This is a genomic window from Streptomyces sp. NPDC102467 (genome assembly GCF_044765445.1).
Lineage (GTDB): Bacteria > Actinomycetota > Actinomycetes > Streptomycetales > Streptomycetaceae > Streptomyces.
In genome coordinates this window covers 114,428-227,912 of record NZ_JBIWKA010000011.1, presented here as the reverse complement: position 1 = coordinate 227,912, position 113,485 = coordinate 114,428, and the positions used below count along the sequence as shown (strand labels likewise).

Here is a 113,485-nt window from a genome sequence, read left to right as displayed (position 1 = left end):
CGAGGCGCCGCTCGCCGCCTGCCTTGGACTCGCGGATCCAGCGGACCGCGGCGGCGAGGACGACGGCGCCGAGGGGCACGTTGATGAGCAGCACCCAGCGCCAGTTCAGCCCTTCGGTGAGGACACCGCCGACGAGTCCGCCGGCCGCGCCGCCACCCGCGCCGACGGCGGTCCAGGTCGCGATGGCCCGGGCCCGCGCCGCCCCCTCCGGGACCGCCGAGGTGAGGATCGTGAGGGTGGAGGGGGCGAGCACCGCGGCGCCGAGTCCCTGCACGGCGCGCGCCGCGAGGAGCTGCCAGTCGTCCTGCGCGAGGCCGCCGACCAGCGAGGCGAGGGTGAACAGGCCGAGGCCGACGAGGAACATCCGCTTGCGCCCGAAGAGGTCGCCCGCCCGGCCGCCGAGCAGCATGAATCCGGCGAACGCGATCGAGTACGCGTTCACCACCCATTGCAGGCCCGTCGCGCTGAGCCCGAGGTCGGCGCGCATGGACGGCAGTGCGACGTTCACGACGGACACGTCGAGGACGACGAGGAACTGACCGGCACACGCCACGGCCACCACCAGCCAGGCGGGCGGGGCCGTGCGGGCGCGTATGCCGGGGCCGGAGTCGGCGCCGGAATCAGCGGCCGGTTCGGCGCCGGATTCGGCAGCGGCTTCGGTGCCGGATCGGGTGGCGGTATCAGCGTCGGTTTCGGGCGGGGTCTGCGGCATAGGTGTCATGGTCGCAGTCCAGGGGGACCCCGTACATCAGGATTTCGGCGCACCGGACATGGGCCGGAGGTCATACGTCCCGGGACGTAGGTCCCGGCCGGTCCGGGACGGCTCTCCGAAACCCCCTTGTCCGGGGCTCACCGGTCGCGCAGACTCCCCTGATGGCCACCACGACGCCCTTCTCCCACAAGCCCGTCCTGACCGGCGACAGGACCGTTCTGCGGCCCTTCTCCGAGGACGACGCGGACGTCATGGCCGGCATCCTCGCCGACCCCGAGCTGCTGTACTTCACCGGCGGCGACCCGGCCCCGTTCAGCGAGGAGCACCTGCGTTCCTGGTACGGCTCCCGGGGCGGGCAGCCGGACCGGCTCGACCTGGCCGTGACCGACCGCGCCACCGGCGAGGTGGTCGGCGAGGTCGTGCTCAACGAGTGGGTACCCGAGCACCGCCGCTGCACGTTCCGGACACTGATCGGTCCGCGCGGGCGCGGCCGGGGCTAGGGCCTGTCTGACAATTCCCGTCGTTGCCCGAAGGGCGGCCCTGCGGCGTCTGGTGCGTGCTCTCGGCGTGCCGGGTGCAAGGCCTCGTACTGGACGTACTTGGCCTTGTGCCCGGTGCGGCGAGAGTGCGTGCCAGGCGTCGCGGGGCAGACGGGAATTGTCAGACAGGCCCTAGGCACGGAGGCGATCCGGCTCATCGTCGGGCACGGCTTCGAAATGCTCGGCATGCACCGGATCCAGCTGGAGGCGTACGCGGACAACGACCGGGCCCGGCACGTCTACGAGAAGGTGGGCTTCGTCGTCGAGGGCGTGCGCCGCCACATCGAACTGCGCGACGGGGTCTGGCGCGACGAGGTGCTGATGGCGGTCCTCGCCGACGAGTGGCGGGCCCGCTGAGCTGTCACGCGCGCCGCACCAGCGTGACGACCGCCGCGCCGCCGAGCCCGATGTTGTGCGCGAGCCCGACCCGGGCCCCGGGCACTTGGCGGTCACCTGCCTCACCCCTCAACTGCCAGCTCAGCTCGGCGAGTTGCGCGATGCCGGTGGCGCCGAGCGGGTGGCCTTTGGAGATGAGCCCACCGGAGGGGTTCACGACCCAGCGGCCGCCGTACGTGGTCGCGCCCGACTCGACGAGGTCGCCGGACTCCCCCGCGTCGCACATGCCGAGCGCCTCGTACGTCAGCAGTTCGTTGATCGAGAAGCAGTCGTGCAGCTCGACGACGTCGACGTCTTCGATGCCGAGCCCGGACGTCTCGTACACCTGGCGCGCCGCCTCCCTCGACATCGGCTGTCCGACGACGTCGATGCACGAGCCGGACGCGAAGGACTCGTCCGTGTCCGTGGTCATCGACTGGGCGACGATCTCGACGGCCTTCTCCCCCAAGTCGCGTTCTTCCACGAACCGTTCGGAGACGACGACGGCGGCCGCCGCGCCGTCCGAGGTCGGCGAGCACTGGAGTTTGGTGAGCGGCCGGTGGATGGTCTTCGCGGCGAGGATCTCGTCGACGGTGTACGCGTCCTGGAACTGGGCGTACGGATTGTTCACCGAGTGCCGGTGGTTCTTGGCGCCGACCGCCGCGAGCTGCGCCTCGGTCGTGCCGTACTTCTCCATGTGCTCGCGCGCCGCGTCGCCGAAGATCTGGGCGGTGGGCGGACTCATCTCGAAGCCGTGCCGGGCGGCCATGATCCCGTAGTGGCGGGCTACCGGCGAGGTGGCGAAGTCGCCGCCGTCGGCTCCTCCGCCCAGTGCGCCGCGTTGCATCTTCTCGAAGCCGAGGGCGAGCACGCAGTCACTCGCCCCGCCCTCGACGAACTGCCTCGCCAGCATCAGCGCGCTCGATCCGGTGGCACAGTTGTTGTTGACGTTGTAGACGGGGACGCCGGTCAACCCCAGTTCGTACGCGGCCCGTTGGCCTGCCGCCGAGGCCTGGAAGCAGTAGCCGACGGGGACCTGCTGTACGTCCTCGTAGGAAACGCCCGCGTCGGCGAGCGCGGCCGTCCCCGCCTCCTTCGCCATGTCCCAGTACTGCCAGTCCCGGCTCTCGGGCTTCTCGAACTTGGTCATGCCGACGCCGACCATGTAGGACCTCATGCCTCCGGCCTCCTGCCAGTACCCGCATACCTGACGGTGTGTCAGGTATGGCAGATACTGGCAGGGCGCGCCGTCTAACGGAAGGCCGCGTGGCCCGTCAGCGCCTGGCCGAGGGAGAGCGTGTGCATCTCGGTCGTGCCTTCGTAAGTGAGCACGGACTCCAGGTTGTTGGCGTGCCGGATCACCGGGTACTCAAGGGAGATGCCGTTCGCGCCGAGGATCGTGCGGGCGGTGCGGCAGATCTCGATGGCCTCACGGACGTTGTTCAGCTTGCCGAAGCTGATCTGGGCCGGGTGGACACCGGCCGGCGAGTCCTTCAGCGCGGACAGCTGGAGCGCGGTCAGTGTCGCCTTGTGGAGTTCGAGTGCCATGTCGACCAGCTTCTGCTGGGTGAGCTGGAACGCGGCGATCGGCTTGCCGAACTGCTCCCGCTGCACGGCGTAGTCCCGCGCCGACTGCCACGCCGAGCGGGCCGCGCCCGTGACACCCCAGACGATGCCGTAGCGGGCCTCGTTCAGGCAGGTGAGCGGCGCTCCGACCCCGCGCGCCTCGGGGAGCCGGGCGGATGCGGGCAGCCGTACGCCGTCGAGCACCAGCTCGCTCGTCACGGACGCGCGCAGCGACATCTTGTGTTTGATGAGCGGCGCGGAGAAGCCGGGGGTGTCGGTGGGGACGACGAAGCCGCGCACGCCGTCCTCGGTCTGGGCCCAGACCACGGCGACGGCCGCCACCGAGCCGTTGGTGATCCACATCTTGCGGCCGTCGAGCACCCAGTCGTCGCCGTCGCGGCGGGCGCGCGTGGTCATGGACGCCGGGTCGGAGCCGTGGTCGGGCTCGGTCAGGCCGAAGCAGCCGATGGCCTCGCCCGCCGCCATCTTCGGCAGCCACTCCTGCTTCTGCTCCTCGGAGCCGAACCGGTGGATGGCGAACATGGCGAGGGAGCCCTGCACCGAGACGAAGGAGCGCAGGCCCGAGTCGGTGGCCTCCAGTTCGCGGCAGGCGATGCCGTACGCGCGGGCCGACATGCCGGCGCAGCCGTACCCCTCCAGGTGCATGCCGAGCAGGCCCATCGTGCCGAAGTCGCGGGCGAGTTCGGTCAGGGTGGGCATCTCGCCGCTCTCGAACCACTCGGCGATGTGCGGCTCGACCTTGTCGTCGAGGTACTGGCGGACCGTGTCGCGCACGGCCCGCTCCTCGTCGGTCAGGAGGGCTTCGAGGTTCAGCGGGTCGACGGGGTCGAGGGCGGGGAACGGCATGGTGTCTCAGGCTCCTTGCGGGTGGGGGTGGTCGCCGGGCACGTCGAGAAGGCGGTCGATCTCCGTCTCCCCGTACCCGAGTTCGGCGAGTATGTCGCGGCTCTGCTGCCCGAGGGTGGGCGGTGCGCTGCGCACAGGGGGCCGTTCGCCGCGGAAGGAGACGGGGAACGCGACCTGCTGGAGCGGGCCCACGTCCGGGTGGTCGACCTTGTGCACCATGTCAAGCGCGGCGGTCTGCGGGCAGTCGTAGACCTCGTCGAGGGTGCGGATGGCGGCGACCGGTACGCCCAGCGGCTTCAGCAGGCCGACCCAGTGCGCGACGGGCTCGTCGACGAGGGCCGCCGCCAGCTTGGCGTTGAGGGGCTCTCGGTGCGCCACCCGGTCGCGGTTGGTCGCGAAGCGCGGGTCGTCCGCCCACTCCGGGTGGCCGAGGGCGTCTGCCAGGCGGCGGAACAGGGTGTCGTTGCCGACCGCGATCACGAAGTGGCCGTCGGCGGCCGGGTACGCCTGGTACGGGACGAGGCTGGGGTGGCCCGAGCCGAGGCGGGTGGGGCGCTCGCCGGTGGCGAAGTAGCCGGTGGCCCAGTTGATGTGCAGGGCGAGCTGGGACTCGTAGAGGGACGTGGTGACGTACTGGCCCTTGCCCGTGCGCTCGCGCTCCACGAGCGCCGAGGTGACGCCGATCAGGCCGAAGAGGGCCGCGCCGAGGTCGCCCATCGCGTAACCGGCCTTGACGGGCGGCCCGTCCGGCTCGCCGGTGAGCGACATCAGTCCGGCGCTCGCCTGCGCCACCATGTCGTAGCCGGGCTCGTCGCGCAGGGGCCCGGTGTCGCCGAACGCCGAGATGTGCAGGATGACCAGGCGCGGGTAGCGCGCGCTCAGCTCCCGGTAGTCGAAGAGGCGGGCGAGGGAGGAGCCCGGGCGGAAGTTCTCGACCATCACGTCCGCACCGGCCAGCATCCGGTGCACGGCTTCCTGGCCGCCCGGGGACTTGAGGTCGAGGGTCACCGACCGCTTGTTGCGGTTGGCCGCCAGGTAGTACGTGGCGTCGGGGCCGTTGAAGGGCGGGCCCCAGCCGCGGGTGGGGTCGCCGCCGTCGGGGTGCTCGACCTTGATGACGTCGGCGCCGAGGTCGGCGAGGGACATGGTGGCGTAGGGCCCCGCGAGGATCTTGGAGAGGTCGACGACCTTCATGCCATTCAGGGGCGCCGGTGCGGTCTCGGGCTCAGGCACGGTCGTTCTCCTGCACGTCGGCGAGCGGGACCCGTCCACCATCCGCCAGTTCGGCGAAGTGGTCCAGGGCGGGGCGGGGCAGTGCGGCCGGATCGCTGTCGTCGAGCAGGGCGCTGTAGCTGCGGGCGACGAGGAGGGCGCGGCCGTCCCCCGTGGCGCGGACCTCGTGGTCGGCCTGCTCGTACAGGAGGGTCGCCATGACGGCGCGGGTCAGCTCGTCCGCGTACCGGCCGATCCTCATCTCCTGTTCGTCCGCGGGGAGTTCGAGGAGGGCGTCGCCCTTCTTGCGGAGCAGGTCCCAGCGGTCCGCGGTGGCGGCGCGGTCGCCGTAGGTGTCGGCGAGGGTGCGGTGGGCGGACTGGCGGCGCATGCAGCGCAGGACGTCGAGGGCGATGACGTTCGACGAGCCTTCCCAGATGGAGCCGAGGTGGGCGTCGCGGACGAGGCGCGGGTTGACCCAGTCCTCGATGTAGCCGTTGCCGCCACGGATCTCCATGGCCTCGCCGGTGACGGTGCGGGCACGCTTGCACAGGGTGTGCTTGGCGAGCGGGGTGAGGACGCGGACCAGCGCGCGGGCGCCCGCGTCGCCGTCGTCGGCGGCGGTCAGCCGGGCCGCGGCTTCCACCACCAGATGCAGGGCGGCTTCCGTGTCGAGGATCATCGGCAGCAGCGTGGCCCGCATCAGCGGCTGGTCGAAGAGGGGCGTGCCGAAGACCTCGCGGCCGCGGGTGTGGTCGACCGACTCGCGGACCGCGCGGCGCATCAGGGCGGTGGCGCGCATGGCGTTGGACAGGCGGGAGACGTTGAGCATCTCGGCCATCTGCCGGAAGCCGTCGGTGAGTTGGCCGACGGGGGTGGCGTACGCCTCTTCGAGGGTGACCTCGCCGCTGGCGATGGACTTCGAGCCGAGCTTGTCCTTGAGGCGGTCGATACGGACCGCGTTGCGGGTGCCGTCGGGGCGCAGCCGTGGTACCAGGAACATGCCGAGGCCGCGGGTGCCCTCGCCCTGGCCCGGGACGCGGGCGAGGGTGAGCATCACGTCGGCGCCCGGGTTCGAGGCGAACCACTTCTTGCCGGTCAGGATCCAGTGCCCGCCCTGCTCGGTGGCGACGGTCGCGGTGCGTCCGACGTCGGTGCCGCCCTGCTTCTCCGTCATGAACATCGCGCCCGTGGCCCGGAGTTCGGGGTCGGTGGAGGACAGTGCGGCTATCTCGTCCGCGTACCGCTCGGGGTCGAACAGGCGCAGGATGCGGGCGGCCGAGTCCGTCATGGAGAGCGGGCAGGCCATGCCGAACTCGGCCTGTACGTAGAGGTAGGACAGGGCGTACTTGACGGTGTGCGGGACCTTGGCCGGCCAGCCGAGGACGCCGGGCCTGTGGGACATCGCGGCGAGTCCGAACCGCTCGTAGGCGATGGCGGCGGCCCTGTCGTGGGCGGGGTGGAAGACGATCTCGTCGATACGGGTGCCGTCGGCGGCGTACTGGACGAGCCGCGGCGGATTGGCGTCGGCGAGCGCGGCCTGCCGGTCGAGGTCGCCCGCGGCCACCTCGCCGAGCTCGGCGAGGAGCGGCTCGACGCGGGTGCGATCCTCTGCGGACAAAATGCGGTCGAGGAGGGGGCGTAGGGCGGGGTCGCGGTCGGCATAGTTCATGGGACTTCCAGGTGTCGGGTCGGACGGGTTGCCGTCACGGGGCGCTGCCCCGGACCCCGCTGCTCAATCGCCGCAGGGGCTTGATTTGGGCCCGTGTGTCGCCCGTGCGGGCCAGCAGCGGCAGCACACCCGCGAGGGTGATCGCGGTGTAGGCCAGGCCGAGGGCGACGACGGGCCAGATCGAGTGGAAGGTGTTCAGCAGGTACTGCGAGACGATCGGCGCGGTCCCGGCGAAGACGGTGGTGCAGAGCTGGTACGAGAGGGACATGCCGGTGTAGCGGACCTCGACGGGGAAGACGCGGGCGAGGATCCCGGCGAGTGCCGCGTAGTACATGGCGTGCGGGAAGGTGGCGAGGCCCATGCCGAGGACGGCGAGCCAGAAGTTCCCGGTGCCGACGAGCACGAACATCAGCGGCAGTACGGCGAACTCGGGGATCAGCATCCACAGCACGGCCTTGCGCACGGGCCACTTGCTCGCGAGTACGGCGCCGAAGGGCTGCACGATCACCTGCACGACGAGGGCGAGCGCGATGACGGTGAGGAAGCCGGACCGGTCGAAGTCCAGGTCGGACGTGGCCCAGGAGAGCGCGAACGTCGTCTTCACGTAGGTGATGGCGACCCCGGCGGTGCCTGCGATGACGCCGAGGAAGACGAGCCGCGGGTAGCGGGTGAGCACCTCCTTGATGGGCAGTTTGACCGGCTTGTTGCGGGCGAGGGCCTCCTGCATCTCCGGGGTCTCGGCGAGCCGCAGCCGGATGAAGAGGCCGACGGCGACGAGTACGGCCGAGAACAGGAACGGCACGCGCCAGCCCCACGACTCGAAGGCGCTGTCGGAGAGTTGGGCGATGCCGAGGAAGGCGAGGGTGGCGAGGAGGTTGCCGACCGGGGAGCCCTGTTGGGCGAAGGCTCCGTAGAGCAACTTCTTCTTGGGCGGGGCGTATTCGGTGGCGATGAGCACGGCCCCGCCCCATTCGCCGCCCATGGCGACGCCCTGGACCATGCGCAGCAGGACGAGCAGGATCGGTGCGGCCGCGCCGATCTGGTCGTAGCCGGGGAGCAGGCCTACGCAGAAGGTGGCGCCGCCCATCATGGTGAGCGTGACGACGAGGGCCTTCTTGCGCCCGTATTTGTCGCCGAAGTGCCCGAAGATCACGCCGCCGAGGGGGCGGGCCAGGAAGCCGACCCAGAAGGTGGCGAACGCGGCGAGGGTGCCGACGGCCGGTGAGGCGCCGGTGAAGAAGATCTTCCCGAGGACCAGCGCGGACGCCGACCCGTAGATGTAGAAGTCGAACCACTCGATGGTGGTGCCGACGAAGGCGGTGACGCCGGCGCGGCGGGCGTCGCGGGCGAGCCTGGGGTCGGGCTCGGCCGGGGCGTCGGGCACGGCGGGGGTGTCGTGCTGCATGCGAGCGTCCTCTCGTTGCGGCAGATCCCGCAGCGGAGGGCGACGACAGAGCGGCCCGTCCTCGCTCCGTCGCGAGACCCGGATCACTCTGCACCGCGCCATTAGGTGCTGTCCAAGACCAATAACGGCCCCGATTGAGACGTCATTCGTCATAGTCTGGCGCGTCCGCCGGTGTCGGCAGCACCTCCTCGGCCACCCGCAGCACCGCCTGCAGCGCCGCCGACGGGTTACCGGTGCGCCAGCCGAGGGCGATCGGCAGGACCGGTACGTCGTCCCCGGCGAGCGGCCGGAAGACGACGTGTTCCAGATGGATGTTGCGGGCGGACTCGACGACAACGGCGACGCCTACACCCGCGCCGACCAGGGCGAGCATGTTGTACGAGTCCGGCGCCTCCTGCGCGACCCGTGGCGCGAACCCGGCGTCGTGGCAGGCCTGCACCATCGCCTCGCGCACCGCCGACTCGCGGGAGAGCGGGAAGGTCACGATGGGCTCGCCCGCGAGTTCACTCACCGGCACCTCGGGCCGGGCGGCGAGCGGGTGACTGTCGGGCAGGGCGAGCACGAGGCGTTCCATGCGGACGACGCGGGCGGTGATGCCGCGCCGCACCGGCAGCGCGACGAAGCCGACATCGAGGGTGCCGTCGGTGACCCGGCGCAGCGCCTCGCCCGTATAGGTCTGGCCCTCAAGGACCAGTTCGATACCCGGGTGCCGGGAGGTGACCGCCCTGGTGAGCAGCGGCAGCGCGGAGTAGCTGCTGGCCCCGGCGAAGCCGACCGTGACGCGGCCGGCCTCGCCGAGGTGGGCGGCCCGTACCGTCCGGCGCACCGCGGAGGCGTCGGCCAGCAGCCGCCGGGCCGGCTCGACCAGGGACTGACCGGCAGCGGTGAGCCGGACGGTGCGCGTCGTGCGGTCGAAGAGCTTCACCCCGAGGTCGCGTTCGAGAAGCTTGATCTGCTGGCTGAGCGGCGACTGCGCGATGTGCAGACGCTCGGCGGCCCGCCCGAAGTGCAGTTCCTCGGCGACGGCCACGAATCCGGTGAGGTGTTTCAGCTCCACGGGCCCGACCCTACGCAGCGGCCGCTAGGATCACGCTGCCCGTCGGCCCGCGACGGGGAATCGGGGGGCGATGGTGGCCGGGATCAAGGTGTCGAGAGCCGGAGTGGTGCTGCCGGTCGTCCTGCTGGCCGTCCTCGCGGCGGGGTGCGGGACGCAGGACGGGCGCAACAGCGCCGCGGACGAGTACCGGCGTACGCACCCGACGCCGACGGCGATCTCGTCGCCGCCCACGCCCGCGGAGCACCGCTGCCCCGGCGAGAGCCCCTCGCCGACGCCCTCCGCGCCTGCGGCCTCCGACGGGGCGACCGCGCAGCCGGGCGACCACTACGCCGAGAACCATGGCTTCCGGGTCCCGTTCGCGCTGCACGGAAAGCAGCGCTGCGCGGGACTCACGGCCGTCGGACGCGTCCGGCAGGCCCTCGAACCGCTGCGCGAGCGCGGGGACTTCGAGGTACGGAGCACCCGCGACGCCCTGGACCGCCTCGACTTCCCCGACGGATCGGTGGAGTCGTACGAGAACGGCGACGGGGTCGGGTTCCTCGTCACCGTCGACGACTCCCCGGTGTGCGTGGAGGGCACGCTGAGCCGGGTCGCGGTCCAGGCGAACGCCTTCGGCGGCTACCCCGACCACGCGGGCTGCGACATGCCGTCCGGCGGGCACTGAGTCCGGGGGCGGGCGTCAGTCCCGCGGCAACCCCAGAATCCGCTCGGCCACGACATTGAGCTGCACCTGCGTCGTGCCGCCCGCGATCGTCAGGCACCGCGACAGCAGGAAACCGTGCAGGGCGCGCTCGCCCGCCCCCTCGCGGAGCGCACCCGCGGGGCCGAGGAGTTCGAGGGCGAGTTCCGCGATCTTCTGCTGGTGCGGGGTCTGCACCAGTTTGCGGACGGACGCCCCGGCGCCGGGCTCCTCCCCCGCGACCTGCCGCATCGTCGTGCGCAGGCCGATGCAGCCGAGCGCGTGCGCCTCCGCCGCGAGGGCCCCGATCCGGGCCCGGTACGCGCCGTCGAGGTCGCCCGCGCGGGCGAGGAGCGCCTCAAGGCCCGTGTCGAAGGTCAACTGGTCGGCCATGTGGACCCGTTCGTTGCCGAGCGTGTGCCGGGCGACCCGCCAGCCGTCGTCGACCTCGCCGACCACCGCGTCCGCGGGCAGCAGGACGTCGTCGAAGTACACCTCGTTGAAGAGGGAGTCCCCGGTGATCTCGCGCAGCGGGCGGATGTCGATGCCGTCCGTGTTCTTCATGTCGACGAGGAAGTAGGTGAGGCCCTTGTGCTTGGGGGCCGCGGGGTCGGTGCGGGCCAGCAGGATGCCGTGGTCGGCCCACTGGGCGGCGCTCGTCCACACCTTCTGCCCGTTGATCCGCCACCGTCCGTCCTCGGTCCGTTCGGCGCGGGTGCGCAGCGACGCCAGGTCCGAGCCGGCGCCCGGCTCGGAGAACAGCTGGCACCACAGGAGGTCGCCGCGCAGGGTCGGCGGGAGGTAGCGGACACGCTGTGCCTCGGTGCCGTACGTGAGGAGGGAGGGGACGACCCAGGTGGCGATGCCGAGGTCGGAGACCTTCACTCCGGCGGCGCTCAACTCCTGCTGCACGGCGAGCTGTTGGACCGGCCCCGCGCCGAGGCCGTACGGCGCGGGCAGATGCGGCGCCGCGTACCCGGCGGGCGCGAGTGCGCGGCGCGCGGCGGCCGGGTCGAGGCCGCGGACCCCCTCGATCACCGCGCGGGCCCGCTCCCGGTGCACCTCCGCCTCGGCGGGCAGCGCGAACCGCAACTCGCGACGGACCCCTGCCTCGGCGAGCCGGGCGCCGCGCAGCCGGTGCGCGTCCCCGGCGCCGAGCAGCTGCCGGGCGACGACGGCCCGGCGCAGATACAGATGGGCGTCGTGTTCCCAGGTGAACCCGGTGCCGCCGAGGATCTGGACGCAGTCCTTGGCGCAGCCGTACGCCGCGTCGAGGGCGGACCCGGCGGCGAGCGCGGCGACAAGACCCCGCACGTCGTCGTCGGCACGCTCGTCACCGGGCGCGAGCGCCCGCGCCGCGTCCCACACCAGGGCGCACGCCTGCTCGACCCGGATGAGCATGTCGGCGCAGAGGTGCTTGACGCCCTGGAACTGTCCGATGGGCCGCCCGAACTGCTCGCGTACTTTGGCGTGTTCGGCGGCGGTGTGCAGCGCCCAGGCGGCGGTGCCGCACGCGTCGGCGGCGAGCAGGATCGCGGCGAGATCGCGGACGAGGGTGCCGTCCACGGCGAGGACCCGGCCGGCCGGGACGACGGCGCCCGCCGCGACGACCTCGGCGGTGGGCCGGGTCGGGTCGGCGCTCTCGTGCCCCCGCACGGCGAGCCCCGGGGTGCCGGCGTCGACGGCCAGCCATACGACGCCGTCGGCGCTCTCGGCCGCGAGCACGAGCAGATCGGCGTCCGCGCCGGTCAGCACGGGCGGCGCGGCCCCGTCGAGGATCAGCCCGTCCGGCCCGGCGACGGCGCTGAGCCCGCCGGGCCCGAACGCGACGGCGCCGATCCGCTCCCCGCCGGCCACCGCGCCCGCGAGTGCGCGCCGCCCCGCCCGCCACAGCACCTCGGCGGCCAACGCGCTCCCGAGGTAGGGGCCCGGCAGCGCCGCCCGGCCGGCCTCCTCGACGACCACCGCGAGATCGAGCAGGGTCCCGCCCCCGCCGCCGCAGGACTCCGGCAGGTGCACGCCGAGCAGGCCCTGCCCGGCGAGCCCCTCCCAGAAGGGCGGGCGGCGGCCCGGCGCGGCCGGGGCGTCGAGCAGTTTGCGTACCTCGTCGGGCGGCACGGCGCGGGCGATCCAGCCGCGCACCGCGTCCGCGAGTTCCCGCTGTTCCTGCGTGATGGCGATGCCCATGCGGCGCACGGTAGAACACGTTCCAGTAGAGCGGAAGAGCAAATCTGACGGTGGGTCAGGATTAACGGAGAGGGCGCCCATGTAAACAAAAGGTCAAGGATCGGACTCGTACGACGATCGTCGGAATAGTCGCCTCGGGAAACAGGTTCGAGTTACACGCAAGCTGCCCGCAGCACACTCGGACCGTCCGCATCACCCGCGGTCCGCCCGCACCACACCCGATCTTCCCGTACGCCGACGTACGCGCGCCCACCGCTGTACGCGCATTCTCGCCGTTCCCGAGACCGCCTTCCGGAGGCCCTCCGTAATGTCCCAGCCGACGACCACCACCCGCCGACCAGGCGGCGTCGTCCCCGTCCTCGCCTTCGCCGGCATCGTCGTCGCGGTCATGCAGACCCTGCTCGTGCCGGTGATCAAGGACCTGCCCGAGCTGCTGAGCACCGCACCCTCCAACGCCACCTGGGTGATGACCGCGACCCTGCTCGCGGGCGCCGTCTCCACCCCGATCATGGGCCGCCTCGGCGACCTCGCGGGCAAGCGCAGGATGCTCCTCACCAGCCTCGCGATCATGGTGGTGGGGTCGCTGATCTGCGGCTTCAGCGACCAACTGATCGTGATGATCGGGGGCCGCGCGCTGCAGGGCTTCGCCATGGGCGCCATTCCGCTCGGCATCGGCCTGATGCGCGACATGCTGCCGCCCGAGAAGCTCGGCTCGGCCATGGCCCTGATGTCCTCCTCGATCGGCGTCGGCGGTGGCCTCGCGCTGCCGCTCTCCGCGCTCATCGCCCAGCACGCCGACTGGCACGCGCTGTTCTTCGCGGCCGCCGGCCTCGGTGTCGTGTCGATCGTCCTCACGCTCGTCTTCGTCCCGGAGAGCCCGCTGCGCGCCCAGGGCACCTTCGACGTCGCGGGCGCCATCGGCCTCTCGCTCGGCCTGGTCCTGTTCCTCCTGCCGGTCACCAAGGGCAGCGACTGGGGCTGGAGCAGCGGCACCACGCTCGGCCTGTTCGCCGCGGCCCTCGTCGTGCTCCTCGGCTGGGGCGTGATGGAGCTGCGCCTGAAGGCGCCGCTGGTCGACCTGCGCACCACCGCGCGCCGCGAGGTGCTGCTCACCAACCTCGCCTCGATCATGGTCGGTGTCGCGTTCTACGCGATCTCTCTGGTCCTGCCGCAGCTGCTCCAGCTGCCGTCCGCCACCGGCTACGGCCTCGGCCAGTCGATGGTCGTCGCCGGTCTGTGCGTGGCGCCGCTCGGCCTGACCATGATGCTCACCGCGCCCGTGTACGCCCGCCTCTCCGCTCGCTTCGGCCCGAAGGTCACGCTGATCCTCGGCATGCTGATCATCGCGATCGGCTACGGCGCCGGGCTCGGCCTGATGAGCGCCGCCTGGCAGACGATTCTGATCTCGGTGGTCGTGGGCGCGGGCATCGGTCTCGCCTACTCCTCGCTGCCCGCGCTGATCATCGGCGCGGTGGACGCCTCCGAGACCGGCGCGGCCACCGGCCTCAACACCCTGATGCGCTCGATCGGTACGTCCGTGTCGTCCGCGGTCATCGGCATGGTCCTGGCCAACACGGCGAACCACGTCGGCGGCGCCGCGGTCCCGACGATGCACGGCTTCCGCGTCTCGTTCCTGATCGCCACCGGCGCCGTCGCGCTCGGCGTCCTGCTCGCCCTCTTCCTGCCGGGACGCCGCGCGGCCACCGTGCGCCAGCAGGTCCAGCTGCGGGCCAGCAGCGAGGAGGACGCCAACCTGGCGCGCGCCGAGGCGGCCCTGGCCGACTTCCGCGGCCAGGTCCTCGACCCGGCGGGTCTGCCCGTCGCCCACGCCAAGGTGACCCTGATCGACCGGCGCGGGCGGCAGGCCGGTGCGGCGCTGACCGACACCGAGGGCCGCTACGCGCTCACGGTGCCCTCCGGCGGCTCCTACGTCCTCGCGGCGACGGCCCCCGGTCACGCCCCGCACGCTTCGGCCGCCACGCACCACGGCGAGGAGCGCCCGGTCCACGTCGACCTCGCGCTGGCCGCGGTCGCCGAACAGGTCTGACGGGTTTTACGGTAACAGGGGCTGCGGGCAGCCCAGTTGAAGACGCGTCGCGCTCTTGCGCGGCGCGTCTTCGGTTGTGCGGCGCCGCGCCGCCGATATCCGGTGGCGCCGCACGGCCCGGACCGATTACCGTTCGGGCCATGGTCGGTCTCCCGCGCACGCGCTGACGTTCCCGTACCCCGTCATCGCGTGCCGCCCTCGCGCTTCGCACGGCACAGCGAGCTCTTCTCCGCTCGACACCCATGCCCCAAGGGGTCCCTGTGCTGTGGCACGACCGCGACTTCCGCCGCCTCTGGTGCGGCCAGACCGTCTCCCAACTCGGCGAGCACACCGCCCTGGTGGTCCTCCCGCTGACCGCTGTCCTCTCCCTCGGCGCCGATGCCGACGCCGTCGGTGCCCTGCGCGCGGCAGGCCAGGTGCCGCTCTTCCTCCTCCCGCTCCTCGTCGGCGCCTGGGTGGACCGGCGCCGCTCGCTGCCCGTGCTGGTCGGGTCCGACCTGGCACGCGCCCTCGCCCTCGGCGCGGCGTCCGTGGCGGGCGCGTTCGGTGTGCTCGGGCTGCCGGGCCTGTACGTCGCCGCCTTCACCGTCGGGGCGCTGTCCGTCCTCTTCGACGTCGCGTATCAGGCGTCGCTCGTACGTCTCGTGCCGCACGATCAACTGACGCGCGGGAACAGTGCGTTGGAGGGAAGCCGGTCGGCCGCGCAGACCGGCGGCCCCGCGCTCGGCGGCGCGCTGGTGTCGCTGGTGCCGACGCCGGTCGCCACCGCGGTCTGCGCGCTGTTCTTCGCGCTGTCGTCGGTCCCGGTCCGGCGCATCCGCCGCAGAGAGACGGTCTCCCGCGACCCCGTACGCAGGCCCGTGCCGCGGCAGATCCACGAGGGCCTGCGCTTCGTCGCGCGGGAGCCGGCCCTGCGGGCGGTGGCGCTGGCCTCGGCGGCTTTCCAGTTCTCGTTCGCGGCGACGATGACCGTCCAACTACTGTTCCTGCCAAGGGAGTTGCATCTGTCCGGCGCCGCGGTCGGTCTCGCGCTCGCCGCGACGGGTCCGGGCGCGGTCCTCGGCGCCGTGCTGGCCGCGCGCCTCCCGGGCCGCCTCGGACACGGGCCGGTACTGGTCTGTGCGGCGGCCCTCGGCGACGGCATCCTGCTGTGCGTACCGGCCCTGCACGGCCCGCCATCGGTGACGCTGCCGGTGCTGGTCGCGGTCCAGTTCGTCTTCGGCGCGGGCGGGCAGCTGGTGAACGTCACCGTGATGGCCGTCCGGCAGGCCCTCACCCCGAGCGCGCTGCAAGGCCGCGCGGCCGCGACGATCACTTTCGCGGGGATGGGCGTCACCCCGCTGGGCTCCCTCCTCGGGGGCGCACTGGCAGGGGCGTGGGGCCTGCGTACGGCTCTGCTGGCGACGGCGGCGGGGATGCTGCTGTCGCCCCTGCTCATAGCCCTCTCCCCACTGGCCCGACTGGGCCGTGTGCTGCCGCCGAGCCCCAGCGGTGGCACCCCGCCCCGCCCGTGACGGAGCGCCCTGCGCGTGCACCCGTGCGCGTGCGCTCTACACCGATAAGCGGGGTCCAACACAGCCAGGATGCGCCCTACTTGAGGTCATGCTGGCATTCAGGTGACTTGTGACGAGAGGCAGTGATTTCCGTGCCTAAACTCCGTTCCGTGACAGAAAGTCAGCACAAACCAGCCGTCGATCATGCGGCTGACGTGGTCATTCTCGGGGCCGGACCAGCCGGCCTGGTACTGGCCAACCTGCTCCACATACGCGGGATCGACTGCGTCGTACTGGAGCGGGCGGACAGCGACCACGTCCGGACCCGGGCGCGAGCCGGATTCCTGGCCGCCAACACGGTACGGATCCTGGACCGGCACGGCCTGTCCGACGGGCTGCACCGGGACGGCCGCACGCACGGCACCTGCGAGTTCCGTACCGGGGACGGCCGGTTCCGGCTCGACTACAGCGGGCTCGGCGACGGGGAACAGCACACCGTGTATCCCCAACAGAACCTGGTCACCGACCTGTTGACATGCTTCCTGGCGGCCGGCGGGCGGATCCGGTTCGGCACCGAAGCGGTGGCCGTCCTCGACGCGGACGGCGCGACTCCGTCGGTGAGCGTGCGGGCGGCGGACGGCCGGCCCGGCCGGTGGCGGGCACGCTACGTCGCCGGATGCGACGGCCGGCACGGTGCTGCGCGGCGTTCGCTGCCGGCCGGAGCGGTCCGCCGCTACCACCGCGACCACCAGGTGACCTGGCTCGGCCTGCTCGCCGAGGCGCCGCCGAGCCTCGACGCCGTGGGCTACGCCGTGCACGAGCGGGGGTTCGCCGGGCACATGGCGCGCACCCCCGAGGTCACGCGCTACTACCTGCAGTGCGAGCGCGACACCCCGGCCGACTCGTGGTCCGAGGAGCGGATCTGGGACGAGTTGGACGTGCGGATGCGCGCCGAGGAGTACGGCCCGCTGCGCCGGGGCCGCATCGTGCAGCGCGGCGTCGTCGACCTGGAGTCGGATGTGCTCGAACCGCTGCGCTTCGGGGCGCTCTTCCTGGCCGGCGACGCCGCGAGCCTGATCAGTCCGTCCGCCGCCAAGGGCGCGAACCTCGCGGTCCTGGAGGCCGAGCTGCTCGCCCAGGGCCTGATCGACGACCTCGTCCACGGCGATCCGACCGGGCTCGACGGATACTCGGCGCGGTGCCTCCCCCGCATCTGGGGAGCGCAGGAGTTCTCGCACTGGATGATCGGGCTGCTGCACGGCGCGCCCGGCCCGGAGCATGAGTCGCCGTTCCTCAACTGCCTGCAGCGTTCCCGTATGACGGCACTTCGTACCTCGCGCAGCCAGCAGGACTGGTTCGCCGAGCGGTACGTCGGCGTATGACGTCCGCCGCGCGGCCCACCAGCCCCCGGACACACCACCCTCACCCCTCACACGCCACACCTCACACCTCACACCGAAATGAGGACGACCTCGTCATGATCACGACGTTGTCGGACGACGCGTCGCGCCTGCGCGCGGCGGTCGACTTCATCACAGGGCAGGACAGCGAGACACTGCTGCCGCTCCTGCTCCCCGGGCTCGACGGCCCGGAACTGCGTTCGCTGGTGGAGCGCTGCCGTTTCGCCCATGCCGCGCTGCTGGTCTTCCCCGATGGTCCGGGGACGCTGACCGAGATGCTGGCGGCGTGCGGTCTGACCGTGGACCGGCCGCCGCAGCCGAGCGTGGTGGTGCGCGAGCGGCTCGCGCTGCGCCACCATCGCACCGTGGACGACCTCGACGTGGGCATCCTGCGCCCCTCCGTGACCGGCCGGGACGGGGAGCGCCGGATGGTCGAGGTCTTCGCTCTGACCGTGCCGCCGGGCTCGGACCTGGAGGAGATCGCGGCCCTGGAGCGCGCCGCGCACCACGAGGCGCATGTCGCCTTCGAGGTGCCGGCCCCGGACCCGCTGGTGCTGCGGGGCCTGTGCGCACTGTTCGCCGGGTGCGGGGCGGTCCCCGACGGCGGCGGGTACAACCCGCACGAGAACGGCACGGTGTTCTACTTCGCCACCTCCCACGCGGCGAAGTCCGCGTACCGGCGCATCGAGTTGTACGCCCCCGGCGACCACCGGGACCAGCTCGCCGGCCACCTGGACGAGTCCCGCGCCCGACAGCCTGCCGAAACGATGCTGCGGCTGCTGACCGGGGCATGGACGACGCAGGCGCTGACCGCCTTCGCGCAGCTGGGGGTGGCCGAGGCGCTCCCCGCCGACCGGGCCGTCGAGGTCGACGCGCTGGCGCGCGCGGTGGGCGCCGACGCGGACAGCCTGGCGGTGCTGCTGCGCTACCTGGCCATGCTCGGCGTGGTCGTCGAGGAGGCCCCGGGCTACTTCCGGCCCACCGGCGTCGGGACGCTGCTGCGCGCGGACGACCCGGACTCGATGCGGGCACTGGCCCTGATGTACGGCGGCCCGTTCTACCAGTCCTTCGGCGCCCTCGCGCACACCGTGCGCACCGGGCAGGTCGCCTTCGAGCACCTCTTCGGGGACAACCACTTCGACCACTTCGCCCGGGACCCGCACCTCGCCGAGCTCTTCGACCGGTCCATGGCCGCGAGCCGGCGCATGTTCGAACCGCTCCCGGCCCACCCCGTGCTCGCCGCCGCGGCGCGCGATCCGCGCGGGGCCACGGTCGTCGACATCGCGGGCGGCACCGGGGAACTGCTCGGCCGCATCCTCGCCGCCCATCCGCGGCTGAACGCCGTGCTGCTCGAACGCCCGCACGTCGTCGAGGCCGCCCGCCTGCGCCTCGACGCCGACCGGTGCGCCTTCGTGGTCGGTGACTTCGCCGACGTACCGCCCGGCGCGGACGTCTATCTGCTCTCCCGCGTCCTGCACGACTGGGACGACGAGCGGTGCCTGGAGATCCTGCGGCACTGCGCGCGCGCCATGCCCGCCGACGCCGACCTCCTGGTCGTGGAGCGCCTGTTGCCCACCGACAACTCCCCTTCCCTGGCCACCGCCTGGGACCTGCACATGCGGTGCAACGTCGGCGGCCGCGAACGCACCGCCCACCACTACGCACGACTCCTCGACGAGGCGGGGCTGACTCTCGTCGGCCGCGCGCCCCTCCCCCTGGACGGCCACGTACTGCACGCCCGCAGAACCGATCCGTCGGCGGAGCACTGACCCCTTGCAGGACGTCGAACCGCGCCTGTTCACCGAACTGTCCTACCTGCCGTTCGCGGCCGATGGATGATGAGGGCCGGGGTCAAGGGGGCGGAGGGGGCAGGCGATGACGACACAGGAACGGGCTCGGGCGAACGGCAGGGGGCAGCCACCGGGGAAGGGCCGGCGATCGACCGGTCGCGTCCGGTTCACGGGTGTGCTGCTGATCCTGGCCGCCGTGATCTCCGTGGTGCTCTGCTGGCTGGCGTTCACCGCGTGGCTGCCCTCCGACCGGGATCGCTACCAGGACTACCGGGCGGCCGAACCGTGCCCCGCGCGGGCGACGGAGCAGGAGCGGGCGCGGACGGACTGCCTGGGCAGTCGGCCGTTCACCGTGGTGCGGACGGTGATCAAGGACGGCGGGAGGAATGCCACGTACGAGGCGACCCTGAAGGACGGGACCTCCTGGCAGGGCGTCGTGGACTTCGGTGATCCGGGTCCGCTCCTCGACGAGCTGAAGCCGGGCGACCGGGTCACGGCCACCGTCTGGCGCCGCGACATCGTTGTCCTCGGCAAGGGCGGCGTCCGGCAGAACAGCTCCGCAGCGCCCCGCGACGAGCTGCAGATGAACGCCGCGATGGGCATGGGCGCCGCGCTGCTCGCCGCCGAGGCGCTCGTGTTCGGCGCGGTCCGCCTGGTCCGGCCCCGCGACCTCGCCCCCTTCACCTGGGAGCCGTACGGCAGGCGGCTCCTCATCACGATCGTCGTGGTCTGCTTCGGGGTGGGCCTACCGGCCGTGTGGACGGGTCTGCCGTGGTGGACGGTGCCCGCCGCCGGGCTGCCCCTCATGCTGGGCGCGGCGGTGCTGTGCAACCCCCGACATTATGAGGAGGCGTCGAACCGCGGCTTCGAGTAGAGGAGTTCGGACACATCCGTACCCACTTCAAGCTCCCGCGGAGTGCCCCCGCGCCGGAACAGCCGGGCGGGGCGCCCGCCCTCCACCGTGGCGCGCTCCCCCGCCACCCGCAGCCACGAACCCTCGCGGAGCCCGAGCACCGGCACGTCGTTCTCCTCCAGGAACTCGGTGAGCCGCTCCTCGCGGGTCTCGCCCTTGTGCGTGGAGGCCGGGTCCGGGTCGAGGTAGTGCGGGTTGATCTGGAAGGGGACCAGGCCCAGCGTCTCGAAGGACGGGGGCTGCACGATCGGCATGTCGTTGGTCGTACGGAGGGTGGGCGCGGCCATGTTGGTGCCCGCGCTGGCCCCCATGTACGGCAGGCCGTCCCGGACGGCCTTGATCACGGCGTCCCGCAGCCCCGTCCGGTACAGCGCGCTCAGCAGCCGGAAGGAGTTGCCGCCGCCGATGAACACCGCGTCGGCCGAGGCAAGTTGGGCCAGCGGGTCGCCGCCCTCGTGGACGCCGCGCACGTCGATCCCGGCGCCCTCAAGGGCGCCGCGCACCTTCGCCGTATAGGCGTCGTGGTCGGCGAGCGCGTACGGCACGAACGCGAGGCGGGCGTTCGCGGGCAAGAAGCCGGCGACGGTGTCCACGGCGTGTTCGAGGTAACCGCGGCCGTGCTGGGTGGAGTTGGAGAGCAGCAGCAGGTTCATGAGGGGGTGGCTCCTGGCAACAGGCGGTGGAAGCGGGTCAGTTGGCGCGGGTGGTGCGGCGGCTGCGCTGCGGCGGGTGGGTGAGACGGCGCTCCAGCAGCCGGGCCGCCCTGCGCAGCGCGTCGAGGCGGTCGTCGGGCCCGTCCGGGAAGCGCTCCTTGGCGGCGCCGAGGCTGAGGCTCCCGTACGGCTCGCGCCCGAGGAACACCGGCACGGCGACGGTGCCGATCCCCGCGTCGTACTCGCCGACCGTCCAGGCGTACCCCTGGGCGCGGACCGTGAGGAACTCCCGCTCCAGCTCGTCCGGGTCGGTGACCGTGCGCTCGGTGAAGCGGGCCATGGGGCGGCCCCGGAAGAGGCGGTGGCGCTGTTCGTCGGGCAGGTACGCGTAGTACGACTTGCTGGTGGCTCCCGCGTGCGCCGGGTACAACTCGCCGACCAGCGGGTAGTAGCGCAGCGGCCCCTCCTCGCCCTCGACGGCGGCGACGCACCGCATGTGGAAGTTGTCGGGCAGGCAGAACAGGACCGTGTCGCCGGTCGCGGCGCGCAGCTCTTCCAGCACCGGCCCGGCCAGCAGCTCCAGTGAGCCCGAGCGCTCCCAGAGGCGGCCGAGCCGCAGCACGGCGGGGCCGATCCGGTAGCGCCGCGTCACCGGGTCCGAGACCAGGAAGCCGCGCCCGGCCAGCGTCGACAGGAGCCGCTGCGCGACCGAGGTGTCCCAGCCGAACTCGGCGGCGACCTCCGTCACGCCCCAGTCGGGCCGGGTCCGCTCGAAGGCGAGCAGCACCAGCAGCGCCCGGTCGACGGTCTGCAGCGCACCGGCCGGGGTCTTCCGGTCGTCGAGCGGGATGTCCGCCACGCCATCTCACCATCCAGACCTGAATTGCAAATAACGGGAAACAGTTGCCGAGAACGGTATCCGATCCCGAGTCTGCTGTCAGCACCGGTGGAACCGCGACCGGGCGCCGAGCAGTGAGAGGGACCCCGCATGTTGAAGCACGTCCTGGATGTCGTCGATCTGCTGGACGACCCCCACGCGGACGGCAAGCGCGCCGTCGCCTATCTCGACTCGCTCGCGGGCCTGGAGGGCTCGGGCGCCGAGGTGACCACGGTCGACGGCGAGCGCGGCTCGACCGACTTCGTGCTGGTCCGCATCCCGGGCAGCAAGGGCAGGAGCCGCGGCGGCAGCGCCCGTACGCTCGGCGTCGTCGGGCGGCTCGGCGGCGTGGGCGCCCGGCCCGAGATGACCGGCCTGGTATCCGACGCGGACGGCGCCGCCGCCGCGCTCGCGACGGCCGCCAAGCTCCTCGACATGCGCCGCCGCGGCGACGTGCTCGAAGGGGACGTCGTCGTCGCCACGCACATCTGCCCGGACGCGCCGACCGCGCCGCACGACCCGGTCCCGTTCATGGACTCGCCGGTCGACATCGCGACGATGAACCGGCACGAGGTGACCGAGGACATGGAGGCCGTGCTCTCCATCGACACCACCAAGGGCAACCGGATCATCAACCACAAGGGCCTCGCCCTGTCCCCCACCGTCAAGGAGGGGTGGGTGCTGCGGGTCAGCGAGCAGCTCGGCGAGCTCCTCGCCGTCGTCACCGGTGAGCCGTTGGTCACGTACCCCGTGACCACGCAGGACATCACGCCGTACGGTAACGGTGCACATCACATCAATTCGATCCTGCAGCCGGCCACGGCGACCGCCGCACCGGTCGTCGGCCTCGCGGTCACCTCGGCCGCCGCGGTCCCCGGCTGCCAGACGGGCGCGAGCCACGAGAGCGACATCGCGGCCGCGGCCCGGTTCGCCGTCGAGACGGCGAAGGCCTTCGGCGGCGGCCGGCTCGACTTCCACGACGCGGTGGAGTTCGACGGCCTCGTCAGCCGCTACGGCCCGCTGACCCATCTGCAGACACTCGGCCGCGCTTCTAGGGAGTCGTGACGCCATGGCCACCACGAAGAAGAACGTGGGCAGTGACGACTACGCGCTGTCCCGGGTCCCCCGCGACCAGCGCCTCGGCTTCTGGACGATGCTGCTGCAGTGGCTCGCCCAGTCAGGCTCCATCTCGCAGTTCACGCTGGGCGCCACCATCGGCGTCGGCATGACCTTCGGCAACGCGTTCCTCGCGTTCACGCTCGGCGCCGTCATCCTCGAAGTCGTCATCTTCCTGATCGGCTACGCGGGCATGCGCGAAGGCCTCTCGACACCGCTGCTGACCCGCTGGGTCGGCTTCGGGCGCAACGGCTCGGCCCTGGTCAGTTTCGTGATCGCGGTCAGCCTCGTCGGCTGGTTCGGCGTGCAGAACACCATCTTCGGCAACAGCGTGTCGTCCCTGGTCGGCGGCCCGTCGTGGCTGTGGTGCATCGTGGCGGGCCTCGCCATCACGGTCCTGGTCATCTTCGGCTTCCGCTACATGGCGATCTTCGCCAAGATCGTGACCCCGCTCTTCTTCGCGATGGTCGCCTGGTCGGTGTTCGACGCGCTCGGCGAGCACTCGCTCGGCGATCTGCTCAGCTCGCCGCCGCCCGGCCAGACGATCCCGCTCTCGGTCGCCGCGACCGCCATCGCGGGCGGCTACATGACGGGCGCGATCGTCGCCCCCGAGATGACCCGCTACAACAAGAAGGGCGCGCACGTCTTCCTTCAGACCGCGTCCTCGATGATCCTCTCCGAGTACATCGTCGGCCTGACCGGTGTGCTCCTCGGCCACATGGTCAAGAGCAACGAGGTCTCGCAGATCGTCCTGTCCACGTCAGGCGTCTTCGGCGTCCTGGTCGTGCTGATGTCGACCGCGAAGATCAACGACTGGAACCTGTACGGCTCCTCGCTCGGCGTCGTCAACTTCTTCCAGGTCGTCTTCAAGAAGCGCCTGCACCGCGGCGCGGTCACCATCGGTCTCGGCATCGCAGGCACCGCTCTCTCGGCGGTCGGCATCATGACCCACTTCACCGACTTCCTCACCGTGCTCGGCGTCGCCATCCCGCCCATCGGCGGCATCGTCGTCGCCGAGTACTGGGTGGTCCGCCGGATGCGCAAGCCGCTCGACGAGACCCGCGACGCGGGCACCCTGCCCACGACCTCGCCGACCTGGGTGCCGATGTCGCTGGTCATCTGGGCCGCCGCGTTCTGCGTCGGCAAGTTCTACGACGGCGGCATCCCGGCCCTGAACTCCCTGGCCACCGCGTTCGTCCTCTACACCGTGCTCGGACTGCTCGGCTGGATCAGGACGTACGGCACCACGACCCTGAACGACACCGACGACGCCGGGGACGCGCTCCCCGTCTCAGCCGGGCAAGCCCCCGTAGGAGCGGCATGACCACCTTGGCCTCAGAAGAAGCGCAGCGCGAAGTCGTCGAGCTCTGCGCCGAGCTGATCCGCTTCGACACCTCCAACCCGACCAGTTCCGAGCGGGCCTGCGCCGACTGGGTCGTGGCCCGCCTCGCCGAGGCCGGTATCGGCTCCGAGCTGGTGGAGAGCGCGCCGGGCCGCGCCAGCGTCATCGCCCGGATCGAGGGGACCGACCGCGACCGCGGCGCCCTGCTGGTCCACGGCCACCTCGATGTCGTCCCCGCCGACCCCGCCGAGTGGCAGGTCCCGCCGTTCTCCGGCGAGATCCGCGACGGCTATCTGTGGGGCCGCGGCGCCATCGACATGAAGGACACGGTGGCCGTGATGCTGGCCACCGCCCGGCACTTCGCGCGTACGGGCACGAAGCCGTCCCGCGACCTGGTGCTCGCGTTCCTCGCCGACGAGGAGGCCGGCGGCAAGTTCGGGGCGCACTGGCTCGTCGAGCACCGCCCCGACCTGTTCTCCGGTGTCACCGAGGCGATCGGCGAGGGCGGCGGATTCTCCTACGCGCTCGACGACACCCGGCGCCTCTACCCGATCGAGAACGCCCAGCGCGGCATGGCCTGGATGGAGCTGACCGCCACGGGCCGCGCCGGGCACGGCTCCTCCCCCAACGACGACAACGCGGTGACGGACCTCGCCGAATCCCTCACCCGCATCGGCCGCCACACCTTCCCCGTCCGCCTCATCGAGCCGGTGCGCGCCCTGCTCCAGGAGGCCGCCGACCTCCAGGGCGTCACGATCGACTTCGACGCCGAGGACCTGGACACGGAGCTGGCCAAGCTGGGCCACGTCGCCGACTTCATGCAGGTGGTGCTCCGCAACTCCGCGAACCCCACCATGTTCACCGCCGGCTACCAGACCAACGTGATCCCCGGAAAGGCCACGGCCCGCGTCGACGGCCGCTTCCTCCCCGGCCACGAGCAGGAACTCATCGACGCGATCGACGCGTTGCTCCTTCCTTCCGTCTCCCGCGAGTGGGTCAACCACGACATCGCCATGGAGACGACCTTCGACGGCCCGCTCGTCGACGCCATGTGCGCGGCCGTACGCGCCGAGGACCCGGACGGCCACCCCGTCCCCTACTGCAACCCCGGCGGCACCGACGCCAAGGCCTTCACCCATCTCGGCATCCGCTGCTTCGGTTTCAAGGGCCTGAAGCTGCCGGCCGACCTCGACTACGGGCGGCTGTTCCACGGCGTCGACGAACGCGTCCCGCTGGACGGCCTGCGCTTCGGCGTCCGCGTCATGACCCGCCTGTGGCAGGGCTGCTGAGCAGGCATCCGACGGCGTACGGCAGCATGGGCGGCATGACCACTTCAGGGAGCACCCCGGCCCCGGACGTCCTCGCCGCCTTCGAGAAGGCCAAGGGCTTCATGCCGCTCGGCGAGGGCCTCGCGCTGTACGCCGCCGCGGTCGGGGCGGCGGCGCTCGGGCTTCCGCTCCTGGAGGTCGGCACGTACTGCGGCCGCTCCACGATCCTGCTCACCGACGCCGCCCGCGCGGCCGGCGTCCCGGCCCTCACGGTCGACCACCACCGGGGCAGCGAGGAGCAGCAGCCCGGCTGGGGCTTCCACGACCCGGAGACGGTCGACCCGGTGGTCGGTCTCATGGACACACTCCCCACCTTCCGCCGCACGCTGCACGCGGCGGGCCTGGAGGAGCACGTGGTGGCGCTGGTCGGCCGCTCCCCGCAGGTGGCCAAAGCCTGGGGCGGCAAGCTCGGCCTCGTCTTCATCGACGGCGGCCACACCGACGAGCACGCGAACGCCGACTACGAGGGCTGGGCCCCGCACGTCGCCGACGGCGGTCTGCTCGCCATCCACGACGTCTTCCCCGTCAAGCACGACGAGTGGACGGGGCAGGCCCCGTACCGCGTGTATCAGCGGGCCCTCGCGTCCCACGCGTTCACCGAGGTGTCGGCGTGCGAATCGCTGCGCGTCCTGCGACGAACAGGAGCGGGGATCTGAGAGCGCGGTTAAGGTCGAGAACGTGTCATACGTAGGTCCGGAACCAGACGACTTTGATGACTTCTATCGCGACGACGACCCGCGGCGGGGATCCGGCGGGCGCCGCTTCCGCGGTCGCCCGGTGCTCGTCACCTTCGCCGCGCTCGTGCCGACGGCGCTCGCGGCCTGGCTGCTGTGGTCGGTCGTGAACAGCCCCGGCGAGGGCGAGCCGCCGAAGACGCTTCCGGCGCCGGGCCAGAGCCAGTCATCGGGCTCCGCGGCCGGGACGCCCACGGACCCGGACGCGAAGGCGCCGAGCCCCTCCCCGTCGAAATCCTCCGCGTCCCCCTCCGCGAAGCCGACGTCGAAGGCACCGTCGAAACCGGCGGGCGGCGGCACGGGACCGCTCGCGGGCAAGGTCGTCGTCATCGACCCGGGTCACAATCCGGGTAACTTTCGGCACACGGCCGATATCAATCGGACCGTGAACGTCGGCAACGCCAGCAAGGAGTGCGACACCACGGGCACGTCCACCAACGCCGGTTACACGGAAGCCCAGTTCACGCTCGACGTGTCACGCCGCCTGCGCACGCTCCTGCAACAGCAGGGCGCCACCGTGAAGTTGACGCAGAACGGCGACCGGGCCTGGGGCCCGTGCGTCACCGAGCGCGCCGCGATCGGCAACCAGGCCAAGGCCGACGCCGCGATCTCCGTGCACGCGGACGGCTCCGCCGTCGGCAACCGCGGCTTCCATGTGATCCTTCCCGCATCGGTGCACGCGGGCGGCGCGGACACCCGCCCGATCGTCTCCTCCTCGCGCGATCTCGGCGAGCGCATCGCGGGCAAGTTCCTCCAGGCCACGGGAGAGCCCCCGTCGAACTACATCGGCGGTGGCACCGGCCTGGACACCCGCAGTGACCTGGGCGGACTCAATCTGTCGACGGTGCCGAAGGTCTTCATCGAGTGCGGCAACATGAGGGACTCGCAGGACATGGCCCGGCTGACCTCGGGCGCGTGGCGGCAGAAGGCGGCCCAGGGCCTCTCTGAGGGAATCGTGAGTTTCCTGCGCGGGTAGCTGTCACCCTGTGGATCTCGGCAGACACCCACAGGACGCGGACGATAGTGTCCCTCCTACGATGAGGGGCCACCTCCGCGCATGGCGCCGCCTCCTCCGATGACGAGACGACTGACGAAGGACCTGAAGTGAATATCCGCTCCCTCACTCGAGGCGACGGCGTGGTGATCGGAGCAGCGGTGTTGCTGTTCATCGCCTCGTTCCTCGATATCTACTCGCTCCCCGATAACGTGCCCGGCAGCTTCAGCAGCCCGAACTCGTGGAGCAGCGGACCGCTGCTGATGAGCGTGGTTCTCGCGGGCATCATCGGCGCGGTCCTCATCGTCGTCGCCCGGGGCCTGCCCCAGCCGCGCAAGGTCGCCGGTCTGGACCTCGGCCAGTTCGGTGTCGCGTGCACCGTGCTCGCGGCATGGGCCGCTCTCGGCAACATCTTCGACCCGTCCGGGGGCGCCAACAACTTCGGCGGCAGCAGCGACGGCGCCGACGTCGGCATCGGCGCCATCCTCGCCCTGATCGCCACCCTGATCATGGCCGCCGCCGCGATCGCCACCCCCCTGGTCCCGGCCCTCAAGGGCGCCCTCGTCGGCGCCCCGCGCCCCCAGCAGCCGCAGCCCTACGGTGGTCAGCCGCAGGGTGCCTACGGATACCCGGGCGCCCAGCAGCAGCCGGGCCAGCCCGGCCCGGGTCAGCCGTACGGTGCGCAGCCGGGGCAGCCCGGTCCCGGTCAGCACGGCCAGCCCGGCCCCGGCCAGCCGTTCGGTGGGCAGCCCGGTCAGCCGCAGCAGGCCGCCGCTCCGGCGCAGGGTGCTCCGCAGGGTGGTCAGCCTGCCGGGGACTTCTCGCCGTTCTGGTTCGCCGTGCCGGTGCCGCGTCCGCTGTACGCGGAGGACGGCTCGCCGACGCCGATCGCCGAACTGGCGCCGGGTACCTGGTACTTGGCCGTCGAGCAGCGCGGCCCCGGCCTCGTCGCCCAGACGCAGGACGGCCGTCGTGGCGTGCTGCAGGACACCACGGGGATCCAGCGCGGCTGATCCTCAGCGCCTTCGAGGCCCCTCGCCCATCTTCTTCCGGGCGAGGGGCCTTTCGCGTACAGTCGCGCACGGCGGACCGACCTGACGGCCCGTCAGTTCTCGGTCGTCACAGGGGGCACGCATGCGGCTCGGACTCGCACTCGGCTACTGGGGACGCGGACCGAACCCCGGCCACCTCTCCCTCGTACAGGAGGCGGAGCAGCTGGGGTACGACTCGGTGTGGACCGCCGAGTCGTGGGGCAGCGACGCCTTCACCCCGCTGACCTGGTTCGCCGCGCACACGAGCCGGATCCGGCTCGGCACGGCCATCGCGCAGATGGCGGCCCGCTCGCCCACCACGACCGCGATGCACGCCCTCACCCTGGACCATCTCTCCGGCGGCCGGATGATGCTCGGGCTCGGTCTGTCCGGGCCGCAGGTCGTCGAGGGCTGGTACGGGCGGCCGTTCCCCCGCTCACCGCTGACGGCGACCCGCGAGTACGTCGACGTCGTGCGGCAGGTCCTGCGGCGCGAGGGGCCCGTGGAGGTCGACGGGCGTTTTCACGCGCACCCGTACCGGGGCGCGGACGGGACCGGGCTCGGCAAGCCGCTCAAGCCCATCACCCATCCCCTGCGGGCTGATCTGCCGATCCTGCTCGGCGCGGAGGGGCCGAAGAACATCGCGCAGACGACGCGGATCGCGGACGGCTGGCTGCCGCTGTACTGGTCGCCGGCCAGGAGCGATGTGTACGAGGCCGCGCTCACCGGGCTGCCGGAGAACTTCATGATCGCGCCGATGGCCCGCGCGCAGGTCTGTGACGACGTCGCCGAGGGGCTGCTGCCCGTCAAGGCCATGCTCGGGTTCTACATCGGCGGCATGGGGCACAGCACGCGTAACTTCCACGCCGATCTCATGGCCCGCATGGGGTACGAGGCCGAGGCGCACCGCATTCAGGAACTGTTCGCCGAGGGGCGGCGGGAGGAGGCGGTGCTGGCGGTGCCGGACGCGTTCGCGGACGAGATCTCGCTCGTCGGCCCGCGTGCGCGCATCGCCGAACGCCTGGAGTCATGGCGCGAGGGCCCGGTGACGGACCTGCTCGTCCTGTCACCGGACCCTGTCACCCTGCGCGTCCTGGCAGAGCTCAACTCATGAGCCGGCGTTGCGCAGTTCAGATGCCGACGGCACCTTGTTCTTGACCTCGGCGCCCGCACCCTTCCCCGCGCTCTTGACCTTGTTGATGATGTCGTCGAAGGAGGAGGACACCGAGTCGGCGCCGTCGCCCTTGCGCAGCTTGCTCGGCAGGTCCTTGAGCGAGTCGATGCCGGAGGAGAGCGGCGCGATCGCCTTGGCGAGCGTGGGGTCGCCCTCGGCGTTCTTCTTCGCGGCCTTCAGCCGGTTGTAGGTGAGGGCGCCCGCGAGGCCCGCCTTGACGAGCGCGAACTTGCGTCCGCTCGCGCCGCTCTTGAACTTGCCGGCCTTCCACGGTTTCACGATCCACTGGTAGGTGGCGCCGGCCGCGATGCCCGCGTTGGCCACGAACCGGGTCTTGGCGAGCTTCTGCTTCTCGGCCGTACTGGTCGCACTGGGCTGGGACTGTGCCGACGCCTTCGTGTCGTCACCGCTGCATGCCGTGGTTCCGGCCAGCAGGGTGCCGCACATGAGCACGGACACGACGAGGCGGCGTACGGGAAGGGGGGAGCTGAGCACGACCGATACCTCCAGTGGGGGCTGCACTTCTCGCAGCCTCACCCGGCCCCGGGCACCGCACCACCCGGGTGGGCCCGTACGTGTTTCCCGCCCGTGTTTCCTGGCCGAAATCGGGGACATCCGAAGTCCATGACTCCCAATCGGCACTACCGAGGCACCAGTGAAGCCGGCCGCGTTGTCATGATCATTGCAGACATCCTGGCCTTCATCCTCGGTCTCTGGATCCTGATGTATCTGCTGGACGCGAACCGGGGCAACGACCTGGTGCAGTTCGTCCACGACGCGGCGGGCTGGCTGGCCGGCTGGTCGCACGACCTGTTCACCTTCGACGAGCAATGGGCGCGCGTCGTCGCCGGCTACGGCCTCGCGGCGGTCGTCTACCTGTTCGTCGGCCACGCGGTCGCGAACCGGCTGCGCCGCCACTGAGAGGCTGGGCCCGCGGATGCCTCAGGCGCAGCACTCCGGTTCGACGCCGGAGGGGAGCAGGTCACCGCCGAACACCTGGCAGGTCGCCTCGTCCCCGCCGAGCGCCGCCACCGCGAGCAGCACGGACCCCGCGGTCCACGTCGTGAGTTCCTCGGGCCACACGGCCCGGTCCTCGAAGACGTAACCGGTCCAGTAGAGCCCGGAGCGCGGGTCCCGCAGGTGCTGGATGTCCTGGAGGATCGTCAGCGCGCGGTCGGACTCGCCCATCGCCCAGAGGGCGAGGGCGAGTTCGGCGCTCTCGCCGCCGGTCACCCAGGGGTTCGGCACGACGCAGCGCACACCGAGTCCCGGCACCACGAACCGGTCCCAGTCGCCTTCGATACGTGCCTGGGCCTCGGCCCCGCGCAGCGCGCCGCCGAGCACCGGGTAGTACCAGTCCATCGAGTAGCGGTCCTTGTCGAGGAACCGCTCGGGGTGGCGCCGGATGGCGTGGCGCAGCGCGCCGACGGCCAACTCCCAGTCGGGCTGCGGCTCCTCGCGTTCGTCGGCGATGGCGAGCGCGCACTTGAGGGCGTGGTGGATCGATGAACTGCCGGTCAGCAGGGCGTCGTTGACATCGGTTCCGTCGTCGTCGCGCTTCCAGCCGATCTGGCCGCCGGACTGCTGGAGCCGCAGCACGAACTCGATCGCCGCGCACACCACGGGCCACATGCGGTCCAGGAACGCGTCGTCTCCGGTGGAGAGGTAGTGGTGCCAGACGCCGACGGCCACGTAGGCGACGAAGTTGGTCTCGCGGCCGCGGTCGGTGACGTCGCCCGGGTCGCCGTCCTGGTAGGCGGCGTACCAGGAGCCGTCCTCGTTCTGGTGCCGGGCGAGCCAGTCGTAGGCGAGCGCCGCGGCTTCGTGCTCGCCGGCCACGTCGAGCGCCATGGCGGTCTCGGTGTGGTCCCACGGGTCGAGGTGGTGGCGGCGGAACCACGGGATGGCGCCGTCGGGGCGCTGCACGTCCAGCAGTCCGCGCACCGTCTGTGCGACCTGATCGGCCGTCAGTACGCCGTCGAGTACGAGGAGTTCGGTCCGCTCAGGACTGCTCACGCAGCGGCCCCGCTGGCCTTCGGCAGGTGCGGCTTGGTGGCGTAGGCGACGAAGCTCTTGCCGACGACGGGGTTGAGGAGCTGCTCGGCGACCCGGGTCAGCGCGGGCTTCTTCATGATGTCCCAGACCAGGAGCTTGTGGTACGCCTTCACCGGCAGCGCCTTGTCGTTGTCGACGCCGAACGCGCACTTGAGCCACCAGTACGGGGCGTGCAGGGCGTGCGCGTGGTGCGTGCCGTACGGCTTGAGGCCCGCCTCGCGCATCCTGCCGAGGAGTTCGTCGGCCTTGTAGATGCGGATGTGGCCGCCCTCGACCTCGTGGTACTCGTCGGAGAGCGCCCAGCACACCTTCTCCGGGCCGTAGCGCGGCACGGTGACGGCGATGCGGCCGCCGGGCTTGAGCACGCGCACCATCTCGGCGAGCACGCCCTTGTCGTCGGGGATGTGCTCCATGACCTCGCTGATGATGACGACGTCGAACGACTCGTCGGGGAAGGGAAGATGGAGCGCGTCCCCCTCCATCGCGGTGGCCGTGGCGCCGGCCGGGGCCTCGCCCGCCTCCTTCATGGCGGCGAACCACTTGGCGACCTCGGCGATCTCCTCCGCGTTCTGGTCCAGCGCGACGACCTGCGCTCCGCGCCGGTAGCACTCGAAGGCGTGCCGGCCGGCTCCGCACCCGAGGTCGAGGACGCGATCACCCGCGGCGAGGGGGAAGCGGGTGAAGTCGACGGTCAGCACGTGGCCCTGCTTTCCTGAGAGGTTTCCTGGTGGGGTCGGCCATCGACAGAACTTCTGCCGGGGGCCCGGTCGATGGCCGCGCGGTACAGCTCGGCCGTGCCCTGCGCGGCCCGCGCCCAGGTGAACCGGGCCAGGACCCTGGCGCGTCCGGCGGCGCCGAGGCGGGCGCGCAGGGCCGGGTCGCCGAGCATCCGGATCAGGGCGGTGGCGAGGGCGCCCGGGTCGCCCGTGGGCACCGCGAGGCAGGTCTCGCCGTCGGGGCCCGCGACCTCGGGGATCGCGCCGCCGGTGGTGGCGACGAGCGGGGTCCCGGTGGCCATGGCCTCGGCGGCGGGCAGCGAGAAGCCTTCGTAGAGCGAGGGCACGCACGCGACCTGCGCGGAGCGGACGAGGTCGACGAGTTCCTGGTCGCTGATGCCCTTGACGAACTGGACGGCGCCTTCGAGCCCGTACCGCTCGATGGCCTGGGCGACGGGTCCGTCCTCGGCGCGCTTGCCGACGACGACGAGATGCGCGTCGGGCTGCTCGGCCCGCACCTTGGCGAGGGCCTCCACGAGGAAGACGAGCCCCTTGAGCGGTACGTCGGCGCTGGACGTCGTCACGATCCGCCCGGGTACTTCGGGCACGGCCGGATTCGGCGAGAACAGGTCGGTGTCGGCGCCGATGTGGACGACGCTGATCCGGCTCCTGCGCACCCCGAGGTGCTGGACGATCTCGTCGCGGGAGGTGCCGGAGACGGTGAGCACGGACGGCAGGCGGCGCGCGACGCGCTTCTGCATGCGGGTGAACGCGTACCAGCGGCGCACCGACATCCGCCGCCGCCAGTTCGCGGCGGCGTCGAGGTCCAGCTGCCGGTCGACGGTGATGGGGTGGTGGATGGTGGTGACCAGCGGGGCGCCGAGCGAGCCGGGGCCGCCGAGGAGTCCGTAGCCGAGGGTCTGGTTGTCGTGCACGACGTCGAACTCGCCGCGTCTGGCGCGCAGATGGCGTCCGGCGCGCAGGGAGAACGTCAGCGGTTCGGGGAAGCCGCCGGTCCACATGGTGCCGACCTCGACGGCGTCGACCCAGTCGCGGTATTCGTCGCGCTTCGGGGTACGGAAGGGGTCGGGGCTGCGGTACAGGTCGAGGCTGGGCAGCTCGGTGAGCGTGAGACCGGCCAGGTCCTCGCCGTCCGTGCCCTCGTCGAGCACCGGATACGGCTGGGCGCCGATGACCTCGACGCGGTGGCCGAGGCGGGCCAGCTCACGGGAGAGGTGCCGCACGTACACACCCTGGCCCCCGCAGAACGGGTTGCCCTTGTACGTGAGGAGAGCGATGCGCAACGACTCCGCGGTCACTCCAGGCCACCCTTCTTCCTGCTTGCCCGTGGACACTGGACAGTACGTGGGGACGCTAATCTAGAACAAGTTTCAGACTTGATCGTTCAATGAGCACCGAATCTACCGGCAGGTAGCGAGGCTGCGAACGGTGGATCGGGTGATTCACGCCACGGCCTGGACCACGGGACACGGAAGCGAACTGATGACAGCTCCGGACGGCAGAAGCTCTGCGCAAGGTGCCCCCGCGCTCACCGAGCGGCAGGAGGCACGGCGCCGCCGCATCCTGCACGCGAGCGCCCAGCTCGCGTCGCGCGGCGGCTTCGACGCGGTGCAGATGCGTGAGGTCGCCGAGTCCTCCCAGGTCGCTCTCGGCACCTTGTACCGCTACTTCCCGAGCAAGGTCCATCTGCTGGTCGCGACCATGCAGGACCAGTTGCAGCACATGCACACCACGGTCCGTAAGCGCCCGCCGTCCTCGGACTCGCCCTCCGAGCGGGTCGCCGAGACGCTGATGCGCGCCTTCCGCGCGTTGCAGCGCGAGCCGCATCTGGCCGACGCGATGGTCCGCGCCCTGACGTTCGCGGACCGCAGCGTCAGCCCGGAGGTCGACCAGGTCTCCCGGCAGACGACGGCGATCATCCTGGACGCGATGGAGCTCGACGACCCGACGCCCGCGCAGCTCTCGGCCGTCCGGGTCATCGAGCACACGTGGCACTCGGCGCTCATCACGTGGCTGTCGGGCCGGGCCTCCATCGCCCAGGTCAAGATCGACATCGAGACGGTCTGCAAGCTGATCGACCTGACTGATCCAAGCCACCACTGAGCCCTCTGTCACCGTTGGCCAGTTCTGTCCATCCACTTCGGGGCACCCGAAGGTTGAATTGCTCATGCGCTGGACGGAGCAACCGGAGCAGACGGCTTTGAGGGGGCGGACGTGACTCGGGTACTTCTTGTGCACGACTCCTGTCTGATGCGTTCGGCGCTCGCCGAACAATTGGCGAAGGAACCGGACTTGGAGGTGCACCACACACCGTGGCGCAGTGCGCCGGGGAGGGCGCGTGCGCTCGAGCCGCACATCTGCGTAGCCGACCTGGACTGTGAAACACCGTACGGTATACCGCCGTTGGCGGAGCTGAGGTGCGCACTGGTGGTGCTCGCCACCGCCAGCAGGCCCGGACTGCTGCGCCGGGCCGTGGAGGCGCAGGCTCTCGGATACGTGGACAAGGACGGCCCTGTGGAGCGTCTCCTCACCGGCATCAGGCAGGCGGCCCGTGGGCAGCGCTTCGTCGACGACTCGCTGGGCTTCGGCTTCCTGAAGGCCTCTCAGGCGCCCTTAACAAGAAGAGAGTTAGGCGTGTTATCGCTCGCCGCCGAGGGCGCCTCGGTCTCCGAGATCGCGCGCAAACTCCATCTGTCCAACGGCACGGTGCGCAACTACATGGCCGCCATCACCCGCAAGATCGGCGCCCGCAACAGGATCGACGCCATCCGCATCTCCCAGGGCGAGGGCTGGCTGTGACGCCGTCGGCAGACCCCACGCCCCGGCCAGGTCACGGTAGAGCGGGGAACTCCCGAGCAGCTCCTCGTGACGGCCGCAGACGGTACGCGGCCCGTCCATGACGAGGATCCGGTCGGCCCGGTGGGCGGAGCTGATCCGATGGGCGACGACGACCAGGGTGCCCCCGGGCCGGGTGGCGAACGCCCGCTCCGCGCGCCGCTCCGCCGCCGGGTCCAGATGACAGGTGGCCTCGTCGAGCACGGCCAGCGGCGCGGGCGAGAGATAGGCGCGGGTCAGCGCGATCAGCTGCCGCTCCCCCGCGGACAGGACCGTCGGATCGAGCGGGGCGTCGAGCCCGCCGAGGCGCCCGAGGAGCGTTTCGAGCCCGATCGCGGCCGCGGCGTCGGCGAGTTCGCTCTCGGGCACCGGGTCCGGGCGCAGATAGCCGAGGTTGGCGCGCAGGGTGCCGCTGAAGACGTACGCCTCCTGCGGGATCAGCACGCGCCGCGCCGCCGCCCGCGGGGAGCGCGCGGGCAGCCCGCACACCCGGATCGCCCCCGCCCCGGGGACGAGCAGCCCCGCGGCGAGCCCGGCCAGGGTGGACTTGCCGATGCCGCTGGGGCCCACGATCGCCAGGTGGCCGCCCCGGGGGACGGTCAGGTCGAGGCCGTCGAGGACCGGTTCGGCACCGGGCCCGTACGCGAAGGTCAGCGAGGACGCTTCAAGGGCGGGTGCGGCCGGGTCCGGCTGCTCATCCGCCAACTCCTCTACGGAAACAGCCTGTTGAGCTGTCTCATGCGTCAGCCTGCGCAGCACGACCGCCAGCCGTGAACCGCCCGTGCCCAGGCCGTGGACCAGGTTCTGCAGGGCGGGCAGCAGGGACTGGGAGACGTAGGCGAGGGCGCCGACCAGGGCGCCCGCGCTCACCCCGCGGTCGAGGGTCCACGGCGCCGTCGCCAGGAGGAGCAGGAGCGGCAGCTGGCCGCCGATGCCGAGCGCGAGCACCCGCGGCACCGCCCACCACGCCAGTGTCCGTGCCGCCCGGTACTCGCGGTCGATCAGCGCCTCCGCGTCCCGGGCCGTCGGCTCCTCGGCGCCGGCCGCCGTGACGTCCCTGAGCCCCGCGCACACGAGGGCGAGCCGGGCCGAGACGCTCTCGTCGGCGATCAGGAACGCCTCCTGCCCACGGGAGAGCGGCCGCAGCGTGCCGAGGAACAGGGCGACTCCGGCCACCAGCGGCGGCGCGACCACCAGCAGGAGCACCGGGGCCAGCGAAAACAAGCCGATCAGTGCGCCGGTCGCGGTGAACACGAAGGACCGGGACACCATGATCAGACCGGCGAACGTGTCACGGGCGATCTCCACCTGCTGGGTCAGGCGCGACACCGCTCCCCCGTCGCCGCCGCGCACCCCGCGCTCGACGACCCGGCGCACGAGGAGGTCCCGCAGCGGCTCCACGAGCCCGGCCACGGCCCCGTAGACCCTGGCCGTGCCGAGGGCGCCCGCGGCGACGCCGAGCACGGCCACGCCGAGCCAGAGCAGGCCGATGTCCTGGCGCCCGGCGAGGAACCCGTCATCGAGCGCGCGGGCGAGGGCCCAGCCGAGCAGGAACGTCTGGCCCGTCTCCAGGACCGACCAGGCGGCGAGCCGGGCGACGGTGGCGCGGCGGCGCAGCAAAAAGCGCAGGCCTCGGCGGTACGTTCCCGGGCGCGCGGGGACGGCTGTCGCGGAGGGGACTGTCGCGGACGGGGCTGTCGCGGAGGGAGTCGTCGTCACGCCGCCCCACCGACCCCGGCACTGTCGCCGTCCCCGGCGAACACCGCCCGGTAAGCGGGGTCGTGCCACAGCCGTTCGTGCGGGCCGAGCGCGCGGACGGAGCCGGCGTCGAGCCAGGCCACGGTGGTGGCGCGGGCCGCGGTCGTGGCGCGGTGGGCGACGACGAGGCGGGTGGTGCCGGGGGCGTGCCGCAGCAGGGCGGCGGCGATCTCCCGCTCCGTGATCATGTCGAGGCTGGACAGGGCGTCGTCCAGGACGAGCAGCCGCCCGCCGTGCGCGAACGCCCGTGCCAGGCCCAGGCGTTGGGCCTCACCGCCGGAGAGCGGGGCGTCCGCGCAGGCGGTGGCGTATCCGTCGGGGAGGCGGCGTACGAAGCCGTCGGCGTGGGCGGCCTCGGCGGCGCCGACGACCCGGTCCGGGTGTGTCGTACGCGGGTCGGGGCCCAGCGCGATCGTGTCGGCCAGGGTGTCGCCCAGCAGGGTGGGCCGTTCGAAGGCGTAGCCGATCGCGGCGCGGAGTTCGGTGCGGCTCAGCTCGGGCAGCGGGGTGCCGTCGAGGAGGACGGTGCCGTCGTCCGGGTCGGCGAGGCGGCCCGCGAGGGCGGCGAGCAGCGACTTGCCCGCGCCGGACGCGCCGACCACGGCGAGGGTCTCGCCCGCGGGGACGGTCAGGTCCACGTGGTCGAGGACGGTGCGTCCGTCGCGGCGGACGGTGACGCCGCGCAGCTCCAGCCGGCCGCCCCCGTCGCCGAGCCGGGCGTCGCCGTGGCGCGGCGCGGGTTCGTCCAGGACGTCGCCGAGCCGCTGCCCCGCGGCCCGGGTGCGGGCCAGGGTCGCGATGTCGCCGACGAGCATGCCGACCCCCGTGGCGAGAGCGGCGTAGCGGGACGCGGCGAGCAACTCCCCCACGGACAACTGGTGGCGAAGGAGAAGCACACCCGCGGTGGCGATCACCGTGATCTGCAGCAGCGGCGCGAGGGTGACCGCGCCCGCGCTCGCGCGCCCCTGCACCCGCCACAACCGCAGGCCCTGGTGCACGAGTCGGGGCAGCGGTTCGAGGACCCGCGTGGCCTCCCGGTCCGCGGTGTGCGCGGCGGCGATGGTGCGGGCCCCGCCGATCGCCTCGGTGAGCCGGGTCGCGATGTCGCCCTGTGCGCGCAGATAGGCGGCGACGCAGTCGGACGAGGCCCGCGCGAAGGTGCGCAGCAGCAGGGCGAGGGCGGGCGCGCCGACGAGGAACGCGGCGACGAGCCAGAGGTCGGTGAGGCCCAGGGCGACGATCGCGCCGACGGGCAGGACGAGGGTGGCGGCGAGGGCGGCCACGGTCGCCGGGGCGGGCCCGGCCTGCGCGGTACCGCCGACGAGCCGCGCGACGAGGTCGCCCGCGGGGAACCGAGCGGTGGCCCCGGGCCCGGCGGCGAGAACATGACGGACCAGGCGCCCGCGCAGCCAGGCCGTGGTGCGGGCGTTGGTGGTGCCGGTCAGGACGCCTTCGCAGCAGTCGAGGAGCATGAGGCCGCCGACCAGGGCCGCGGCGATCAGCAGCCAGTGACCGACGTCCCCGCTCACCGAGTCGGCGGCGCCGGCGGCATGCGCGGCGAACAGGGCGTCCACGGTGCGGCCGATGACGTACGGGAGGAGCAGGCCCACGCCCGCGGACGCGACGGTGAGCAGGCACAGGGCCAGACACCGGCCGGCGCTGTACCGGGTCGCTGTGCGCAGGAGTGCGTCGCCGGACGACGTCTTCACTTGGCCTCGCATCCGTGATCGCATCCGAAACGCGCGTCCTGGGGAACGAGAACGCGAACGAGAACGAGGACGGGGCCGCCCCCGAGGGGCGGCCCCGCCGTCACCGGTACAGAAAGAACGTCACCGGCGCGGTCAGACCGTCACAGACACAGGAGCGTGCTGTTGGAGCTGTGCTTGTCGCAGAGCAGCAGGCTGACGTTGCTGCCTTCGCCGCCGCCGCCACCGCCACCGCCGGTGGTCTCGTCGGCTTCCATGCTCTGCAGGTCGAGAAGTGCCATGGTTTTCCCTTTCGTCAACGTACATACCTGTGGGGACGGGGTGGTGCTGTGCGGTTGTGTCACGACTCCACGCGAAGGCGGAGCCGGCTTCAGGGCCGCCGCGGGGGCGGCATGAAGGGCAGCTGGGCGCCGTGTTCCTGGTCCAGGGCCGCGCCGAGCGCGAGCAGGCACCCTGCCGTTCCGGAGCCGAGGTCCATGGACAGGCGCATCATCTGATGCCCGGGGAAGGCGAGTCGGTCCTCGTAGCGCATCGACAGCCAGCCCAGGGCGTCGATCTGGGCGGCGAGCCGCGCGCCGGTGGCGCCCGGTGTCGTGGTGCGGGCGAGGTGCAGGATCATTCCGGCGCGGCCCTCGAACAGGCCGGGCTGGACATAGAAGCGGGAGGTCGCGGCGGTGAGCACGCCCTGCCGGAGCTCCTCGGGGGCCCGGCCGCCGAGGTCCGCGTCCGGGGCGAGCCGCAGGTAGTCGTCGAGGACCATGCCGACCCCGGCGCTGCCGTCACCGAGATACGGCATGGTGCGCCAGCCCTCGTCGACGTGCAGGCCGCCGTCGGACGCCGTCCGGCACCGGTCGAGGTCCAACTCCAGTGCGGTACCGGCCAGTTCGAGGTACTGCGCGCTGCCCGTGCGCTCGTACAGGCGCAGCAGGAACAGGGCGGACCCGGTGAGGCCGCGCATCAGTCCGGCCCGCCGCTTCGAGGTGGGAGTCCGGTCCGTGTCGCGTACGTGGATGATGCGGTCGGCGACGAGAGCGGCCGCCTCCAGGGCCCGGTCGGCGAGATCGCCCTCGCCGGTGGTGCGGGCGAGATGGTCGAGGACCAGGCCCACACCGGGGAGTCCGCCGTGCAGTTCCCCGGTGAGCCGCTGCCACTTCTCGCTCAGCAGGCGGTCGACCAGGTCGAGGGCGCGCTGCCGGTGCCCGAGCCGGTCCAGGACGTACGCCGTGCCGGCGATGCCGTCGTAGAGGCCGAGGGCGGTGCCGGGCGGCACCGGGTCGGTGTGGTCGAGGAGCCACTGCTCGCCCTGCTCGTAGCGGGCGGCGCCGGTCTCGGCGAGGGCGTACAGGACACCGGCCGCGCCGTGGGCGAGACCGAGGCCGCCGCCGGTGGCGAACTGGACGACGTCGCCGGGGAAGAGGCGGTCGTCGCGCTCCGGGGTGGCCGACGCCAGGATGCCCTCGACCATGGAGTCGCGGCTGCGCGGCCAGTCGCCGGGTTCGACCCGGGGAGCGACGCCGGTCGCACCCCTCGTCGCGACCGGTGCCCCGCTCGTCCCCCGGGTGATCTCGGCGACGGCCTCGGCCAGGAACTCCCGCGGCACGGTGGGGAATTCGGCGGCGATCACCTCGGCCAGGTGGGCGGCCTTGCCGCGGTCGACGACGAACAGGGTCGTCACGGGCAGGAACATCGCGATGCGCAGGCAGGCGAGGGCGTAACGGTCGACATCGGTGCCGGTGCGGTCCCGCGGCGCCCAGAAGCCGGGGTGGGCCAGCATCTGGCCGTCGTTCTCCTCGACGCGGGTGGCGGCCTCGAAGTCGATGAGGGTGACGGACTCCGCGTCGCCCTCGGCGGTCGCGTCGGAGACCATGATGTTGAAGAGGTGCAGGTCGTTGAAGACGATGCCGCGCTCGTGGACGGCGGCCACGGCCTTCTCGACGGCGGCGTTGATCCGCAGCACCCAGGCCACGTAGTCGGCGACGGCCGCCGGGTCCGGATCGGGCGCGAGCAGCGGGTGGCGCTCGGCGAAGAACGCGTTGAGGGGGCGTCCCGGCACGTGGTCCATGACGAGGAAGCGGTGGTCGTCGATGAGGAACCAGTCGCGCACCTCGGGCGCGACGCCGAGCCCCGACAGGCGTTCCAGCGCGGCCTTCTCCCGCTCCAGGCGGGCGATGGCGTCGGCCCCGTCGGCGGCGAGACCCGCGTGCGGGCGGCCCTCCTTGAGGACGACCGTGCGGCCGTCGCGGGTGTCGGTCCCCCGGTAGACGCCCCCTCCGTTGGAGAAGTGCAGGGCCTTCTCGAAGCGGTACGGGAGGTCGGTGACGGTCGTCGCGTTGCGGGCGTCGAAGTGGGGTTTGAGGAAGCCGGGCAGGGGCACCCATTCGGGGACCTGAAAGGCGGGGTCCCTGTTGTCGGGTACGAGGCGGCCCTCGCCGTCCTCGATGGCCGTGACGAGCGCGCCGCGTTCATTGGCGACCAGCCGACGGGAAAAGGCGCCGTAGCGCACATAGAGCGGTCCGTCTCCCCAGCGGAGATCGGTGAGAATGTACGGGCCTTCGAGGCCGCGCAGCAGTTCCCCCAGCTCCTCCAGTATCCGGTGACATCTCTCCTCGTCCGCCGGATAGATGGTGACGAACTTTCCGCTGGTGTCGCGGCCCGCGTATTTCGCGTTCCGTAAGTGAAGAAGGTGCGGCGACGGAACGAATTTGAAGGGAATTTCCCGCGGTACGCAGTAGTCCCAGACGATCGAGGCGATCTTCTCGGCGCCGGCCCGGGTGGCGGAGGCGTGGATCTTCCAGCCCTGCCCCGGCTGCTGGCGGGGCGTGCCGTCCGGCTCGAGCGGGGTGAAATTCAGCCATTCCCCGTTGCTGTCGGAGCGCCATCCTTCCGGGACCGCCCTGCGGGCCGTCTCGAACTCGGGCAGGGGCCGCGCTTTACCGTCGGCGGAGAGCCGTTCGGGCGTCTCGTAGAAATACGGATCCGCAAGGGCGTAGACCTCGTACCGCTTGTCCATGGCGTCGGTCGCCCTCCTCGGCATCTCGTTGACGGCCGGAACGAGATTCGCATGCAGCCAAGGAAGGCGGACAGTCACAACTGTCATCAGAAAGAAGTGCGAAACGCACGAGGAAAGTAATGTTCACCCTGTTCGAGTTCATGCTTTCCGCATATGCCAAAGGGCGTCGTCACGACCGGAAGAAGCCGCCGCGCGGGGCGGCGGCTTCGCCGGGTCACTCCTCGGGCGGGAACACCGGCTCACCGCCGCCGGTGAGCGTGATCACGATGGCCTCGACGGGACAGCCCTCGGCCGCCGCCAGCACCTTCTCGTTCGCGTCCGTCTCGGGTTCCTCCGGGTGGGACTGCCGCGCCGTGTCGAGGCGGAACGCGGCGGGCGCGTGGTGCAGGCACATGCCGGAGCCGATGCACACACCCCGGTCGACCTCCACATGCCACCGGTCGCCCATGCTCAGCCCTCCTCGTGTGCGTACCCGGCGGGCAGGTGGATCATCTTGTGCTCCAGGAACGCGCTGTACCCCTCGGGCCCGAACTCCCGTCCCACGCCGCTGTTCTTGTAGCCGCCGAAGGGGCCGAGCATGTCGAGGCTGAAGGTGTTCACGTTGTACGTGCCGGTACGCACCTGGCGCGCGATGTCGATGCCGTGGGCGACGTCGGCCGTCCACACGCTGCCGCTGAGCCCGTAGTCGGAGTCGTTGGCGATCTTCACGGCCTCGTCCTCGTCGCCGTACGGGAGGAGGCAGATGACGGGTCCGAAGATCTCCTCGCGGGCGACGCGCATGCCGTTGTGGACGTCCCCGAGGAGGGTCGGCTCGACGTACCAGCCGTGCTCGAGACCGGACTTGGCGGGCGCGCCGCCGCCGGTGAGGATCTTGGCGCCCTCCTCCTGGCCGATGCGGATGTAGTCGAGGTTGCGCCGCTGCTGGCGCCGGGCGACGAGCGGGCCGACCTGGGTGGCCGGGTCGAGCGGATCGCCGACGACGAGCGCGGCGGCGGCCGCGGTGAACGCCTCGGCGAACTCGTCGTAGCGGGAGCGGGGCAGCAGGATGCGGGTCTGGGCGACGCAGGCCTGCCCGTTGTTCATCCAGGCGGCGGGCACGACCCCCGCGACGGTCGATTCCACGTCGGCGTCGGGCAGCACGACGGCCGCCGACTTGCCCCCCAACTCCAGTGTCACGCGCGTGAGATGACGGGCTGCCACCTCCATCACCCGCTTCCCCGCACCCACGGACCCGGTGAAGGAGATCTTGTCGACGCCCGGGTGCCCGACCAGGTACTCGCTCACCTCACGGTCGGCGGGCAGGATGGAGAGCACCCCTTCGGGCAGCCCGGCCTCCTTCGCGATCTCGCCCAGGATGTACGCGTCGAGCGGTGACTCGGGCGACGGTTTGAGGACGACGGTGCAGCCGGCGAGGAGCGCGGGCGCGAGCTTGGCGGCGGCCACGAACTGCGGCACGTTCCACGGCACGACGGCCGCGACGACCCCCACCGGCTCGCGCCGCACCAGCAGTTTCCCGAGGGCGCCGTCGCGGGTCTCCTCGTAGGTGAATCCCCGCGCGACGTTGATCGCGGAGTCCCACACCATCATCGCGCCGAGCGCCTGGGCGAGCACCGACCACGAGTAGGGGGAACCGTTCTCCTGCGAGATGACCTTCGCGATCTCCTCGTGGCGTACCGCGATGGCGTCCTTGATGCGGGTGACGACGGCGATCCGCTCGTCGAGGCTCATCCGCGGCCAGGGTCCTTCGTCGAAGGCCCGGCGCGCGACGGCGACGGCGCGGTCCACGTCGGCGGGCGCGGCGTGCGGCACCCGCCCGAAGACCTCGCCGGTGTGCGGGGAGACGACCTCGATGACGTCCTTGCCGAGGGGATCGGTCAACTCCCCGCCGATGAACAGCTGTCTGTGTTCCACGAGCTCGGTCATGGCGACTTCCGCTTCCGTGACGGTTTCTGACGGTGTTTCAGAACTGATACCAGTTCTAGTTCGGATGCGGAAGGGTGGCGGACGCGTCCGAGGACGGTTGCCCGGGACGCCCAAGACGGTTTACCCGGGCGACTACTGAAACAAGTTCTACAAGTTCCATTACAGTGCAGGCAGTTCGGGACGACAGGGATGCGGGACGGCAGGGAGAGGCGGGCCCATGGCGCAGGCGACGCAGGCGACCGACCACGGCGGGGGCGTGCACAGCATCCGCGTGCCGATCCCCGACAATCCGCTCGGCCACACGCTCATCTACCTCCTGGACACCGACACGGGACCGGTCCTGATCGACACCGGCTGGGACGACCCCACCTCATGGGAGGCGCTGACCGCGGGCCTCACCGCCTGCGGCACCTCGGTCACCGACCTCACAGGCGTCCTCATCACCCACCACCACCCCGACCACCACGGCCTGTCGGCGAAGGTCCGCGATGCCTCCGGCGCGTACATCGCGATGCACGAGGCGGACGCGGCGGTGGTGCGGCGCACCCGGGAGAACCCGCCGTCGCGCTGGTACGCGTACATGGGCGCCAAACTGCTGGCGGCCGGGGCGCCCGAGGACCATGTCGCGCCGCTGCTCGCCGCGGCCGACGCCGGACGCCCGCGCCGCCTGCCCGGACTCGACGCGGCCCTGCCCGACCGCACCATCACCCCCGGCGACCTCCTCGACCTGCCGGGCCGCCGGCTGCGCGCGATCTGGACCCCGGGCCACACCCCGGGCCACATCTGCCTGCACCTGGAGGAGGACCACCCGGCGAACCGGCCCGGCAACGGCCGCCTCTTCTCCGGCGACCACGTGCTGCCCGGCATCACCCCGCACATCGGCCTGTACGAGGACCCGGCCGTCGAGGAGGGCTCCACCGATCCGCTCGGCGACTACCTCGACTCCCTGGAGCGCGTCGGCCGTCTCTCCCCGGCCGAGGTGCTCCCCGCCCACCAGCACACCTTCACCGACGCGCCCGCCCGCGTACGGGAGTTGCTGGAGCACCACGAGTCCCGCCTCACCGACCTGCGCGCCCTGCTGGCCGCCCCGCTCACGCCGTGGCAGCTCGCCGAGCGCATGGAGTGGAACAGGCCCTGGGCCGACATCCCCTACGGATCACGGAACATCGCCGTCTCCGAGGCCGAGGCCCACCTGCGCAGACTGGTGAAACTGGGTGACGTGGAGGCCGTTACGGGGAGCGATCCCGTGACGTACGTGGCGGTCTCCTGACGGAGCCGGATCTTTGCCGCGCGTAGATGGTCGGAGCGTTGCCGCAGGCGTATGGTCTGGCTCGCAAGAGCTCTTCTGAGCTGGAACAACAAGGGGGCGGCCGCCAATGGCGCCGGACGAGGCTGTTGTCGGCTGTACGGGGAAGCTGGTCATCGGCACGCGTGGGGCCGGTGGGCCGGGTGAGGTGTTGGTGCGGGTCAGAGGCGGCACGGAGACGTTCATCGCGTACTCCGACGAACCGCTGACACGGGACTCGACCGTACTGGTCATCGAGTCCCTCGGGCACCGGCAGGTCTCCGTCATGGCCTGGAGCGATCCACTGCTCGATCCGCCGCTCGGCGGCGACGGCGGCGCCCGCTAAGGAGACGTCAAGGATGTTCGGATATCGCGTTCCCGCACCCGACGAGGCGATGCTGATCTCGGGCGGCAGGCGGGGACTTGGGGGAGCGCCGTTCCGCGTCGTCACCGGGCACGGGAAGTTCGTGCTGCCCGTGTTCCGCAAGACCCGCTTCCTCTCGCTCGCCATGAGCGAGGCGGAGGTGGTGGAGAAGTGCGTGACCAAGCAGGGCATCGCCCTGACCGTGCGCGCCGTCATCGCGTTCAAGGTCGGCAACGACCACGAGTCGATCGTCAACGCCGGTCAGCGCTTCCTCTCCGACCAGGAGCAGATGTCCGTCCTCACCGGGCGGATCTTCGCCGGTCACCTGCGGTCCATCATCGGCTCGATGACCGTCGAGGAGATCGTCACCGAGCGGCAGAAGCTCGCCACCGAGGTGCTCGACACGTCGAAGGCCGAGATGGCCAAGATCGGTCTGCACGTCGACTCGCTGCAGATCCAGTCCATCGACGACGGCAGCACCGGGTACATCGAGGCGATGTCCCGGCCGCACAAGGCCAACATCCAGCGGGCCGCGCAGATCGCCCAGGCGCAGGCCACGCAGGCCTCCACCGAGGCGGAGCAGGCGGCCGCCCGTAAGCAGGCCGAGTTCGCGCGGCAGACCGCGATCGTGCAGGCCCAGTACAGCGCCGAGGTGGACCGCGCCAAGGCGGAGGCCGACCAGGCGGGACCGCTGGCGCTGGCCCGCGCCCAGCAGGAGGTGCTTGCGGCCCAGACCGAACTGGCGCTGAAGCAGGCCGAGTTGCGGGAGAAGCAGCTCATCGCCGAGATCGTGAAGCCGGCCCAGGCCGACGCGGAGCGCATCCGGGTCCTCGCGCTGGCCGAGGCCGAGCGGATGAAGATCCAGGCGGAGGCTGCCGCGTCGTACGACCGGGTCGCGCTCGACCGGATGCTCATCGATCAGCTGCCGCAGATCGTGAAGGAGGCGTCGGCGGGCCTCGCCGGGGCCAACGTGAATGTCCTGAACGGCGCCGACGGGCTCGGCGAGATCGCGGCCGGTCTGGTCGGTCAGGGCCTGACGATCCTCGACTCGGTCCGCAAGAACCTCAGCGGGCAGGAGGGCACGGCGGCGCCCGGCGCGGTCATCGAGCGGTATCTCGGGGCGCCCCGGGCGGATGACGACGGGCCTGTCGACATCCGCTGACGCCATTGCCGGGGGCGGGCGGGTGCAGAGCTTCCCGGTGAGTGCGGGTGCGGGTGCGCTGTGGCGGTTCGCGCAGTTCCCCGCGCCCATGGCGGGGGGATTCGCCGCCGCATGGGGTGATCGCCGTTGCTCGCGCGCCTGGCGGGGTCCCTCGCCGTACGGGCTGTCGCTCCCGTTGGCTCCTCGGAGGGTGGGGAGGACGGGCCGGTACAGTGGGCGGGTCGACAGAATGCGCGTACGAGGGGAAGCCGGTGCGAATCCGGCGCTGACCCGCAGCCGTGAGAGCCGGAATGCCTCTTACACGCCTGATCGGCTCAGGTCCGTCGAGGCATACGGAGCCGGAGCCGCCCGGTGCCTGTGTGTGCCGTGCCGCCCGGATCCCCCGCAGGGAGAGGCACCCGCCCCACCATGAACATTCGCCGCAGCGCCGCGCTCGTCGCCGCGACCGTCGTGATCGGCGCCGTGAGCGCGCAGGCCGCGGTCGCGGACAGTGCCTCCCCCTCGCCGAAGGTCGTCGTACCGTCGGGTCTCTACGGGAAGTCCGACCCCACCTATGACGGCGTGTGGCGGCAGTCCCTCGCCTTCGTCGCGCAGGACACGGCCGGTGTGCACCCGGCCGAGAAGGCTGTCGCCTGGCTCGCCGGCCAGCAGTGCGAGAACGGCGGCTTCGCCGCTTTCCGCGCCGATCCCGGCAAGGCGTGCGACACCAAGACGCCGGTCGACAGCAACAGCACCGCCGCCGCCGTGCAGGCCCTGGTCGCGGTCGGCGGCCGGGACGACGAGGTCGCCAAGGGCGTCGACTGGCTGAAGAAGAACCAGAACGACGACGGCGGCTGGGGCTACAACCCCGGCGGTGACAGCGACGCCAACTCCACCTCCGTCGCGCTCGGCGCACTCGCCGCCGCGGGCCAGAAGCCGGCCGAGGTGAAGTCGGGCCCGGGCAAGTCCGGCCTCGACGCGCTCGCCTCCCTCGCCCTGCCCTGCTCCGACGGCAAGAGCGCGGGCGCCGTCGCCTACCAGCCCGACAAGAAGGGCAAGCTCGCGGCGAACGCCGACGCCACCGCGGCCGGTGTCCTCGGCGCGCTCGGCAGCGGCTTCGCGCCCGGCAAGGGCAAGGCCCCGGGCGCGTACACGTGCGAGGACGGCACGACGCCCGATGCCATCGCGCACAACGGCGCCGTCTACCTCCAGAACCAGCTCTCCACCCACCTGTACCTGAAGTCCCAGCTGGCCGGCGCCGAGGACCAGCCCGACTACGGCAACACCGCCGACGCGGTCACCGCGGTCGCCGCCGCCGAGGGCATCAAGTACACGAAGGACCCGTACGCCTGGCTGGAGAAGAACGCCAAGCCCTGGGCCGCGCAGTCCGGACCGGCGGCCTACGCCCAGCTGATCTTCGCCGCGCACGCCACGGGCAACGACCCGCGCGACTTCGCCGGCACCGACCTGGTGAGTGCCCTGAACAAGACCGGCCCCGCGCCGGCCGACGCCGAGTCGAAGAGCGATACCAACGACAAGGGTGACAAGAGCGACGGCGGCGGCTTCGGCACCTGGTGGATCGTCGGCGTCATGTTCGTCGCCGCCGTCGGCGCGGGCTTCCTGATCAGCGGCCGCAAGAAGCAGCAGCTGTGACCCGCAGGGGAACGGCCGGGCTCGTCCTCGGCCTGCTGGTCGCGCTGCTCGGGCTCACCGTGGCCCCGGCGCAGGCGGCCGGCTACCGCTACTGGTCGTTCTGGGAGCGGGAGAACCACGCATGGACGTACGCGTCGATGGGCCCGTCGGGGACCACACCCTCCGACGGTGACGTGCAGGGGTTCCGGTTCGCGGTGAGCGCGGACTCCAAGGACGCCACGCGGCCGCGCGGCACCGCCGACTTCGCCACGATCTGCGCCGACACCCCGGCGAAGAGCGGCGACAAGCGCGTGGCCCTCGTCATCGACTTCGGCACGGCGCAGGACGCGCCGGACCACGAGGTCCCGCCGGAGCGGCGCACGGCCTGCGCGCAGGTCGGTGCGGACGCCACGTCGGCCGACGCGCTCGCCTCCGTCGCCAAGCCGCTGCGCTACAACAGCAACGCGCTGCTGTGCGCCGTCTCCGGTTTCCCGGGGGCCGGCTGTGGCGAGCAGGTGACCCACAAGGCCACGGAATCCGTGGAATCTCCGGACGCGAACGCCGGGAAGTCCTCCCATGCGGGCCCGTCCGTCAGTGTCATCGCCGGTGTCGCCGTCGTCGCCGCGCTCGGCGTCGGCGCGATCTGGCAGGCCAAGCGCCGCCGCGGCTGACGCGATGACCGGCCGTACGTTGCGGGCCCCGCGGGCCCACCGCTCCAATGCCGTGCACCCGGGCGCCTGGTGGATCTGGGCGCTCGGCCTCGGCACGGCGGCGTCCCGCACCACCAACCCCCTCCTGCTCGCCCTGCTCATCGGCGTCGCCGGGTACGTGGTGGCGGCGCGGCGGACCGAGGCGCCGTGGGCGCGTTCGTACGGGGCGTTCGTGAAGCTGGGCCTGGCGGTGATCGGCATCCGCCTGGTCTTCGCCACCGTCCTCGGCTCGCCGATCCCCGGTACGCACCTCCTCTTCACGCTGCCCGAGGTACCGCTGCCGGACTGGGCGCAGGGGGTGCGGATCGGCGGCAAGGTCACTCTTGAGGGCCTGACCTTCGCGCTCTACGACGGCCTGAAGCTGGCCACGCTCCTCATCTGTGTGGGCGCCGCGAACGCGCTCGCCTCCCCCTCCCGCCTCCTGAAGTCCCTCCCGGGCGCGCTGTACGAGGCGGGGGTCGCGGTCGTCGTGGCGATGACGTTCGCACCGAACCTGATCGCGGACGTACGCCGCCTGCGCGCGGCACGACGGTTGCGCGGCCGCCCGGACAGCGGCCTGCGCGGCCTGCTCCAGGTGGGGCTGCCGGTCCTGGAGGGCGCGCTGGAACGCTCGGTGTCCTTGGCGGCCGCGATGGATGCCCGCGGCTACGGCCGCACCGCCGAAGTCCCCACGGCAGTCCGCCGGGCCACCGCCGCGCTCACCCTCGGCGGACTGATCGGGGTCTGCGCCGGAACGTACGGCCTCCTCGCGGCGTCCGGCGCGGGCTACGGCCTCCCGCTCCTGCTCATCGGGGTCGCCTCGGCACTGGCGGGCCTGTGGCTCGGCGGCCGCCGCTCGGTGCGCACCCGGTACCGCCCCGACGCGTGGGGCGTGCGGGCGTGGCTGATCGCGGCGTCCGGGGCGGCGGCGGCCACGATCATGATCTGGTCGGGCACGCAGGACCCGTCGGCGCTGCAACCACAGGTCGTCCCGCTGGTCGCCCCCGCTCTGCCGCTGTGGCCGGCGGCGGGCATCCTGCTCGGCCTGCTCCCCGCGTTCGTCGCCCCCGCCCCGCACCCCACGCCGAAGCAGCCGACGGAGGCAACACAGTGATCCGCTTCGAGAACGTCTCCGTACGCTACGACGACGTCCCGCACCCCACCGTCGCCGGCATCGAACTCACGGTCCCCGAGGGCGAGTTGATGCTGCTGGCCGGCCCGTCCGGAGTGGGCAAGTCGACCCTCCTCGGGGCGGTCAGCGGACTCGTCCCGCACTTCACGGGAGGCACGCTCACCGGCCGGGTGACGGTCGCGGGGCGCGACACCCGCACCCACAAGCCGCGCGAACTGGCCGATGTGGTCGGCACGGTGGGCCAGGACCCGCTCGCCCACTTCGTCACGGACACGGTGGAGGACGAACTCGCGTACGGCATGGAGTCGTTGGGCCTGGCGCCACCGGTGATGCGGCGCCGCGTCGAGGAGACCCTCGATCTATTGGGTCTGGCCGGTCTGCGCGACCGCCCGATCGCCACACTCTCCGGCGGCCAGCAGCAACGGGTCGCCATCGGCTCGGTCCTCACCACCCACCCCCAGGTCCTGGTCCTGGACGAACCGACCTCGGCGCTGGACCCGGCGGCAGCCGAAGAGGTCCTCTCGGTCCTCCAACGCCTGGTCCACGACCTCGGCACCACGGTCCTCCTGGCCGAGCACCGCCTGGAACGAGTCGTCCAGTACGCGGACCAGGTGGCCCTGCTGCCCGCCCCCGGGGAGCCGCTGCTGGTCGGGGACCCGGCCATGGTGATGGCACGCTCCCCCGTGTACCCCCCGGTCGTAGGACTCGGACGGCTGGCGGGCTGGTCCCCGCTGCCCCTCACGGTCCGGGATGCCAGGCGCGCCGCGGGCGGTTTGCGAGAGCGCCTTGCCGCCCTGGGCGGGTCACCGGACGTCGCCTCCGACAAGGCCGGTCACGCCGCCCCTCACGGAACCGATCTCGCCGTCACCCGGAAGCTGGGGGTCCGCCGGGGACGGGTGGAGGCTCTCCGCCACGTCGATCTCACGGTTGCTCCGGGCGAGATCATCGCGCTCATGGGCCGCAACGGGGCGGGCAAGTCCACGCTCCTCTCCACTCTCGTCGGCATGATCAAGCCCAGCACGGGATCGGTCCTGGTCGGCGGGGCGGACCCGCACCGACTGACGCCCCGGAACCTGATCGGCAAGGTGGGCCTGGTCCCCCAGGAACCCAGGGACCTGCTCTGCGCGGACACGGTGGCGGCGGAATGCGCGGCGGCGGACAAGGACACGGACGCCACCCCGGGCACCTGCCGGGCGCTGCTCACCGACCTGCTCCCCGACATCGCCGACGCCACCCACCCCCGCGACCTCTCGGAGGGCCAGCGCCTCACCCTCGCCCTGGCGATCGTCCTGACGGCGGCCCCGCCCTTGCTCCTCCTGGACGAGCCGACCCGGGGCCTGGACTACGCGGCGAAATCCCGACTGATCAAGATCCTTCGCGACCTGTCCACCCAGGGCCACGCGATCATCATGGCCACGCACGACGTGGAGCTGGCGGCCGAGCTGACGCACCGGGTGGCGATCCTCGCGGACGGCGAGATCGTGGCGGACGGCCCGACCCCGGAGATCGTCACGTCGTCCCCGTCCTTCGCCCCCCAGGTGTCAAAAATCCTGGCTCCCCAGCAATGGCTCACGGTCACCCAGGTGGAGCGGGCCCTGTCATGACTCACCGAGACGACGAGGAACCGGACGTCCAGTCGCGTACGAAACGGGAGGGGACGCGTCGGGGTGCCCCCGCAGGACACCGCGGGAACCCAGCACCGGACGCCGCGCCGAAGGCGCCCAGGTGGCGTGGAGACCCATCCGGCCGAGGAGGCACGCCGGCGCGGCCCCGCCCCACGACACAGCAGGCGGCGCAACGACCCGGCCGACGACAGGGCGGACGGGCGAACCCCGTCCGCCTGGGCCCCCGCTCCGTCATCGCCCTCCTGCTCGTGAGCGCCGTGGGCGTGGTCGCCATCGGCTGGCCACTGATCACCGGCCCCGGATCCCAGGTGAACGCCCACGCCCAGGACGCGCCCTGGCTCTTCGCGGGCCTGCTGGTCCTCCTGGTCGCGGTGGTCGCCGCCACGATCTCCGAGTCCGGCATGGGCCCGAAAGCGGTGGCGATGCTCGGCGTCCTGGCCGCCGCAGGAGCCGCCCTGCGCCCCATCGGCGCGGGCACGGCCGGCATCGAGCCCATGTTCTTCCTCATGGTGCTCAGCGGCCGGGTCCTGGGCCCGGGTTTCGGCTTCGTCCTCGGCTCGCTCAGCATGTTCGCGTCCGCGCTGCTCACCGGCGGGGTCGGCCCCTGGATGCCGTTCCAGATGCTGTCCATGGGCTGGTTCACGATGGGCGCGGGCCTGCTCCCGGGCCCGTTCAGGCTGCGCGGGGCAGCCGAGCGGGCGATGCTGGCCGCCTACGGCTTCCTCGCCGCCTTCGCGTACGGCACGATCATGAACATGGCCGGCTGGCCCTTCATGAACGCCCTCGCCTCCTCGGTCGCGTACCAGCCGGACGCCTCGCTCCACGACAATCTGGCCCGCTTCGTCGCGTACTGCCTGGCCACCTCGCTCGGCTGGGACCTGGGCCGGGCCGCGCTCACCGTCGTCCTGACGCTGACCGTCGGGGGCGCCGTCCTGAACGCCCTGCGCCGCGCCACACGACGGGCCGCGTTCGAGGCCCAGGTCACATTCGACGGCCCGGTGCCGTGAGACGGGGCACATGACGGAGGTCACCTACGAACGGGGCTCGTAGGTAGGACGCACGACCTACTCCCTCCGCACCCCACTCCGGCCTGCGGTACAAGCCCCCACCCCCAAAGGGACAAATACCCCACATACTAAGACAACTAGCAAATGGGGTCTTTGCGGACCACCCTGGGGCCCTGTTTCTCTGGAGCAGTCGCCGAACGCAGAGCGACGACACCCCCGTCCCCCACGGAAGGCCCCGCTTTGTCCGCCACGCTCCTCCGCCGCGTCGCCACTCCGAAGAAGGCCATCGCGGGCGTCACCCTCGCGGCCGCCGCGACCGGCATGGTCTTCGCTTCGGCACCGGCTCAGGCCGCGTCCGCTTCCACGTCCGCGAAGACGATCGCGCAGAAGAAGATCGCGGACTCCGCGGAGTTCAGCTGCTTCGACAAGATCGTGTCCCACGAGAGCGGCTGGAACCCGAAGGCGACCAACTCCTCGTCCGGCGCGTACGGCCTGGTGCAGGCGCTGCCCGCGAACAAGATGGCGTCCGCGGGCGGGGACTGGAAGTCGAACCCCGAGACGCAGATCGAGTGGGGCGTCAAGTACATGAACGACCGGTACGGCAGTGCCTGCGGCGCGTGGGCGCACTGGCAGGCCAACGGCTCGTACTGAGCCGAGTTCCAGCGAGGCGGCACCTTTCGGGTGCCGCCTCTTTTTGTTCTACGACCCGGCGGCGAAAAACCTCACCACCTGAGGCGCCGCTTTCTGAAAGCCGCCGAAATGGTCCACGGCCCCTTGGTCGAGCACCGGCACCGGCCCCCGGACCCCGGCCCGTTTCAGCTGAGCCGCACAGCTCCGCGCGTTCCCGATGGGCACGTCCGTGTCACCGGCGGCCGCGTACAGCCGTACCGGAACATCCGGCTTCCAGGCACACGTACCGTCGTTCGCTTCCAGAACAGCCTTCAGCGCCCCGGTCGGGTGCTTCATCCGCGCGTAGAACTCGGGGGTGAGGAGTTCCTTCAGGGTCGCGTGGGCGGGAAGCTCCTTCACCACGTCCTCCTCCGTATGGTCCCCGTCGAAGAGCGCCTCGACCCGGTCGGCGTAGGGCGCGCGGAAGACGTCGCGCGGGTCCTTGTAGAGGGGGTGCAGCCGATTCTGGGCGACCAAAAAGTAGGAAACGTAGAACAAGGCACTGGTGTCGTTGATCCGCCCGTCGAAGAGGGCGGGTATTTCAACGCCCGTCAGGTCGTAGGGCCCGCTGACAGGGGCGAGGGCACGCAGCCGGAAGTGCCGGTCGGCGCCGGAGTCCAGGGCGCGGCCGAGCGCCATGGCGACCTGGCCGCCCTGGGAGAACCCGGTGGCGTACACGTCGCCGGTGAGCGGGCGGCCGAGCCGGTCGGCGGCGTGCCGGGCGGCGCGCAGCATGTCGAGGGAGGCGGTCACGGACGAGGCGGTGTCCATATACGGGTGGGGCCCGGCTCCCTGCCCGAGGCCGAGATAGTCGGGTGCGGCGACGGCCTTGCCCGCGGAGGCGTTCAGATACGAGGGGACGCGCCCGAAGTCGTCGCCGACGGAGGGCGCGTACCCCCGGTTGACCATGGTGCCGTGCGTGTCGGAGACGAGGTCGAGACGGTGCGCACCGCCGACGGGCAGGGTGAACAGGCCGGTGGCGGTGGTGGGCCGGCCGTACGCGTCGACGGTCCGGTAGGCGAGCCGGTACGCGGTCACCCCGTGCCGGGTGCTGCTCGCGTCCATGTCGCGGTCGGTGAGCCAGCGCGTGACACCGGCCCGGTCGAAGGACGCGACACGGGTGACGGAGACGAGCGCGCCGCGCTGTTCCCGAGGGGCGGCGGAGGCCGTGGCGGGCCGGTCGAGCGCGACGGCGGCGGGAGCGGCGAGGCCTCCGGCGAGCAGCAGCGCGACGGCCACGGCGGCCCCTCGGAGCGGAGCCGAAGTACCGCTGCCGGACACCGAGTTGTGCGTGTTTTCGGTCATGGCAAGACGGTATGGATCACCCCGCGGCCCCGACATCCGAGCCGCCCCCGGACAAGGGGTGGACATAAGCCCACCCCACCCGAGAGGTCTCAGAGCCGCTGAATGATGGTCCCGGTGGCGAGCGCGCCGCCCGCGCACATGGTGATGAGGGCGAACTCCTTGTCCCGGCGCTCCAGTTCGTGCAGAGCGGTGGTGATGAGCCGGGCGCCCGTGGCCCCCACGGGGTGCCCGAGAGCGATGGCTCCGCCGTTCACGTTGACCTTCTCCAGGTCCTGCTCGAAGACCTGCGCCCAGCTCAGGACAACCGACGCGAACGCCTCGTTGATCTCGACGACGTCGATGTCCTTCAGCGACATACCGGCCTTCCCGAGCACGGCCCGGGTGGCATCGATGGGCCCGTCCAGGTGGAAGTGCGGGTCGGACCCGACCAGCGCCTGCGCCACGATCCGCGCCCGGGGCTTGAGCTTCAACGCCCGCGCCATCCGCTTGGAGGCCCACAGGATGGCGGCGGCCCCGTCGGATATCTGCGAGGAGTTGCCGGCCGTGTGCACGGCGGTCGGCATGACGGGCTTCAGCCCCGCCAGGCCCTCCATCGTGGTGTCGCGCAATCCCTCGTCCCGGTCGACGAGCCGCCACATGCCCTGCCCGGCGGCCTGCTCCTCCTCGGTCGTGGGGACCTGCACGGCGAACGTCTCGCGCTTGAAGCGCTCCTCGGCCCAGGCGACGGCGGCCCGCTCCTGTGACAGCAGCCCCAGCGAGTCGACGTTCTCCCGGGTCAACTCACGCCTGCGCGCGATGCGTTCGGCGGCCTCGAACTGGTTCGGGAGGTCGACGTTCCACTCTTCGGGAAACGGCTTGCCTGGCCCGTGCTTCGACCCCGACCCCAGCGGCACCCGGGACATGGCCTCGATGCCGCAGCTGATGCCCACGTCGATGACGCCCGCGGCAATCATGTTGGCGGTCATGTGCGAGGCCTGCTGGGACGACCCGCACTGACAGTCCACCGTCGTGGCGGCGGTCTCGTACGGCAGGCCCATCGTGAGCCAGGCCGTGCGCGCCGGGTTCATGGACTGCTCGCCCGCGTGCGTGACCGTGCCGCCGACGATCTGCTCGACGCAGTCCGCGTGGATGCCGGTGCGCCCGAGGAGTTCGCGGTACGTCTCCCCCAGCAGATACGCGGGATGGAGGTTGGCCAGCGCGCCGCCGCGCTTGCCGATCGGCGTACGTACGGCTTCGACGATGACGGGCTCGGCTGCCATGACGGTCGTCCTCTCACGCTTCCCGGACCAGCAGGACCAGAACCGGTTCGCACCCCGCACGCACCGCACCCGCGGTCCCGTACGCACCGCACACGCACCCCGCACACGAAACTAGAACGCGTACCAGTTCTCCGTGCAGTCTCGATGCGATTACCCCGGGTACGCAAGGGGCGTGCAAGCACCGCGCACGGAACCGACACACCCGCGACCCTTGCCTCTTCTAGAACGCGTTATTACCTTTCCAGCCAGACCTGACGGACTGTCAGACCACCCGGGAGAGACCCATGCCGTGCCCCGCGCTGCCCGACGGGTTCGACTTCACCGACCCCGACCTGCTCCAAGACCGCGTGCCCTACCCGGAGTTCGCCCAGCTGCGACAGGCCGAACCGGTCCGCTGGATCGAACAGGAACACGGCGTCTCCGGCTTCGACGACGCCGGCTACTGGGCGGTGACCCGGCACGCGGACGTCAAATACGTCTCCACCCACCCGGAGATCTACTCCTCCAACCTCAACACGGCCGTAATCCGCTTCAACTCCTCGATCCAGCGTGACCAGATCGAGGTCCAGAAGATGATCATGCTGAACATGGATCCGCCCGAGCACACGCGCGTGCGCCAGATCGTGCAGCGCGGCTTCACACCGCGCGCCATCCGTTCCCTGGAGGACGCGCTGCGCACCCGGGCCCGCGAGATCGTCACGACGGCGCTTCAACAGGCGGGCCCGGACGGCTCGTTCGACTTCGTGACGAACGTGGCGGTGGAGCTCCCCCTCCAGGCCATAGCCGAGCTGATCGGCATCGCGCAGGACGACCGCTCCCGGGTCTTCGACTGGTCGAACAAGATGGTGGCGTACGACGACCCCGAGTACGCGATCACCGAGGAGATCGGCGCCGAAGCGGCCATGGAGATCGTCGGGTACGCGATGAACCTCGCCGCGGAGCGCAAGCAGTGCCCGGCGAAGGACATCGTCAGCCGGCTCGTGGCGGCGGAGGACGAGGGCAACCTGTCATCGGACGAGTTCGGCTTCTTCGTGATCCTGCTCGCGGTCGCGGGGAACGAGACGACCCGTAACGCGATCACCCACGGCATGCACGCGTTCCTCACCCACCCCGACCAGTGGGAGCTGTACAAGCGTGAGCGGCCGGGCACCACCGCCGAGGAGATCGTGCGCTGGGCGACGCCCGTCGTCTCCTTCCAGCGCACGGCGACCCAGGACACGGAACTCGGCGGCCAGAAGATCAAGGCGGGCGACCGTGTCGGCATCTTCTACTCCTCGGCCAACCACGACCCCGAGGTCTTCGAGAATCCCGACGCCTTCGACATCACCCGCGACCCCAATCCGCACCTCGGCTTCGGCGGCGGCGGACCGCACTTCTGCCTCGGCAAGTCCCTCGCCATCCTGGAGATCGACCTGATCTTCAACGCGATCGCCGACGCGATGCCCGGACTGCGGCTGGCCGGCGACCCGCGCCGGTTGCGCGCGGCCTGGCTGAACGGCGTCAAGGAACTCCAGGTATCGACCACGGACGGCTGAATCTCGACCAATCCCGCCCGCCAGTGAACATTTCCGTTGCACACAGCGTCTTCGTCCACGGACCATGCCCAGACCCACAACGCACCGCACCGGGCACCGCAACGGAACGAACGGACCGCTACCCGTGGCCACGGCCGACCTGCCCCTGGGGCGTGCACCGGCACGCCGACGCCCTGCCCTTGCCGCGCACCACCGTGTGGCCCTGCTCGCGACCGTGCCCACGCTGCCCCTCTACGTGGTGTGGGCGCTGTTCCTGGCGACCGGCGGCGGCGATCTCGCGGCCCAGCAGGCCTGGGCGCGGTTCGCGGCCGATCACGGGGCGTCGGCGTACAACCTGTTCTGGTACGGCGGCATGCACACCGCCAACTACTCGCTGATCTCGCCGTATCTGATGGCGGAGCTCGGCGTGCGGCCGGTGACGGTGGCGTCGGGGGTGGCGGCGGCCTGGCTCGGTGCCGTCCTCGTCGTACGGACCGGAATCAGCCGTCCTCTGGTCCCGGCCGTCCTGCTCTCCCTGGCGCTGTGGTGCAACGTGGCGTCGGGGCGTACGACCTTCGCGCTCGGCGTCGCGTTCGGCCTCGGCGCCTGCGTGGCGCTGTGCGGGCGGCGTGGGTGGGGCGGGCTCGTGGCCGCGGTGGCCTGCGGGGCGCTCGCCACGATGGCGTCACCGGTGGCCGGGCTGTTCCTCGCCGTCGTCGGAGCCGGGTATCTGGGCGCCCGCGACTGGCGGCGGGCGGCGGCGCTGCTGGTGCCGCCCACGGTGGTGGTGGGCACGACGACGCTGCTCTTCCCGTTCAAGGGCGAGCAGTTGATGCCGCTGAGCCGGATCTGGCCACCGGTCCTGTTCGCGCTGGTGCTGGTGGTGGCGGGCCCGCGGCGCTGGCGGGTGGCGCGCTGGGCGGCCGCGGCGTACGCGGTCGGCACCGTCCTCACGTATCTCATCCCCTCCCCCATCGGTACGAACGTGGAGCGGCTCGCCGAACTGGCAGCGCCTGCCGCCCTGTTGGCGGCGGTCAGGACACCGGGCCTGACCCGTGCGAAGGCGATGGTCCTCGTGGTCGCCCTCGTGCTGTCCTCGGCGTGGGTGGTGAAGAAGACGGCCGACGACCTTCAGGTATCGACGCGGGTCCCGTCCTGGGCGGCCGAAACGCAGGGTGTCGTACGGGAGTTGAAGCGGCTCGGCGCGGACCGTACCCGGGTCGAGGTGATCCCGGCCCGCAATCACCGGGAGGCGACCCGGCTCGCCCCGTACGTGAACATGGCGCGTGGCTGGAACCGGCAGCTCGACATCGAGCGCGGGCGGCTCTTCTACGACGGTACGTTCTCCGCGTCGACGTACCGGGCCTGGCTCGACCGGTGGGCCGTCGGCTTCGTCGTGCTGCCGGAGGGCAAGCCGGACGGGTTCGCCGAGCAGGAGGCCGCGTTCGTGCGCGGCGGCACCCGCTACCTGGAGCCGGTGTGGCGCGACCCGCACTGGCGGGTGTTCCGGGTGCGCGACGCGGTGCCGCTGGTCTCCGCGCCCGCGTCCGTCGTCAGCTCGGACGGGGCGCGGGTCACGGTCCGCTTCCGGCAGGCGGGCGCGGCGACGCTGCGGGTCGCGTACTCGCCCTGGCTCAAGTCCGAGGACGGCTGCTTGAAGGTGCGCGAGCAGGGCGAGTTCACGGAGCTGACGGCGCCCGCCGCCGGTACCTACCGGATCGGCTCCCACTGGGAGCCGTCACCGTCGCCGGGCGCCTCAGGCGGCGGGTGTCTCGCACGGTGAAGGCGTGTCCGACGGGCTCGTGGTCGGGGTCGGGGTGTCGGACGGGGTGGCCGAATCCGTCGGGGAGGGGCTGTCGGTGGGGCAGTCGGACGGGGCGCCGGGGTCGGTCGGCCCGCCGGTGGTGGGCGGATCCGTGGGGGGCGTCGTGGTCGGCCCGGGAGTCGGGGTGCCGGTGTCGGACGGGCCGGGCGTCGGACTCGGCTCACCGGTGGGCTTCGGGGTCGTACTCGGCCCGGGGGTCGTGCTCGGCTTCGGGCTCTTGGTCGGGTCGGGGCCGATGACGATGCCGCCACCGCCGCCCCCATGGCCCACCGGCTCCGTGGCCGGGGTCTTGGATCCCGCGCCCGGAGTGGCCGGAACCACGCCATGCCCGTCCGGCACGGTGTGCACGCCCTCCCGGTAGAACTCCAGCCAGTGCAGCACGAGTTGGAGGTAGTCGCGGGAGTAGTTGTAGCTGAGGACCGCCCGCTCCAGGCCGGCCGGGGTGCCCACGTCGCGGTTGCCCGCGCACAGGTAGTGCCCGGCGCCGAGGGCGGCGTCGAAGATGTTGTTGGGGTCGGCGCGGCCGTCGCCGTTGCCGTCGGCGCCCCAGCGGCGCCAGGTCCCCGGCAGGAACTGCATGGGCCCGACGGCCCGGTCGTACACGGCGTCGCCGTCCCAGGCGCCGCCCTCGCTGTCGCGGATCAGGGCGAAGCCGTCGCCGTTGAGCGCGGGCCCGGTGATGCGGTGCAGGGTATTGCCCCGCGCGTCGACGTCGCCGCCGCGGGCCTGCCCCGACTCGACCTTGCCGATCGCCGCGAGCAGCTGCCAGGGCAGCCGGCAGCCCGGGTCGGTACGGGCGACGGTGGACTCGGCGCGGCGGTAGGCGGCGAGGACGGTGGCCGGGATGCCGGACTCGGCTTTGAGCCGCTGCACCGGGTACGTCATGTTCGGCGCCTGCGGGGCTTCGAGGGGCGGCAGTTCGGTGTGGTACGAGTCGTCGCCCTGGGAGTCGACGCGCGGCAGCGGCCCGGCGGCCACGGCGACCGGATCGCTGTCCGCGGCGGCCTCTTGTCTCAACTCCCGTACGACATGGGGGGCTTGGGACGCGGTCAGCAGCGCGGTCGCGGCGACGGCCACGGCGGTGCCGCGCAGGCGGCGGCTCAGTCGGATACGCGGGGTTCGCATGGGGCCCTTTCTGTCCGGGTCTGGCGGGGGCGCGGCTCAGCTGCCGCCGAAGGTGTCGATGGCGGAGACCAGCCAGCGACCGTCCCGGTGGACGAGGTCGACGGCGAGCATCGCGCCCGCGTAGTTGGCGGCGTCCTTCGCCTGCGCGGCGGTACTGGTGCTGCTCTGGTCGGCGAAGACGAGCACCCGGGCGCGGTCGCCTTCGATGCGTTCCACGGCGCTGTCGGTGACGGTCGTGGTCACCACGGTCTTCTGCTTCTTGGCCTGGGCGAGCACGGGGGCGAGGAGCGTGCGGTGCTGGGCGACGGCCTTGCCGGTGAGGTAGGTGGCGGCGGCCTTCTCCTGGATCTCCGGGTTGGCGTGGTCGTACGAGAACAGCGCGTTCACGGCCTTGCCCGCCTGCCCCTTGACCTCGCTGGTGCGGGCGGGGTCGGTGAGGGCGGTGTTGTTCGTCGCCGCGTCGTCCTCGAGGCCGCGTGTCTGGGCGTACGCCCATCCGGCGAAGGCACCCAGGAGGAGGGTGAGGAGGCAGAGGCCGGCGACAAGGGCGCGGCGGGCGCGGCCGGGGTCTGCCGCCGTCGGTGCCGGACTGTCCTGACGGTCCGGTGAGACGCGGGTCCGGCGCTTCGGGGTGGCGTCGTCACGATCGACCGGCACGGTGGTCCCGGAGGGCGGTGCGGCCGCCGCGACGGGCGGCGCGGGTTTCTGGGCCAGGCGGCGCTGGCGGTTGATGTGGTGGCGGGTCGTCGTCGACATCCCTCGGTCCTTTCCGGTCAGTCGGTGGTCGCGGTGGAGCCGACCGATGCCTGGCCGAGGGCGCTGAGCTTCCAGTGGCCGTCGGTGCGGGTGAGTTCGCCGAGCATGCGGCTGTCCTTGTCGGTGGCCTTCTGTCCGGAGGCCCGTACGGTGACGCGCAGGGCGACCATGACGCGGGCGCGGCCTGCGCGTTCGTCGAGCTCGGTCACGGCACCGGACAGCACCTTGGCCGTGGAGACGGTCTTGGCGGTCTGCACCTGCTTGGTGAACGCCGTCCGGCCCTTGACGAGTTGGCTGTGCAGGTCACCGGTGGTGGAGGATTCCCAGAGGTCGAGGCCGGGCTCCAGCTTGCGGTGATCGAGGGTGTTGAGGTTCTGCACGGCCTGTTCCCCGGCCTCCAGGGCGTCGTCGCGGGCGGTCGCGAATCCGGCGGTGTCGTCGTGGGCGGCCCCGTACCAGGACCAGCCGGCCCATGCGGCGATCCCGCCCGCGAGGAGGGTGAGGGCGAGCGCGGCGATGAGCAGCGGCTGCGTGACCCGGGACATGCGCGCCCCTTTCATCAGGTGCATCAGGTGCATCAGGTGCATCGGGTTCATCGGGCTTTGATGTCGACGATCTGCCATACGTCGTCGTGGAGTTCTGCGGTGACGGAGAGCTGGGCGGCGGACGTGGTGGGCTTCTTCGTGCCTCGCCGGGCGGTCTGGTCGAGGAAGGCGAGCAGGTGCGCGGTGTTCCCGCGCAGGCTCACGGTGCCGACCCGCACGGTCTGCGTGGTGAGGCTGACGTGCTGGCTGCGGACGTTCTCCGTGACCTGGGCGAAGAGCTGGGTGTACTGCCGCGCGGCCCGCCCCGACAGGACGGTGCGGGCGGAGCGTTCGGTGGCCTCGGTGCCGCCGGGCGTGTACGAGAAGACCTTGGCGAGCGCGCTGCTCACGTCCCCGTTGACCCGGGTGGTCGCCTCGACGTCCGTCAGGGCGTGGTTCCCGGCGGCGGGCGCGTCCCGCAGTTCATGGGCCTGGTAGAGCAGCACGCCTCCCGCGAGGGCCACGAGGACGGCACCGGCGGCGACCCCGAGGGCGACCCGCCGCTCCCGCCAGGGGCGCGCCGCTGCCTCGCCGCTCTTGTCGGCCTCTTCACCGTCGCCGGGCTCCTGCCCGCTGTCGGCGTCCACCGAGTCGGCACTCTCCGAAGCGGCCGCGTCGTCCGTACCGGGCACGTCGTCCGTACCGGGCACGTCGTCCGTACCGCCCGTGTCCTCCGTGTCGGCCCCCCGAGTGCCGCGCAACCGGCGCCACATCCCACCGGCCGCGCGGGGCGGCGCCTCGACCGCGTCCTCCCGGGGCCGGGTCTCGTCGGCCGTCAGCAGCCGCAGCACGGCTCCGGTCCCGGCCCCGGTCTCGGCCCCGGTCCCCTCGGTCGCGCTCTCGTCCTTGTCCGTCGTCACCCGGACACCTCCGTCACCGGTACCGCGTTCAGCGTCTTCACCTTCCAGGTGCCGTCGGAGTCCCGGGTGAGGACCGCCTCCAGGCGTTTGCGGTCCGTCGTCGGCGACTTGGTGGCCTTCTGAGTCGTCTCCACCCGGACCGTCGCGATGAGCTTCGCCGTGCCGGCGCGGTCGTCCAGGGCGGTGACCGCCGCGTCCGTGACGACGCCGCGCGAGGACGCCCCGGCGGCCGGGGAGAGGCGGCCCAGCTGGGTGCGGAGCGGGCCCGATGTGACGGTCTTCCATGTGGTCACGCCGGCCTTGGCGTGGGCCGCCGTCGACGCGTCCAGGGTGGACAGCGTGGCGACGGCCGCGCGCCCGTCGGCGAGTGCCGCGTCCCGGGCCCGGCCGTACGCGAGGTCGTCGTCACCCCGCGCCTGCGCGTACGACCAGGCCCCCGTCCCGCACAGCGCGAGCGCCACGGCGAGCCCCACCCCCGTGAGGGCCCGGCGCATCATGAGGCGTCCCCTGTACGGGAGTTCAGGCCGAGGAGGTCGGACATCCCGGAGGACGACGTCGCCGCCCCCGACTCGGCGACGGAGGGCAACGACAGCGCTCCGGGCCGGGCCGGCTCCGGCACCGCGCCACCCCGCGGCGCGTTCGCCGAGCCGCGCACACCGACCCCGCTCGACGCCGACGCCGTACAGCGGGCCCCGGTGTTGAGGGCGGGCGCGGGACTCAGGTCCGTACCGAGGCGGTACTTCGTTCCGGAGTATCCGGCCGTGCAGGGAAGCGGTTTGAAGAAGGTGACCGCCATGCCGAGGTTGACCTTCTTTCCGTCGACGGCCGTGGCGCCCGCGGCGACGGCCTGGGGGAGCTTCACGAGAAGTTCCTCGGTGCCGCGCTGCCGGGTGACGGCGACCTCGGAGGTGGTGAGGAGGTTGGCGAGGACGACGCCGAGTTCCGGATTCATGTCCCGGAGCACGCCGCTGAGCTGGGTGGACGCCTCGGGCGCGGCCATGATCAGGCGGCGCAGATCCGCGTCGGAACTCTTCAGGGTCGCCGCGAGATCCTTCGCCCCGGACGCGAAGTCCCGTATCGCCGCGCCCTCCTCGGCCTGCGTGCGCAGCACGACCGCTCCGTCGTCGATGAGCTTCGTGGTCTGCGGCAGCGCCCGGTCGGCGGCCTCGACGAAGTCGGAGCCGTTGTCCAGGAGGATCTGGAGGTCCTCGCCGCGCCCTTCGAAGGCCTTGCCGAACTCGTCGACCACCGTGCGCAGCGAGTCGAGCGGCACGGACGTGGTCAGGTCGTCGACGCTCGCGAGGACGTCCGTGACCGGCCGCGGCACGCTCGTCGCGGTCGGGTCGATGTGCGCGCCGTCGGCGAGGTAGGGCCCGTCGGACCGGTCGGGGCGCAGGTCGATGTACTGCTCGCCGACCGCCGACAGGCTCGCCACGACGGCCTTGGCGTCGTCGGGGATGCGGGGCGCCGCCTTCTTGATGCGCAGGTCGGCCTCGACCCCGTCCGAGGTGAGCTCGATCGCTCCGACGCGGCCCACGGAGACTCCGCGATAGGTGACATCGGAGTGAGTGAAAAGACCGCCGGTGCGCGGGAGTTCGACCTTGACGGTGTAGTAGTCGGCGGCTCCGACGTATCGGCCGAGGTCGGCGTAGCGGATACCGAGGAAGGCCAGCACGAGGACGGCGATGACGAGGAACGCGAGGTTCTTGAGCCGCACGGCGAGGGTGATCACCGGGTGCCTCCGCTCGACGGCAGGGGCAACGGCGACGACTGCTGCTTCTTCTTCTGCTGCTTCTGCTCCTGCGCGGTCTCCGTGGGAGTCGGCGAAGGTGAGGATGCGGCCTCGGTCAGCGGCGGGATCAGCGTCGTACCGGGCTCGGCCGTGAGGTCGAGATACGCGTTGAGGTAGTCGCCCTTGATGCCGCGCAGCACCTCGTCGGTGAACGGGTACGTGAGCAGCACCTGGAGCGAGTCGGGGAGGTCCTTGCCGGAGTCGGCGAGTGTCTTGAGGGTGGGGGCGATCGCCTTGAGGTCGGCGACCATGTCGGCCTTGCCGGTGTCGATGGTGTCGACGGCGACGTCCTGGAGCCGGTCGAGGGAGCGCAGCATCGTCATCAGTGAACCGCGCTGCTTCTCCAGGGTTTTGAGGCCGGGCGAGAGATCGGTGAGCACGGTCCCGACGTCCTCCTTGCGGTGCGCGAGCGTGGCCGACAGGCGGTTGACGCCGTCGAGGGCGGCGGTGATGTCGCCGCGGTGGTCGTCGAGGTCGGTGACGAGGGTGTTGACCCGGCGCAGGGTGGAGCGGACCTCGGTCTCGCGGCCGCCGATGGCCGAGTTGAGTTCGGTGGTGATGGTCTTGAGCTGGTTGACGCCGCCGCCGTTGAGCAGCAGTGACAGGGCGCCGAAGACCTCTTCGACCTCGGTGTTGCGGCCGGTGCGCGCCAGCGGGATGCGGTCGCCCGCGCCGAGCGTTCCTGTGCCGTCCTTCGGTGCGACGAGCTGGACGTACTTCTCGCCGAGCAGGCTGGACTGTTCGAGCTGGGCGCTGGTGCCCGCCGGCAGATGTACGTCGCCGTTGACCCTCATCGTGACGCGGGCGGACCAACTGCCCTTGCCCGGAAGGGAGATGCTGGTGACCCGGCCCACCGCGACGTCGTTCACCTTCACCGCGGACTGCGGGACGAGGCTCAGGACGTCCTTCATGTCGGCCGTGATCGTGTACGGGTGGGAGCCCAGGTCGGCGCCGCCGGGCAGCGGCAGGTCCTCGACGCCGTTGAACGACGGTGTCGGCACGCTGATGACGCCGATGGTCAGGAGGAAGGCCGTCGTGATGGCGAGTGCGGCCGCGGCCGCCGCGCCCGCGCGGATTCTCGACTGCTGTGTCACTGCTCACCGCCCACCGCGGGCAGCGGCAGCAGCGGCCCGCCCATGCTCAGCTCGTTGAGGTTGGCCCGCCCGTCCAGGGTGCGGGTCTTCGGGTTGTACGCGTTCACGACGTTGCCGGCGGCGAGTGGCGCGACGTCCAACGCCTCGGCCAGTGAAGCCCGTTGGTCGACGAGTGTCTGGGTGAGGGGTACGAGCCGGTCGACGTTCTTCTTCAGCTCGCCCCGGTTGTCCTTGATGAAGGTCTTGACCTGTCCGAGGGCGGCGCCGAGTTCTTTCAGGGCGCCCGCGAGATCGTCCTTGTTGTCGGCGAAGTAGCTGGTGACGTCGTCGAGGTTCTCCTGCGCGGTGCGCACACCGCCGTCCTTCTCCTTCAACATCGTGGTGAAGGACTGGAGTTGGGCGAGGGTGGTGAACAGGTCGTCGCTGCTGCCGTTCAGGGTCTTGGCGGCCTGGCCGAACTGCTCGATGCTGTCGCCCATCGCGGCCCCGTTGCCCTTGAGGTTCTTCGCGCCGGTGTCGAGCAGACCGGACAGCGCGCCCTCGGCGTTGGCGCCGCCGGGTCCGAGCGCCTTGCTCAGTTCGGTGATGCTGTCGTAGAGCTGGTCGACCTCGACGGGGGTGCGGTTGCGGGACGCGGGCAGTTTCGCCCCGTCGTGGAGCGCGGGCCCGGACGTGTAGGCGGGGGTGAGCTGCACGTACCGGTCGGCGACGACGCTGGGCGCGACGGCGACGGCCCGGGCGCCGGCCGGCACTTTCACCCCGTCGTCGAGGTCGAGGGTGACTTTCACCTGCGTGCCTTCGGGCCGCACGGATCCGACCTTGCCCACCCGCACACCGAGGATCCGCAGGTCGGACCCTGCGTAGATGCCGACGGCCCGGTCGAAGTAGGCGGTGATGCGGGTGCCGCCCGGGGTGGTGGCGCGGACGCCGACGACCCCGGCGGCGATCAGTACGGCGAGCGCGAGCCCGCCGACGAGGAGTTTGCGGCGTACGGTCATCGTCGCCATGTCATCCACCGGCCTTCACGTCGTACGTCCCGTTCTTCGGCGGCATGCAGGAGGTCTTGGGCAGCGAGGACGCGGGCAGGTAGTCGCGGGGCACGACGCCGCACAGGTAGCTGTCGAACCAGCGGCCGTTGCCGAGGGTGTTGCCGATGAGCCGGTAATAGGGGCCGACGAGTGCGAGGGTCTTGTCGAGCTTGCCCTGGTTCTTCTCCAGGACGTCGGTGACCCGGCCGAGCGCCTTGAGGGTCGGCCCGAGCTGCTTCTCGTTGTCGTCGACGAGCCCGCCGAGTTCGCGGCCGAGCGCCTCGCTGCCGCTGAGCAGCGCCTTGATGGCGGTGCGCCGCTTCTTCAGCTCGCCCAGCAGGGAGCCGCCGTCGTCGATGAGCGTCTCGAAGCTCGACTTCTTGGTCTCCAGCGTCTTCGTCAACTTCTTGCTTCCCGCGAGGAGTTGTGCGAGTTCGGTGTCGCGCGACGACACGGTCTTCGACAGCGCGGACAGCCCCTTCACGGCCGCCTTCACATCGGGCGGCGAGTCCTTGAAGGTCTCGGAGATCGTCTCGAAGCTCGCGGCGAGCTGCTTCGTGTCGATGTCGTCGATGGTGCCGCTGAGGTCCTCGAAGGCCTGCGTGACGTCGTACGGGGATGTGGTGCGGGAGACCGGAATGCGGGAGCCCGGGTCCTGCTTTCCGCCGCCGACCGGGTCGAGGGCGACGTACTTGTCGCCGAGCAACGTCTTGATGGCGATGGCGGCGGTCGTCCGGTCGCCGATCCAGGTGGAGTCGTCCTTGATGTCGAAGGAGACCTTGACCTTGTTGCCGTCGAGGGCGACGCCGGTGACCTCGCCGACCTTCACGCCGGCGATCCGCACCTCGTCGCCGTCGCCGAGCCCGGCGGCCTCGGTGAAGTCGGCGGTGTAGGTGGTGCCGCCGCCGACGACGGGCAGGCTGCTCACATTGACCGCGGCGAGCGCGAGCAGGGCGAGCACCACCAGGCCGACGACGGCGACGCCGACGGGGTTGCGCTCCTTGACGGGCTTGAGCCGGGGTCGCCGGGAGACCGGGTTCCGCATCACTGGCACCTCGCTTCGGTGACGGAGATGCCGGTCGGTGGCTTCGACCCGTCGGACATTTTCACGCCGCCGACCTTCGCCTCGCAGAGATAGAGGTTGAACCAGGACCCGTACGACGACAGGCGGGACAGGGCGGTCAGCTTGGCGGGGGTCTTGTCGAGGAAGTTCTGGATCTGCGGGATGCCGTCACCGAGCGAGGTGGACAGGCGGCCCAGCTGGTGGATGTCGTCCTTCAGCGGCTTCCGCGCGTCCTGGAGGAACCCGGCGGTGACCGTGGTCAGGTCGCCCATCGCCTCGACGGCGTCGCCGAGCGGTTTGCGGTCCTCCTTGAACCCGGAGACAAGTTCCTTGAGGGTGGTGACGAGGTCGTCGAACTGGTCCTCGCGGTCGTTGATGGTGGTCAGGACGTCCGTCAGGTTCCCGATGACCTCACCGATCACCTTGTCCTTGGCGGCGACGGTCGTCGACAGGGAGCCGACGTGCTCGATGAGGCTGTCGACGGTGCCGCCCTCGCCTTGCAGGACTTTCACGATGGACCCGGCGAGATCGTTGACGTCGTGCGGGGACAGGCCCTCGAACAGCGGCTTGAACCCGTTGAAGAGGAGGGTCAGGTCGAGCGCGGGCGTGGTCCGGGCGAGGGGGATGGTGGCACCGGAGGTGAGCTCCCCCGCCCCGCCCCCGGTGCCACGTTCCAGGGACACGTACCGCTGGCCGACCATGTTGAGGTACTTCACGGCGGCCGTGGTGGTGCCCGGCAGACGCCGGTCGTCGTCGACGGTGAAGGTGACCTGGGCGGTGCGCCGGTCGACGACCCGCACGTCGGTGACCTCGCCGACCTTGACGCCGGAGATGCGTACGCCGTCGCCGTCGATGAGCCCGGTGACGTCGGTGAACAGGGCCTTGTACGTGTCGGTGTCCGTCGCCACCCCGGTGTTGGCGATGCTCAGGCCGAGCACGGTGGTGGCCAGCGCGGTGACGACGACGAAGATGAAGGACTTCACGAGCGGCCCGGCGAGGGACCGCCGCTTGATGTGCTGGAACCCGGCTTCTTCGCTGCTGCTCACTTCAGCTTCACCGCCGTCCCCCGGTACAGCGGTCCGACGAGCAGGCTCGACCAGTCGGGCAGGTCGTCGGGCGAGGCCTTGGCGGCGGGCGCGATGAGCTCGTTCACCAGGTCGTTCTCCTGCGGCGAGTTGGCGGGCCCGAGATCCTGCGCGGCGGACGCGGTGGCGGTGACGGGCGCTTTGGCGGTCGCCGCGCCGAGGTACGGCACCGGATAGCAGTGCGGCCCGCCACCGGAGGTGTACGCGGGAGTGTCACTTCCGGCGACGTAACTCCCCCTGGAGGGAACGGTGTTGACGTCCACATGCAGTCCGGGCTGATCGGTCCCCTTGCCCAGCACCCGGTCCATGCGCGGCACGAAGTCGGCGAGGGTGCGCAGGGTGCACGGGAAGGAGGACGAGTACTTCGCGAGCAGTTCGAGGGTGGGGCGTGAGGTGTCGGAGAGCCGGATGATGTTGTCCTGGTTGGCGCGCAGGAAGGCGTCGAGGTCGTCGGCGGCCTGGGTGGTGCTGCCGTAGGCGCCGGCGAGGTCGCTCTCCTTCTCGGCGATCGTGCCGCTGGTGGTGGTGAAGTCGGTGAGCGCGTCGATGATGCCGGGCGCGGCGTCGGCGTACACCTGCGAGACCTTGACGAGCTGCTTCAGGTCCTCGTTCAGGGTCGGCAGGTTGGGATTGAACTTCCGCAGGTGGGCGTCGAGTTGGGTGAGCGTGTCACCGAGCCTGGACCCTCGTCCTTCGAGCGCCTGCGAGACGGCGGACAGCGTGGACGACAGCTTCTGCGGCTGTACGGCGGTCAGCATGGGCAGGACGTCGTCGAGGACCTGCTGCAGCTCGATGGCGTTGGCGGAACGGTCCTGCGGGATGGTGGCCCCGGCCGTCAGCATCCGCGTACTGGGATCGCTCGGCGGTACGAGGGCGACGTACCGCTCGCCGAAGAGGGTGGTCGGCAGCATCTGTGCGCGGACGTCGTCGGGGACGCTGTCGAGGGCGCCCGGCTTCAGCGCGAGGGTGAGGCGGGCCCCGGTGGGTGTGGCGTCGATGTCCCTGACCTCGCCGAGGACGACGCCGCGCAGCTTCACTTCGGCGCCGAGGTGCATCTCGTTGCCGACGCTGCCGGTCTCCACGACGACGTCGTCGGAGGAGACGAAGTCCTTGTTGTAGACGGCGACGGCGAGCCAGATGAGCAGGGCGGGCACGACGAGGAACACCAGGCCCGCGAGTCTGCGGCGGACGATCTCCGTGCTTGTCATCGTCACCCCGCCACCTTCACGGTCGTGGTGGCGCCCCACAGAGCGAGGGAGAGGAAGAAGTCGGTGACGGAGATGAGCACGATGGCGTTGCGCACGGACCGCCCGACGGCGACGCCCACCCCGGCAGGACCGCCCGTGGCCCGATACCCGTAATAGCAATGCGCGACGATCACCATGACGCTGAAGATGAGCACTTTCAGCACGGACAGCAGCACATCGGTCGGCGACAGGAAGAGATTGAAGTAGTGGTCGTACGTACCTGCCGACTGCCCGTTGAAGACGACGGTGACCAGGCGCGAGGCGAGGTACGAGGAGAGCAGCCCGATCGCGTAGAGCGGGATGATGGCGACGACGCCGGCGATGATGCGGGTGGTGACGAGGTACGGCAGGGACCGGATGCCCATCCCTTCCAGCGCGTCGACCTCCTCGTTGATCCGCATGGCGCCGAGCTGGGCGGTGAACCCGGCGCCGACGGTGGCGGAGAGCGCGAGGCCCGCGACCAGCGGGGCGATCTCGCGGGTGTTGAAGTAAGCGGAGACGAACCCGGTGAAGGCGGCGGTGCCGATCTGGTCGAGAGCGGCATATCCCTGAAGGCCCACCACAGTTCCGGTCGCGGCGGTCATCGCGATCATCACGCCGATGGTGCCGCCGATGACACCGAGCCCGCCGGAGCCGAAGGCGACCTCGGCGAGCAGCCGCTGCACTTCTTTCGTGTACCGGACGAGAGTGCGGGGCACCCACAGCAACGCGCGTATATAGAACAGAAGTTGGTCGCCACCGCGGTCGAGCCAGACGAGTGGAGAGGCCATGACGGTTCAGCCCCCCTTCGGCGGAACGATCTGGAGGTAGATGCCGGTCATCACCATGTTCACGAAGAAGAGCAGGATGAAGGTGATGACGACGGACTGGTTGACGGCGTCGCCCACACCCTTCGGGCCGCCGCGCGGATTGAGCCCGCGGTAGGCGGCGACGATCCCGGCGATGAACCCGAAGATGAGGGCTTTCAGCTCGCTGATGTAGAGGTCGGGAAGCTGGGCGAGCGCGGAGAAACTCTGCAAGTAGGCGCCAGGAGTGCCGTGTTGCAGGACGACGTTGAAGAAGTAGCCGCCGAGGGTGCCGACGACGGACACCATGCCGTTCAGCAGGAGCGCGACCGTCATGGTGGCCAGCACGCGCGGCACGACGAGGCGCTGCACGGGCGAGACGCCCATGACGGCCATCGCGTCCAGCTCCTCGCGGATCTTGCGCGAGCCCAGGTCGGCGCAGATGGCGGAGCCGCCCGCGCCCGCGATGAGCAGGGCGACGATGAGGGGGCTGGCCTGCTGGATGACGGCGAGGACGCTGGCGCCGCCGGTGAAGGACTGCGCCCCCAACTGCTGTGTCAGCGAACCGACTTGGAGCGCGATGACAGCGCCGAACGGGATCGATACGAGGGCCGCCGGCAGGATGGTGACGCTGGCGATGAACCAGAACTGCTCGACGAACTCCCGGAACTGGAACGGGCGGCGAAAGACTGCCCGCGCGACTTCCAGCCCGAGCGCGAACAGTTTGCCGGTCTGGCGGAGGGGGCCGAGGAGGGGGTTCGGGGTACGGGGGGCTGCGCCCGGCTTTCCCTCGATGTCGCTCGCCGGAGCCTTGTCGTCGACGCTCACTGGGTCACCGCCAGGGGCGCGGGGAACTGCGCGACCAGCCACGACGCGCTCCGCACCTGAAGACGAGACCTCAAGCGGCGCTTGTGCAGAGCCCCGGGGCTCTGCCCCGGACCCCGCTCCTCAATCGCCGGAGGGGCTTGATTTGTGATCGGCAGCATCACAGCGTCCCCCCGGCCCGGGGCAGCACCGCGGTCGGCGCCATCGCATCGGACCCGTACGTGGCCAAGATCGCGGCCCGCGCCGACTCCGGCAACGTGTCAAGCATCCCCAACACCCGCGCCCGGCGCCGGGCAACGGCGGCCCGCTCCCCGAGGCCCGGCGAAGGCTGGAGCTGCGGTACAAGGGCCCGGGGCTCCACGACCGCCGCACCGCCGGAGGCCTCCGCGGCCAGCGTCGCCGCGTCCTTCTCCTCCGACATCCCGATGGGCCCCGCCTTGCTGGCGGTGAGGAACTGCGCCACGACCGGCTCGCGGCTGGTCAGCAGAACCTCCCGGGGCCCGAACGTCACCAGGTTCCGCCGGAACAGCATCCCCATGTTGTCGGGCACGGTCGCGGCGATGTCGAGGTTGTGGGTGACGATGAGCATCGTCGCGTCGATCTGGGTGTTCAGGTCGATGAGCAGCTGCGAGATGAACGCCGTACGGACGGGGTCGAGCCCGGAGTCGGGTTCGTCGCAGAGGATGATCTGGGGGTCGAGGACAAGAGCCCGCGCGAGACCGGCCCGCTTCCTCATGCCGCCGCTGATCTCCCCGGGCAACTTCCCTTCGGCGCCCAGGAGTCCGACGACGTCGATCCGCTCCATGACGATGCGGCGGATCTCCGATTCCTTCTTCTTCGTGTGCTCGCGCAGCGGGAAGGCGATGTTGTCGAAGAGGTTCATCGAGCCGAACAGGGCGCCGTCCTGGAACATCAGGCCGAACAGCTTCCGGGCCTCCATGATGTCCCGCTCGGGGCTGCGCGCCATGTCGACGCCGTCGACGAGGACGCGGCCCCGCTCGGGCTTGAGCAGACCGATCAACGACTTCAGGAAGACGGTCTTACCCGTGCCGGACGGGCCGAGCATGACGCTCACTTCGCCGGCGGGCAGGGTGAGGCTGACGTCCTGCCAGATCTGCTGCTTGCCGAAGGACTTGGTGAGCCCCTCGACCTTCACTTCGATTCCCATCGCTTCTCACCTTCAGCGAGCGAACTCGGCAGCGCACGGTAATTCGCTTCATACGTGCCGGACAAGATCTCGGAGCGACCGCCCCGAATCTTTCTGAAAACTTGTCATCCGATGACAAGAGACCGGTTCTCTCCTATCCGGGGATGAGTGAAACCACTGAGTCCCGAGGCCGCCCCACAGTTGGAGGCGGGGCCCCGACTCGCCGGGGGTACGGCGAAGAATCGGGGCCCCGTCACGGAGACACCGGCCAGAAGGAGGGTGCAGACCGGATCTCCTGCAACTCCTGGCCGGCGGGGGGCCGTCGACCAGGAGCGTAGGAACTTTTTCCGACGTTACGACCGAGTAACCTTGCCTAGCAATAGCATTTCGACAATTTCCCGCACCGATTCCGGCCCGCCCGTGGATTTATCACCTGGCGACAAGACGGTCAGGCGGGTGGGGTGATTTGTTGCTTGGGGGCGAGGGTGTAGGTCGCCTTGATGTCGAGCGTGTCACCGGAGTGGAAGAGCCCGAGGCAGGACACCCCCGGACCAGCCACGAGCTGACTGGCCGGCACCCCGTCGAGGCCCGTGCTCAGCCGACCGGTGGCGTTGTCGTACTGACCGTAAAGAGTTCCGGTCCACTTCGTGGTACAACCCGTCGCGGACCAGTTGAACTCGATCCCACTGACGGATACGTCCACCTTGGAGGGGTTGGCGACATTGCGTCCCAACAAGTTGATCTTCCAGGGGCCCGCACCCGGGGTGAGGCTGAAGGGAATCCCAGCGAGGACGCAGGTCGAGTACGACGGTACGAGAGTCCCGGCGGCCAGACCGTCGGAGTCACTGGTCGCGAGCGATCCTGAGATGTGCCCAGCGCCACAGGCCAGCGTCAGAGCCCCGGCCCGAAACCAAGGTTTGACCGCATCCCCCGCATAACTCCCACCAGGACTGACCGTCCACGCCCCACTCCCCGTGGCGGACGCCGACGTCACCGACACCCCCAGCGCGGCGACGAGCGCAAGCCCACCCGTCACCGCCCTGCGCAGCAGCAACCGCATCACTTGACAGCCGAGTGCCAGTACTGGGAGAACACCTTGCCCTGGTTCGGCGCGGCGGCGCCCGGGTCGTTCAGGGTGCCCAGGTAGGTCGAGGTGTTGTTGAGCTTGACGCTGTTCACGCCCGAGGCGGCCGGAAGGCCGGACTTGAGGTTGACGGCCCAGTTGAAGGCGCCGAGCCCGAGGGGACCGCAACCGCTCGCACCCGGTGCCGCGAAGGTGAGGTCCTGCTGGGTGGAGCCGGTCAGCGCGAGCCGGCCGAACGGTCCGGATTCGGCGGGCGTGCCATTGGAGGCGGCGCTGTCCGCTGCGACGTTCGGCGCGGCGGCGTTCCCCGGGCGCAGGATGACCGGCGCGGACTTGGTGCCGATGTAGCAGTTGCTGCCGATGAGCGGGTTGCTGAGGTGGACGCGGACCGGGATCGAGATGATCGGTACGCCCTCGGAGACCCCGGCGAGCAGCTGGAAGTCGGAGGGGGTGCCCACGGATTCTACGGTCGCGACGACCCGGTTGACCGTGCTGTTGGTGATCTGCCCGCAGACGGCGCTGACGACGGGCACAGAGCTGGGACACATCAGTCCCAGCAGACCGCCGGGCAGGTCGGCGGGGTCGGCGATGAGTGCGCCGCTCGACGGGGCGACCACCGTGTTGGTGCCGTCGGAGTGGGTGACGATGCCCACCTGGAGGTCGGTCTTGCCCGTAGGTACGACCGAGCTGCCGATCTTGATGACACCGCTGGCCGAGCTGGAGGAGATGCACGTCGCCTGGTCGTTGATGCCGTCGGCGCCCAGCATGGTGGCGTTGTCGACCGGGCAGCGGTTGAACGGCGCCCAGTTTCCGTTCAGCTGGGTGCCGGCCGCGGAGGACGTACCGATGGAGGCGATCGTGGCCAGGGCCGCCGTCGCGCCGAGGACGGACATACGTCTGAGAGTGGCCATGCCGGTTTTCCCTTCTCGTAGGGGAATGCGAGCCCGGACGTTACTCACGGGAAACCTTTCGCACAATGGGCCTTGCTGACAGTTCTTCCACTACTCGTGCGTTTAGCAGCAAGTGAGCATTCACGGCTTCGCCTTGCTCACCGAGTGAGTGATTCTGGGACCGAGCCGTAAACTCGTCACTCGCGGACAAGGAAAGTCACGCGATCTGTTCTTGGAGAGACAAGAAAAACTGCGCGTTCCGATCCGTCCGAGGAACCTCGGGCTTTCCCATTGCGGCTTTCGGTTACTAGCTCGTAACGTCCGTCTCGAAGGCGACGAAAATCGGCCTGCGGGCCGATCCCTTGCGGTTGCCTGAAGTTGCGACACGGTCGCGTCACCGCGAAGCGGTCACGCTCCCCCACTCAATTCACCCTCGATCCGCGGAGGAACCACTGTGCGCAGATTCGCCCGTAACACCGCCATCGCCGCTGCCGCGCTCGCTTCGGCCTTCGGCCTCTCGATCTCCTCGGCCTCGGCCGGGGCGCTGGCCACCTACACGGTCACGCCCGGCGGGGCGTTCACGGCCAACGCCACCAACCCGAAGATGACGGTGGGCTCGGCCGTCCTCACCTGTGCCTCCTCGCAGGCGAAGGGCACTCTGAAGTCCGGGTCCGGCCTGGCGGGCGCCCAGCTCGGCTCCATCACCAGCCTGACCTTCTCCACCTGCAAGGTCGCCGGCATCCCGTTCACGGTCACCACCACGGCCTCGACCGCGACGCCCTTCTACGTCAACGCCACGGGTACTACGGCGAACCACATCGACGGCAACATCAGCAACATCAGTGCCACCATCACCGGCGTCGGCTGCAACGCGACCTTCGCGGGGACGACCAACGGCTGGTACGAGAACACCACGAAGACCCTGCATGTGACCGGCGGCGGCTCCCTCGCCGCACAGGCGGGCGCCAGCTGTCTCGGTCTGTTCACCGCGGGCTCGCACGCCGACTTCGTGGCCAACTACGTGATGACCGCGCAGCAGACGATCACCTCCCCGTGATCGTGTAGCACCGCTCAGCCCGCCGCCGGGCCCACTCGGCGGCGGGCGCACGTGTGTTTTCCCGTCAGGGCCGGCATGCGGGTGAGGAAAGACGACTACAGGAGGCATGAGCGGATGAGAGCGAGCGCACGGCGGACCGGACCTCAGGTACGGCGGCGGACCATACGGGTGGCGTCCGTCGCCTCGGCCGCGCTGGTCGCCGGGCTGCTGTCCGGTTCCGGTTCGCGCGCCGATGAACAACCGCCTGCCTCGGTGCAGTTGTCCTACGCGTGCGAACTGCCCACGGCGGCGAACGCGGACGCGAGCCCGAACGCCACACAGGCGGCGGCGAAGCTGGCCGCCACCGTGAAGGTGACCACCCAGTTGCCGGCGACCGCCGTAGCCGGGCAGCCGATCCAAGCGGGCCCCGTCCAGGTGGAGACCGTCCTGCCGCGTGCCGAACTCGCCGACCGCCTTCCCGCTGGGGAGGAGCTGACGAGCGAGGCGACCCTCGCGGTGGAGGTCCGGCAGAACGGGCAGAAGGCGGATGCCACCTGGTCCGGCCTGAGCGGCCGGACCGACATGCCCGCCGACGGCACGGACCTGGTCCTGGCGCACACCGGGGACGTCCCCTCGATCACCGTCGGTTCCCCCGGCGAGATCGAGCTGATCGCCGGTGATCTTACCCTGCTGGTGGCCTCCGCCTCCGGCGCGCCGACCACCGCCACCTGCTCACCGGCCGAGGGCGCCGACTCACGCCTGGCGAAGGTGGCCGTCCCGGGCGGGCCCGGGACGGAACCGGAGCAGTCCCCGTCCGAGGAAACGGCACCGGGCGAGGAGAACGGGCAGTCCGGCGACGGCGTCACCGTCACTCCCGGGGACGAGGACGAGCCGAAGGCAGCAGACGTGACCTGCGGGGAGAAGCCGACCGGCACGCCCGACGTCAGCCAAGCCCCGCCGCCGCCCTCCACTCCGTCCGTGTCGCAACTGCCCGGATTCCAGGCGTGCGCCTACGCCGTGGGTCTCGCCACGGTGCGCAAGCAGAACGGATCGATGATCATCAACGATCCGTCGGCGACCCCCGCGCTCATGGACGTCGCCGCGAACGTCCAGGTTGCGTCGGCCGACGACCCGGTGACCACTGAGACATGGACGCGTTTCGACTCCCTGGGAAGACTTTCCTTGCCGGAGGCCGATTCGACCTTCCTCGGCTTCGGCTTCATGCCCGTGTCGGCGAAGGTCGCCTTCGACACCGGCCTCATCACCATCTCCACCGGCAGCACGCGCAACGCGGAAGGCGCCTACGCCGTCGCGACGTTCTTCCAGACGCTCCGCATCCGCTCGGTCAAGGTGAACGGCACCGCGCTTCCCGTCGGATCCGACTGCCGTACGAAGAAGGCATTCCGCGTGACTTTGCGCGGCACCATCAACGACGACGGCAGCGGCTCCTACACGAACGTCCTCGCCGGTGGCCTCCTGACCGGCAAGGTCACGATCCCCGCGTTCACCGGCTGCGGAGCCGGCGGCGAGAACCTCAACCCCCTCTTCACCGCCGCCATCAGCGGCCCGGACAACGTCATCGCCATGAACCAGGCTCCTGTCTGCTCACCGGAGCTCCAATTCGGCTGCCCCCCGGTCATGCCGCCCCTGCCGCCGCTCAAGTTGTCGGCTCCCTGAGCCACCCATCACTTCTCAGCCACATCCCCCACTCAGCGATCAATCCCTGCGCAACAGATGTACAACTCACAGTAGTTGTTCTAATTTCATAGGCCCCATTGGTACGCACCTGGCGGGCGGGACCACACCCCTGCGTAGTCCCACCCGGCCCCCACCCGGCGCCCGGACAAGCGAGGAAAGCGGCTATGCCCCTGCCCGCGCACACCACGGATGTCGAGGACCCGCTGGGGCCGCTGCCCCGGGAGTTCGCGCGCATCATGCGGCCCGAACTCCCCGGCCTGATCAAGGAGATCGGGGTCGAGGTGACGCGCGCGTTCCCGGAGTACGCCGCGCTGCTGAGCGGGCCGAACGAGACGGCGATCCGGCAGGGCGTCGAGCAGAGCCTGAAGGCGTTCGTGGACCGGGTCGCCGACCCCTCGGCCTCCACCGCGACCCGCGACGAACTGCTCCGCACGTTCGGCCGCGTCGAGGCGTACGAGGGCCGGGACCTCAACACGCTCCAGAGTGCCTACCGCCTCGGTGCCCGCATAGCCCTGCGCCGAGCGAAGGACTTAGGCCGCCGCTTCGACCTCTCCCCCGGGCTCCTGCTGGCCTTCGCCGAGGCCCTCTTCGCCTACGTCGGCGAGCTCGAAGAGCTGTCCCACGAGGGGTACATGGAGGTGCAGTCGAGAGCGGGCGCGGCGGGAGAGCTCCTGCGAAGACGGTTGCTGCACCTGCTGCTCGCCGGGACTCCGTTGACGCACATCACTATCAACAGCCTCTGTGAACAGGCGGGTTGGCAGCTGCCGTCCGAAGTGACCATGGTCGCTTTACGGATCCCCGCCGAGTACGTCCAAGCGGGTCTGCCCATCGACATCCTCGCGGACCTCGGCGCACCGCAGCCGCACCTGCTGATCCCGGGACCGCTCACCGAGGAGCGCCGCGCCATGCTCGCGGCCGCCGCGCCCGGCAGCTCGTACGCCATCGGCCTGACCGTGCCCACCGAGCAGGCCGCCGACTCACTGCGCTGGGCCCGGCGCGTGCTCCAGCTCGTGGACGACGGGATCGTGCCCGATGCCCAGGTCATCGACGCCGGCGACCACCTGGCGACCCTGTGGCTGCTCTCCGACCCGGCGCTTGTCACCCAGCTCGCCGCGCGTGAACTCGCCCCGCTCGACAAGGCGTCCGGCGCGCGCCGCACCCGCCTCGTGGAGACGCTGCACGCCTGGCTGACGACGCGCGGCACCGCGCACGAGGTCGGCAGCATGCTCAACGTGCACGCCCAGACCGTCCGCTACCGCCTGCGCAATCTGGACTCGCACTACGGCGACTGGCTGGAGGACCCCGATCACCGCTTCGCCCTGGAGGCGGCGCTGCGCGCCCTGCACCTCCAGGGCAAGGGCTACGCGGAGTAGACCTTCACGAACGCGCCGAACGCCTCCGGTGAGAACGAGATGCTCGGCCCCGCGGGATCCTTCGAGTCCCGCACGGCGACGGTGGCGCAGGGCGTTCCGGCGACCTCGACGCAGGAGCCGCCCTGGTCACCGCTGTAGGAGGACTTGGCCCAGGCGAGGGTGGCCCCGAGCGGCGCGCATTCCACGCAATCACCGCCCTGGTCGCCGCTGTAACTGGACTTACGCCACTGGACGTTCGTCGACTTCGGCATAGTGCTCCTCCATCACGTACCTGATCAGCTCCGCCGAGTCCCGCACGGACAGAGCAGTGGCCTGCAAGTGATCGTAACGGAGCGAACAGTCCTTCACAGTGCTCGGATTGGCCGTTGGATGCCCCTGCCCGTACCCCTCCGTATAGACGATGGCCGGATCGGAGAAGAAGCGGAACAGGTCGAAGGAGCCCTGAGCTCCCGCGTGCGGCCCCGCCGGGAACGGCAGCACCTGCACATTCACCCGCGGATCGTTCTCGTACGACAACAGCCGCTCCAACTGCCCCCGCATGACACCCCGTTCACCGGAACCCATGTCCTGATAGAGCACCCCTTCACCGAGGATCAGCCACACCACCGGCGGCTCCTCTTTGTCCAGAATTCGCTGTCGCGCGAGCCGGACTTCGGTGCGGTCGTCGAGGTTCTCCTGGTCGAGCGCGCCGAGCACCGCCCGTGCGTACTCCCGGGTCTGGAGCAGCCCGTGCACCAGGTGCGTGTGGAAGGCGCAGATCTCGACGGCCCGCGCCTCCAGCTCGGCGACCTGCTGGAACCAGGCGGGCAGTTGGGACCTCAGGACGAGCCCCACCAGGCGTGAGAAGAAGCCGTCCGTGCCGAGCCCCGCGTCGACACGTTCGCTGAACTCCGGCGTCGGCAGCTTGCGCGCCGTCTCGATCTGGCCCACCAGGGAGCCCGTGTAGTTGAGGATCGCGCCCAGCTTGTCCTGCGTCAGGCCTGCGGCCTCCCGATGTCGGCGCAGTTCGAAGCCGTAGTAGTCGAGCGGTGAGGCGCTCGGGTCGAGGACGTTGACGTTGGCCATGCAGCCCCCTCAGGTCGGCTGCACAGCGTAATCAACTAGCCACAGAAGCACCCGACTTATGGTCCGAATCCACCTGTGCGAGTGGTTGCTCCGCCGTTCGCGCGCGTGGGCCCTGGAGTGCGTACGTAAGGAAGAACCCGGCGCCGACGACGGTCGCACCGCCCACCGCGTCGAGGATCCAGTGGTTGCCGGTGCCGACGATCGCGGAGACCGTGCACAGGGGGTGGATGATCCCGAGGGCCTTCACCCACTTCCTGCGCGCCAGGACCACGATGACGATGCCGCACCACAGGGACCAGCCGAAGTGCAGTGAGGGCATCGCCGCGTACTGGTTCGTGAGTTCGGTCAGCGTGCCGTAGTTGGGCTTGGAGAAGTCCTGGGCGCCGTGCACCGTGTCGATGAAGCCGAGGCCCGGCATCAGGCGCGGCGGCGCGAGCGGGTAGGCCCAGAAGCCGATGAGGGCGAGCAGCGTGGCGAAGCCGAGGGCCGAGCGGGCCCAGCGGTACTCGGCGGGGCGGCGCACGTACATGAGGGCGAGCAGGCTCAGCGGCACCACGAAGTGGAACGACGTGTAGTAGAAGTTGAAGAAGTCCTTCAGCCAGACGGCGTGGTGGAAGACCGTGTGGTTGACCCAGTGCTCGATGTCGATGTGCAGGAACTTCTCGATCGAGTGGATCTGCGCCCCGTGGTGCTCGGCGGTGGCCCGGCCGCCGGAGATCGTGCCGCCGGTCGCGGCGAGCCTGACCTGCTGGTACGCGGAGTAGCCGACGCGGATGAGGAGCAGTTCGAGGATGAGGTTCGGGCGGGCCAGGACCCGGCGCCAGAGGGGGAAGAGCGGCACCCACGTCCAGCGGGCGGGCACGGGTGCGGCGTACTCGGTCGGGACCGGCGTCCGGTACAGCGGTGACGTACGGGAGAGGAAGGGGACGACGCAGGCGGCGGCGAGGGCCGCGATCAGCACGACGTTGTCCCGGATCGGATCGAGCGACGTCATGTTCGGGAGCAGCATCTTCGACGGCAGCGTCAGCGCGAGGATGACGAGGACCGGCCACATGTACCGGTCGGAGGCGCGCTTGCCGACGCGGCCGACGACCGCGAGGAGCACCCACAGGAGCTGGTGCTGCCAGGTCGTCGGGGAGACGGCGACGGCGACGCAGCCGGTGATGGCGACGGCGAGCAGCAGCTGGCCGTCGCGTGCGTAGGTGACGGCGCGGCGCACCCCGACGACGGCGACGGCCGCGCCGAGGACGAGGAACAGCACCTTTTCGAGGGGCCCCTCCAGGCCGAAGCGGAGCAGCATGCCGTGCAGTGACTGGTTGGCGTTGGCGGCCGGGTCGGTGGCGAGGCCCGCGCCGGCCAGGTGGTGCACCCAGTACGTCCATGAGTCGTGCGGCATCGCGGCCCAGGCGAGGCCGGTCGCGGCGACGAAGGTGCCGCCCGACGTGACGGCGGCGCGTCTGCGGCCGGTGAACCAGAGCAGCGGCGCGAAGAGCAGCACGGTCGGCTGGAGGGCGGCGGCGACGCCGACGAGTACGCCGGACGCCTTCTCCCCGCGTACGGCGAAACAGCCGAGGAGGACAAGGAGGACGGGGAGGATGCTGGTCTGCCCCAGGTTGAACGCGTTGCGCACGGGCAGCGACAGCATGAGCAGGCTGATCGCGACGGGCGCCGCGAACAGGGACGTACGCCGGGAGACGGGCCCCGGCAGGGCGCGCGCGGCGACCAGGCCGAGCGCCACGACGAGGGCGAGCGAGCCGAACGTCCAGCCCCAGCCGAGCGCCTGCTCGGCGGCGCGGGAGAGCGGTTTGAGGACGAGTCCCGCGAAGGGTGTGCCGGTGAACCGGTCGGGTGCGTCGTACAGGGAGCCCTTGACGTGCAGCACCCCGTTCGGCCCGATCCAGGTCTCCAGGTCGGTGAGGCGCTCGCCGCGCGGCGTGCTGAGGACGGCCACGAGCTGACGCGCCGCGAGCACGGCGGCGATCAGCCACAGGCCGGCGCGTACGGCGCTCACCCGCCCCGTCTCCGCGCCTGCCGGCCCTGTCATCGGCCCTCTGTGCTCCACATTCGCCACGCGCTCCCGGCCCTCCCGCCCGTGTCGGCATCCGCGCAGCCGCGGGATGCCCCATGTCGTCCCTACTCGTCCCTAGAGGTTCGCACCACCCCCGGTATGAGACGCACGCAACCCCTACTTCACCTGTCTGTCCACTCGGATTTGACCGGAAGACGGCGTCGCAAGGCAGCTCGTCGCTGCTTAATTGCGCACTACACAGGCCTGGTTCCGCGACAAAGATCACAGAATTGTCCGTTTGGGGCACACGGGCGGCTCGGAGTATCCCCAGGTCAGATTGGGTTTCCGAGCAGAGCGTGGCGTGGTGAACACTACCCGTAACGCTCGCGAACGCCCCTATGGTCGATTTAAGGCCGTTCCCCGTGGACGGCCTTTGCCCTTGTCCCCCACGAAAGGCAGGCGAGCGGACCCTTGGCCAGTGCCACGTCCATCGCAGTCAGTACCGGCAAGGTCTCCGCACCCGTGCGGGACCACGGGCCGGCCACCTCCTCCGACGTCACCGTCACCGACCCGTCGCTGGTCAAGCGTGCGGTCAAGGCGGCGGCGCTCGGCAACGCGATGGAGTGGTTCGACTTCGGCGTCTACGGCTACCTGACCGCGACGCTCGGCCATGTCTTCTTCCCCACGGCGTCGAGCACGGCCCAGGTGCTCTCCACGCTCGGCACGTTCGCCGCCGCCTTCCTGGTGCGCCCCATCGGCGGCGCCTTCTTCGGCCCGCTCGGCGACCGCATCGGCCGGCAGCGCGTCCTCGCCATCACCATGATCATGATGGCGGCGGGAACGTTCGCGATCGGTCTGATCCCGTCGTACAACTCCATCGGTGTATGGGCGCCGGTGCTGCTGATCGCGGCGCGCATGCTGCAGGGCTTCTCGACGGGTGGTGAGTACGGCGGCGCGTGCACGTTCATCGCCGAGTACTCCCCGGACAAGCGGCGCGGCTTCTTCGGCTCGTTCCTGGAGTTCGGCACGCTCATCGGCTACGTGGCGGGCGCGGGCCTCGCGACGGCGCTGACGACGCTCCTGTCCGACGGCGACCTGTACAGCTGGGGCTGGCGCCTGCCGTTCCTCATCGCCGGTCCGATCGGCCTGGTGGGGCTCTATGTGCGGATGAAGCTGGAGGAGACCCCGGCGTTCCTGAAGCTGACGGAGGAGGCCGAGTCCAAGCACAAGGAGCGGCCCAAGCCGAAGCTGAAGGACATGTTCGTCGGCAACGGCAACGCGATGGCGATCTGCATCGCCCTCGTCCTCGTCTTCAACGTCACCGACTACATGCTCCTCTCGTACATGCCGACGTTCCTGAGCGAGGAGCTCGGCTACGACGCGACGCACGGCACGCTGATCCTCATCGCCGTGATGGTGCTGATGATGTGCGTGCAGATCCCGGCGGGCCGGGCCAACGACCGCTTCGGCCACCGTGTCGTGATCGGCGCGGCCAGCGCGGGCTTCATCCTGCTCTCCGTCCCGGCGGTACTGCTGATCCGCGCGGGCTCGACCTGGGCGATCGCCCTTGGCCTCGCGGCCCTCGGCCTGCTCCTGGTCGGCTTCACGTCGTCGATGCCCTCGACGCTCCCGGCCCTGTTCCAGACGAAGGTCCGCTACGGCTCCCTGTCCGTCGGCTTCAACCTTTCGGTGTCCCTGTTCGGCGGCACCACCCCGCTCGTCGCCGCCGCCCTGATCGCGGCCACCGGCAACCTGATGATCCCGGCCTACTACATGATGGCCGCGGCCCTCATCGGCGGCATCGCGGCCTGGCGCATGCGCGAGTCGGCGGGCCGCCCGCTCCCGGGCTCTCCGCCGGCGGTCTGAGCGGCAGAGCCCCGCGCGCACAGGGGGCTGTCCTAGTCTGCCGTTCATGACCTCTCGCCCCGAGCCCCAGCAGCCCGGCCCCGCGGCCGCCGTCGACGCCTACTTCAGTGGTCTGCTCGCCCCCGCCGACGAGGCGTTGGCCGCCGCCCTCGCGGACAGCGAGGCGGCAGGCCTGCCCAGCATCAGCGTCTCCGCCACCAACGGAAAGCTGCTGCACCTGATCGCCCGGATCCAGGGCGCACGGCGCATCCTGGAGATCGGCACCCTCGGCGGCTACAGCACCATCTGGCTGGCCCGCGCCCTGCCCGCCGACGGCACGCTGATCAGCCTGGAGTACAGCGCGCGGCACGCCGAGGTAGCCCGCGCCAACATCGCCCGCGCGGGCCTGGACAAGGTGGTCGAGGTCCGGGTCGGCGCGGCCCTGGACTCGCTGCCGCAACTCGCCGCGGAAGGCGGGGTGTTCGACCTCGTCTTCATCGACGCGGACAAGGCGAACAACCCCCACTACCTCGACTGGGCCGTGCGGTTGACGCGCCCCGGCAGCGTGATCGTCGTCGACAACGTGGTGCGCGGCGGCCGCGTCGTCGACCCCGAGGACACCCAGCCCGACGTCAGGGGTACCCGCGCCGCGCTCCAACTCATCGCCGATCACCCGAAGTTGGACGCTACTGCGATCCAGACGGTGGGCTCCAAGGGTTACGACGGCTTCGCCCTGGCCTACGTACAGGACTGATACGTACAGGCAGACTGATACGTACGGGCAGACCTGATACGTACGGGCAGAACTGATACGTACGGGCAGAACTGATACGCACAGGCAGACTGATACCTACAGGACTGCGCGGAGGCCTAACCGATCCGCGGCTCAACCCTCGTGGTAGAACCCCACGTTCACACTGCGCGGCCCGCTCCGGTCGAGGACGACGACCTCGCCGGAGCCGCCGCGCGGCAGCCGCAACGCCCCGCCGTACGCGAGCGGTTGGCCGTGACCCGACCCGGCCCCGAGCCGCACCCGCACCTCCGAGGCGGGGTCGTCCTGCGACCCCCGCAGCCAGAACACGCTCCACTCCCCGTCGGGCCCGCACCGGAACTCCAGATGCACCCGCGACACGAACAGCCAGTCCTCCGGCGTCGCCAGCCGGCACACGCTGCCGTCCCGCCCCACCCGCAGCACGGCCCCCGGCTCACTCGCCTCCTCGGCCATCGCCATCCCGGCCGTGGCCCCCGCGTCGCCGCCGGCCATCGTGGCCATGGTCAGTTCGAGCACCGCACTCCCCCAGTGTCCGCTTCCATACTCAGCGGCCGCATCCTATGGCTCCCCGGACCGTTGAAGGCGGCCTGCGCGACAATGAGTTCATGACCGAACGCAAACCACCCGGCGTCAGCTTCGAGTCATTCGTCGACAAGCAGATCCGCGACGCCGAGCGCCGCGGCGACTTCGCCTCCCTGGCGGGCGCCGGCAAGCCCCTGGACCCCACGAGCGACTCCACGTACGACGAGAACTGGTGGATCAAGCAGAAGATGGCCCGCGAGGGCTTCTCCGTCCTGCCGCCCACCCTGGCCCTGCGCAAGGAGGCCGAGGACGCCCTGGAGGCGGCCTCGAAGGCCCCCTCGGAACAGGCGGTGCGCCGGATCGTCACCGAGATCAACGCCAAGATCAGCGACATGATGTTCAAGCCGCCACCGGGCCCGCCCCTTGGCCTGAAGCCGTACGACGTGGAGGAGATCGTCCGCCGCTGGCGGGAGGCCCGTTCGTCGCCGGCCGACGGTGCGGCAGGATGACCCCATGAGCATCGTCAAGATCAATGTCCTGAATGTCCCGGCCGAACAGCGCGAGGTCCTGGAGCAGCGGTTCGCGTCCCGCGCGAGCGCCGTGGAGAACTCGGACGGCTTCGAATGGTTCGAGCTGCTCCGTCCCGTCGAGGGCACCGACGACTACCTGGTGTACACGCGGTGGCGTGACGAGGAGTCGTTCAAGGCGTGGATGGAGGGCCCGATGAAGGCGGCGCACCAGGGCGGCGGCGACCGCCCGAAGCCCGCTTCGAGCGGGTCCTCGCTGTGGTCGTTCGAGGTCGTGCAGCAGGCGGCGCCCAAGGACGCGTAGCGCCCTCCGGGAGACCGGTCAGGAATACCGGTCAGGAATGGAGAAGCGTCGGCGGCCGGGGCGGAACTAGCGTGATACGCATGACTTCCATCGCATCCGTCACCCTCGAGGTGGCCGACCCCACGGCCGCCGACCGCTTCTACGACGCCGCCTTCGGGCTCGGCCCGAAGCTGCGCCTGCGCGCCTCCGAGGAGGCGACGTCCGGCTTCCGCGGGTTCACGCTGTCGCTCACGGTCGCGCAGCCCGCCACCGTCGATGGCCTGGTCGGCTCGGCCCTCGCGGCCGGCGCCACCACGCTGAAGCCCGTCTCGAAGTCGCTCTGGGGCTACGGCGGCGTCGTACAGGCCCCGGACGGGACGATCTGGAAGATCGCGACCTCCGCGAAGAAGAACAGCGGCCCGGCCACCCGCGACATCGACGCGATCGTGCTGCTGCTCGGCGTCGAGGACGTGAAGGCGAGCAAGCAGTTCTACGTCGGGCAGGGCCTGACCGTGGGCAAGAGTTTCGGCGGCAAGTACGTCGAATTCGAAGACGGGGCCGGGGCCGGGCCCGTCAAGCTGGCTCTGTACAAGCGCGCGGCTCTGGCCAAGGACGCCGGCGTTCCCGAGGACGGTGCGGGGTCGCACCGGATCGTGCTCGGCAGCACCGCCGGGTCGTTCACCGACCCGGACGGTTTTGCCTGGGAAGCGGCGTCCCTGGCCACGAGCGAGTAGCCGGAGCCCTCCCGCTCGGCTGCTCAGATGTTCAGCAGGCGCTCCGCCGTCTCCCGGTAGTCACGCAGGGCGAGGCGCAGCCGCTCGGTGTCCTCCCCGGAGTCCTGCCAGGAGGTGCGCAGCGTCTGGCGGTGCCCGGCGAGGGTCTCGGTGAGGCGGGCCGTCAGGTCCTCCAGGACGCGGTCGGCTTCCTCGACCGCGACCCGGGGCCGGTCGACGAAACCGGCGACGGCGTGCTGGAGGCGGCCCGTTATGTCCTCGCGGGCGTCCGGGGCGACCAGCGCGGAGCGCAGGCCGTGGCCCGGGTCGTCGATGCCGCCGTGGTGGTCCTGGTGACCGTCACCGAGGTGCTTCGCGTGGTGGACGCCGTGGCGATCGCCGCGGTCGCCCGTGAGGGGGGCACCGTGGTCCTCTGCGAGGCGGTCGTCACGGCCGCCCGAGAGGCGGTCTCCGCGACCGTCTGCGGGGCGGTCGCCGCGATCCTCCGTGAGGCGGTCGTCACGGCCGTCCCTGAGGCCGTCGCCACGGTCGCCCGTGAGGTGACGGCCGGTGCCGGTCCGGTCTGCCGCGGCGCCCGGCGCGAGGGGATCGGCGGCGCCGCCCTCGACGCCCGCCCCCGGCACCCGCTCACGGGACTCGCGGGGCTCCCGCAGGGGCTCGGGCGTGGTGCGATTCACCGGGTCGCCCAGCGGGTCGTGGTCCGGTGCCGAACCGTTCGCGCCCTGTCGTGCTCGATCGATGTTCGTCATCTCCGATCAACTCCCCTTCGCCAGGCGCCCCTTGAGGGTGCTCGTCCGCTTGTCGTGCGTCGCCGCGCCGTCGTCCGCCGCGCGGTCTGCGGTTCCGTCCGTGGTGGTGCGGTCCGTCCCCGCCCGGCGCGGGCCGTGGCCGTTCACTCCGACCATGTCCTCGAACAGGGCCCGCGCCTCGACCATCGACTCGCGCAGCTCCTCCGTACCGGCCCGGCTCTCCTCGGCGCCGCCCGTGCGGGCGTTCGCCGCCAGGTGGACGCGCCGGTAGCCGTGCACATGCTGCCCGTGGTGGACGGAGAGGGCCTCAAGGCGCTCCTCGTAGCCGCCGCCGTCGGGGAAGCCGCGCTCCTTCGCGAGGTCGGCGAGGAGCAGGTCGGCCTCGGCGACCGCCTCCGCGGGCGACTCGACGAAACGCTCCTGTGCGCTGGTCCAGCGCGCCAGGTACCGCTCGCGCGCGGCCGGTTCCAAATTGTGCGTGCGCAGCGAACCGTGTCGCCGCACCCGCTCCGTCAGCTCCCGCTCCGCGGCCTTCGTGTCGCCGTCGTGCCGGGCGACAGCCCGCTCGTACTCGGGTCCGAAGCGGCTCTTCAGGCCGCGTCCGCCGCGGGGCTTGGTCCGCGCGGCGAAGACGCCCGCCGCGACGACGACCACGATCCCGACCACGATCAGAACGATGATCATGCCTGTGGACATGGGTGTCTTCCCGACCTTTCCGGTATCCGTCGTAGTATTTGGGTCAAGCGTGCTTACCTACGCCCGGGTTGCCCGCACCGCCCGGCTCAAACAGGCCACGCGTCCCGTGGTGCCCCTATGGCGAAATTCGGTTGCGTCGCCTCGCCCCACTGTTCCCACAATGCGCCATGCGCACCGCCTGGACTCTCTCCGCCGAGCCGTACGGCTCCCCCGTCGCAGCCGCACTGTGGCGCGCGTACTACACGGAGGTGAGCGACCGCTGGTACGTGCTGCACCGGGGCCGCGCCACCGACCCGGCGGAGCTGGAGCGCGGCATCGCCGCCGGAGCGGGAGAGCAACTGGAGCCGCCGGTAGGGCAGTTGATCGTCGGGCGCTACGACGGGGAGCCCGCCGGGACCGCGGGGGTGCGGCTCGTGGACGCGGCCACCGCCGAGCTGACCCGCGTCTTCGTGACCAAGGAGCTGCGCGGCAAGGGCGGGGCGCCGCTGCTCGTGGCGGCGGCCGAGGAAGCGGCCCGCGCCCTGGGTGCCCAGAGCATCAGGCTCGACACCCGCGGCGACCTGATCGAGGCCCGCACCCTGTACGCGCGGCTCGGCTACGAGGAGACCGAGCCGCACAACGACGACATCTACGCCGAGCACTGGTTCAGCAAGCGGCTGGCTCCCTGAACGGCTGGGGACCGGCCCGGTGGGTCAGAACTGCGTGGCGCGCCGCCCACGGGCCCGCCGTGCCGCGACGGCCACCCCCGCGAGCATCAGCAGTCCGGCCCCGGCGGCGCCGAGACCGCCCAGCCAGATGTCCTGCTCCATAGGCGCGTGCACGGTCCTGGATGTGCCCTCGGGTGTGCCCAGGTGCGCACGGCCCGTGTCGGCGACCGCGGCCGTGCGGTCCGCGGGAGCCGACGCGGCGCCTCGCACCGCTGCCGCCGCGTCGATCAGCCCGTAGCCGACCAGCGCGTCGTGCCCGCCCGCCGGGTGGTGCGCCGTGGACGTGAGAACCGAACGCACCTGCGCGGGCGTCAGCTTCGGGTGGTCCGCGAGCATCAGGGCGACGACGCCCGAGGCCAGCGCGGCCGAGGCGGAAGTACCGTCCGCCACGGTGTGGCCGCCGGTGTTCTTCGCCATGGTGACACCGACCGCGGGGGCGGCGACCGCGTTGTACGTGCGCACCGTGGAGTGCGGGGCGTGCCGACCGTCCTTCCCGGTACCGGCGACCGAGATCACCGTCGGGTAACCGGCGGGATAGGCACCGGAGTTGTCGCCGCCTCCACTGTTGCCCGCCGCCGCGACGACGGGAACCCCGTTGCTCACGGCGTAGCCGATGGTCTGCGCCTCGGCCGAGTTGTGGTCCTGCGTGAGCTGGCCACTGTCGCCGAGCGACAGCACGATCACGTCGGCGCCGTGCTTGACGGCGTACTCGACACCCTTGGCGACCGGGCTCGTGCCGCTCCTGGCCGTATCCGCCTTGTGCTCCTTCTCGTCGATCACCCGCACCGAGAGGATCCCCGCGTCCGGCGCGACCTTGAGGACGGCCGAGGCCATCGCCGTGCCGTGCACCCCCCAACCCGGGTCGCTCGTCGCGGCGATGTCACCGACGTAGTCGGGTCCTGTGGTGACATGACCCTTCAGGTCGGCGTGGTCGGCGACCACACCCGTGTCCAGTACGGCGACCGTGACGCCCTTGCCGGTGCTGAGCCGTTGCGCGGCGGGCAGGCCGAGCGCGGCCGACTCCCAGCCGCCGGGGACCGCCGCCGCCGCGGGGGCGATGGCCAGTGCGCAGAGCGCGGCCACGGTGGCCCCCGCCGCCGCCCACGTCGTCGTACGTCGTCGCGTCGTCGTCCTCACTGCTTCACGCCGCCCATCTGAAGGTCTTCGAGCTGGGCACGGAAGGTGTCCACGAGGTCGTCCGCATCGCCCTGCCAGGAGGTGCGGTCCGTACGCCCGTCCAGGTCGTTCTCACCCCAACTGCCGGGCAGATTCCCGGCCCACGTGCCGTCCGCGGAGACGAGCGTGACTCCCACGAGGTACGGCATGCTGTCGCCGCCGACAGGCTTGAGCTGGGCGGCGGCGCGGGCACCGTTGGCCATCTTGGCAGCGAGGGTGCCCTTGACGGGCAGGACGTTCACGGCGCCCTCCTTGCCGTCTCGTTCCTCGAAGAACCGGCCGAGCTTCATCTTCGCGGAGGTCTCCGCGTCACCGCCGCCGGCGGGCATGACAGCGACTGCCACGGTCGCGAGCTGGTTGCCCGTGGGGTCCACATAGGTGGCGCGCAGCACCGCCTCGCAGCCCAGCGTCTTCGCCGTCGCCCTCGTCTTGCCGGTGAGGCCGCTCGCGCACGCCGTGTCCTGGGAGATCCCGAGCCGGCGCCATTCCGCGTGCTTCGGATCGGTGAGCGGGCCGTCGTAGCGGGCCCGCCCGCCTATCGTGTCCGGGAAGAACGCGTCGGCCTTCTCGTCGCGCCAAAGGACCGTGCCGTAAGCGGTGTTGGCGATCGTCTGACGGCTGTTGCCGTACGCGTGGAAGGCCAGCGCGCCGCCCCCGATCAGGAGCAGCACACCCAGCACACCGAAGGTGACCCGCAGAGCGCCGCCACCCCCGCGCCGAGGCGCCGCGGGAGGGACGGGCGCCTGGGCCCCGTAGCCGGGTGGGTACTGGGAGGGGAACTGCGGTGGGGGCGGAGCAACTTGCCCGTACGAGCTCGGCTGCTGACCCTGCTGGTAGGCGCCGGGCTGCTGCCCCTGGCTGTAGTACGGGTTCGGCTGCTGATCCTGGTACTGCGACGCGTTCGGCTGCTGCCCCTGCTGGTACGGGTTCGGCTGCTGGCCCTGGTACTGGGACGGGTTCGGCTGCTGCCCCTGCTGGTACGGGTTCGGCTGCTGATCCTGGTATTGCGACGCGTTCGGCTGCTGCCCCTGCTGGTACGCGTTCGGCTGCTGGCCCTGGTACTGGGACGGGTCAGGATTCGAACCGCCCGGGACTCCGGGCGGTCTGGGATACGACATTTTCCCCCTTGCGGAACGGACGCCCTGGGCTCCGGCACGTAGTGCCACCACCCCCGTCGGGCAGGCCCCCTGCGCAGCGGGAACCCTATCCGACCTTTCCCGCGCGGCCACCGATCCCGTCGGGTCATCAGTCCCGTCAGGCCGCGAGCCCCGTCCGGCCGCCACCGGCGTCGTGCGGCCGCTCCGCGTCCGAACCGCACATCTCCGTGTTCAACTCGGACACCAACTCGAAGAGGTCCGTGGGGCGTTCGGGCCCCCACCAGTCGCCGAGCAGCTCCGCGAGCGAGTCCTCCCGGGCCTTGCCGAGGCGGGCTGCGACGGCGCGGCCCTCGTCGGTGAGGATCAGGTCGACGCCGTCCCGCACCGCGAGCCGGCGCTCCTCCACCTGCCGCGCCGCCTCGATGATCACCGGCAGGGGTACGGCGCTGCGCTCGGCGAGGACGGCCGGCTCGGCCCAGCCGTACCGGTTGACGCGCAGCAGAAGCCAACTCGCCGCGGGCAGCAGGTCGTAGCCCGCCCGCGCGGTGATCTTCTCGTAGATCTCGCGCCGCCCCTCGCGCGTCCCGAGCGTCGACAGGGCCCGCGCCACCTCGTCGCGCGACGAGCGCTCCACCGGGTTGGAGGCGAGCGTCTGCGTCGGGTCGGGCGCGGTGACCGCGCCGCGCAACTTGTCCTCGCGCAGGAACCAGGAGAGGACGAAGGCGAGCAGGGCGACCGGAACCGCGTAGACGAAGACGTCGGTGATGGACGTGGCGTACGCGTGCAGCACCGGCTGGCGGACCGCGGGCGGGAGGTCGCCGATGCCGCGCGGGTCGGCCTTGAGCGAGTCCGGGGTGACGCCGGGGGGCAACTGCTGCCCACTCAGTGCTGAAGTGAGCTTCGTGGCAAGGCGGTTGGCGAAGATCGTGCCGAAGATCGCGACGCCGAAGGAAGCGCCGATGGAGCGGAAGAACGTGGCGCCCGAGGTGGCGACGCCCAGATCCTCGTACGGCACCGCGTTCTGCACGATGAGGACGAGCACCTGCATGACGAGTCCGAGGCCGAGGCCGAAGACGAAGAAGTAGGCGCTCATCTCGCCGGTCGAGCTGTTCTCGTCGAGGTTGTGCAGGAGCAGCAGGCCGATCGCGGTGACGGCCGTGCCCGCGACGGGGAAGACCTTCCAGCGGCCGGTGCGGCTGACGATCTGCCCGGAGACGGTGGAGGAGAGCAGCAGGCCGATCACCATCGGCAGCATGTGCACACCCGACATGGTCGGCGAGACGCCCTGCACGACCTGGAGGAACGTCGGCAGGTACGTCATCGCGCCGAACATCGCGAAGCCGACGACGAAGCTGATGACGGCGGCGAGGGTGAAGGTGCGGACCCGGAACAGTTTCATCGGCAGGACCGGCTCGGCCGCCCGGAACTCCACGAACACGAAGACCACGCCGAGCGCCACGCCCAGCACGGCCAGCCCGATGATCTGCGGCGAGCCCCAGCCCCAGGTCGTGCCGCCGAGCGAGGCGACGAGGACGAGGCAGGTGGCGACGGACGCGACGAGGAACGTGCCGAGGTAGTCGATGCGGTGTTTCTTCGAGCGGACCGGGATGTGCAGGGCGGCGGCGATGACGGCGAGCGCGACCACACCGATGGGCAGGTTGATGTAGAAGACCCAGCGCCAGCTCAGGTGCTCGGTGAAGAGCCCGCCGAGCAGCGGCCCGAGCACGCTCGTCGCGCCGAAGACGGCGCCGAACAGGCCCTGGTACTTGCCTCGTTCACGCGGCGACACGAGGTCGCCGACGATCGCCATCGACAGCACCATCAGTCCGCCGCCGCCCAGGCCCTGCAAGGCACGGAAGCCGATCAGCTGCGGCATGTTCTGCGCCATTCCGCAGAGCGCCGAACCGATCAGGAAGATCACGATCGCGAGCTGGAAGAGCTTCTTGCGCCCGTACTGGTCGCCGAGCTTGCCCCACAGGGGTGTCGCGGCCGTCGCGGCGAGCATGTACGCGGTGACGACCCAGGACAGATGCTCCAGACCGCCCAGATCACTGACGATGGTCGGCAGCGCCGTGGACACGATGGTCTGGTCGAGCGCGGCGAGCAGCATGCCGAGCAGCAGTGCCCCGATGGAGACGAGGACGCCGCCGCTCTTGGCCGCGTCGCCGCGCAGGGCTTGGTGACTGCGCCCGCTGCCGTCGGCTCCCGCCGTGCCGATGTCCTGGCTGCTCATGAACACCTCCACAGGCACCCCGGCCCGGTCCGGCGGGGGCTTGCTACCTTCCATCCTGGTCGGTGCGCCCCGGTTTGGCCTGTTGAGTTCGCTCCGCCGGTGCGCACAGGGCCTCCGGGTCTGCATAATGCGCTGCAGTTCTCGGGGAGGGGGACCACAAGTGAGTGGTGAGCTGCGTACGTGTCCTGAGTGCGGGGCAGGGGTGGGGCCGGACGGCGGTCCGACGTGCGCCTGCGAGGTGGAGGGCTTCAGTCCGCTCCGTGTCCGTCCCTACGTGACGCTCCCGGAACCGTCCCAGCCCCCGCCACCGCGCGTGCCCGACCCGTACGCGCATCCCCCGCTGCCGCCCGAGCAGCCGGTGGCCGCGACCGAGGACGACGACTTCGACCGCCCCCGCCCGGAGGACAGGCCGCGCCGCGCCCCGGTGCTGCTGCTGGCCGCGATCGCGGGCGTGCTGAGCGTGGCGGCACTGGTGACGGTCCTGATCTCGTCGGGCGACGGCGACACGCGCGCCACCGCGCAGGAGGCGGCCGCCCCGCTCCCCTCGACATCGGCGCCGCATCAGCCGACCCCGACCCCGCCCCAGAGCCCGTCCACGTCGGCGCACCGCACGACACAGCCCCGATCACCGTCGGCGTCGCGCCCCGTCTCCGCTTCTCCGTCCCCCACCCCGACACCCAGCCGCACGCCGTCCCCGACACACTCGGCCTCCAGACCGTCCGCGTCCTCGACCGCCGGCCGGCACGCACGCCCGGACCAGGGGACGGTTCTGCGCCGGGGGGACCGCGGCCCGCAGGTCACCGAATTGCAGCGCCGCCTGGGGCAGTTGAACCTCTACGGAGGCCACCCGGACGGCACTTTCGACAACCGGACGGAGTACGCGGTCGGCGCGTTCCAGATGGCCCGCGGCGTCCATGGCGACATGCCGGGGACGTACGGCCCGGCGACGCGCAAGGCTCTGGAGTCGGAGACCCACTGAAACCAGGCGGCGGCGCATCGGTGACCCGCCTCCGTCAGCCGATGTGCAGCAGGATTTCCCCGTCGACGGCGGCTTCGACCCGTACGGCCGTCAGGTCGGCCACGTGCACGGTGGGCCCGTGCGCCCCCGCGCGGGGCCCGACCCCCACCACCCGCATCCCCGCGGCGAGCCCGGCCGAGATCCCCGCCCCGGAGTCCTCGAACACCACGCAGTCCGCCGGGTCGACGCCCAGTTCGGCGGCGCCCTTCAGGAAGCCCTCGGGGTCCGGCTTGCTGGCGCCGACGTTCTCCGCCGTCACGCGCACCGCCGGGTAGGGGAGCCCGGCGGCCGCCATCCGTCCGGTGGACAGCGGCACGTCCGCCGAGGTGACGAGGGCATGCGGCAGCCCGCCCGAGATCAGCGCTTCGAGGAACCCGGCCGCGCCCGGGACGGGCACGACGCCGTCCATGTCGGCGGTCTCCGCGGCGAGCATCCGCGCGTTGTCGGCGAGGTTCTCCGCCGTGGGCCGCTCGGGCAGCAGCACGGCCATCGTGGCGTGCCCCTGCCGCCCGTGCGCCACGCGCATGACCTCATCGGCGTCGAGTCCGTGCTCGACGGCCCAGCGCCGCCAGATCCGCTCGACGACGGCGTCGGAGTTGACGAGCGTGCCGTCCATGTCGAGCAGGAGGGCGCGCGCGGAGAGAACAGTGGGCGTGGCCGTCATCGGCAGGCTCCAGAGAACGGAGACGAGAGGAAAGGAGAGGAGAGGAGAGGGGAGGAGAGGAGAGGAGAACAAGGCGGCCCCGCCCGCCGGTCAGGGTACGCGGGCGGGAGCCACTTTGTTCCCCCAAGATACAAAACGCGCCCGGGTGATCGCCACCCGGCCCGGGCGGCCCCGCGAGCAGAGCACCAGCGCAGCCAATCAACCCCCTCCGGCGCTTGAGGAGCGGGGCCCGGGGCAGAGCCCCGTGAGCCGAGCACCACGCCCAGCCATTCAAGCCCCTCCGGCGCTTGAGGAGCGGGGTCCGGGGCAGAGCCCCGAGGCCCGAGCGTCCGCGCAGCCCAATCAGCCGCTCCGGCGCGACCAAATCAGCCCCTCCGGCGCTTGAGGAGCGGGGTCCGGGGCGGAGCCCCGTGAGCCGAGCGTCAGCACCCCGCACAAAGACGGCTCCGCACGGACAAGACCCCCAAATCACGCCGCGCACAACAGAGTTACCCCCCAACCCCCTTGCCCCGCACACCAATTTGACGCGACCCTGTCACCAAGCACACACCTCCCCGCAACCCCCTCCCCCCACGATGGCCGCAGCACCCCACCCGGCCAACAACCCCCCACCCCAAGGGAGTTCACATGCCCCGCCGCACCCCCACCACGCCGAACATCTACGCGCGTCGACGCCGCACGACAGCCGCCCTGACCACCGCCCTCGGCGCCATAGCCACGGTCACCCTCCTCACCGCCCCCACCGCCCAGGCGGCCCCGCCCACCCCCGTCACCGCCGCCACAGCCCGCACCTACCTCTCCGAGCTGACCGTCAAGGCAGAGGGCAGCTCGGACGGCTACAGCCGCGACAAGTTCCCGCACTGGATCACCCAGTCCGGCACCTGCAACACCCGCGAGGTCGTCCTCAAGCGCGACGGCACGAACGTGCAGACCGGCTCCGACTGCGCTGCCACGTCGGGCAGTTGGTACTCCGAGTACGACGGCGCCACCTGGACCGCGTCGGGCGACGTCGACATCGACCACGTAGTACCGCTCTCGCAGGCGTGGAAGTCGGGCGCCTCCGCGTGGACGACGGCCCAGCGCCAGTCCTTCGCCAACGACCTCACCCGCCCCCAGCTCATCGCCGTCACCGACAACGTCAACCAGTCCAAGGGCGACCAGGACCCGGCCGAGTGGATGCCGCCGCGCGCCGCCTACGCCTGCACGTACCTGCGGATGTACGTCCAGGTGAAGCACTACTACGCCCTCTCGGTGGACTCGGCGGAGAAGTCGGCGATCCAGTCGAAGCTGAGCGGCTGCTGACGCGGCCCACACCTGATCCGCCCCCCTGGGCCCCCCGCTCGCTCCCGGCGTTCCGTACCGTACGGACGGACCAGGGCACGACGAAGCCCGACAACGGCCCGACGGTCCGGACGTCGGAGGAGCGGAGGAGACAACGTGGCGAGGCTGCGCCTGGGACCAGTGCTGAGGTACGTGGACGGAGAGGCGGCGACGGTCTGGGTCGAGGCGAGCGGGCCCTGCGTCGCCGAAGTGCGCTGCGCGGACGGCGCGAAGGGCAGTACGCACACCTTCCAGATCGACGGCCACCACTACGCGCTGGTCCCGGTCACCGGGCTGACCCCGGGCACCGAGACGGCGTACGAGGTGACCCTGGACGACGCCAAGGTCTGGCCCGAGCCGGACTCCCCGTTCCCGGCCAGCACCATCCGCGCTCCGGAGTACGCCGCGGACGAACCCGTCCGCGTCACCTTCGGCTCCTGCCGCTGGGCCGCCCCGCCCGCCTCGGGGACCTCCTGGCGCGAGCGGGGCCGGGAGCTCGGCGGAGAGCACGACCCCGTGGGCCCGGACGCGCTCGACACGCTCGCCGCCCGGCTCGCCGCCGACCCGACGGCCGAGCGCCCCGACGTCCTCCTGCTCCTCGGCGACCAGGTGTACGCGGACGAGACGTCACCGGCGACCCAGGAATGGCTGGCCCGCCGCCGCGACCTCACGGACGCCCCGGGCACCCAGGTCGCGGACTACCAGGAGTACACGCACCTCTACTACGAGTCCTGGCTCGACCCGGAGATCCGCTGGCTGCTCTCCACCGTCCCCAGCTGCATGATCTTCGACGACCACGACGTCATAGACGACTGGAACACGAGCGCCGCCTGGGTCAGGGAGATGCGCGCCACGCCCTGGTGGCAGGAGCGCATCCTGAGCGGCCTCATGTCGTACTGGGTGCACCAGCACATAGGCAACCTGCACCCGTCCGAACTCGCCGCCGATCCCGTGTACGCGCAGGTGTGCGCGGCCCCCGACGGCACGGACGTGCTGCGCGAGTTCGCCACCCGGGCCGACTCCGATCCCACCAGCGCCCGCTGGAGCTACCGCCGCGACTTCGGCCGCGTACGCCTGGTGATGGTCGACACCCGGGCCGCCCGCGTCCTCGACGAACAGAACAGGGCGATGCTCCACCCGGAGGCGGCACGCTGGGTGCGCGAGCAGACCCTCGAAGGGCAGGACTCGGCCACCGGCGCCTACGACCACCTCCTCATCGGTTCGTCACTGCCGTGGCTGCTCCCCCATCTCATCCACCACGCGGAGTCGTGGAACGCGGCGATGAGCCGGGGCGAGCGCGGAGCCCGCTGGGCGCGGTTCGGTGAGAAGCTGCGCAGGCGGGCCGACCTGGAGCACTGGGCGGCGTTCCCGACGTCGTTCGACACGCTCACGGACCTGGTCACCGAGGCGGGCGGCGGCCCCGCGGCACCCGCGACCGTCTCGGTTCTCGGCGGCGACGTGCACCACGCCTACGTCGCCGAACCGTCCTGGCCGGCGAGCGGCCCGGCGCCCACCGCCCGCGTCCTGCAGCTCACCTGCTCCCCCGTCCACAACTCGATCCCCGGGTACATGAAGGTCGGCTTCCGCTTCGGCTGGAGCCGCGCCGGACGGTCCATCGGCCGCGGCCTGGCCCGGCACGCACGCGCGGCGGCACCCCGTATCAAATGGCGCAAGACGGGCGGCCCTTGGTACGGGAACCAGCTGATGACCCTGACCCTGCGCGGACGGTCGGCGAACCTCACCCTCGACCAGGCCGACCAGCAGGGCGGCCTCGCCCGGACGGACCGGCGCACGATCACGTAGCCGCCGAGCGGTGATCCATTTCACAGCTGGAATCCCACTCACCGTAGTTGACGGTGAAACGGCATGATGAGGCGGACCGCCCCAGCAGCCCCACATGCCCCGGGAGTCCCGTGTTGCCCGCCCCTCACCACGAGTTCAGTCTGGCGATCGTCGGCGCGGGTCCCCGCGGCACCAGCGTCCTGGAACGGCTCACCGCCTCCGCCGACGAGCTGCTCCCGGCCGACTCCCGGCTCACCGTCCACGTGATCGACCCGCACCCGCCGGGCGCGGGCGCCGTCTGGCGCACGGACCAGGCGCCCGAGCTCCTGATGAACACGGTCGCCTCACAGGTGACGCTCTACACCGACGAGTCGGTGGCGTGCTCGGGCCCGATCCGCCCGGGTCCGAGCCTGTACGAGTGGGCCGCGCTGCACGACGCCCCGCTGGGCCCCGACGACTATCCGAGCCGCGCCCAGTACGGCCGCTACCTGCGCCGGGTCTTCGCCGCGACCGTCGAAGCGGCCCCACCCCGCATCGAGGTCGTCCCGCACGCCGCCCGCGCGGTCCGCCTCGACGACGCGCCCGACGGGCGACAGACCCTCGCCCTCGACGACGGCCGCGAACTGACCGGGCTGCACGCGGTCGTCCTCACCCAGGGCCATCTGCCCACCGTCGGCACCCCGGCCGAGCGCCTGCTCACCGAGGAGGCCCGGCGGCACGGCCTGCGGCACGTCCCGCCGGGCAACCCCGCCGACGTCGACCTGGACGCCGTACTGCCGGACGAGGCGGTTCTGCTGCGCGGCCTCGGTCTCAACTTCTTCGACCACATGGCGCGGCTGACCGAGGGGCGCGGCGGCCAGTACGCGCCCGCCCCCGGCGGCGGTCTGCGCTATCTGCCCTCGGGCAAGGAGCCGCGCCTGTACGCCGGTTCGCGCCGCGGCATCCCGTACCAGGCGCGCGGCGACAACGCCAAGGGACCTTACGGACGTCACGAACCCGCCGTCCTCACCGCCGAGTCGACAGCCCGCTTCCGGGCACGGGCCGACGCCGGCGAGGCGCCCGACTTCCTCGCCGAGATATGGCCGTTGGTCGCGAAGGAGGTCGAGACGGTCTACTACGAGGCGCTGCTGAGAACCACCGGCCGGCCCTCCTCCCCCCTCTTCCGTGACCGTTTCCTGGCCACCGCCCACCGTTCGCCCCAAGAGGCCGCAGTTCTCCGGGAGTTCGGGATATCCGACGATCGCCTCTGGTCCTGGGACCGCGTCTCACGGCCTCATTCCGGCCACACCTACACCTCCCCCACGGCCTGGCACGCCTGGCTCCTCGGCCATCTGCGCGAGGACGCGGACCACGCCGCGCTCGGCAACGTCGACGGGCCGGTGAAGGCCGCCCTCGACGTCCTGCGCGACCTGCGCAACGAACTGCGTCTGATCGTCGACCACGGCGGCCTGTCCGGCGCGTCGCGCCGCGACCACCTCGACCGCTGGTACACCCCGCTGAACGCGTTCCTCTCCATCGGCCCGCCCCGGCGCCGCATCGAGGAGCTGGCCGCGCTCGTCGAGGCGGGCGTGCTGACCGCCGTCGGCCCCCGCCTGGAGGTGGCCGTGCGGGACGGCACATTCGTGGCGCACTCCCCCGACGTGCCGGGATCGACCGTGACGGCCACCACACTCGTCGAGGCACGGCTGCCCGAACCGGACGTGCGCAGGACCGCCGACGAGCTGCTCGCCCGGCTCCTGAAGACCGGCCAGGCCCGGCCGCACACGGTCGACGGTTACGAGACCGGAGGCCTGGACGTGACGCCGCGCCCCTACCGGCTGATCGATCGTCAGGGGGCGCCCCACGCACGGCGGTTCGCGTTCGGCGTGCCCACCGAAGGGGTGCACTGGGTGACCGCCGCGGGAGCCCGCCCGGGGGTCGACTCGGTGACCCTGTCGGACGCCGACGCGGTGGCGCGCGCCGCCCTGCGCACCGCCGCGGGGCCGGCGGCGGACACCGAAACGGAAGACGACCATGGCCGAATGTTGAACTTGCAAGCATTGGTTAGGTTCTCCTAACCTGTGGATCTCCCAAGCCGGTGGCAACGGCGGCAGCGTCGGCGCCGACTACATCGGTGAATCGGTTACGTCCCCCACCGACCGAAGGAGTCCCCACATGACTGGACGTCTCAACAGCGGCCAGCCCTATGTCCTCGGCCTGTTCCGCATAGTCGTCGGACTGCTCTTCGCCTGCCACGGCGCCGCCTCGCTCTTCGGCGTCCTCGGCGGCATGAACGGCGCCACCGTCGAGGCCGGCACCTGGCCCGGCTGGTACGCCGCCGTCATCCAGCTGGTCGGCGGCAGCCTGGTACTGCTCGGCCTCGGCACCCGCGCCGCGGCGCTGGTCTCGTCCGGGTCGATGGCCTACGCGTACTTCCACGTCCACCAGCCGGGCGCCCTGTGGCCGATCCAGAACGGCGGCGAGGCCTCGGCGATGTTCTGCTGGACCATGCTGCTGCTCGTCTTCACCGGCTCGGGTGCGTTCGGCCTCGACCGGCTGTTCGCCGCGCGCGGCGAGCGGGCCGAGGAGGCCCAGCCGGAGCGCGCGACGGTCGCGGCCTGACCTCGTACGCACACCACGGCGCCCGCCCTCCGCACGGAGGGTGGGCGCCGTGGTGTGCGTACGGCCGCCTAGGACGGAAGCGGCCCGGACTTCCCCGCCGGTCCGAACGGCACCGTGAAGCACGCCACGCGTGCCCCCGCCCCGCCGGGCACGTCGTGGATCACGACCGAGCGCGCCGCACCGGGCCGCAGAGCCCACGTCTTGCGGACCATGGCCGCGCCCCTGCCGGAGGCGTCGGTGGTGAAGTCGAGCCACACCTCGTTCTCGGCGTTCGCCTGCGCCGGGTCGACCACGTGCTGGTAGTGCCCGCCCGCGGCGGCCGGGTCGGCGCCGCACGGCTTCTGGTGCACGTGCGCGCCGTAGGCGTGTCCGGGGACGAGGCCCTTCACGCTCAGGCTCACGGTCGTCCCGGCCCCGGCGCCGCTCTGCTTCACCTCGATCGACGACGCCGCGGGCACCAGCTTCATGTCGTACGTGATCGCGGGCGACGGCACGAACGCCGTCGGCGGCGAGAAGGTCGCCACGGCCCGTACCCAGTAAGTCCCCGCGGCGACGTCCGTCCCGCCGCCGCCCGCCGCCAGTACGGCCGCCGCGAGAGCGCCGGTCACCATCCCTGCCACCATCGCCAGTTCCTCCGGTCTCGTCGGTGCTGGCTCGTTCGTACGGGACCCGGCGGCTCGGCGCAGCTCCGGGCGCGGCACTCGGGTGAACGTGAGATGGGGAACATCTGTACCCCTAGCGTCACTCGAGCGACACTCCAGGCGTACGCTGTACAGCTGTCATGAACCGCTCCTGCACGGAGGGAACGGTCCGGGGGATCGTCCGTACAGGAGTTGGCTTGCAGTGCTGGAGAGCGTGGGGTCACTGACCGGAAGCCCATGGATCTACGTGATCGTGGCGCTCTCCGTGCTCTTCGACGTCTTCGTGCCGGTGCTGCCGAGCGGGGTCCTTGTGATCACCGCGGCCACCGCCGCCGCGGCCGGCTCGGGCGCGGCCACGGGCTCGGTCCCGCACGGCGTGCCGGACCTTCTCGTCCTCACCCTCAGCGCCGCGACGGCCTCCGTCCTCGGCGACCTGGTCGCGTACCGCCTCGCCTGGCGCGGCGGTGAGCGCCTGGACCGTGCCATCGCCCGCTCCCGGCGCCTGACGTCCGCGCAGGAGCGGCTCGGCGCGGCGCTCTCCCGCTCCAGCGGCGGGCTGCTCGTGATCATCGCGCGGTTCGCGCCCGCGGGCCGCTCGGTCGTCTCCTTCGCGGCCGGCTCGGCGCACCGCCGGGTCCGCGAGTTCCTGCCCTGGTCTGCTCTGGCGGGCGTGGCCTGGGCCGCGTACAGCGTGGCGCTCGGCTACTTCGGCGCGCAGTGGCTCGGCGCGAGCTGGCTGTCCACCGTGGTCTCGCTGCTCGCGCTGGTCGGCGCGGGCCTGGTGGCGGCGTACGTGATGCGCCGCCCGGTCCCGGAGGCTCAGGAAGCCTGAGAGCCCCTGGCCCCGCCCCGCACCTCCAGACCGTCGAGGAGGGCGGCGGTGGCGCGGGCGATCTCGTCCACGGCCCGCTCGAACACCTCTTGGTTGTGCGCGGCCGGCGCCCGGAACCCGGACACCTTGCGCACGTACTGCAGGGCGGCGGCCCTGACCTCCTCCTCGGTGGCTTCTTCGGGGAGCGCGGGCGGGCGAAGGGTCTTGATGCTGCGGCACATACCTCCAGTCTGCCGCTGCCCTGTCGATCGACCACACGTTCGCGTGAACTCCCCGAAGTTGCTCGCTCCGCGAATTCGAACAGACGTACCATTGCCGGGTGGCAGCGACCGATGATTCCGACTTCGACTTCCCGAGCGACCTCCGCGCAGGTCAGGAGGAGCTGCACCAGATCCGGGCCGAGCTCCTGGACCTTCTCAAGCGGCTCCCCTGGTCGGTCGCGCCCCTCGACGCGATCAGCGACACCCAGGGCTGGCGCAAGCTGGAGCGCCCCGCCTCCCCGGGCTGGACCGAGGACGAGCAGGCCGAGGTCGAGAAGCTGCGCAGACGCGAGCTGGAGCTGGCCGTCTTCGTGACGTGCCACCGCTACTGGTCGAAGCTGACGGGCCCCGACGCCGTACGGGCCCGCTCCCTCCTCAAGCACGCCCACGAGGCGGACACCACCCCCGCGGAGAACGACGAAGACCCCCAGGCTTGATCGTCTTCACGATCGCCTGAGGGCCTTCGGTCCACTTCGGTGGTGGGCGCGGACGGTTTCGAACCGCCGACATCCTGCTTGTAAGGCAGGCGCTCTACCCCTGAGCTACGCACCCGGAATCCCGGGCTTGCGACCGGGACGAGCCGACAGCGTACCCTGCCGACGCCCATGCACCGCAAACCCGTAACGGCCCAGGCAGCAGGTGGGGTTAACCCCACCCGCGATCCGGTGGCCGCCCATATCCCGCACACCACCCGCACCCCCGTACGTTCATGGGGTGCCGGCCGCCGGTCGGGCACCGCGACACCAGCCGTTGCAGGGGGAATCCACCATGACCGTCCGCCCGTTCCGCACCGCCCGCGGTGCCCGTGCCGTCCGGGGCCTCGCCGCCGCGGCAGCCGTGGTCGCTGTCGCCGCGACGGCCACGGCGTGCGGTGCCGACGCCTCCGACGACGACCACCCCGACCACCGCTCCTTCGCGCTGCACGGCACGACGCTCACCGTCGACTCGGACGACTCGGCCCTCGAACTGGTCCCGGGCGACAGCGACCAGGTGAAGGTGACCCGCTGGTTCAAGGGCTCCACCGTGGTCGGCTCCGACCCCAAGGTGACGTGGAAATGGCAGGCCGACGAGGACCGGCTGACCCTGCGGCTGCACTGCAGCGGCATCGTCACCGACTGCTCGGCGCGGCACCGTGTCGAGGTGCCGCGCGGCATCGCCGTCGTGGTCCGCAGCGACGACGGCAGCGTCCGCGCGAACGACTTCAAGAAAGGCCTCGACATCGCGACGCAGGACGGCTCGGTGCATGTCGAGAACGTCTCGGGACCGCTGCGCCTGCAAGGTGACGACGGCTCGTTGCACGCCTCGGGCGTGGACGCCCGCAAGGTCTCGGTCCGCAGCAAGGACGGCTCCGTACACCTCACCCTGCGCACCGTCCCCGACCGCGTCGAGGCGAGCACCGACGACGGCTCCCTGACCCTCACGCTCCCCGGCTCCGCCACGTACCGGGTCTCCACGCACACCGACGACGGCGGCGTCCATGTCGACGTCCCGCGCGACACCCACAGCGCGCACCGGATCTCGGCCCGCTCCCAGGACGGAGAAGTCACCCTGCGAACCGCGAACTAACCGGCCCGTGTGTTCGTCGTAATCGGTGGGAGAATGGACACCGGTCAAGAGCATCGAGGGCTGATGACGGCGCACGGGAGTGGTTGGTGACGACGGCGAAGAGTGAGCGTCCCGAAGGGGCGCGAGGCCCCGTCCGTCGGTGGGTCCGCCGCCCGGCGCGCCCGGCCCGCCACAGCCCGCTGCGGGACGCCCTGACCCTCGCCCTGCTCCCCGTCCCGCTCCTCGCGGCGACGGTCACGACCGCGTTCGCCGGTGGCGGTACGAGAAAGTGGTTCGGCGGCCGGGCCGAATCCCAGCGTGCGGAGGCGCAGGCGGCCAAGGACGCCGCGGCCGCCGCCTTCTACGAGCTCGATACCGCCCAGCGGGACCTGCGCATCTCGATAGAGACCATCAGCGCGGTCGACGACTCCGCCGCGGGCCGCCGCGCCGTCACCGACTTCCAGCAGCTCGGCAACCGCATCGACGAGGTCAGCGGCCAGTACATCAGCGCGGTCGACGCCCATGACCTCGACCGGGACGACCTGGAGGCGAGCGCCGCGTCGCGCGCGCGGGCCGAACTGACGCAGGCCAAGGACCAGTTGACCCGGACCAAGCAGGATCTGGACCGGTTCGCGCAGGGACTCGGGCCGCTGCTCGGCAAGGCCGAGACGCAGCTGGCCCGGCTCGCCCCGTCCGTGGAGCGCGCCCGGCAGGCCCTGCTCGCCGCGACGACCGCGCTCGACGCCGTACGCGGAGCGGACCTCAAGGCCGACGACCTCGCCGCCCGGCTCGCCGCCCTCGGCCCGGAGCTGACCAAGCTGAACCAGGGCGCGGGGCAGCACGGCGTACCGGAGACGCTGGAGCGCGCGGAGCGGGTCGCGCGGGACGCCGAGTCCGTCCGCGCCGAGGCCGAGCGCCTGCCCGAGCGGGCCGCCGAGATCGACCGGCGCCTGGTCTCGCTGCGCACCCGGGCACAGGCCCTGACGACCCGCGCGGGCCAGGTCGAGCCGGTCCTGAGCGAGCTGCGACGCCGGTTCGCCGCCGCCTGCTGGCAGGACCTCCAGCACGTACCGGACCTGGCCGCGGAGAACGTGCGGCAGGCCGAGAGCAAGCTCGCCGAGGCCCGTGCCGCGCGCGACGCCCAGCGCTGGCCCGACGCCACCTCGCTCCTCTCCACGGCCCGCGCCCTGCTGAACACGACGGACGAGTCGGTCTCCGCGGCCGGCGACCGGCTGCACCGGTTGAACGCGGTGGCGAAGGACCCCCAGCAGGAGATCGACCGCACCCGCTTCGCCATCCGCGACGCACAGCGACTCGCGATGGCGGGCCGCAGCACTCCGGAGCCGCGGCACGCCCGCCCCCTCGACGACGCCGTGGCCCGCCTCGACCGTGCTGTCGCGGGTCTGGAGGGCCGCCACCCCGACTACTGGCACTTCCTCACGGAGACGGAGGCCGTGCGGCAGACGGTGGGCCGGGTCGTGACGCAGATCCGCGAGGACCGCGGCGGCGCCTGACGGCCGGGCCCCGCCGTGCCGGGGCCGGCCTCCCGGGGTGACCGGGTTGGCACTCCCGCTGTGGCGGGCGGATCCTTGGAGGACGTACGGGTCCTTGCCGTACGTCCGTGCAAGGAGGCGAGGCGGACATGGCCACGCATACGCAAGCACTCCACCACCGGTCCCGCGGGCGCGTCACGCTCGACGAGCATCTGCCCGTCGACCGCGGTCTCAGCAAGGTGTACCGCACCGGAGCGGGCCTGATGGGCCTGGTGCTGCTCGCCTTCGGCGTCCTCGGACTCATCGACAAGATCGGTTTCTTCGACACGAGCGGGGACTCGGTCGCGGGGCTGAGCACGAACGGCGCGCTCAGCGTCCTGTCCATCTGCGTCGGCGCGCTGCTGTTCGTCGGCATGGTGATCGGCGGCAACGTGGCGTCGACGCTGAACATGGTGCTCGGCATCCTCTTCATCCTCAGCGGGTTCGTGAACCTCGCCCTGCTCGACACCGGCGCCAACTTCCTGGCCTTCCGCATCCAGAACGTCCTGTTCAGCTTTGTCGTCGGGCTGCTGCTGATGTTCTTCGGGATGTACGGGCGGGTCAGCGGCACCCTGCCGCACGACAATCCGTACTGGCAGTCCCGGCACGGCGGCCGGCCGGTCGACCACCCGTAACCTTGGCCCATGCCTCGCTACGAGTACCGCTGCCGCAGTTGCGGCGACACGTTCGAACTCAGCCGCCCCATGTCGGAGTCCGCCTCCCCCGCGAGCTGCCCCGCAGGCCACCCGGACACGGTGAAACTCCTGTCGACGGTGGCCATGACCGGCGCCACGAACGCACCGTCTCCCGCGCCTTCGTCGGGCGGTGGCGGGGGCGGCTGCTGCGGGGGCGGCTGCTGCGGTTAGCGGTCCCGCCACCCCCGGCGCGGCCCCGCGCCGGGGGTGTCAGGCCTGCGTCCGCACCTGCACCTGCACCTGCACCTCGCTGAGGAACCCCCGCAAGATGGCCTCCCCCGCCAGCACTCCGCCCTCCGGCAGCACCGTCACGGTCGGCGCGGTCCAGCCCGCGTCCGCCAGCTCACCGTGCCCGGGACGCCATCCGCGATCCACGGCCTCCAGCAGGTCCGCGTCCAAGAGCGAGTCGCCCGCCCCCAGCGTGCGCCCCGCCCCGGCCCGCCGGGCCACCTCCCGGACCGCCGCGCCCTTGGTCAGCGGCTTCGGCACGGCGTACACCTTCCGGCCCTGCAGCGACACGCCCCAGCCGACGCCCTCCGCCCACTCCCCGAGCTCCTTGACCCAGCCCTCCGGCAACAGCGCCCGGTCCACCACGAGGTACGCGAACAAGTCCTCCGCGACCCGCTCCTTCAGCAACCACGCCGGGTCCGCGGCCGCGACCATCCGCTCCCGCACCTCCCCGAGCGGCGCGCACTCCGCGTCGAGCCGAGCGGCCACGGCCGCACTCCACTCGGGGTCCGACACCCCGTCGACCAGCAGATGCCCCCCGTTGGCGCAGATCGCGTACCGCGGCGCGGGGCCGGGCAACCGCACCCGCCCGTACTGCTCCCGCGTCCGCGTCGTCGTCGGTACGAACACCGCCTGCCGCGCCAGCTCCGTCAGCAGCCCGGCCGCCCGCTCAGTGACGTACGACAGGGGTCTGCCCTCGTACACCTCGACGCAGAGCAGTCGCGGCGCCTGCGCGTCGGGCATGGTCAGCGCGAGCGCCCCGGCCGAGTAGATGAGCGTCCGGTCGAGGTCGCTCGCGACCACGGTCACGGCGCCGGAAGCCACGACGTCAGAACTCATCGCACCGGTACTCACTTCGCCGCCACCGCCTTGCCGTCCACGCCGGTGGCCCCGCGCGTGAAGCGCGGGTGGATCAACCCGACGCAGGTGTAAGGGAGTTCGGCCACCTCTTCGACCGGAACCCCGCGCTGCTCGGCGAGCAGGCGCACATGGTCCAGGTCGGCCCCGGCGCCGGCCCGCGCCAGAATCTTCCACGGCACGCGCCGCAGCAGCACCCGGGTGGTCTCGCCGACGCCCGGCTTGACGAGGTTCACGTCGTGGATCCCGTACTCCTCGCTGATCCGCTCGACGGCGGCCCAGCCCTCCCACGTCGGCGCACGATCGGCCCCGAGCAGCTCCTTGACGTCCGCGTCGACCGCGTCACGGGCGCCCTCGAAGCGTCCCTCCACCACGTCGAGGAAGTGCCCCGAGACGTCCGCACCGGCCAGTCCTGCATAGAACTTCGCCCCGTGGAAGTCATCGGGTCCGACCAGGTCGGACCGGAGCACCGTGCGCGATATCAGCCCGGAGACCGTCGAGTTGAGGCAGGCGGAGGGGATGAGGAAGTCCTCGCGCGTCCCGTACGTCCGCACGCACGACCCGGGGTCGGCCAGTACCGCGATCTCCGGGTCGAACCCCTCGAACTCGGAGACTGCGGCGGCCAGTTCACGCGTGATGGCACCCTTGCCCGTCCATCCGTCGACGAAGACGACGTCCGCCGGGTCATGGTGCGCGGCGAGCCAGCGCAGCGCGTTCGCGTCGATGCCCCGGCCGCGCACGATGGAGACCGCGTAGTGCGGCAGCTCCAGACCGTGCCGCCACCGGGCCCAGCGCCGCATCAGCACCCCGACCGGCGTCCCGGCGCGTGCCAGGGACACCAGGACCGGCCGGGGCGAGCGCTCCGCGAGCACCGTCTCCGTGACGACGCCCACCGCCCGCGCGATCCGGTCCGCCGACGTGTCGAGCGCCGCGTGGAACAACTCCTGGTACTGCGCGCTGGGTTGGTACTCGACCGGCAGCGATTCGGCGTAGTGCGCGCCGCCGCTCTGCACGGCCTCCTCGCGCTCCTCGGTCGGCGCCTCCAGCGTCACGTCCGACAGGTCCTGCAGCAGCCAGCCGACCTCGTCGGGCGCGTACGAGGAGAAGGCGGGGCCGCGCAGCGGCTCGGGCAGCGACGGCTCTGACAACGGCGGCTCTGACAACGACATGGGGGGCCTTTCCTGTGGCGCATAGGACGGGATCACGACCACGACCACGTGCGCCGCGTGCTCGGCGACACACTCCAACAAGCCGCCGGGCGCGGCGAGTTCGGCGCTGTCGCCGACGGAGTCGAGGACGACGACGACCGTGTCGAAGTCACCGCCCGCCACGTTGTACGCATACCGTTCGCCGGGTCCGTCGGCCGGTGCGTCGTGCGCGGGGAAGACGAGCCGGGTGCGGATCGCGTAGCCCGGGTCGTCGACGGCGAGGACGGGCGAGCGGGTGGTGGTGGAGTAGGCGACATCCGCGCCCGTCGCTTCGAGCGCGGTGGCGAGGCGCAGCGGCGCGTACATCAACTCCTCGTTGCCCAGGACCAGTACGCGGCCGTGGACGTGCGGTGCGAGCCGCTCGGCCATGCCGGGCAGCGCCGCTTCGAGGCGCGCGCGGTGGGCCGGGGTGAAGCCGTGCCGCCCGCCGTCCGGCAGGCCGCCCGGCCAGCCGATGTCGCCGATCCGGGTGATCTCGCCGCGCTCGCGCCGGGCCGCGGGCACGGCGGCCGCCTCGTGCGCGGCGACGAGCGCCTGCCCCTTCTCCAGGACCCCGTCCGGCAGCCGCACCGAGCCGCGCGCCATGACGACGAGGTCGACGCGGGCGCCGATCTCCTGCGCGAACGCCTCGAGGCGGCCCTGATCGCCGGGTGAGCGCATGTCGACGAGGGCGACGATGACGTAGTGGGCGCGGGCGTGCAGCTCGTGCAGCGCGCGCACGGTGTTCAGGACCGTGTTCCCCGTGGAGAACTCGTCGTCGACCAGGACCAGCGGGCCGTCCCCCGCGAGGAGCTCCGGGTCCTTTGGCAGCAGCAGGTGGGAGGTGGCGTGCGAGTGGGACTCCTCGAAGCCGCCCGCGCTCGCCACGCCCTCGACGGGACGGCGGGTGGAGTGCAGATACGGCGCGAGCGCGAGCCCGTCGGCGACCGAGTGGCCGAGGCCGGTCGCGGTCTCGGCATACCCCAGGACCACAGCCCGCGCCGCCGCTTCGTCACCGAGCAACTCCCGTACGCGTACGCCCAGTTCATGACCGGCGCGCCAGACCACGGACGGGCGCTGCGGCACGTGCTTGCCCAGCACGTTCGACACGAGCAGGTGCGCCCGCTTGGGGTTGCGCCGCAGGGCGAGCCCGAGGAGCCCGGACAGCTCCCGGTCTCCGGCCAGCTCGACCCCGAGCCGCTCGGCGACCCACGTACCCGACCACACCACGTTGCTCTTCTCGTCTCTCGTCGCTTCGGTCGTGCGGGCTTCGGTCGTGCGGACTTCGGTCGTGCGGGGCCCGGTCATGCGGGCAGCCCGGCGGTCAGCAGTTCCACGAAGCCGACGTCCTCGTGGGCCACCCCGAACACCTCCGCGCGCTGCAGGGTCCGCTCGGCCCAGGCGCGGTGCGGCTTCACCTCGTTCATCTTGTTCGTGTAGGCGCTTCTGAGGACCCCACCGCCGCCCCGCTCGGGGCGCAGGATGTCCTGGGCGTCGCTGTACTCCTCGTGGCTGACGACGGACAGCGCGTGCACGGGCAGCACGTGCGAGGGGTGGATGCAGGTCTTGCCGAGCAGGCCATTGGCCCGGTCCAGCTCGATCTCGCGCAGCAGCCCGTCCAGGTCGTGCTGGATCAGCGCCTCGCGCAGCGGCTCGGCCCCTTCTTCGAGGAAGGGGCTGCGGCGCAGCTGCGGCTTGAACATCCGCTCCTGGTGGCGGAAGTACTCCCAGACCGGTCCGGTCACCGTGAAGCCGGTGCCGTCGGCCCGGCCCAGCCGGTTGACCACGTCGGCGATGACGGAGGCGACGATCTGCACGTCGTAGGCCGTCATGTCGGGCGGCCGGCGCAGCCCGTACGCCGAGCAGAAGTCGGTGACGCCGAGGCGCAGCGCGAGGACGCGGTCGCGGTACTTGTCGACCGTGCGGGAGATTCCGGAGAGCGTCTCGGTCCGCGTCTCCAGGTGCATCAGCTCGGGCGACTCCAGGACGGGCATGGCGAAAAGCCGACGCCCCGCGGCCGCTTCCGCGGCGGTGAGCGCCTCCAGGAACGGAACTCCCCGCTCCTCCGTGAACTTCGGCAACACGAATCCGGACAGCAACGCGACGGCAGGCCCGAGGCGACGCACAAGGTCCGTGATCTGCTCCGGCACTCGTACGCGGACGAAGAGCAGCGGCACCTCGACCCCGCGGTCGGCGAGGTCGGTGAACTGGCGCACGAGATTGTCCTCGGCGCCGCTCACCTCGGAGTCGTCGATCGAGTCCTCCAAGCACAGCACCATGGACACGACACCGCGCCCGGCCTGCTTGAGCACGTCGTCCGCGAGGTGCGGCCGGGTCGCGGGACTGTAGAGCGTCGCTCCGAGCGCCGCCGCGAGCATGCGGGGCGCGGAGTCGGTATGGAAAGTCCCTGGCTCCCGATGGAACAGGCGCTCTCGCACCTCAGGGGCGATGTGCCCGAAATGACGCATAAGTCTCCCCCGTGCTGCCAGGCCGTCCGGAATGATGTGGCCGGTAATAGTACGTACAAAGGTGTGTCAAGAGTTCCCAGCTGCAATGAAATTCTGGTAACCCCTGAATGTCGGGGGGCGCGTTCCGGCCCCTGATCCGACCCGCGTTGTCCCGGACCATGGCGGGAAGGCAGGATGACCGCATGACGCACGCGATGCTCAAGGGGGCGAACGTCCCGCTCGACGCCACGGCGGTACGCGCCGTGCTCCGCTGGTCCCCCGGGCAGGGCGTACCGGCGGTGGACGCTTCCGCACTGCTGCTCGGCCCGGACGGCAAGGTCCGCTCCGACGAGGACTTCGTCTTCTACAACCAGCCCCGGCACCCCTCGGGCAAGGTCTGGCGGCTCGGCCAGAAGCGGGTGGCCGAGGGCATGACGGACACGCTCCAGGCGGACCTGGCGGGGGTCCCGCAGGAGATCACCCGGATCCTCTTCACGGCCTCGGCGGACGAGGTCGCGTTCGAGCACGTGCAGGCGCTGCGCATGTTCGTCTACGACGCCACCTCCGACGCCGCCGAACCGCTCGCGCACTTCGACATCAAGCCGGAGACCGGCGCCGAAACCGCGCTGATCTGCGGCGAGATGTACCGGCGCGGCGACGGCTGGCGGCTGCGCGCGGTTGGCGAGGGCTACTCGAACGGTCTGGTCGGCCTCGCCATGGACTTCGGCATCTCGGTCGACGAGTCCGCCGCGGCCGAGCCCACGCCGGCGCCTGCCACGCCAGCTCCTGCCGCGCCGGTCCCGGCCCCGTCGTTCCCGCTGCCGCCCCAGCAGCCGCCCTCGTACGGCTATCCGCCGCAGCCCGCGACGCAGCCGGCCCCGCCGTCCCAGCCCGCGTACGGCTATCCGCAGCCGGTGGCGGCCACGGTGTACCCCGACCCGACGTTCCGGCTCCCGCCGCAGGGTCCGCAGTTCATCGGACGGTGAGGCCTGCCGGTTACTGCCCGCCCACCTTGGACTTGTAGCCCCGGCCCCACTGCAGCCCCCAGCCGTACAGGCGGTCCAGCTCGGACTGGAACCCGTACACGAACTTCACCTCGCGCCGCACCACCAGATCGCCCTTGATGTTCTCGATGGAGATGACGGCACAGGAGCGGGCCTGTGGGGCGCGCTCGTCCAGGCTGATCTCGATCCGCGGGCCGTTGCTCGGATAGAGCGTCACGATCGCGTGCGTCCGGTCGAACGCCGGCGTCTGGTCGTAGATGTAGACGAACACCAGCAGCCGCTTGATGGCGTCGCGGTGGTCGAGGTTGATGTACATGGTCTCGCCGGACGCCGAACCGAAGCGGTCGTCGCCGCTGAGCTTCACGTACGGCGGCTCGTTGATCGCGCCCAGGAAGCTGCCGAGCGGCTGCACGACGCCCTTCTCGCCGTCCATCAGCTCGTACAGGCAGCCGAGGTCCAGGTCGACATTGACCATGGACTGGGTGTGCGCCTGGACGACGTCCGGTTTGAACATGCTGAACGGATGCCGCACCAGGCTGTTCTTCTCGAACCCGCCGATGTCCGAGGTCCGCATCCGCCAGGAGAGGTTGACCCGCAGGTTCCCGGTGGCGGCGCCCTGCTTGGAGAGTGAGACGACCGGATGTCGCTTGGTGAGTTCGATGGAGTTGGTGGCCGCGCTGCCCGAATCGAAGTCGGACTGCGCGGAGTTCCCGTGCCAGAATTTGTCCCATATGGACATGCCGCCCCCAAGTGCCGTTCCCGTACTGCCCGTTCCCCTACTGCCCGTTCCTGCCGGCTCATGCCCGCTCATGCCGAACGGGGCGGCCGCGGGAGGAGTCTTCCTCGTACGACCGCCCCGTTCAGAGGCTTCCAGGAATAGGCCCCGGGTCAAACACCGGGTCCCGCGTTCCGGTCAGACCCCGGACGCGACCTCACTCTTGTCCGGGCTTCCCGAGTTGCCCTCCTCGGCCGCGATCCGCTTGTTGCGGCGCACCGACGACCAGAACGACCAGGCGATCAGGACGACGCCGACCAGGCCCGTGATCACCTCGTTGATCTGGTACCGGATGGTGACCAGGAGGATCACGGCGAGGGCGCCGATCGCGTAGTGCGCGCCGTGCTCCAGGTACACGTAGTCGTCGAGGGTGCCCTGGCGGACCAGGTAGACGGTGAGCGACCTGACGTACATGGCGCCGATGCCGAGGCCGAGCGCCATCAGGACGATGTCGTTGGTGATGGCGAAGGCGCCGATCACACCGTCGAAGGAGAACGACGCGTCCAGGACCTCGAGGTAGAGGAACATGAAGAACGCGGCCTGGCCGGCCAGCACCACGGCCGACTTGGGCTTGCCCTCGCGGGCCGCCTTTTCCTCCTCCTCGTGCTCGCGCTCCTCCTCTTCCTCGAGACGGTTCTCGAAGAAGCCGGACAGACCGCCGACGACGAGGTACGTGATCAGACCCGCGATACCCGAGACGAGCACCGTCGACTGCTTGTCCACGTGCACGCCGCCGTGCTGGTGCGCGTGGATGGCGAACGTCATGGAGGAGACCAGGAGCACGATCAGCGCGATGCAGACCGACAGCATGTCGACCTTGCCGAGCTTGGCGAGCGGGCGCTCCAGCCAGCCGAGCCACTTGATGTCACGGTCCTCGAAAATGAAGTCGAGGAAGATCATCAGCAGGAACATGCCGCCGAACGACGCGATCGACGGGTGCGCGTCGGTGACCAGCTGCTGGTAGCGGTCCGGCTGGTTGAACGCCAGGTCCACCGCCTCGACCGGCCCCATCTTGGCGCTGATCGCGACGATCACGACAGGGAAGACCAGGCGCATACCGAAGACGGCGATCAGCACACCGACCGTGAGGAAGATCTTCTGCCAGAAGGCACTCATCTTCTTCAGGATTCCGGCGTTGACGACCGCGTTGTCGAAGGAGAGCGAGATCTCCAGGATGGCGAGGATCGCGACGACCCCGAGCGCGGTCCATCCGTCGTAGAACACCGCCGCGATCAATCCGAGCACGGTGATCGCGAACGACCAGCCGAAGGTTTTCAGAACCACTGGCTACCCCATCGTGTGTACGGGTTTCCCCGTGCTGGTTGTACGGGGCTCCCCCGCTCCGTGCACGGCTTTAGCAACGCTTTATGAAACGTTGACTCCGAAGTCTAGAGCGATGCCGCGAAGACCGGACGCGTACCCCTGTCCGACGGCACGGAACTTCCACTCCCCGCCGTACCGGTACAGCTCGCCGAAGATCATCGCGGTCTCGGTGGAAGCGTCCTCGGAGAGGTCGTAGCGCGCGAGCTCCTGGCCGTCGGCCTGGTTCACCACCCGGATGAACGCGTTGCTGACC

At 71.3% G+C, this 113,485-nt stretch carries 103 protein-coding genes, 1 tRNA gene, 3 pseudogenes and 1 riboswitch (2 of these 108 cut by a window edge); of the genes and pseudogenes, 50 read left to right on the top strand and 57 right to left on the bottom strand.

Features of this window, described 5'->3' with window-relative positions; translation table 11 throughout:
- Positions 1-712: the 5' end (the start) of an MFS transporter gene (locus ACIREE_RS24170; protein WP_404155718.1), read on the bottom strand. It extends 818 nt beyond the left edge of the window; 712 of the gene's 1,530 nt are visible here — the first part of the coding sequence; its start codon is at positions 710-712; the stop codon falls past the left edge of the window.
- A 161-nt stretch (positions 713-873) separates the two neighbouring features.
- Between ACIREE_RS24170 and ACIREE_RS24165 the strand changes: the two are divergent.
- Both ACIREE_RS24165 and ACIREE_RS24160 read left to right on the top strand, forming a co-directional pair.
- Positions 874-1,209 (top strand): annotated as a pseudogene (locus tag ACIREE_RS24165) (GNAT family N-acetyltransferase); the annotation flags it as partial.
- A 174-nt stretch (positions 1,210-1,383) separates the two neighbouring features.
- Positions 1,384-1,608 (top strand): annotated as a pseudogene (locus tag ACIREE_RS24160) (GNAT family N-acetyltransferase); the annotation flags it as partial.
- Between the two features lie 4 nt (positions 1,609-1,612).
- Here ACIREE_RS24160 and ACIREE_RS24155 read toward each other — a convergent pair.
- From ACIREE_RS24155 to ACIREE_RS24130, 6 genes are all read right to left on the bottom strand, one after another.
- Positions 1,613-2,803, bottom strand: coding sequence for a lipid-transfer protein (locus tag ACIREE_RS24155; protein WP_404155715.1), 1,191 nt, complete (start codon positions 2,801-2,803; stop codon positions 1,613-1,615).
- A 74-nt stretch (positions 2,804-2,877) separates the two neighbouring features.
- Positions 2,878-4,059 carry an acyl-CoA dehydrogenase family protein gene (locus ACIREE_RS24150; RefSeq protein WP_404155712.1) on the bottom strand — a complete coding sequence of 394 codons (1,182 nt, stop codon included), beginning with the start codon at positions 4,057-4,059 and terminating at the stop codon, positions 2,878-2,880.
- A gap of 6 nt (positions 4,060-4,065) precedes the next feature.
- Positions 4,066-5,292, bottom strand: coding sequence for a CaiB/BaiF CoA transferase family protein (locus ACIREE_RS24145; RefSeq protein ID WP_404155709.1), 1,227 nt, complete (start codon positions 5,290-5,292; stop codon positions 4,066-4,068).
- The gene (locus tag ACIREE_RS24140; protein ID WP_404155705.1) at positions 5,285-6,943 is read right to left on the bottom strand and encodes an acyl-CoA dehydrogenase family protein; all 1,659 of its coding nucleotides are present in this window, start codon (positions 6,941-6,943) and stop codon (positions 5,285-5,287) included. The genes ACIREE_RS24145 and ACIREE_RS24140 overlap by 8 nt, the downstream gene beginning before the upstream one ends.
- A 34-nt stretch (positions 6,944-6,977) precedes the next feature.
- On the bottom strand, positions 6,978-8,348 hold the full coding sequence (locus ACIREE_RS24135; protein WP_404155702.1) for an MFS transporter: 1,371 nt from the start codon (positions 8,346-8,348) through the stop codon (positions 6,978-6,980).
- A 142-nt stretch (positions 8,349-8,490) separates the two neighbouring features.
- A complete protein-coding gene (locus ACIREE_RS24130; protein ID WP_404155699.1) occupies positions 8,491-9,405 on the bottom strand; it encodes a LysR substrate-binding domain-containing protein in 915 nt (304 codons plus the stop codon).
- 70 nt (positions 9,406-9,475) lie between these two features.
- Between ACIREE_RS24130 and ACIREE_RS24125 the strand changes: the two genes are divergently transcribed.
- Positions 9,476-10,069 carry a hypothetical protein gene (locus ACIREE_RS24125; RefSeq protein WP_404155696.1) on the top strand — a complete coding sequence of 198 codons (594 nt, stop codon included), beginning with the start codon at positions 9,476-9,478 and terminating at the stop codon, positions 10,067-10,069.
- A gap of 15 nt (positions 10,070-10,084) precedes the next feature.
- Here ACIREE_RS24125 and ACIREE_RS24120 read toward each other — a convergent pair whose 3' ends face one another.
- Entirely contained in the window at positions 10,085-12,271 is a 2,187-nt protein-coding gene (locus tag ACIREE_RS24120; protein WP_404155693.1) for an acyl-CoA dehydrogenase, read from the bottom strand.
- Between the two features lie 307 nt (positions 12,272-12,578).
- On the opposite strand from ACIREE_RS24120, the gene ACIREE_RS24115 reads away from it, so the two are divergent.
- The 5 genes from ACIREE_RS24115 (at position 12,579) to ACIREE_RS24095 (ending at position 19,875) form a co-directional block, all read left to right on the top strand.
- On the top strand, positions 12,579-14,318 hold the full coding sequence (locus tag ACIREE_RS24115; RefSeq protein WP_404155691.1) for an MFS transporter: 1,740 nt from the start codon (positions 12,579-12,581) through the stop codon (positions 14,316-14,318).
- 242 nt (positions 14,319-14,560) lie between these two features.
- Positions 14,561-15,832, top strand: coding sequence for an MFS transporter (locus ACIREE_RS24110; protein WP_404155688.1), 1,272 nt, complete (start codon positions 14,561-14,563; stop codon positions 15,830-15,832).
- A gap of 194 nt (positions 15,833-16,026) precedes the next feature.
- Positions 16,027-17,193 (top strand): 4-hydroxybenzoate 3-monooxygenase, encoded by a 1,167-nt coding sequence (locus ACIREE_RS24105; protein WP_404156059.1) that lies wholly within the window; start codon positions 16,027-16,029, stop codon positions 17,191-17,193.
- Between the two features lie 95 nt (positions 17,194-17,288).
- On the top strand, positions 17,289-18,980 hold the full coding sequence (locus ACIREE_RS24100; protein WP_404155685.1) for a methyltransferase: 1,692 nt from the start codon (positions 17,289-17,291) through the stop codon (positions 18,978-18,980).
- A gap of 106 nt (positions 18,981-19,086) precedes the next feature.
- Positions 19,087-19,875, top strand: a complete 789-nt coding sequence (locus ACIREE_RS24095; RefSeq protein WP_404155682.1) for a hypothetical protein — start codon at positions 19,087-19,089, stop codon at positions 19,873-19,875.
- Here ACIREE_RS24095 and pepE read toward each other — a convergent pair.
- Both pepE and ACIREE_RS24085 read right to left on the bottom strand, forming a co-directional pair.
- Entirely contained in the window at positions 19,842-20,567 is a 726-nt protein-coding gene (gene pepE, locus ACIREE_RS24090; protein WP_404155680.1) for a dipeptidase PepE, read from the bottom strand. The two genes, ACIREE_RS24095 and pepE, sit on opposite strands and share 34 nt — an antisense overlap.
- Before the next feature lie 37 nt (positions 20,568-20,604).
- Positions 20,605-21,426: an IclR family transcriptional regulator gene (locus ACIREE_RS24085; RefSeq protein WP_404155677.1), complete on the bottom strand. Its 822-nt coding sequence runs from the start codon at positions 21,424-21,426 to the stop codon at positions 20,605-20,607.
- A 129-nt stretch (positions 21,427-21,555) separates the two neighbouring features.
- Between ACIREE_RS24085 and ACIREE_RS24080 the strand changes: the two genes are divergently transcribed.
- From ACIREE_RS24080 to ACIREE_RS24050, 7 genes are all read left to right on the top strand, one after another.
- Entirely contained in the window at positions 21,556-22,509 is a 954-nt protein-coding gene (locus tag ACIREE_RS24080) for a DUF1177 domain-containing protein (RefSeq protein ID WP_404155674.1), read from the top strand.
- A gap of 4 nt (positions 22,510-22,513) precedes the next feature.
- Positions 22,514-23,884 carry a cytosine permease gene (locus ACIREE_RS24075; protein ID WP_404155671.1) on the top strand — a complete coding sequence of 457 codons (1,371 nt, stop codon included), beginning with the start codon at positions 22,514-22,516 and terminating at the stop codon, positions 23,882-23,884.
- Positions 23,881-25,191, top strand: a complete 1,311-nt coding sequence (locus tag ACIREE_RS24070; protein ID WP_404155667.1) for a M20/M25/M40 family metallo-hydrolase — start codon at positions 23,881-23,883, stop codon at positions 25,189-25,191. Before ACIREE_RS24075 ends, ACIREE_RS24070 begins: the two co-directional genes overlap by 4 nt.
- A 26-nt stretch (positions 25,192-25,217) precedes the next feature.
- A complete protein-coding gene (locus tag ACIREE_RS24065; protein ID WP_404156057.1) occupies positions 25,218-25,886 on the top strand; it encodes a class I SAM-dependent methyltransferase in 669 nt (222 codons plus the stop codon).
- Positions 25,887-25,908: 22 nt separating this feature from the next.
- Positions 25,909-26,940, top strand: coding sequence for an N-acetylmuramoyl-L-alanine amidase (locus ACIREE_RS24060; RefSeq protein ID WP_404155664.1), 1,032 nt, complete (start codon positions 25,909-25,911; stop codon positions 26,938-26,940).
- Positions 26,941-27,068: 128 nt separating this feature from the next.
- Positions 27,069-27,971, top strand: coding sequence for a hypothetical protein (locus tag ACIREE_RS24055; protein ID WP_404155661.1), 903 nt, complete (start codon positions 27,069-27,071; stop codon positions 27,969-27,971).
- 121 nt (positions 27,972-28,092) lie between these two features.
- Entirely contained in the window at positions 28,093-29,103 is a 1,011-nt protein-coding gene (locus ACIREE_RS24050; RefSeq protein WP_404155658.1) for an LLM class F420-dependent oxidoreductase, read from the top strand.
- Here ACIREE_RS24050 and ACIREE_RS24045 read toward each other — a convergent pair.
- On the bottom strand, positions 29,098-29,610 hold the full coding sequence (locus tag ACIREE_RS24045) for a hypothetical protein (RefSeq protein ID WP_404156054.1): 513 nt from the start codon (positions 29,608-29,610) through the stop codon (positions 29,098-29,100). The genes ACIREE_RS24050 and ACIREE_RS24045 overlap by 6 nt on opposite strands.
- A gap of 228 nt (positions 29,611-29,838) precedes the next feature.
- Here ACIREE_RS24045 and ACIREE_RS24040 point away from each other — a divergent pair, with 228 nt between their 5' ends.
- The gene (locus ACIREE_RS24040; protein ID WP_404155656.1) at positions 29,839-30,084 is read left to right on the top strand and encodes a hypothetical protein; all 246 of its coding nucleotides are present in this window, start codon (positions 29,839-29,841) and stop codon (positions 30,082-30,084) included.
- 21 nt (positions 30,085-30,105) lie between these two features.
- Here the strand turns inward: ACIREE_RS24040 and ACIREE_RS24035 are convergent, their stop codons facing one another.
- Genes ACIREE_RS24035 through ACIREE_RS24025 form a run of 3 tightly spaced genes read right to left on the bottom strand, consistent with a single transcriptional unit; the run spans position 30,106 to position 33,253 of the window.
- Positions 30,106-31,179 carry a prenyltransferase gene (locus ACIREE_RS24035; protein ID WP_404155653.1) on the bottom strand — a complete coding sequence of 358 codons (1,074 nt, stop codon included), beginning with the start codon at positions 31,177-31,179 and terminating at the stop codon, positions 30,106-30,108.
- The gene (locus ACIREE_RS24030) at positions 31,176-31,916 is read right to left on the bottom strand and encodes a class I SAM-dependent methyltransferase (protein WP_363191375.1); all 741 of its coding nucleotides are present in this window, start codon (positions 31,914-31,916) and stop codon (positions 31,176-31,178) included. Before ACIREE_RS24030 ends, ACIREE_RS24035 begins: the two co-directional genes overlap by 4 nt.
- Complete coding sequence (locus ACIREE_RS24025) at positions 31,910-33,253, bottom strand: glycosyltransferase family 4 protein (RefSeq protein WP_404155650.1); 1,344 nt, start codon at positions 33,251-33,253, stop codon at positions 31,910-31,912. Before ACIREE_RS24025 ends, ACIREE_RS24030 begins: the two co-directional genes overlap by 7 nt.
- 184 nt (positions 33,254-33,437) lie before the next feature.
- Between ACIREE_RS24025 and ACIREE_RS24020 the strand changes: the two genes are divergently transcribed.
- Both ACIREE_RS24020 and ACIREE_RS24015 read left to right on the top strand, forming a co-directional pair.
- Positions 33,438-34,058, top strand: a complete 621-nt coding sequence (locus tag ACIREE_RS24020) for a TetR family transcriptional regulator (protein ID WP_404155647.1) — start codon at positions 33,438-33,440, stop codon at positions 34,056-34,058.
- Positions 34,059-34,205: 147 nt separating this feature from the next.
- Positions 34,206-34,670 (top strand): annotated as a pseudogene (locus tag ACIREE_RS24015) (LuxR C-terminal-related transcriptional regulator); the annotation flags it as partial.
- Here the strand turns inward: ACIREE_RS24015 and ACIREE_RS24010 are convergent.
- The 6 genes from ACIREE_RS24010 to ACIREE_RS23985 all read right to left on the bottom strand — a co-directional run bounded on the left by ACIREE_RS24010 (position 34,593) and on the right by ACIREE_RS23985 (position 43,187).
- Positions 34,593-36,509 carry an ATP-binding cassette domain-containing protein gene (locus tag ACIREE_RS24010; protein WP_404155644.1) on the bottom strand — a complete coding sequence of 639 codons (1,917 nt, stop codon included), beginning with the start codon at positions 36,507-36,509 and terminating at the stop codon, positions 34,593-34,595. The pseudogene ACIREE_RS24015 and the gene ACIREE_RS24010 sit on opposite strands and share 78 nt — an antisense overlap.
- Entirely contained in the window at positions 36,506-38,269 is a 1,764-nt protein-coding gene (locus ACIREE_RS24005) for an ABC transporter ATP-binding protein (protein ID WP_404155641.1), read from the bottom strand. Before ACIREE_RS24005 ends, ACIREE_RS24010 begins: the two co-directional genes overlap by 4 nt.
- Positions 38,270-38,397: 128 nt before the next feature.
- Complete coding sequence (locus ACIREE_RS24000; RefSeq protein WP_404155638.1) at positions 38,398-38,535, bottom strand: SapB/AmfS family lanthipeptide; 138 nt, start codon at positions 38,533-38,535, stop codon at positions 38,398-38,400.
- An 89-nt stretch (positions 38,536-38,624) separates the two neighbouring features.
- Positions 38,625-41,264 (bottom strand): class III lanthionine synthetase LanKC, encoded by a 2,640-nt coding sequence (lanKC, locus tag ACIREE_RS23995; RefSeq protein WP_404155635.1) that lies wholly within the window; start codon positions 41,262-41,264, stop codon positions 38,625-38,627.
- A 214-nt stretch (positions 41,265-41,478) separates the two neighbouring features.
- Positions 41,479-41,712, bottom strand: coding sequence for a ferredoxin (locus ACIREE_RS23990; RefSeq protein ID WP_404155632.1), 234 nt, complete (start codon positions 41,710-41,712; stop codon positions 41,479-41,481).
- 2 nt (positions 41,713-41,714) lie between these two features.
- Entirely contained in the window at positions 41,715-43,187 is a 1,473-nt protein-coding gene (locus ACIREE_RS23985; RefSeq protein ID WP_404155629.1) for an aldehyde dehydrogenase, read from the bottom strand.
- Between the two features lie 217 nt (positions 43,188-43,404).
- Here ACIREE_RS23985 and ACIREE_RS23980 point away from each other — a divergent pair, with 217 nt between their 5' ends.
- From ACIREE_RS23980 to ACIREE_RS23940, 9 genes are all read left to right on the top strand, one after another.
- Positions 43,405-44,457 (top strand): MBL fold metallo-hydrolase, encoded by a 1,053-nt coding sequence (locus ACIREE_RS23980; protein WP_404155626.1) that lies wholly within the window; start codon positions 43,405-43,407, stop codon positions 44,455-44,457.
- Positions 44,458-44,563: 106 nt separating this feature from the next.
- Positions 44,564-44,818, top strand: coding sequence for a hypothetical protein (locus ACIREE_RS23975; protein WP_404155623.1), 255 nt, complete (start codon positions 44,564-44,566; stop codon positions 44,816-44,818).
- Positions 44,819-44,831: 13 nt separating this feature from the next.
- Entirely contained in the window at positions 44,832-45,998 is a 1,167-nt protein-coding gene (locus ACIREE_RS23970; protein WP_404155620.1) for a flotillin family protein, read from the top strand.
- 208 nt (positions 45,999-46,206) lie between these two features.
- Positions 46,207-46,314: riboswitch (cobalamin riboswitch) on the top strand.
- 92 nt (positions 46,315-46,406) lie between these two features.
- Positions 46,407-47,630 (top strand): prenyltransferase/squalene oxidase repeat-containing protein, encoded by a 1,224-nt coding sequence (locus ACIREE_RS23965; RefSeq protein ID WP_404155618.1) that lies wholly within the window; start codon positions 46,407-46,409, stop codon positions 47,628-47,630.
- The gene (locus ACIREE_RS23960) at positions 47,627-48,280 is read left to right on the top strand and encodes an SCO2322 family protein (protein WP_404155615.1); all 654 of its coding nucleotides are present in this window, start codon (positions 47,627-47,629) and stop codon (positions 48,278-48,280) included. The genes ACIREE_RS23965 and ACIREE_RS23960 overlap by 4 nt, the downstream gene beginning before the upstream one ends.
- 4 nt (positions 48,281-48,284) lie before the next feature.
- Positions 48,285-49,412 carry an energy-coupling factor transporter transmembrane component T gene (locus tag ACIREE_RS23955; RefSeq protein ID WP_404155612.1) on the top strand — a complete coding sequence of 376 codons (1,128 nt, stop codon included), beginning with the start codon at positions 48,285-48,287 and terminating at the stop codon, positions 49,410-49,412.
- The gene (locus tag ACIREE_RS23950; protein ID WP_404155608.1) at positions 49,409-51,034 is read left to right on the top strand and encodes an ABC transporter ATP-binding protein; all 1,626 of its coding nucleotides are present in this window, start codon (positions 49,409-49,411) and stop codon (positions 51,032-51,034) included. Before ACIREE_RS23955 ends, ACIREE_RS23950 begins: the two co-directional genes overlap by 4 nt.
- Before the next feature lie 236 nt (positions 51,035-51,270).
- Complete coding sequence (locus ACIREE_RS23945; protein WP_404156051.1) at positions 51,271-52,062, top strand: ECF transporter S component; 792 nt, start codon at positions 51,271-51,273, stop codon at positions 52,060-52,062.
- A 240-nt stretch (positions 52,063-52,302) separates the two neighbouring features.
- The gene (locus ACIREE_RS23940; protein WP_404155605.1) at positions 52,303-52,713 is read left to right on the top strand and encodes a transglycosylase SLT domain-containing protein; all 411 of its coding nucleotides are present in this window, start codon (positions 52,303-52,305) and stop codon (positions 52,711-52,713) included.
- 48 nt (positions 52,714-52,761) lie between these two features.
- On the opposite strand, the gene ACIREE_RS23935 is transcribed toward ACIREE_RS23940, so the two are convergent.
- Entirely contained in the window at positions 52,762-54,036 is a 1,275-nt protein-coding gene (locus ACIREE_RS23935; protein WP_404155602.1) for an alpha/beta hydrolase family protein, read from the bottom strand.
- An 89-nt stretch (positions 54,037-54,125) separates the two neighbouring features.
- On the bottom strand, positions 54,126-55,295 hold the full coding sequence (locus tag ACIREE_RS23930; protein ID WP_404155601.1) for a steroid 3-ketoacyl-CoA thiolase: 1,170 nt from the start codon (positions 55,293-55,295) through the stop codon (positions 54,126-54,128).
- Positions 55,296-55,579: 284 nt separating this feature from the next.
- Between ACIREE_RS23930 and ACIREE_RS23925 the strand changes: the two genes are divergently transcribed.
- Both ACIREE_RS23925 and ACIREE_RS23920 read left to right on the top strand, forming a co-directional pair.
- The gene (locus tag ACIREE_RS23925; RefSeq protein WP_404155598.1) at positions 55,580-56,830 is read left to right on the top strand and encodes a cytochrome P450; all 1,251 of its coding nucleotides are present in this window, start codon (positions 55,580-55,582) and stop codon (positions 56,828-56,830) included.
- A gap of 124 nt (positions 56,831-56,954) precedes the next feature.
- The gene (locus tag ACIREE_RS23920) at positions 56,955-58,592 is read left to right on the top strand and encodes a hypothetical protein (protein WP_404155595.1); all 1,638 of its coding nucleotides are present in this window, start codon (positions 56,955-56,957) and stop codon (positions 58,590-58,592) included.
- Here the strand turns inward: ACIREE_RS23920 and ACIREE_RS23915 are convergent.
- From ACIREE_RS23915 to ACIREE_RS23840, 16 genes are all read right to left on the bottom strand, one after another.
- Positions 58,566-59,759: a lytic murein transglycosylase gene (locus ACIREE_RS23915; RefSeq protein WP_404155592.1), complete on the bottom strand. Its 1,194-nt coding sequence runs from the start codon at positions 59,757-59,759 to the stop codon at positions 58,566-58,568. The two genes, ACIREE_RS23920 and ACIREE_RS23915, sit on opposite strands and share 27 nt — an antisense overlap.
- A gap of 36 nt (positions 59,760-59,795) precedes the next feature.
- Positions 59,796-60,515, bottom strand: a complete 720-nt coding sequence (locus ACIREE_RS23910) for a hypothetical protein (protein ID WP_404155589.1) — start codon at positions 60,513-60,515, stop codon at positions 59,796-59,798.
- A gap of 17 nt (positions 60,516-60,532) precedes the next feature.
- Positions 60,533-61,060, bottom strand: a complete 528-nt coding sequence (locus ACIREE_RS23905; protein WP_404156048.1) for a nuclear transport factor 2 family protein — start codon at positions 61,058-61,060, stop codon at positions 60,533-60,535.
- 47 nt (positions 61,061-61,107) lie between these two features.
- The gene (locus tag ACIREE_RS23900; RefSeq protein ID WP_404155586.1) at positions 61,108-61,959 is read right to left on the bottom strand and encodes a hypothetical protein; all 852 of its coding nucleotides are present in this window, start codon (positions 61,957-61,959) and stop codon (positions 61,108-61,110) included.
- Complete coding sequence (locus ACIREE_RS23895; protein WP_404156045.1) at positions 61,956-62,453, bottom strand: hypothetical protein; 498 nt, start codon at positions 62,451-62,453, stop codon at positions 61,956-61,958. The genes ACIREE_RS23900 and ACIREE_RS23895 overlap by 4 nt, the downstream gene beginning before the upstream one ends.
- Entirely contained in the window at positions 62,453-63,691 is a 1,239-nt protein-coding gene (locus tag ACIREE_RS23890) for an MCE family protein (RefSeq protein WP_404155584.1), read from the bottom strand. Before ACIREE_RS23890 ends, ACIREE_RS23895 begins: the two co-directional genes overlap by 1 nt.
- On the bottom strand, positions 63,688-64,791 hold the full coding sequence (locus ACIREE_RS23885) for an MCE family protein (protein WP_404156043.1): 1,104 nt from the start codon (positions 64,789-64,791) through the stop codon (positions 63,688-63,690). Before ACIREE_RS23885 ends, ACIREE_RS23890 begins: the two co-directional genes overlap by 4 nt.
- Positions 64,792-64,841: 50 nt before the next feature.
- Positions 64,842-65,843: an MCE family protein gene (locus ACIREE_RS23880; RefSeq protein ID WP_404156040.1), complete on the bottom strand. Its 1,002-nt coding sequence runs from the start codon at positions 65,841-65,843 to the stop codon at positions 64,842-64,844.
- Between the two features lie 10 nt (positions 65,844-65,853).
- Positions 65,854-66,918 carry an MCE family protein gene (locus ACIREE_RS23875; protein WP_404155582.1) on the bottom strand — a complete coding sequence of 355 codons (1,065 nt, stop codon included), beginning with the start codon at positions 66,916-66,918 and terminating at the stop codon, positions 65,854-65,856.
- The gene (locus ACIREE_RS23870; RefSeq protein ID WP_404155580.1) at positions 66,918-67,982 is read right to left on the bottom strand and encodes an MCE family protein; all 1,065 of its coding nucleotides are present in this window, start codon (positions 67,980-67,982) and stop codon (positions 66,918-66,920) included. Before ACIREE_RS23870 ends, ACIREE_RS23875 begins: the two co-directional genes overlap by 1 nt.
- Positions 67,979-69,229, bottom strand: a complete 1,251-nt coding sequence (locus tag ACIREE_RS23865) for an MCE family protein (protein ID WP_404155577.1) — start codon at positions 69,227-69,229, stop codon at positions 67,979-67,981. Before ACIREE_RS23865 ends, ACIREE_RS23870 begins: the two co-directional genes overlap by 4 nt.
- Positions 69,230-69,231: 2 nt before the next feature.
- The gene (locus ACIREE_RS23860) at positions 69,232-70,038 is read right to left on the bottom strand and encodes an MlaE family ABC transporter permease (protein WP_404155574.1); all 807 of its coding nucleotides are present in this window, start codon (positions 70,036-70,038) and stop codon (positions 69,232-69,234) included.
- Positions 70,039-70,044: 6 nt separating this feature from the next.
- A complete protein-coding gene (locus ACIREE_RS23855; protein WP_404156037.1) occupies positions 70,045-70,848 on the bottom strand; it encodes an MlaE family ABC transporter permease in 804 nt (267 codons plus the stop codon).
- A gap of 190 nt (positions 70,849-71,038) precedes the next feature.
- Positions 71,039-72,046: an ABC transporter ATP-binding protein gene (locus ACIREE_RS23850; RefSeq protein WP_404155571.1), complete on the bottom strand. Its 1,008-nt coding sequence runs from the start codon at positions 72,044-72,046 to the stop codon at positions 71,039-71,041.
- Between the two features lie 427 nt (positions 72,047-72,473).
- Positions 72,474-72,758 (bottom strand): hypothetical protein, encoded by a 285-nt coding sequence (locus ACIREE_RS23845; protein ID WP_404155568.1) that lies wholly within the window; start codon positions 72,756-72,758, stop codon positions 72,474-72,476.
- A 326-nt stretch (positions 72,759-73,084) separates the two neighbouring features.
- Positions 73,085-74,020, bottom strand: a complete 936-nt coding sequence (locus tag ACIREE_RS23840) for a hypothetical protein (protein WP_404155566.1) — start codon at positions 74,018-74,020, stop codon at positions 73,085-73,087.
- A 433-nt stretch (positions 74,021-74,453) separates the two neighbouring features.
- Here ACIREE_RS23840 and ACIREE_RS23835 point away from each other — a divergent pair, with 433 nt between their 5' ends.
- The 3 genes from ACIREE_RS23835 (at position 74,454) to ACIREE_RS23825 (ending at position 78,106) form a co-directional block, all read left to right on the top strand.
- Positions 74,454-75,056 carry a hypothetical protein gene (locus ACIREE_RS23835; RefSeq protein ID WP_404155563.1) on the top strand — a complete coding sequence of 201 codons (603 nt, stop codon included), beginning with the start codon at positions 74,454-74,456 and terminating at the stop codon, positions 75,054-75,056.
- Positions 75,057-75,224: 168 nt separating this feature from the next.
- On the top strand, positions 75,225-76,712 hold the full coding sequence (locus ACIREE_RS23830; RefSeq protein ID WP_404155560.1) for a DUF6801 domain-containing protein: 1,488 nt from the start codon (positions 75,225-75,227) through the stop codon (positions 76,710-76,712).
- Positions 76,713-76,897: 185 nt separating this feature from the next.
- Positions 76,898-78,106, top strand: a complete 1,209-nt coding sequence (locus ACIREE_RS23825) for a helix-turn-helix domain-containing protein (RefSeq protein WP_404155558.1) — start codon at positions 76,898-76,900, stop codon at positions 78,104-78,106.
- Here the strand turns inward: ACIREE_RS23825 and ACIREE_RS23820 are convergent.
- The 3 genes from ACIREE_RS23820 to ACIREE_RS23810 are packed head-to-tail and all read right to left on the bottom strand — an operon-like array spanning position 78,094 to position 81,242.
- A complete protein-coding gene (locus tag ACIREE_RS23820; RefSeq protein ID WP_404155555.1) occupies positions 78,094-78,357 on the bottom strand; it encodes a DUF397 domain-containing protein in 264 nt (87 codons plus the stop codon). The genes ACIREE_RS23825 and ACIREE_RS23820 overlap by 13 nt on opposite strands.
- Positions 78,326-79,171, bottom strand: coding sequence for a helix-turn-helix domain-containing protein (locus tag ACIREE_RS23815; protein WP_404155552.1), 846 nt, complete (start codon positions 79,169-79,171; stop codon positions 78,326-78,328). Before ACIREE_RS23815 ends, ACIREE_RS23820 begins: the two co-directional genes overlap by 32 nt.
- A gap of 31 nt (positions 79,172-79,202) precedes the next feature.
- Positions 79,203-81,242, bottom strand: coding sequence for a bifunctional glycosyltransferase 87/phosphatase PAP2 family protein (locus ACIREE_RS23810; protein WP_404155549.1), 2,040 nt, complete (start codon positions 81,240-81,242; stop codon positions 79,203-79,205).
- A gap of 408 nt (positions 81,243-81,650) precedes the next feature.
- On the opposite strand from ACIREE_RS23810, the gene ACIREE_RS23805 reads away from it, so the two are divergent.
- The gene (locus ACIREE_RS23805) at positions 81,651-83,045 is read left to right on the top strand and encodes an MFS transporter (protein ID WP_404155546.1); all 1,395 of its coding nucleotides are present in this window, start codon (positions 81,651-81,653) and stop codon (positions 83,043-83,045) included.
- 46 nt (positions 83,046-83,091) lie between these two features.
- Positions 83,092-83,778 carry an O-methyltransferase gene (locus ACIREE_RS23800; protein WP_404155544.1) on the top strand — a complete coding sequence of 229 codons (687 nt, stop codon included), beginning with the start codon at positions 83,092-83,094 and terminating at the stop codon, positions 83,776-83,778.
- 132 nt (positions 83,779-83,910) lie between these two features.
- On the opposite strand, the gene ACIREE_RS23795 is transcribed toward ACIREE_RS23800, so the two are convergent.
- Positions 83,911-84,312, bottom strand: coding sequence for a hypothetical protein (locus ACIREE_RS23795; RefSeq protein ID WP_404155542.1), 402 nt, complete (start codon positions 84,310-84,312; stop codon positions 83,911-83,913).
- A gap of 89 nt (positions 84,313-84,401) precedes the next feature.
- On the opposite strand from ACIREE_RS23795, the gene ACIREE_RS23790 reads away from it, so the two are divergent.
- The 3 genes from ACIREE_RS23790 to ACIREE_RS23780 all read left to right on the top strand — a co-directional run bounded on the left by ACIREE_RS23790 (position 84,402) and on the right by ACIREE_RS23780 (position 85,862).
- Positions 84,402-84,827 carry a DUF1992 domain-containing protein gene (locus ACIREE_RS23790; RefSeq protein ID WP_404155539.1) on the top strand — a complete coding sequence of 142 codons (426 nt, stop codon included), beginning with the start codon at positions 84,402-84,404 and terminating at the stop codon, positions 84,825-84,827.
- 4 nt (positions 84,828-84,831) lie between these two features.
- Positions 84,832-85,149, top strand: a complete 318-nt coding sequence (locus ACIREE_RS23785; protein WP_404155536.1) for an antibiotic biosynthesis monooxygenase family protein — start codon at positions 84,832-84,834, stop codon at positions 85,147-85,149.
- 80 nt (positions 85,150-85,229) lie between these two features.
- On the top strand, positions 85,230-85,862 hold the full coding sequence (locus ACIREE_RS23780; protein ID WP_404155533.1) for a glyoxalase: 633 nt from the start codon (positions 85,230-85,232) through the stop codon (positions 85,860-85,862).
- A 23-nt stretch (positions 85,863-85,885) separates the two neighbouring features.
- Here ACIREE_RS23780 and ACIREE_RS23775 read toward each other — a convergent pair whose 3' ends face one another.
- Positions 85,886-86,611: a hypothetical protein gene (locus ACIREE_RS23775; protein WP_404155530.1), complete on the bottom strand. Its 726-nt coding sequence runs from the start codon at positions 86,609-86,611 to the stop codon at positions 85,886-85,888.
- A gap of 6 nt (positions 86,612-86,617) precedes the next feature.
- Positions 86,618-87,307, bottom strand: coding sequence for a hypothetical protein (locus ACIREE_RS23770; RefSeq protein ID WP_404155527.1), 690 nt, complete (start codon positions 87,305-87,307; stop codon positions 86,618-86,620).
- 167 nt (positions 87,308-87,474) lie between these two features.
- Between ACIREE_RS23770 and ACIREE_RS23765 the strand changes: the two genes are divergently transcribed.
- On the top strand, positions 87,475-87,975 hold the full coding sequence (locus ACIREE_RS23765; RefSeq protein ID WP_404155524.1) for a GNAT family N-acetyltransferase: 501 nt from the start codon (positions 87,475-87,477) through the stop codon (positions 87,973-87,975).
- Positions 87,976-87,999: 24 nt separating this feature from the next.
- On the opposite strand, the gene ACIREE_RS23760 is transcribed toward ACIREE_RS23765, so the two are convergent.
- The 3 genes from ACIREE_RS23760 to ACIREE_RS23750 all read right to left on the bottom strand — a co-directional run bounded on the left by ACIREE_RS23760 (position 88,000) and on the right by ACIREE_RS23750 (position 92,520).
- On the bottom strand, positions 88,000-89,151 hold the full coding sequence (locus ACIREE_RS23760; protein ID WP_404155522.1) for a S8 family serine peptidase: 1,152 nt from the start codon (positions 89,149-89,151) through the stop codon (positions 88,000-88,002).
- The gene (locus ACIREE_RS23755) at positions 89,148-90,308 is read right to left on the bottom strand and encodes a hypothetical protein (protein WP_404155519.1); all 1,161 of its coding nucleotides are present in this window, start codon (positions 90,306-90,308) and stop codon (positions 89,148-89,150) included. Before ACIREE_RS23755 ends, ACIREE_RS23760 begins: the two co-directional genes overlap by 4 nt.
- A 136-nt stretch (positions 90,309-90,444) precedes the next feature.
- Positions 90,445-92,520, bottom strand: coding sequence for a DHA2 family efflux MFS transporter permease subunit (locus ACIREE_RS23750; protein ID WP_404155517.1), 2,076 nt, complete (start codon positions 92,518-92,520; stop codon positions 90,445-90,447).
- A 274-nt stretch (positions 92,521-92,794) separates the two neighbouring features.
- Here ACIREE_RS23750 and ACIREE_RS23745 point away from each other — a divergent pair, with 274 nt between their 5' ends.
- Positions 92,795-93,499, top strand: a complete 705-nt coding sequence (locus ACIREE_RS23745; RefSeq protein ID WP_404155514.1) for a peptidoglycan-binding protein — start codon at positions 92,795-92,797, stop codon at positions 93,497-93,499.
- Positions 93,500-93,533: 34 nt separating this feature from the next.
- Here ACIREE_RS23745 and ACIREE_RS23740 read toward each other — a convergent pair whose 3' ends face one another.
- Entirely contained in the window at positions 93,534-94,202 is a 669-nt protein-coding gene (locus ACIREE_RS23740; RefSeq protein ID WP_404155511.1) for an HAD-IA family hydrolase, read from the bottom strand.
- Positions 94,203-94,829: 627 nt separating this feature from the next.
- On the opposite strand from ACIREE_RS23740, the gene ACIREE_RS23735 reads away from it, so the two are divergent.
- The 4 genes from ACIREE_RS23735 to ACIREE_RS23720 all read left to right on the top strand — a co-directional run bounded on the left by ACIREE_RS23735 (position 94,830) and on the right by ACIREE_RS23720 (position 99,905).
- A complete protein-coding gene (locus ACIREE_RS23735) occupies positions 94,830-95,504 on the top strand; it encodes an HNH endonuclease family protein (RefSeq protein WP_404155508.1) in 675 nt (224 codons plus the stop codon).
- Positions 95,505-95,639: 135 nt separating this feature from the next.
- A complete protein-coding gene (locus ACIREE_RS23730) occupies positions 95,640-97,325 on the top strand; it encodes an alkaline phosphatase D family protein (protein ID WP_404155506.1) in 1,686 nt (561 codons plus the stop codon).
- A 110-nt stretch (positions 97,326-97,435) separates the two neighbouring features.
- Complete coding sequence (locus ACIREE_RS23725; protein ID WP_404155503.1) at positions 97,436-99,361, top strand: FAD/NAD(P)-binding protein; 1,926 nt, start codon at positions 97,436-97,438, stop codon at positions 99,359-99,361.
- A 97-nt stretch (positions 99,362-99,458) separates the two neighbouring features.
- Positions 99,459-99,905, top strand: a complete 447-nt coding sequence (locus ACIREE_RS23720) for a DoxX family protein (protein ID WP_404155500.1) — start codon at positions 99,459-99,461, stop codon at positions 99,903-99,905.
- Positions 99,906-99,973: 68 nt separating this feature from the next.
- Here ACIREE_RS23720 and ACIREE_RS23715 read toward each other — a convergent pair whose 3' ends face one another.
- On the bottom strand, positions 99,974-100,528 hold the full coding sequence (locus ACIREE_RS23715; protein ID WP_404155498.1) for a superoxide dismutase family protein: 555 nt from the start codon (positions 100,526-100,528) through the stop codon (positions 99,974-99,976).
- Positions 100,529-100,748: 220 nt separating this feature from the next.
- Between ACIREE_RS23715 and ACIREE_RS23710 the strand changes: the two genes are divergently transcribed.
- The gene (locus ACIREE_RS23710) at positions 100,749-101,378 is read left to right on the top strand and encodes a DedA family protein (protein WP_404155495.1); all 630 of its coding nucleotides are present in this window, start codon (positions 100,749-100,751) and stop codon (positions 101,376-101,378) included.
- Here the strand turns inward: ACIREE_RS23710 and ACIREE_RS23705 are convergent.
- Complete coding sequence (locus ACIREE_RS23705) at positions 101,366-101,599, bottom strand: DUF2277 domain-containing protein (RefSeq protein ID WP_404155492.1); 234 nt, start codon at positions 101,597-101,599, stop codon at positions 101,366-101,368. The two genes, ACIREE_RS23710 and ACIREE_RS23705, sit on opposite strands and share 13 nt — an antisense overlap.
- A gap of 98 nt (positions 101,600-101,697) precedes the next feature.
- Between ACIREE_RS23705 and ACIREE_RS23700 the strand changes: the two genes are divergently transcribed.
- Positions 101,698-102,075: a hypothetical protein gene (locus ACIREE_RS23700; protein ID WP_404155489.1), complete on the top strand. Its 378-nt coding sequence runs from the start codon at positions 101,698-101,700 to the stop codon at positions 102,073-102,075.
- A gap of 40 nt (positions 102,076-102,115) precedes the next feature.
- Here ACIREE_RS23700 and ACIREE_RS23695 read toward each other — a convergent pair.
- Positions 102,116-102,190 (bottom strand) — tRNA-Val (locus ACIREE_RS23695).
- A gap of 216 nt (positions 102,191-102,406) precedes the next feature.
- Here ACIREE_RS23695 and ACIREE_RS23690 point away from each other — a divergent pair.
- The 4 genes from ACIREE_RS23690 to ACIREE_RS23675 all read left to right on the top strand — a co-directional run bounded on the left by ACIREE_RS23690 (position 102,407) and on the right by ACIREE_RS23675 (position 105,581).
- Positions 102,407-103,204, top strand: a complete 798-nt coding sequence (locus ACIREE_RS23690; protein WP_404155486.1) for a DUF4097 family beta strand repeat-containing protein — start codon at positions 102,407-102,409, stop codon at positions 103,202-103,204.
- An 86-nt stretch (positions 103,205-103,290) separates the two neighbouring features.
- The gene (locus tag ACIREE_RS23685; RefSeq protein WP_404155483.1) at positions 103,291-104,697 is read left to right on the top strand and encodes a hypothetical protein; all 1,407 of its coding nucleotides are present in this window, start codon (positions 103,291-103,293) and stop codon (positions 104,695-104,697) included.
- 128 nt (positions 104,698-104,825) lie between these two features.
- Positions 104,826-105,350 (top strand): DUF4383 domain-containing protein, encoded by a 525-nt coding sequence (locus ACIREE_RS23680; RefSeq protein WP_404155480.1) that lies wholly within the window; start codon positions 104,826-104,828, stop codon positions 105,348-105,350.
- A gap of 9 nt (positions 105,351-105,359) precedes the next feature.
- Positions 105,360-105,581 (top strand): zinc ribbon domain-containing protein, encoded by a 222-nt coding sequence (locus ACIREE_RS23675; protein ID WP_404155477.1) that lies wholly within the window; start codon positions 105,360-105,362, stop codon positions 105,579-105,581.
- A gap of 39 nt (positions 105,582-105,620) precedes the next feature.
- Here the strand turns inward: ACIREE_RS23675 and ACIREE_RS23670 are convergent, their stop codons facing one another.
- From ACIREE_RS23670 to ACIREE_RS23660, 3 genes are read right to left on the bottom strand one after another with little or no spacing between them, the layout of a single operon-like run.
- The gene (locus ACIREE_RS23670) at positions 105,621-106,478 is read right to left on the bottom strand and encodes an HAD family hydrolase (RefSeq protein WP_404155474.1); all 858 of its coding nucleotides are present in this window, start codon (positions 106,476-106,478) and stop codon (positions 105,621-105,623) included.
- Positions 106,479-106,489: 11 nt separating this feature from the next.
- Complete coding sequence (locus tag ACIREE_RS23665; protein WP_404155472.1) at positions 106,490-108,991, bottom strand: phosphoribosyltransferase; 2,502 nt, start codon at positions 108,989-108,991, stop codon at positions 106,490-106,492.
- Complete coding sequence (locus ACIREE_RS23660) at positions 108,988-110,151, bottom strand: HpcH/HpaI aldolase/citrate lyase family protein (RefSeq protein ID WP_404155468.1); 1,164 nt, start codon at positions 110,149-110,151, stop codon at positions 108,988-108,990. The genes ACIREE_RS23665 and ACIREE_RS23660 overlap by 4 nt, the downstream gene beginning before the upstream one ends.
- A 182-nt stretch (positions 110,152-110,333) precedes the next feature.
- Between ACIREE_RS23660 and ACIREE_RS23655 the strand changes: the two genes are divergently transcribed.
- Entirely contained in the window at positions 110,334-111,116 is a 783-nt protein-coding gene (locus ACIREE_RS23655; protein WP_404155465.1) for a TerD family protein, read from the top strand.
- 10 nt (positions 111,117-111,126) lie between these two features.
- On the opposite strand, the gene ACIREE_RS23650 is transcribed toward ACIREE_RS23655, so the two are convergent.
- From ACIREE_RS23650 to ACIREE_RS23640, 3 genes are all read right to left on the bottom strand, one after another.
- Positions 111,127-111,873, bottom strand: a complete 747-nt coding sequence (locus ACIREE_RS23650) for a Tellurium resistance (protein ID WP_404155462.1) — start codon at positions 111,871-111,873, stop codon at positions 111,127-111,129.
- A 174-nt stretch (positions 111,874-112,047) separates the two neighbouring features.
- Positions 112,048-113,193 (bottom strand): DUF475 domain-containing protein, encoded by a 1,146-nt coding sequence (locus ACIREE_RS23645; RefSeq protein WP_404155459.1) that lies wholly within the window; start codon positions 113,191-113,193, stop codon positions 112,048-112,050.
- Positions 113,194-113,274: 81 nt separating this feature from the next.
- On the bottom strand, positions 113,275-113,485 hold the final stretch of the coding sequence (locus tag ACIREE_RS23640) for a TerD family protein (RefSeq protein ID WP_363191440.1). It continues 365 nt past the right edge of the window; only the last 211 of its 576 coding nucleotides appear in the window; its start codon lies off the right edge, out of view; the stop codon is at positions 113,275-113,277.

Bases quoted from the DNA above. Each gene is read 5' to 3' on its own strand.
- ACIREE_RS24000 (WP_404155638.1), bottom strand. From the start codon at position 38,535: ATGGCACTTCTCGACCTGCAGAGCATGGAAGCCGACGAGACCACCGGC.
- ACIREE_RS23680 (WP_404155480.1), top strand. From the start codon at position 104,826: ATGGCCACGCATACGCAAGCACTCCACCACCGGTCCCGCGGGCGCGTC.
- ACIREE_RS23720 (WP_404155500.1), top strand. From the start codon at position 99,459: ATGACTGGACGTCTCAACAGCGGCCAGCCCTATGTCCTCGGCCTGTTC.
- ACIREE_RS23840 (WP_404155566.1), bottom strand. From the start codon at position 74,020: ATGGCCACTCTCAGACGTATGTCCGTCCTCGGCGCGACGGCGGCCCTG.
- ACIREE_RS23785 (WP_404155536.1), top strand. From the start codon at position 84,832: ATGAGCATCGTCAAGATCAATGTCCTGAATGTCCCGGCCGAACAGCGC.
- ACIREE_RS23875 (WP_404155582.1), bottom strand. From the start codon at position 66,918: ATGCGGAACCCGGTCTCCCGGCGACCCCGGCTCAAGCCCGTCAAGGAG.
- ACIREE_RS23970 (WP_404155620.1), top strand. From the start codon at position 44,832: ATGTTCGGATATCGCGTTCCCGCACCCGACGAGGCGATGCTGATCTCG.
- ACIREE_RS23915 (WP_404155592.1), bottom strand. From the start codon at position 59,759: ATGCGAACCCCGCGTATCCGACTGAGCCGCCGCCTGCGCGGCACCGCC.
- ACIREE_RS23670 (WP_404155474.1), bottom strand. From the start codon at position 106,478: ATGAGTTCTGACGTCGTGGCTTCCGGCGCCGTGACCGTGGTCGCGAGC.
- ACIREE_RS24155 (WP_404155715.1), bottom strand. From the start codon at position 2,803: ATGAGGTCCTACATGGTCGGCGTCGGCATGACCAAGTTCGAGAAGCCC.
- ACIREE_RS23910 (WP_404155589.1), bottom strand. From the start codon at position 60,515: ATGTCGACGACGACCCGCCACCACATCAACCGCCAGCGCCGCCTGGCC.
- pepE (WP_404155680.1), bottom strand. From the start codon at position 20,567: ATGAACCTGCTGCTGCTCTCCAACTCCACCCAGCACGGCCGCGGTTAC.
- ACIREE_RS23690 (WP_404155486.1), top strand. From the start codon at position 102,407: ATGACCGTCCGCCCGTTCCGCACCGCCCGCGGTGCCCGTGCCGTCCGG.
- ACIREE_RS24045 (WP_404156054.1), bottom strand. From the start codon at position 29,610: ATGTGCGGCACCCTGCTGGCCGGAACCACGGCATGCAGCGGTGACGAC.
- ACIREE_RS23990 (WP_404155632.1), bottom strand. From the start codon at position 41,712: ATGGGCGACCGGTGGCATGTGGAGGTCGACCGGGGTGTGTGCATCGGC.
- ACIREE_RS23905 (WP_404156048.1), bottom strand. From the start codon at position 61,060: ATGTCCCGGGTCACGCAGCCGCTGCTCATCGCCGCGCTCGCCCTCACC.
- ACIREE_RS23965 (WP_404155618.1), top strand. From the start codon at position 46,407: ATGAACATTCGCCGCAGCGCCGCGCTCGTCGCCGCGACCGTCGTGATC.
- ACIREE_RS24150 (WP_404155712.1), bottom strand. From the start codon at position 4,059: ATGCCGTTCCCCGCCCTCGACCCCGTCGACCCGCTGAACCTCGAAGCC.
- ACIREE_RS24050 (WP_404155658.1), top strand. From the start codon at position 28,093: ATGCGGCTCGGACTCGCACTCGGCTACTGGGGACGCGGACCGAACCCC.
- ACIREE_RS23825 (WP_404155558.1), top strand. From the start codon at position 76,898: ATGCCCCTGCCCGCGCACACCACGGATGTCGAGGACCCGCTGGGGCCG.
- ACIREE_RS23860 (WP_404155574.1), bottom strand. From the start codon at position 70,038: ATGGCCTCTCCACTCGTCTGGCTCGACCGCGGTGGCGACCAACTTCTG.
- ACIREE_RS23985 (WP_404155629.1), bottom strand. From the start codon at position 43,187: ATGACCGAGCTCGTGGAACACAGACAGCTGTTCATCGGCGGGGAGTTG.
- ACIREE_RS23765 (WP_404155524.1), top strand. From the start codon at position 87,475: ATGCGCACCGCCTGGACTCTCTCCGCCGAGCCGTACGGCTCCCCCGTC.
- ACIREE_RS24125 (WP_404155696.1), top strand. From the start codon at position 9,476: ATGGTGGCCGGGATCAAGGTGTCGAGAGCCGGAGTGGTGCTGCCGGTC.
- ACIREE_RS23980 (WP_404155626.1), top strand. From the start codon at position 43,405: ATGGCGCAGGCGACGCAGGCGACCGACCACGGCGGGGGCGTGCACAGC.
- ACIREE_RS24075 (WP_404155671.1), top strand. From the start codon at position 22,514: ATGGCCACCACGAAGAAGAACGTGGGCAGTGACGACTACGCGCTGTCC.
- ACIREE_RS23770 (WP_404155527.1), bottom strand. From the start codon at position 87,307: ATGTCCACAGGCATGATCATCGTTCTGATCGTGGTCGGGATCGTGGTC.
- ACIREE_RS24065 (WP_404156057.1), top strand. From the start codon at position 25,218: ATGGGCGGCATGACCACTTCAGGGAGCACCCCGGCCCCGGACGTCCTC.
- ACIREE_RS24005 (WP_404155641.1), bottom strand. From the start codon at position 38,269: ATGCGAGGCCAAGTGAAGACGTCGTCCGGCGACGCACTCCTGCGCACA.
- ACIREE_RS24070 (WP_404155667.1), top strand. From the start codon at position 23,881: ATGACCACCTTGGCCTCAGAAGAAGCGCAGCGCGAAGTCGTCGAGCTC.
- lanKC (WP_404155635.1), bottom strand. From the start codon at position 41,264: ATGGACAAGCGGTACGAGGTCTACGCCCTTGCGGATCCGTATTTCTAC.
- ACIREE_RS23655 (WP_404155465.1), top strand. From the start codon at position 110,334: ATGACGCACGCGATGCTCAAGGGGGCGAACGTCCCGCTCGACGCCACG.
- ACIREE_RS23865 (WP_404155577.1), bottom strand. From the start codon at position 69,229: ATGACAAGCACGGAGATCGTCCGCCGCAGACTCGCGGGCCTGGTGTTC.
- ACIREE_RS24110 (WP_404155688.1), top strand. From the start codon at position 14,561: ATGCCCCAAGGGGTCCCTGTGCTGTGGCACGACCGCGACTTCCGCCGC.
- ACIREE_RS23665 (WP_404155472.1), bottom strand. From the start codon at position 108,991: ATGACCGGGCCCCGCACGACCGAAGTCCGCACGACCGAAGCCCGCACG.
- ACIREE_RS23750 (WP_404155517.1), bottom strand. From the start codon at position 92,520: ATGAGCAGCCAGGACATCGGCACGGCGGGAGCCGACGGCAGCGGGCGC.
- ACIREE_RS23775 (WP_404155530.1), bottom strand. From the start codon at position 86,611: ATGACGAACATCGATCGAGCACGACAGGGCGCGAACGGTTCGGCACCG.
- ACIREE_RS23790 (WP_404155539.1), top strand. From the start codon at position 84,402: ATGACCGAACGCAAACCACCCGGCGTCAGCTTCGAGTCATTCGTCGAC.
- ACIREE_RS24115 (WP_404155691.1), top strand. From the start codon at position 12,579: ATGTCCCAGCCGACGACCACCACCCGCCGACCAGGCGGCGTCGTCCCC.
- ACIREE_RS23735 (WP_404155508.1), top strand. From the start codon at position 94,830: ATGCCCCGCCGCACCCCCACCACGCCGAACATCTACGCGCGTCGACGC.
- ACIREE_RS24140 (WP_404155705.1), bottom strand. From the start codon at position 6,943: ATGAACTATGCCGACCGCGACCCCGCCCTACGCCCCCTCCTCGACCGC.
- ACIREE_RS23935 (WP_404155602.1), bottom strand. From the start codon at position 54,036: ATGACCGAAAACACGCACAACTCGGTGTCCGGCAGCGGTACTTCGGCT.
- ACIREE_RS23820 (WP_404155555.1), bottom strand. From the start codon at position 78,357: ATGCCGAAGTCGACGAACGTCCAGTGGCGTAAGTCCAGTTACAGCGGC.
- ACIREE_RS24100 (WP_404155685.1), top strand. From the start codon at position 17,289: ATGATCACGACGTTGTCGGACGACGCGTCGCGCCTGCGCGCGGCGGTC.
- ACIREE_RS23895 (WP_404156045.1), bottom strand. From the start codon at position 62,453: ATGCGCCGGGCCCTCACGGGGGTGGGGCTCGCCGTGGCGCTCGCGCTG.
- ACIREE_RS23740 (WP_404155511.1), bottom strand. From the start codon at position 94,202: ATGACGGCCACGCCCACTGTTCTCTCCGCGCGCGCCCTCCTGCTCGAC.
- ACIREE_RS23930 (WP_404155601.1), bottom strand. From the start codon at position 55,295: ATGGCAGCCGAGCCCGTCATCGTCGAAGCCGTACGTACGCCGATCGGC.
- ACIREE_RS23715 (WP_404155498.1), bottom strand. From the start codon at position 100,528: ATGGTGGCAGGGATGGTGACCGGCGCTCTCGCGGCGGCCGTACTGGCG.
- ACIREE_RS23955 (WP_404155612.1), top strand. From the start codon at position 48,285: ATGACCGGCCGTACGTTGCGGGCCCCGCGGGCCCACCGCTCCAATGCC.
- ACIREE_RS23815 (WP_404155552.1), bottom strand. From the start codon at position 79,171: ATGGCCAACGTCAACGTCCTCGACCCGAGCGCCTCACCGCTCGACTAC.
- ACIREE_RS24095 (WP_404155682.1), top strand. From the start codon at position 19,087: ATGACGACACAGGAACGGGCTCGGGCGAACGGCAGGGGGCAGCCACCG.
- ACIREE_RS23660 (WP_404155468.1), bottom strand. From the start codon at position 110,151: ATGCGTCATTTCGGGCACATCGCCCCTGAGGTGCGAGAGCGCCTGTTC.
- ACIREE_RS24080 (WP_404155674.1), top strand. From the start codon at position 21,556: ATGTTGAAGCACGTCCTGGATGTCGTCGATCTGCTGGACGACCCCCAC.
- ACIREE_RS24135 (WP_404155702.1), bottom strand. From the start codon at position 8,348: ATGCAGCACGACACCCCCGCCGTGCCCGACGCCCCGGCCGAGCCCGAC.
- ACIREE_RS23880 (WP_404156040.1), bottom strand. From the start codon at position 65,843: ATGACCGTACGCCGCAAACTCCTCGTCGGCGGGCTCGCGCTCGCCGTA.
- ACIREE_RS24040 (WP_404155656.1), top strand. From the start codon at position 29,839: ATGATCATTGCAGACATCCTGGCCTTCATCCTCGGTCTCTGGATCCTG.
- ACIREE_RS23850 (WP_404155571.1), bottom strand. From the start codon at position 72,046: ATGGGAATCGAAGTGAAGGTCGAGGGGCTCACCAAGTCCTTCGGCAAG.
- ACIREE_RS23705 (WP_404155492.1), bottom strand. From the start codon at position 101,599: ATGTGCCGCAGCATCAAGACCCTTCGCCCGCCCGCGCTCCCCGAAGAA.
- ACIREE_RS23780 (WP_404155533.1), top strand. From the start codon at position 85,230: ATGACTTCCATCGCATCCGTCACCCTCGAGGTGGCCGACCCCACGGCC.
- ACIREE_RS23650 (WP_404155462.1), bottom strand. From the start codon at position 111,873: ATGTCCATATGGGACAAATTCTGGCACGGGAACTCCGCGCAGTCCGAC.
- ACIREE_RS24120 (WP_404155693.1), bottom strand. From the start codon at position 12,271: ATGGGCATCGCCATCACGCAGGAACAGCGGGAACTCGCGGACGCGGTG.
- ACIREE_RS23755 (WP_404155519.1), bottom strand. From the start codon at position 90,308: ATGTCGTATCCCAGACCGCCCGGAGTCCCGGGCGGTTCGAATCCTGAC.
- ACIREE_RS23675 (WP_404155477.1), top strand. From the start codon at position 105,360: ATGCCTCGCTACGAGTACCGCTGCCGCAGTTGCGGCGACACGTTCGAA.
- ACIREE_RS23800 (WP_404155544.1), top strand. From the start codon at position 83,092: ATGACCTCTCGCCCCGAGCCCCAGCAGCCCGGCCCCGCGGCCGCCGTC.
- ACIREE_RS23925 (WP_404155598.1), top strand. From the start codon at position 55,580: ATGCCGTGCCCCGCGCTGCCCGACGGGTTCGACTTCACCGACCCCGAC.
- ACIREE_RS23975 (WP_404155623.1), top strand. From the start codon at position 44,564: ATGGCGCCGGACGAGGCTGTTGTCGGCTGTACGGGGAAGCTGGTCATC.
- ACIREE_RS24020 (WP_404155647.1), top strand. From the start codon at position 33,438: ATGACAGCTCCGGACGGCAGAAGCTCTGCGCAAGGTGCCCCCGCGCTC.